This window comes from Candidatus Chloroploca mongolica, from assembly GCF_004762035.2.
Taxonomy (GTDB): Bacteria; Chloroflexota; Chloroflexia; order Chloroflexales; family Chloroflexaceae; genus Chloroploca; species Chloroploca mongolica.
The window spans coordinates 1-115,343 of record NZ_SIJK02000012.1 but is presented as its reverse complement, the minus strand read 5'-3'; the positions used below and the strand labels follow the sequence as shown (position 1 = coordinate 115,343).

Genomic DNA, 115,343 nt, shown 5'->3' with positions numbered 1-115,343 from the left:
CCGCAATGAACTTGCCGCTATGACCACATGGCTTCAGCCTGTTGCTTAGGGAGATTCTTCGATGCTCACGACTAGCTCAGCTCGTCCTCCGCTACTCACCATCTACGCTCGTGGCGGCAATGATGCGGCTGCACGTCTCGAAGATGAGGCACGTCGGCTTGATGCAGCCCTTGGCCCATGTCTGGCCCGTTGCACCGAGTTCCCTGCGCCTGGTGGCATGCCTGATCTCCCGGCTCGCCTCTTGCAACTCGCACGCCGCGAAGCTGAACTTGCGTCGTGGACAGCGCAGATCGCCCATGGTTTTGCCATCGCCGATACGGCCCTGGGCGGAGGTCGCTCACTCGTCGAGACGATGCACAATGGGCTGCGGGTGCTTAGTCATCACTACGATCAGCATGGTTTCGACGGTGCCTTGATGTTGATCGCCCAGACCCTCTGGGAGCAGGGAGCCGACCAACCGGTCTTCTTTGGGGTTGATTTTACCCTTGGTGAGATTGTCGCCACCTACGAAGAGATGCATTGGAACTGGATTGGTCTGCGCTTGTTATTGCTAGTGACAAGCCTCAATCTGTCGCTAGAGTGGGTCGGCCCGGCCTTTCCCTTGCTCGCACCTGCCTTGACCCAGTTCCTGGCCTTGGGGTTGGTTCATTGTGGCCTCGAGACCATCTTCCTTGCGACCTTTGGCAATGGCCCACGCTGGGCTTACGAAGATGTGCAAGAGACCAGCGATCTGCTTGATCTGCTGCACCAGGGCTTCTGGTACGAGAGTCAAGCCCACCTGCATCCTCAACTCTTTCTCTTGATCACCACCCAGCTTGATCAACTTTCGCTCAATCTGAGTCGGCAACTCGGCAAGACGGTTGAGGCCCGTGACGAAACCACCGCTGAATACCTGATTGATGCCGAAGAGGGCATCCTCAATGTCAGTGTGACCCAGGCCTTCCAACTCAGCGCTGGCGGTGTTCCCGAAGCACACTTTCACCCGCTGATTGCGGATGCTCGTTTTGGCGATCACTGTGGGATTAGCTACTGGCCGTATGAACAGGTTCGTGTCGAACGGCTCAATGACGCCACGGGTGACTATCGCATCAGTTTTGCCGGGCTTGATCCACACAAGCCCGGTGCCGCCAATAATCTCACCGCTGTCATCCAGACCTCTATGAACCTGACCGAAACGAACGCCTACTATTTGCAGGTCAAGGCACGGTTCCTTGCTGCACTCGAGCGCATCCCACCTGGGAGTAGACTGCATCTCGAAGGCCACAGCATGGGTGGTGGAATGTGTCTGCTCTTGCGCAACGATCCCGAAGTACGCCAACGGATGCAAGAAGCGGGTATTGTCTGTGCTTCTCTGATTACCCTCGGCATGGTACGACCAAATGGTCCCGCCGGTGCCGACAAGCCTCCTGCCGAAGATGATGATCCGTTTGCGCACACGATCGAACGCCATTATGTTGACTCTGACGATGCGCTAGCCCTGAGCGTCGGGGCTGGTCATAGTGGATACGAGAATATCATCATGCTCAACAATTATTCTATTGATGATCCCATCCAGGCCCATACTAGCTATGAGGATATCAGCAAATATCAGGATCTGCCCTACGAGCTCCAGATCGCGCCTTACGAGGTTGCGAGCATCAGTTATCGCGCCTATAGCGATCTGCTCGAACTTGCCCCGTTGCCTGCACCTGCACCACCGCCGCCTGGCCCTGGCCCCAGGCCCACGCCCGCGCCCTTCAACCTTGAAGCTTCCGAAAACCTGATGCCAACGCCAGAGTCGTTTGCCTGGAATGTTGTTGTGCCAACACCAACACCCGTGCCCGTGCCAACACCGACACCCGTGCCCGTGCCAACACCAACGTCGCCTTCACCAGACCCATCAAGGTAAGTGCCTGTCGGCATTCCCATCCGTATGCAAGGGAAGCCTCTGGCTGGGTCTTTGGGGCTTGCGGCTCTAATGGAGTCTTTCCTTCGCTGGAACAAGCTAGCGTCGCAGGTTTGTTCCAGCGAAGAAGGCCGGTGGAGTCGCATCGCTTCCCGCCATCGCGCTTGTGCTGGCGAAAACCAACCTGGCTAGTCCTAGAGAGCAAACAATCATGGAAAGACCCAATTATGAAGATGTGCGCTGGGATCATGGTGCTGCCGGGGCTGCTATCTTTGCCCTGCGCTATGCTGCTGACACGATCGAACGCACTATTGGTGATTGCACAAGGCTGGGGATCGATGCTTGCCAGGTCTGGCTAGGAAGCCATCGCAGCTTCTTTGATCAGCAACGCCATACCCAGAACCTCGACGCAGGTCAGCTTGTAGGCGATTGCCGCGATGCGGCCAATCGTCTTGCCCGCGCTGATGCCGAAGCTTACGATGAACAGGTTCGCCGTGTACGCGATCGCGCCGAGTGGGAACGCCAGGAGCGTGAACGTGAAGAGGAAGAAGCGCGTGAGCGCGAACGTGAGCGTGAACGCCAATTGGCAAAGAAACCTTGAGCAGGAACCTATGCGCATGACATACCAGATCTTTAATCGTCCTCCCCGGATTCGTCCTCACTGGCCCTGCGAAAGCGTTGATTTGCCCGAGCCGCCTGATCCGCCTCAAAGCGGACGGCCTGATTTGTTGCCGATGCTGTTGCCGCTTGCCGGGGCCGGTGTGTTTGCCGGTACCGCGAGCCTCGCTGGTGGCAATCCGTTGCTGGTTGCTTTGCCAACCGGAACAATGGCCCTGCTCGGTCTTGGCCTGGGCTTCCATCAGCATCGCGTTAAGGCTCGTCATGCGGCTGCTGTTCATCGCAGCCGCACGGATCTTTTTGAAGATCAGCTGGAAACAGGTCGGACACGCCTGCGCCGCCTCTATGACCAGGAACGCACTGCGCGATCCTACCTTCATCCCGAGACCAACGAGCTCTTGTTAATTGCTGGTAGCGGCGAGGCGCGCCCTGAGCCACGGTTGTGGGAGCGCCGTATCACCGACGATGATTTTCTCGATCTGCGGGTGGGGATTGGTAGTATACCTGCCTCCAGTCAGGCCTATGTTCCTCCCCCCATGCGTGATGGTATAGTCGATCAGCGGCTCTACCGGATTGCCACTGAATATGCAACCCTGCGCCAGGTGCCTATCACGGTGCCGCTTGGCACGCTCGGTTCGCTTGGTGTGGCAGGCCCACGTGCTGCCGCAAGTGCCCTCACACGTGCTCTCCTCTGGCAAGCAGTGGTGTTGCATGCTCCGGGTGATCTCCGCGTCGCTCTGTTTTGCCCGACTGCTACCGCCGATGAATGGGAATGGCTCCGTTGGCTCCCCCATACGATCCCGTTGGGCAATGATTCTGCCCCTGGCAAGCGCATGCTTGCCACTTCACCAGGCGCTATCGGTACCCTCGGAAGCGAGTTGCTCGATCAACTCAGTCGGCGCCGTGAGCAGCGTCCCGGGGCCGATCCATCATCACAGCAAGAACCCCGTATCCTGTTGTTGATCGATGGGGCCGATTTGCCCCAGACCTACCCCGCGCTGGCCGAGGTTATCCGCCATGGTGCCTCTCTTGGTATGATCTGTCTCTTGCTGGTCGCGGCGTGGCATCAAATCCCCGAAGATTGTGCCGCGATGCTGGAACTGGATCCCTACGGTGGTCGCTGGGTACGCAGCGGCGAACAGTGGCCCCGTGGGCGTTTTACGCCCGATCAGGTTGCGCTTGCCATAAGTGATCAGCTCGCACGCCGCCTCGCAGGCATTCGTTTGCTCGAACGCGGTGGTGCACAGGATCTTCCGCGTAGCGTCAGACTCTTTGATTTGCTTGGTATACGCAATGAACTGAGTCTGACGCCACCCGCAGCTTGGTCAAAACCATTGCCTCTGGCCTGGCATCCCGATGTTCCGATCGGTGCCGGGGCAGATGGCGTGCCGGTCTGCCTCGATCTTAATGAAGGCCGTCATGGTCCGCACGGCATTATCGCCGGGGCAACCGGTGCAGGCAAGAGTGTGTTGCTGCAAACAATGGTTGCTGCGCTGTGCGCCACCCATAGCCCCGAACGCTTGCAGTTGCTCTTGATTGATTTCAAGGGCGGGGCCAGTCTGATGATGTTTGAACCCCTTCCGCATACCGCCGGTCTCGTCACTGATCTCGAGGGCCGCATGGCCGAACGCGCCGTGACGTCGATCAAGAGTGAGTTGCGACGCCGCAAGAGTTTGCTCAAGGCCCTGGCTACAACCCACGAGGTCAAGGTTGAAAATATCCGCGATTACCGCCACCTCGCCGCTAGCCAGGGTCTTCCACCTTTGCCCAATCTACTGATTGTTGTTGATGAGTTTGACGAATTAGCGCGCACCTATCCAGACTTTGTCGCCGAGTTAATCCGGGTCGTCAAACAGGGCCGCAGTCTCGGCGTGCATCTGCTGCTCGCAACACAGCAACCTTCGCGTGCCGTTACTGATGAAATTCGGAGCCAGTTGAGTTTCTTTGTCGCTCTGCGTTTGGGCAATGCGGAAGATAGTCGCACAATGTTGCTCAAGCCTGATGCAGCCTTCTTGACAACTGATTTGCCCGGACGGGCCTATATGCGCTCAGGCGGCGAAGTGCGGCCTCTCCAGGTCGCCGTCGTTACCGGAGTCTATCAGCCTACTGAACCTGGGACACACGGCCCCCGCGTGAGTTTCTTGCGCAACGGCCAGGAACAACCGGTTGCTCCAGGGTATCCCGGCCCTTCAACTGAAGGCGAAACGGACCTCGATCTGCTCGTTCGTGCCCTCCGCACGGCTGGCAGCACCATGGAACCAGCATACCCTGGCTGGCTACCGCAGCCCATCTGGCAACCGCCACTTCCACTCCGCCTGACCCTCAGAGCACTGGTTGCCGAGCCAACGTCTCTTTCGTCAAGCGAAGCATCTGGGCAAGCACAATGGCAGGGGGCACCTATTGGCTTGCTTGATGTGCCTCAAGAGTGTCGCCGCCAACCTTTTGCCTTTGACTTCGCGACCGGGCATGTGGCTCTGGTAGGCGCCCCCGGCAGTGGTAAAACAACGCTGCTGCGTACGCTCGTGCTGAGTCTGGCCCAGACCTTTGCGCCCCAGGCGCTCTGGTGTTATCTGGTTGACGCGGGTGGTCAGGGGCTCGGTTCGCTCATTGGTCTCCCGCATGTTGGTGACCATTTGCAAGCTCGTGAGGTTGAACGAGTGCGTCGCCTTCTGCGTATGTTGGACACCACGCTTCGTGAACGGCAAGAGCTTTTGCGCGCTGCTGATGCGGCTGATCTCGTGGCCTACCGGCTGCGGACAGGTATCGTTCTACCAGAACTTCTGGTTGTCATTGATAAGCTCGCCGTTCTCCGTGAAGAATTTGGCGAACAGGGTGGCGACGATGAACTGTTGGCAACCCTGATCCGTCTGGCGCGCCTCGGACGATCCTGTGGTATGCATCTGGTCATAAGTGCCGATCGCGCCACTGACCTGAGCTATCGTTTGTTAGCTTTGATCGAGCATCGCCTTACGCTCCGTCAGCCCGAACTTCACGACTATAGCGAATTGCTCGGCACGCGGGTGATAACGCCGCTGCCTGCTGGTCAGCCTGGACGTGCTCTGGTGATGCATCCCGACTATGGAGCGCTAGATCTCCAGGTTGCCCTTCCTTCTATGGTTTTGGCCCCAACCGGTGGCGCCGAACGCGAGGCAAGTCCATTCGAGCCTGATCTCACCAGTGAGGTACGCGATTATGTGACGTATCTGGCTACGTTCTGGGGCGAAAGAGGAAGCTCTGATCCCGAACCAATGCGTGTTGAGTTGCTCCCCGAACTCATCACGGTTGCTACCCTTGCCACGCCTATGCCGCCCGCACATACGAACGGTGGGTTGGTGCTCCCTGTTGGTCGCGAAAGCCGTAATCTTCATACTGCCTGGCTGGCGCTGGATAGTGAATCGCCTCATGCCCTTGTGATTGGCCCCCGGCGTAGTGGTAAAACGAGCCTGCTCCACCTGATCGTGCATCAACTGACTGCCCATCACGATCCCGCTGAACTCGGCCTGTACATTCTTGATGGTCCGCGGAGCAACCTGTCTGCGCTGCGTGAACTGGCCCATACCCGTTTCTATGCGGATGATGAACATGGGGCGGGTGCGCTGAGTATCGATCTCATCGCAGCACGGATGGCCGCTTCACCGCCCCGACGCCTTGTCCTCATTGATGATTACAACCTTTGCCGTGAGCGTATGCGCGCCCAGTTTGCGCAGAGTTATGGTGGCAGCCCCAATCTGCTCGATACGCTGGGCGAAATGATCCAGGTTGGTGGTCGTTATGGTGAGCATCTACTGCTCGCCGCCAGCGTGGCCTATGCTGATGATAACCTACTCCGTGCGCTGGATGCGGGGCGTTCCGGCCTTATTTTCTGGCCTGGCCGATATGATCCCGGCACCCGCCTGCTGGGAATCACCCTCCCTCTGAGCGATCAACGCAGTGCCGAGCAACCTCCAGGACGCGCGCTTCTGGTCAGAGAAGATGAGCATCAGCTTCTCCAGCTTGCCCGGGTTTGACCGAAAGGAAGTGAGATGCAAGCACGGCGTGAAAGCCTTACTGTTACGCTGCACTGGCTCGTTGAGGGGCATGAGCAGACAACGACTGTTGTCTGTGAAGACAGCCCTCCGGTGCAACTGATCCCCCTCCTGGCGCACGGGTGCGGCCTTCCCACCCATGATCGTACGGGTCACATGCATCGATACCAACTCCGCAACAGCACCATTGATGGCCCAGCCTTGCCGAGCAAGGCACCTCTGAGCATCCACGGCATACGAAGTGGCACTCATCTCTGGTTGACCGAGCAAGCGCTGACCCGTCAGATCGCCTGTCTGCTCAGTTTGCCTGATGGAAGCACCATTACTCTGCCGCAGCATCGTCTTGCCTTGACCCGAGCCTGGTGCTTCCATATGATGGCACTTCTGAACCCTGGATCATATCAGGCGGAACTGGCACGCCTCGCCCAGCGTACCTCAGCCTATGCCTACGTGTCACGGGAAGCCCACTGTGACATCGGGCCTGAGGCCCGTGGGGGATGGTCAATCGCTACCCGGCGTACCGATCTTGCCACCTTTCTCAACCAAGAACGCTTGCCCCCAGCAACGATGGTGCCGCTTCGCGACGGTGATCGCATTATGCCTGGCGATGCCGGGCCGACCTTGCGCATCCAGATGGTCACTGGTCACGTCGAAAGCGAGGAAGAGGCATAACACAAAACGCTCAGAGTATACTCTGAGCGTTTTGCTACCTGGTTGGCGGACCCGACGGGATTCGAACCCGCGCTCTTGGCCTTGACAGGGCCACATGTTAACCGCTACACCACGGGTCCAGGATTTGTTTGTTGGTGACCCCAGCGGGATTCGAACCCGCGATCTCCACCTTGAGAGGGTGGCGTCCTAGGCCGCTAGACGATGGGGCCACAACCTCATCACAGCGAGGAGTATACCATATCATTCCTAAAGATGCAAATCTTACAAAGCCACTGTTAGCAATGAACATCAGAGCCATGCTATAATTTCTTCAGTCTTGCACTTCTCTCTAATGATTAAGAAGCCGGCACTACCTGATGTAATTCTTAAAAACCATCAGTCGGCACTACGAATGGAACGCTGATTTAGCCCTTCCACAACCCTGTCTTAGTTTTCATACGGGAATTCCCGAACGATGTTCACCCTATCCAGTCCAGGAGGCTCACTATGGAGCGGAAAATCCGCGTGCTTGTTGCGAAGCCAGGTCTTGATGGTCACGATCGTGGGGCCAAAGTCATTGCCCGTTCACTACGTGATGCAGGCATGGAAGTCATTTATACTGGTCTGCAACAAACTCCCCAGATGATTGTGGAAGCTGCGCTTCAGGAAGATGTTGATGTCATCGGTCTGTCAATTCTCTCTGGAGCACATATGACCCTGTTGCCCAAAGTAACGCGTCTGCTAGCTGAACAGGGTATGGATGATGTGCTGGTTGTAGCTGGTGGTATTATCTCAGATAATGAAGCAGCGGTTCTCAAGGCAGAACATGGTATCGCCGAGATCTTTGGCCCCGGCGCTTCAACCCACGATATTGTCAGGTTTATAAAGGCTCATGCACTAGCAAGCCGAGATTGATGTGACGAATAGCAAACCTTCTTCCATTATGCGTGCTGACGACTTGATCCCCCGCCTACGGGCTGGGGATCGTCGGGCTCTGGCACGAGCGATTTCACTGGTAGAGCAGGGTGGTTCACGTGCCCGTACTCTGCTCGCGGATGCCTACCCCTATACGGGTCATGCTCATGTGGTTGGGATCACAGGGGCACCTGGGGCCGGCAAGTCAACCCTGGTTACAGTACTGGCCCAGGTATGGCGCCGCCGTAGTATGACGGTGGGCATTATTGCCGTTGATCCGAGTTCGCCTTTTAGTGGTGGGGCCGTCCTCGGTGATCGCATTCGGATGCAAGTGCTGGGTGGTGACCCCGGGGTCTTCATTCGTTCGATGGCGAGCCGTGGTCGCCTTGGGGGGCTTGCACGGGCTACTGCCGATGCAGTGGTGCTCCTCGATGCGGCAGGCTTTGATGTGGTTCTGATCGAAACGGTCGGGGCCGGTCAGTCCGAGGTGGATATTGCCCGTACTGCCCAGACGACGATTGTCGTTGAGGTGCCCGGGATGGGCGATGATGTGCAGAGCATCAAGGCCGGTATGCTCGAAATTGCTGATCTCTTTGTGGTCAATAAGGCCGATCATGACGGGGCTGATCGGGTGGTTCAACAACTCAAGACGATGCTCCATCTCGGTACGTACCAGCCTGATGCCTGGCAACCACCCGTGCTCAAGGCGGTCGCGCTCAAGGATCAGGGCAGTGAGGCCATTGTTGATGCCGCTGCTCAACATTTGGCGTATCTCCGCGAAACAGGGACAACAAGCCAACGTGCTCTTGACGCTGCCGAGCGTGAGTTGATTGCTGCGGTTCAGGAGTTGGCTGTTGAACGGTTACGTGGCACGGCTTGGCAAGATCTCGTGGCAATGATTGCTTCACGCGAACGCGATCCCTATACGGCTGCTGAGTTGCTCTTGCAATCATGAGTATCTACATCGGGCCTTGCCGTTGCAGATGATGCAGGCGCAAGACCCATCGAGTTGCTATGTCATTTCGTGCACGCCTGACTCTTATCTATACCGTCTTTTTTGCCCTCGCTCTACTGCTCCTCGGATGCGGTACCTATTTTGCTGTCCGCCAGGCGCTTTATGCCGGGGTGCAGCGTGAGCTCTCGGCTGCCACCAGTCAGGTGCGGGCCATTTTTAATGCCGGTGGACTCGAGCCGATTCGTACGCCCACGGGCGAACTCCGCCTTTTTTTGCGGGTTGAGTTTATCCAGATTTTTAATAATCCCAATCTCGTTGCGCAGATCTTTCGTACCGATGGCGAGTTGCTCGATAGTACTCCCAATCTTGGCAATCGTGAACTTCCCCTTCCTCCCGAGGCCTTATTGCTCGGCCCCGAAGATGTTGGAACTGGCTATAGTGTTGTGCGTGAGGTCGGCGGTCTCCGCATCGAGTCACTTGTGACCCCACTTGTCTTATCGGGTAATGAACAGGTGGTTGGCCTCGTTCAGATCTCGCGTCCTCTGCGCGATGTCGATCTGACCCTGGGGGTTCTGACGGCAATGTTGATCAGTGGCAGCGCTATTGCCCTGTTACTCACCGGTCTCGGTGCGACGCTCATTGCAGGACGGGTCTTGCGCCCCATTGATGAATTGACACGGACGGCACAGGGCATTGTCAATGCCGAAGATCTTGCTCAGCGCGTGCCTGTGCCGCCTCATCAGGATGAGTTCCAGCGTTTGACCATTACGATTAATGATCTGCTTGCCCGCCTTGAAGATCTTTTTACGACCCAACGACGCTTTGTTGCCGATGTAAGCCATGAACTGCGCACCCCACTCGCCGCGATGCAAGGCAATCTTGAGGTGCTCGACCGCGGAGGCTTGCGTGATGCTGAGCTTGCGACCGAGGCAGTTATTGATATGCGCCGCGAGACCGGACGATTGATTCGCATGGTGAATGATCTGTTGCTCCTGGCCCAGAGTGATGCCCACGTGGAACTACGCTGTGAACTGGTGGAACTTGATACCCTCGTGCTCGAAGTCTATCGCGAGTTGCGCCCCCTTGCTCAGGGTGTCCACCTCCGCATTGGGAACGAAGACCAAGTTACCATCAAAGGTGACCGTGATCGTCTCAAACAGGCCTTGCTCAACCTGGGCGTCAATGCGTTGCAGTATACGCCGCAGGGTGGCTCGGTGACGTTGAGTCTTGAACAACGGGACGGCTTTGCTTGCCTGAGTGTCGCCGATACTGGCATTGGCATCGAAGAGACCGAACTCGCGCATGTTTTTGCCCGTTTCTACCGCGCCGACCAGTCGCGCTCGCGGCATAGTGGCGGTGCGGGGCTCGGTCTCTCGATTGTCAAGCGTGTCGCCGAAGCCCATCAAGGATATGCTACGGTTGCAAGCCAGCTAGGACGCGGCAGTACCTTTGCCATCTGGCTACCCCTTGCGGTGCAGCCTGATCTGGTGGAAGCCCGCCCCGTTGACGAGACGGTTCAGGTCTAAACTGAGCATCTTCGCTCATCGTAGCGCGTGGGCTTTTCACCCTTGTAATTCGTCAATCGTCTCTTCAATCAACGTGACTGCGGCTTGCAGAGTTCCCTGATCAAAGGCAAAACGTGCGCCCGCAGCGGCAAAGAGTTCAGGGAGGGTGACTGTTCCGCCAAGCGCCAGCGCCTCACGGTAGCGCTTGACGGCAGTTGGTTGATCGTGCAACGCATTGCGCCAGACTTGCACGGCACCGAGTTGTGCCATACCATACTCAACATAATAAAATGGGTAACGATAGATATGCTGCTTGCGATGCCAGCCAGTCATCCGGTCACTTTCAAAGCCTGACCAGTCAAGGGTCCCCATGAAACGTGACCAAAGGCCATCCCAGGCCGTATCGCATGCTGATGGATCATCGGCTGCTTCAGGATTGGTGTATGCCCAATGCTGAAACGCATCAACTACAGCCATATACGGCCAGAAGAGCAGAATACCCTCAAGATGCTCGATCCGTGCGCGTGCATATGCCGCTTCATCGGCATAGTAGCCACCATCGCCACGGCGCAAATATGGTGCGGCCAGCAACTCCATCGCCATCGAGGCAACTTCGGCAAACTCAATTGGCACTGAGCGCTGCTGATGGTATGGCAACGCATCGGTCGCAAAGACATGGAAGGCATGCCCGGCCTCGTGCAGCAGGGTACGGACATCCGTTGCCATCCCGACGGCATTCATAAAAATAAATGGACGCCCGGCTGCCGCAAAAGTCGTGCAGTACCCACCCGGAGCCTTGCCTTTACGATTATCAAGATCAAGCAACTGTTCACGCCTCATCGTCCCAAAATGGGTACCGAGCACCGGATCAACCTGGCTCAAGACGGCTTCGCCACGGGCAGCCAGTTCTTCGCCATTGGCAAATGGGCGTAACGGGTTATCCTCGGGGGCACGGGCAATGATATCCCAGGGCCGCAGGCGGTCAAGCCCCAGACGCGCCGCACGCCGGGCATAGACACGCTCGGCAGCCGGCACTGCTACCTCTTCAATGGCTTCGTGGAAGCGCAGACAATCGTCAGGCGTATAGTCAAAGCGCTGACGTGCTTGCCAGGCATAGGTACGGTAATCAGGCAGATCGGCGTTTGCCGCGAGTTGCAAACGCGAGGCGAGCAGTTGGCGCCAGAGATCGTTGATGACTTCACGATCAGCCAGTTGACGGGTGGAGGCCAGTTGCCAGACCTGTTCGCGCACCCTGCGGTCAGGATCTTCAAAATAGGGGGCCAACTGCGCAATCGTCAACTCACGTTCATCCCAATGCACCGTCTGAGCACCGATTACCCGATTATATTCATTGCCAAGCCGTCGTTCTTCGGTTTGCAACGGCAGATTTGCCTCGCGGAACAAGGCTGCTTCAGCACGCAAATGACGTAACGGCACCGCAAACCCTTCTGGCTCAAGACCGCTTGCCAGCAAACGTTGCTTCAATACCTGATCAGCCGCCATCGCTTGTGGGTAGACATCGTTCAAAAACGCATGAAAACGCCGCTCGGCAACGGGGTCGGTTGTATCACACGTTGTTGCGACCGAAAGACGCGCATAGGTCTCACTGATCAAATTGCTCAAGGTTGTCCACGTTGCCAGCCATGTTGCAACGGTGCTTGCATCAAGTGGTGCCTCACGGAGCAGATCAAACCCCGGGCGCCACGCATCCCAGCCCCATTCAAGCGTCTCGAGCGCTGATGTGGGTAGTGACAATTGCATAGAATGACCTCATTCTCTCTCTATCTCTTCCGTTAGAATGAATTATACTGCAATGTAACCCTGTCGTAACTATCTACGGTACCCTTGGGGTAATACTAAAACAGAAGGAATGCGTGTTTATTGCGCACTGTCAAAGGAGACTCTTATGAGCCAGAACGCGACCGGCGGGTTTGACCCTAACGATCCGCTCGGCACCTGGCGCACCATTCGCGACGCCAACCTCGATGCCTGGGCGAAAGGTATGACTTCGCTGGTCAACACGGAAGTCTTTTCCAAAGCCATTGGCATGCAGCTCGACACGCTGCTTGCGGCTTCTGCTCCGGCACAGAAGGCTGTTCAACAGTACATGGAGACCTACCTTGCCCAGGTCAACATGCCTTCGCGTGCTGAAGTTGTAAGCCTTGCAGCCCGTATGACCAATATCGAACTTCGTCTTGATGACATGCAGGCACAACTCGACGACGTGCTGTTTGCTATTCGTGCGCTCGGTTCGGTACAACCTGCTCAGTCTGTTGATCCATCCGCTGAAGAGGCCAAGCCAGCCAACCGTCGTAGCCGGAAGCAAACAACTGAAAGTTAGGCCGCGCCGCGCAGACATGCAAGTGGGTGCTGTTGTCACGGCATGATGTTGTTGCATGCCATGATCATTCTTCGTCTATATTAGGGAGTTGCCCATGACTACACCGAGCACCGCAACCTTCGATGTTGAGGTGATGACGGCAAAATTGTATGAAGAGATGGAGCGCCTTGGTAAGAGCAGCGACACCTTCTCAAAGATTGCCGCCAGTCGTATGAATGTCCAGATCGGGCAAACGCCCCGTGAAACAATCTGGACACTCAACAAGATGAAGCTGTACCACTTCTATCCGCAGACCCCCCCCGAGCAGCGCAAAGGCACTCCGCTGCTGCTTGTGTTTGCTTTGATTAACCGGCCTGATATTTATGATCTGCGGCCTGGCAACAGTTTCATTGAATACATGGTGCGGCAGGGCTATGACATCTATCTGCTTGATTGGGGACGGCCTGGTCTCGAAGATGCAAACTATGATTTCGAGGACTTCTCGCTCAAGTTTCTCCCCCGGGCTGTCAGGGCAGTGCAACGTCATTCAGGCTCGCGCGAGTTCAGTTTGTGTGGCTGGTGTATCGGGGCAACGATTACCGCACTCTATGCGGCAATGCGTCCTGATGATGGCCTGCGCAATCTGATCTTGTTGACCGCGCCACTCGATTTTGCCAACAAAGAAGCCGGCCCTTACAACAAGTGGCTTAATACTGAGTTCTACAATGTTGACGAACTCGTGCGTCAATATGGCAATGTTCCTGGTGCAGTGATCGACTATGGGAGCAAAATGCTCAAGCCAGTCGAAAACTATGTCATGAACTATCTCAAGCTCTGGGATAATCTCGATAATCCTAATGTCGTCGAGTCATGGCTCTCGATGAATACCTGGGTTACCGATAATGTCGATTTTCCTGGGGCTGCATTCCGTCAGTGGGTCAAGGAGTTTTTCCGTGAGAACCGCTTGATGGAAGGTACGTTGATCATGGAGGGCCGTCCGGTCGAGCTCCAGAATATCAAGGCCAGTGTGCTGAATGTGATCGCCGACAAAGACCATATCGTTCCTAATTGCCAGTCGACGGCAGCTATGGATAAGTTCGGCACGCAAGATAAGCTCTTGCTCGAGATGAAGGGCGGTCATATTGGTCTGATGGTGGGCAGTGGCGCGAGTAAGCGTACATGGCCTCAGATTGATAACTGGCTTGCCAAGCGGAGTGCGTAGGGGTCGATTGTAGATGATGGTAGGCCGCATCAGCGATGTAGGGCGCGGCCTATGTTCTGGTTACGTCTGTCTAACACGGTTCGTTGTAGCATTCAACTAATTATTCAAGCCAGGTTACAGGGTCGGCCCACCGATGCCCACCAGCGGTGTCTCTGTCGACGATCCAGTATCCTCGCCATGAGGAACACTATGCGCCTCAAAGACAAGGTCGCCTTGGTCACAGGGGGTGGTCAGGGTATTGGTAAATTGACCGCAATGACGTTCGCTCGCGAAGGTGCCAAAGTTGTTGTTGCTGATATTAACATGAGCGCCGCTCAGGCCGCTGCTGAAGAAATTGAGCAGGCTGATGGGCAGGCCAAGGCTGTTTTCCTCGATGTGAGCCGGGCTGACTCGGTCGAAGCAGCGTTTCAGTCGTTGATGAACTGGGCCGGTGGCGTTGATATCCTGGTCAATAACGCTGGTATTACCCGCGACTCGCGGATGCAGAAGATGACCGAGGCTCAGTTTGATTCGGTTATTGCGGTCAACCTGAAGGGTGTCTGGCTCTGCGCTAAAACCGCTGTGCCAAGCATGATTAGCCGTGGCGGTGGCTCGATTATTAATGCTGCTTCGGTCGTCGGCCTCTATGGTAATTTTGGGCAGACCAATTATGTCGCCGCTAAGGCCGGTGTCATTGGGATGACCAAGACCTGGGCCCGTGAGCTTGGTCCCAATGGGATTCGGGTCAATGCAATTGCCCCCGGGTTTACGGCAACCGAGATGATTGCCACGGTTCCCGAAAAGGTTCTCGAAAGTGTCCGTGAGCGGACGCCTCTCCGCCGCCTCGGTCTCCCCGAGGATATTGCGAATGCTTATCTCTTCCTTGCATCAGAAGAGTCGAGCTTTATCACTGGTGTTACGCTTTCGGTGGACGGTGGGTTGCTCTTCTAGTCCATCGTGTGCGTACAGTTTTGTCAAAGCAGGTGTCACACGGTCGCAAGACCGTGTGACACCTGCTCACTCTTTCTGACCCTTTCTCTTTTGTGCTTGTGCAACGCACGCTGATCTATTCGTATATCCAACGCTACCTCGCGTTATTCGTTGGTCTCGGCCAGCGCCTTCGTCGTACGCCGTTGCGCGCATGGCCTACCCTTGAGTTTGAGGTGCGTGAAGCCACGGCACTCTATGTCGTGACGTTTCTGATCTCGGCGTCGCTCGGTGTGATCCGACAGATCTTGCTCAATGCCCGCTTTGGCCTCGGTCCCGAGGCCGCCGCTTATTATGCAGCGTTTCGTTTGCCCGAGACTGTGGCGATGCTGGTCGCCGGCGGTGCCCTGACCAATGCGTTGATTCCGGTCTTGCTGCGTGTGGCAAACCGTGATGACGAACAGTCCGCCCTGCGTCTCGTCAATGCGACCCTGACGATGATGCTGGCCTTCATCGCGCCGCTTGCGCTCGTGGCAGCCTTGGCCGCTCCGCTCTTTGTGCGCACCCTGCTCGCCCCAGGTTTTGATGCCCCAACCCAGGCCCTTACGGTGAGCCTTTCGCGCCTGATGCTGATGGAGGTGCTGCTTGTTGTGACTGAGGCAGCCCTTGCTGCTATTTTGATTAGCCGTAATCAGGTGTTGCTTCCGGCTCTCGCAATCGCTGCGCGCAATGTGACCCTGATCGGCGGCATTCTGCTCGCCCTTCTGATCCCTGAGGTGGGCATCTATGGGCCAACCATCGGCGCTCTTATTGATGCCCTGATCCAACTTCTGCTGCTGGTGCCCGGTCTTCGCCAGCGCGGGTATCGCCCAGAGGTTATCTGGGAACCCAATAATGTTGATCTGCATACGGTCGGACGCTTGATGGTGCCCAATGCGCTGGGCGCGGTCTCGAATTATGCGGGCAATATTGTTGATACGGCCTTTGCTAGTCTCACCGGCATTGCAGCGGCTGTCGGTGCGCTCTTCAATGCATGGCTCCTGATTGGTTTGCCCACCCGCTTACTCGGGGTTGCCGTCGGCCAGGCAGCTTTGCCCCACCTCGCCTTGCTCGGTATTCGCAACGATCTGGCTGGCTTTCGTCGGCTCCTCTTTCGTACCCTCGTTACGGTCTCGGTTCTTGCCTTATTTGCTGCTGCGCTCTTGATCTTGCTCGGACGCCCCTTGCTGATCCTGCTCTTTCAACGAGGAGCATTCGATGCTGCGGCAGTCGATCTGACCTATCAGGTGCTCGCGATCTATGCGCTCGGGTTGCCCAGTTATGTTGCGACTGAAGTTGCGACTCGCGCCCTCGTTGCTCGTTATGACACCCTGACCGCGATGCTCGCCAATATGCTCCAGCTTGTGATCCGCATCATGCTCGCAATGCTCTTGCTCGAACCGTTTGGGGTGGCTGCTGTGCCGATGGCCCATGTGTTGAGTGCGTTCGGCGAGACGTTGATCTTGCTCGTGGTGCTCTGGTACAAGGTGCGCGATCCGTTGCGAACGCCGTGAATCCTACAAGGGCAGATAGCGTCCAGTTGCTTGCGCCGCTCCCTGGAGTTCTTCACTTCGCCATGTGTCAGCCACAAGCTGAACCTCGTAACGCTCGGCCAGGGCGTGCGCAAATGCATCCATGATGATGCGTTCGCCTGGAACTGGTGTGAGCAGTTCATCGAGGCCAACAACGCGCTCGGCCAGCCTGGCAATCAGGTGCGTCTGGCTCGCGGTGGGAAGACCGAGCAACCGCACCAGTTCCGCTCCGGGCCAATGGCGGTACAGGCCAACCTGAAACAGCGCCCCAGGGCGCCGACGGATCTGCGAAAAACCGACCAGTTTGCGCCCGTCGGCAAGTAGTTCGTACGGCGAGCGTCCGCCAAAACAGGCTCGCCGCACCAACTCATCAAGGCTGCTCGCATCGGCACGCGCCTCAGCCACGCTAACCAGCGTTGTCGTAAGCCCCAGGCGGCCCAGCGCACTCCCCCAGACTTCGCCAAGCCAGCGGTACGCTTCGGTTACGTCAGTCCGGTAGAGTGGCGAGGTTGGTGGCAAGGCAATATCCTGCATCAGAAAGTCAGGCGTAAAGAGTACGGCGCCCCCGCCCGAGCCGCGACGATGCACTGTCACCCCGGTTTGCCTGGCGGCTTCGCGGTCAATGTCACTGATCCGTTGCCCCGAACCAAGCACCAGGGCCTCGCCAGGCGAGCCATACCAGCGCACCACAGGCTGCGCCACATCCGCAAGCCCCGCCAATAAACTATCACTCGCCGCGAGCCCGTTCGCAACGTCAGTCGCTTGATAGGGCAGCACACGCCACTTGTGCAAGCTCATCGTGCTCCATCGTTCCTGCTATGCGTTGTCATCGTGCTGTGGCTGAAAGCCAGTTCAATGTTACCAGAGGAAGACCAAAGTGTGTGGCGACACCTTCAGCCTGCGCTTCAACGCTTTGGCGTATCCTTGCGGAAAGAGGCTGAAAAGGCTCAATCGTCAAGACCAGGCCACCCTGGCGGCGCTCATAACGCCACGTACCAACAAGATGCCCGGCCACCAGCACGGTCGCCTCGATATGTCCGGCGGGACGCCAGACACGCTGGTAGTGTTCAGGCGCAATCAACTGACTTTTGTCTTTGATGCTTAGCAAGAGCGGATCAAAGCGCCCGAGGAGCTTGACTGGCCATGCTTCAGCGTCGGGTGGAACGGGATCAAGCTCAGGCAAGGCTGTACGCAACGCCAGCATTGTTTGCTCTTCAACTTGCACGTGGACCAGTTCATCAGCCAGTAAGACCGCCCAACGACGAACTTCGGTCAAGGTCCGCCCGCGCCAGTAGGCAAAATCCTGAAGGGTCGCTGGCCCATACGTGCCGAAGTATCGCTTCATCAGAGTCAGATTGGCTTCCTCCAGGTCTGGTGGCTCCCAGGCCATTTCTGGTAGCCAGCGTGTTCGGTGGGCCATCCGTGCTTCGCCTGCCTGCGGTTGCGCATGGCACGCACGACCACGCCGCGCCAGAATCGAGAAGATGCCACCCCAACCCGAAAGGTGTGTCTCATCAAGTGCTAGTTCCGTCGCACGCAAGTCGCTTCGCCCCAGATCATCTCGCTCACGCAAGAGGGCTTCTACCGTGCTGACCAGTGCTTCAAGTTCCGTCAGATTAGCCCCTGTCTTGCGCGCCTCACGCTCCCAGTAACTCTTCAGATCCGCCTGTGCCGCATAGAGCAGCGCCCAATCCTCGCGAGGATAGAGGTGCAGGGTATGGCGTTGCCCCCAGAGCTTGACCAGGCTCCGCTGCACATACAAGCGCTCGGCTAACTCGGCTGCAGTAAATGCCGGGAGCCGGTTCCACAGGGCCAAACCGGCTGCGGGCACAATTTGCGCCTGAACGCCAATTAGTTGAGATGCGACCGCTTCGGGGGTTGCCAGTGGGCAGACCAAACCCTGACAGTTTAACTGGTGCCAGCGTAGTTGGGTGTGATTCCAGATCTGTGTGTTCATGTTGGTTCTCAGCGCAGTATCCGATCAGCGGCTTGCCCACGTCCAAAAGCAAGTACCAGTGGTGTACCGTTAGGCGTGGTTGCCACCACGCCAAGAGCGCGTCCTTCGGCCCCGAGTGCTGCCAGAGCCGCAGCTTGTTCTGGCTCATCCGCACTGGCAGGCAACAAGATCACTGCTGCCCCTTCTGTTTCAAGGGGACGACCATCGTAACGTCCTATCTCGATTCCCCAGGTTAGGAAGCGGACGGTGTCGGTCGTACGCAGTGCTTCAGGCAAATAGATTGTCAGGTCTTCACTTGCCAGATTGTTCTGGCTATGATGCTGCTGAATCAGCCGACCCACGGCGGTTTCGACCAGATCAAATTCGCCATAGACGCGGGGTTCGAGACGCATCACCCCAAAATAGAGCCAGAGGTTGAAGAGCAGGCTCGCCCCAAGTAGGACAAGAGCAGCAGAGCGCATCACAGTATGCGCGGGCGCACCCCGTGCGTAAATGCGCGGGCTTCTTGATGCCAGGCCTGCCTCTGCGGGCTCGTTAATCCACACAGGCTGGCTTTGATCAGATCCTCCCAGGCCATAACGCAGACCTACAAACCCGATCCCGGCCAGCATGCAAGCCGGGGCAAGCGTGCCGAGCGCACGCATTGCGTGAGGTGCGTCGTTACTCAAGACGGCTGGCACAAGATAGATTACGCCCAGGGCTACAACCACAAGGAATCCCGGCTGTTGCCGAAGGCGAGGGAGCGCTGCCCCAAGCCCAAGCGTGAGCAACAGACCTGTCACGGGATCGAGGAGGGGGACATCGGGGAGATGATGTCGGCCATTGCGCTCGCCAACGGCATGGTAGGCTAGGGCATAGCGTTGCATATTATCGAGCGCAAGCGCAAGCGGTGCCCGGCTATCAGGATTATTGGCATCAAGCCACGAAACAGTTCCGACTCGTCGGTTATAGCCTTCAAGATCGCCCAGGATCGCCAGACCAAGTGGCGTGATCGTGAGTGCCCCGACAACGAGCGCGATGGCAAGCCCCGGCGCCGCCTTACGCCATAAGTACGGGTTTAGGCCAAGGCGTATCACCACAGCGGCACCAAGGGCAACCGGGGCCAGCCGACCCGTGTGGTAGGTATACATCGCCAGGCCACCAAGCAAGCCTGCCAGCGCCATGCCAATCACGGAAGGGGCTGCGCTCCCGAGATGCTGATCTACCTCTGGCTTTGTGCGCGGCACAGCTAGCAGGCTCAGTCGGGACGCCTCAACGGGCAGTGTACGCCAGACCAGACCAAGTGCTGTCAGGACAAGCAGATGATCCAGGGTTGCCGGAAACGCCCATCGACTCATGCTCAAGGCCCACGATGCACTTGCAAGCAACCCCGCGGCTATGAGCGCGGCGCGACGACCAATAAGGGGCACAGAAGCCCAATAAAGTGCCAGCGGTGTCAGCGCACCGGCCAGCGCACTCACCAGGCGCACACTCCACGGGTGCGGGCCAGCGCTGCCGATGACCGGGGCCATCAGGTAGAAGAGCATGGCAGGCAGATCGGCCCCTTCTACAACATAGACGGGACGATACGCCGGATCTTCCCAGATACGCAGGGCCTGCAAACCGTGACGCGATTCGTCGCGCCAGAGGCCAGCGGGCTGTGTGTCAAGGTTTACGAGGCGTGTGCCAAGGGCAAGGAGCCCAAGCAGCGCGAGAATGATCACAGCATTGCGCGTGCTCAGCAGTCCCTGGTGAGATGCAGCACGCTTGAGCCAGGCCTGTCCCAGCCACGTGCCTACCACGAGCAGCAGCATCCCAGGTGCAACAGCAAAGCCCAGGCGCAGCGCGAGCAAGGCTCCCAGGGCCAGGCCAATGCCTGCCAGACTGAGCGCCTGGTGGGTGACAAGATACGAGCGTACGCGAGCAAGCAATACGCCGAGTTGCGGGGCTGCCATCAGCAGTGCGAACGGCAGCAGCGGCCACCAGGGCCAGCCAAGGGTTGGCCACCAATAGCCTGCTTCAACCGGAAAAGCGGCAGCCCAGCCAACCCCGAGCGCCATCACCAGGCCGCCCCCCACCGCCATCCTGGGCGATGCACGCAAGCGCACCAGCACAAGCCAGACAAGTAACGGCCAGCCGAGCAGATAGACCAGGCGCACCGGATGGAGCATCAAGCCCTGCGTCGCGGTGATCGTCACGTCACTCAGGGCCACCCCGAGTTCACGTGGATCAGCGGGTGGTTGATAGGCTTCTGTCGTGAAGTGGAGCGGTGTTTCACCAGTAGGGCGCATTGGCATCAGCAGATGATAGGTTCGCCAGACAGAGTCGACCGGAAATGAGCCTGGATCAATAGTGTCGCCGCGCAGATGGACCAGGGCAACCGGCTGATCGGCAGGTCGAAACGCCGCCAGGCGCAGACTCGTCACCACGGCACGCCCATCATAGCCATAGAGAAAGAGTGTCGCCTCGGGGCGTGACCAGCGATAGATCCCGGTTTCACTCACTTCGAGGGGATAAAAACGGAACAACGATCGCCCGAGTAGCGGATCATCGACCCTCATGTGGTGAGAAGCGCGTGCTAGCGACGAACCGAGCATCAGAAGTGCCAGGGTGAAGAGCGCCAGCAGGGTTGGAGTCACAACCATGGCCACAACCTGCCGTGGGAGGCGCGCAGATCGTGTAGGAACAACAGACACGGTCGGACTCACAACACAGACCTTCTGTTACGCAGCGCGGTCGGCAGAGGGCTGGACGACAGCACGAAGCCCACGCATAAGGCGCTCGGTTAATTCGGCAAGGCTCCGTCGTCCAAACAGGCGGACATAGTCTTCAACGGCAACGAGTGGGCCAGGGTCAGCCCCACCATTGCGTTCGCGCAGATACCAGCGATGATCCATAATCCAGCGATAGAGGTCAGCCTCGGTACGACCTGGGAATGAACGCAAGGACCCACTCTCACGGATTACACTGACAACCGGCATGTAGACCGTATCGTACCACCTTGTAACAGCTTCGTCGCGGGTAACTTCACTGCCTTGTTCCTGACTTAGATAGTAGCGATGGGCATTGATATGCTGGATCAAGGCCAGGTAGCCCCCCGGTTCACTAAACTCGATCCGCTGCTCTGGACGCAAGCTTGCCAGTTCAGTCCATTCAAGAAAATCGCTATACTCCTCCTTCAGCAAGAGATCGCGCATACTCAAATCTGAACCAAGCGGCACATCAACGACCAGTTCAATCACCAACGCATCAATGTCTACCTGGCCCTGCAAACGGGCTACTGAGACACGATGGTTGCCGTCCTTGACAAAATAAATATCACCGATCTTGTAAAGTTCGACCGCCGGCAACGTCACCGCCTCGTGGAAGGCACGGTCAACCGACAGCCAGCGTGACATCGTAGCCTGATGTCGTGGTGCAAACTGACGGTCAAAATCGGCGTAGCGGCCTTCGCTGCCAATAATTTGCGCGACCGGCACACTCTGGAGGCCCAGATCGCGCTGGCTCCGCACATTCAGGCGTGAGCGTACCTCTTCAAACGCGAGCAGTTCACTCGAAGAACGATCAACCAGCGAAAGCAACTGAGTGAACAGAGCTTTGCGCCGGGCTCGACTAAAATCTTCACGGGTCGTCTGCTGAATCCAGGACATCGATACCTATCTCCTGGCTACGTCGCACGACGCCGTGTGATTGTCTGTCTACCTTCGACGTGACCTGCGCAGCCGCTATGGTTGCGTCACTCTAAGCCTAGGGTAGCACGAACAGTCTTTCATTGCAAGAGGATTGATCTGATAACTGGCTGTGAGGGGGCGAGCAAAGCCAGCACCCTCACAGCCAGTTCTTAGCTTTTGGTCAGAGTTCAAGCAGGCCATATCCAGCCGTATTGATCACCATCGTATCGCCATAACGGGTTTCGGTCGTGCTCGTATAGCCATACGAGAGGTGAATATGACCGTGAATGAGATAGCGCGGACGAAAGCGATCCATCAGCCAGAGAAACGTCTGGAAGCCACGATGTGGGTAATCCGGGCCGTTGTGGATATCAAGAGGTGGGGCATGGGTTATCAGAATATCAAGATAACTGCCATAACGATAGTTATTGAGCAGCATCCAGGGTACCAGACGCCAGGCACGCCGCATCATCTCGGCATCAGTATACATATGATACCCATCAAGTTTGTAGCGTAAACTTCCACCGAGCCCGGCGATACTGAGCCCCCCATGGCGCATGCCGCGCCCTTCAACCGAAATAGCTCCACGAGGTGCCGTTAACTCCTCCCCGGTCTCCAGAAACTGTGAACCATCGTGGTTGCCATAGACATAGAAACATGGCACGCTAAGCATGGTCATGACAAACTCGATATAGTAATAGGGCAGATCGCCGCAACTTAAGACAAAATCAATCGCGGGAAAGCGCTGTTTGATATTCAAGCTGTAGATTGTGGGGACAACCTCATCACTGATCGTAAGAATCCGCATGATATTACACACTATCAGCAAGACGTTGACGAAAGCCAACGTTGACGCCAGGAATAGGAAGAGTAAAGGTAAAGGTCGAACCAGTTCCGAGTTCGCTTTCAGCCCAGATTCGCCCTCCATGCAATTCGACAAGCGCACGGGTAATGCTCAAACCTAAACCCGTTCCGCCAATCCTGCGCGTATTCGTATTATCCACGCGATAGAAACGCTCCCAGATACGTGGCAGATCCTCGGGGGCAATGCCAAGTCCCTTGTCACTAATGGCAATCCGGATCCACCTCCCTGGTGGATGATCAAGCGGCAGGTCTGCTTCGTCAGTCTCCTTGATGGCCAACACAATCTGCCCACCATTAGGGCTATACTTGATCGCGTTGGTTAAAAGATTGAAGATAATCTGCTTCACTTTGTCACGATCAATATAGACTGGTGGTAAGTTGTGGGCCACATCGAGCAACATACGATGACGCGCCAGTTGGGTGTTGAGTTGCGTTGTCAACTCGGCCACAATGCTATGGAGTGAGGTGAGCCACCGATTGAGCTGAACTTTGCCCGCTTCAATCCGTGAAATGCTGAGCAAGTCTTCAACCAGTTGCGAGAGACGACTCGCTTCATCAAAGACTGTTTGCATAAACTGCATACGGTCAGGTGCAGTAAATTCACGGTTCAACAAGAGTTCAGTATAACCGAGGATTGAGGTTAGTGGTGTGCGCAGTTCGTGGCTGACCATCGAAACAAATTCGTGTTTGAGGCGATCCGCTTCGCCTTCGCGAGTGACATCAGTCACGGCCCAGAGCCGTCCGGTGATCCGGTGCTGGCTGTCAGACGTTGGCACCGAGAGGATTTGCAGATTCTGATTCGGGTTGACCATGCGCACACGGGTCGTCTGTAGTTCGGCGGGGTTGCGCTGACACCGGGTGAAAAATTCGGTCAGGCGCATGGGATCCTGCAGGCGTGGCAAGAGTAGTTCGACGAGATCAAAACTGACGTGAAAGGGCGAACGTGCCAGTACCCCGCGCAAGCCCCAGATTTCACTCCAGGCAGGGTTGGCCCGCAACACTTTGCCACTTGCATCAATCAATGCCAGCCCGGTTGGCAAACTAGCAAAGACTTGACCAAGATAATTGGCACTCTCAAGCGCTTCCTGGTAATGAATGGCCCGGTTGAGCGGGTTGGCGACCCGGCGGCAGAGGGCACGCATAAAACTCAGTTCATCTTCACCAAAGGCATTTGCCCGCGTACTGTGCAATAAAATGATGGCGGCAGGACGGTCGCCGAGCAAAACTGGTGCAGCAAGTTCGGTGCGCGCTCCTGCCCAGGTAGGTTGTAGCCCGGCTTGCGTTGTGTGATCGCGCACAAGCAAGACCCGACCGCTGTGGGCCGCCTGACCCGCCAAGCCTGTTTCCCAGTTAAACCGCTGTCGTCCCTGGCTCGTCAGCCCCTGCTGCAAAGATGATGGATAACCTTCGGCCAGTTGCAGGATCAGCTGACGCCGTTGGTGATCAACAAGCACAATGGCTCCGGCGTCAGCCCCGGTTGCCTCGATTGTACGCCGTAACAGTAGACTCAATAATTCATGCAGATCGAGCATCTGCTCTAAATTCGTATCGAGCTCACTCAACTGCTGGTGACGTTGTGGCTCAAGGGTGAGACCAGTTGGCGTCTCACTCACTGGCGCAAGGCCAACAGGTACTGGTTCACGTCGCCCTTCCCGGGCAATCGCAATGGCTAACTGAGGCAGCAAGCCTGTTAGCATTTCGCGTCCGAGGTTGACCAGGTTGGTACCTGTGGGGGCGCGCAATTCGATGACACCCCATAAACGCCCGCCCCAGAAGATCGGTGTGCCGAGGTAGGTGGCCTGCATGACTGGTAAATCGCCATCTCCAGCCGCCTCGTTGCTCAGCACGATTGTCCGACTCTCAAAAACTCCGTTCAGGGCTACCCGCCGTGTGAGGGCTTCATCCCACGGATAGGGCCAACCACGGGCAGAATAGTATTGCTGGCGCGCTGTGCCAGGTTGAGCCGACTGGAGCCAGCATGTCAAGCGTGCATCACGAAAACTGACTGGCCCGCGCAAGAGTTCAAACACACGATGAACACGCTGTTGGAGCGGCTGATCTTCGTACAGCAACCGGGTTGCTTCGGCCAGCAGCATCAGGGCCTCTGTCGCTTGCTCAGGCTGTACACTCAGCATAAGGGAAGACCGTACTATAATGTAGGGCAGCGTAAACTCTACAAGTGTTTCCACCATACCATTGTTTGCATTGTACTCTCTCATGGGCATTGACGCTATGGTTTAGTTTACAAAAAAGTGACGTAGACCCAGATTCATCTGCCAGATCTGGCGAGACAGGGTATAATAGCCTGTATCTGAGCGCTAGTTACTATGCACAAAGGAGTACATATGTTCACGGTTATTGATCACATTGGCTTTGCTGTTCATAATGTCGAGGAGGCTATTGCTTTTTACAGTCAGGCTTACGGCATCACCGAGTGGGAGCGCATCAGTCTGGACGATCGCCATATGGCCGTCGGGGTGGCCCGCCTTGGTGAGACTTTGATCGAATTGATTGCCCCAACCTCAGATCAAGCGGCCTTCTCCAAGTTTCTAAGTGAGAAAGGACCCGGCATTCACCATATTGCCTATCGCGTTGATGATATCGCTGCCTCGCTCGCTCAACTTCAGGCACGCGGTGTTCCGCTGATCGACAAACAGGCGCGTCCGGGCATCCACAATACACTGGTTGCCTTCGTGCATCCCAAAGCCGGTGCCCAGGGTGTCCTGACTGAACTGGTACAACATCAGCATTAGAGCAAGCAAGCCATGAATTCTGATCAAGAAGATTATCGGAAGTTGCTCTGCAGTACCAGCCTGGGCTACACAGCCTATTATGTCTGGTCACTCCAGGCTCGCCGTGAGCGCAAATACAATGTCTCCCGCTTACTTGCTGCCCTCAGCAGTATGAAGCGGGTGCGGGCCGAACAAGCCTTTCGCGCTCTCGGCGAAGTTGGCAAAACACGCCTCAATGTGGCCCACGCGCTGGCAGGGTTTGAGCCTGATATGATCGCATCCGGGCCAGTGACAGGTATCAGCACACTCCCGCGGGAATTGCTCGAACGGGCGGCCCAGGCTCTTGGCGAAGGCCGCGATCTTGTTGCCGAAGAGATGGGCGATCTCTTCGTCTGTGGGAGTTGCGGTGAACTTATGGAGGGAGCACCGGCCACATGTGACGTCTGTGGGACGGTGCGCGAGGGTTTTCTTAGTTTCCGTGCCACCGAGTCAATGGGAACCCTTGGCCCTCATACGATTGTCCGTCAACTTGAGCAGACCTGGGCAACCCTCCAGGCTCTGGTGGCCGATCTCAACGAAGAGCAACTGGCTACCCCAGCTGTGGGCGCAGCTTCGATCAAAGAGCAGATCGGTCATCTGACGGATATGGACGTGGTTTTTCGCGAACGGGCCTGGTTGATCCTTGAAACAGATAACCCGCAGTTGCCCAATGCCCATCCGCCAACCCTGGTGCAGGCTGGCCGCTATCGCACCCACCTGATTGTTGATCTCATGGAGGCCTTCCATACCAGTCGTGTGCAGACGATCGATCTGCTCCGTGGTCTGACGGTGGCTGCCTGGCGCCGCACTGGGCACCACACAATCTTTGGCACTATCCCGCTGACCCATCAAGGCAACTGGGTTGTTGAGCATGAAAAAGGCCATCTCATCGAGATGGCCCAGATTCGTCACGACCTGCTGGATCAACGAACATTGGTACTTCCTCACAGCATGGTCTTTGAGATTCTCGAGGGCGAGTAAGCCCACTCAGTTCAGCATGCGCCCTTCGTTTGTCCTTTTCACGACTTTCCCAGATGCGTAGCAAAGAAGTCGAGTACCACTTGGAAGTTGGCGGCATCAAAGAACTGTTCGCCGCCGTGACCAGCACCTTCAATCGATATAAAGGTCACGTTCTCATCACCCTGTGCCGCCACAAGCGCATCATAGAGTAAGGCGCTCTGTTGCGGTGGCACATTGCAATCAGCCGTTCCATGCTGGATCAGGAATGGTGCATCATTGGCATCAATGTAGGTGAGCGGGTTAACCAGCTGCGCTTGCTCTGGTACGCTTTGAATAGGAGCACCAAGCAATTGCGACTCGGGTGAGTTGGCTTCATCATGGGTTTGCGGACAACTTGTATCAGCAAATTGAGTATCCATCTGGAGAAAATCGGTTGGGCCAAACCAGTCCACCACGGCCTGCACACAACTCGACTGATCTGCGTTGCCTAACTCAGCACCTTCTAATGCAGCAACATCACACGATGTACCCAAAAGCGCTGCCAGGTTTCCACCTGCTGAAGCGCCCCACGCAGCAATACGCTCGGGGTCTAATTGGTATGTTGCTGCATTCGCACGGAGCCAGCGGACAGCAGCTTTGGCATCCTGGATTTGTGCAGGTGCCAATGCTTCGCTGCTCAAACGGTAGTTAATACTCGCAACGGCATATCCCGCTTCAAGCAATTGATCAATACCCGTCGTAGCCATCGCATCCGCTTTGTCACCGAGCATAAAGCCACCGCCATGAATAATCACGATGATGGGAAACGGGCCTTCACCCTCAGGAACATACAGGTCAAGTTGCTGTGCGGTCGAGATATTTGCATAGGCGGCATCTTTCACGATGGGGGTGGCTGTGGTGGCAGGCATACTGCTACCCGGCCCACCAGGCATCACACCTGCGGGGCGTCCACCAGATGGCATCTGTGCAGCAGGAGTAGAACTTGGCTGCTCGGTAGTCGCTACGGAAACCTCCGCCGTTGGGGCGATCATGGTGCCCTCAACTGGAACGGCAGAAGGCACCGTTGGCGAAGCAGGGGTTGCACCGCACCCGGCAAGCGCAACTACGGCAAGCGTAAGAACCAGACTCAGCATGGCCAACCGACGTTTGAACATAATCCTATCATTCATAGTGATCCAATCCCCTCCTAATAAAGGTGAACATCACTAGCATAACAAGAGAATCTCAAGAAAATCCGCAGATTGTCTCGAAGCTTTCTCAAGAAATGGCCCCATTTCTTCAGAGTTTCTTCAGCATGATGTGCTACGATATGCCTATGAAGCAGCGCATTCTAGTCGTTGACGATGACCAATCAATCGCCCATATCTTGCGGAGCTATCTCGAGCAGGCTGGCTATCATGTGCTGACGGCACACGATGGCAACGCAGCCTTGCAAGCAATGCGCTACGATCAGGTTGATCTCGTTATCCTTGATCTCATGCTGCCAGGCCGCGATGGCTGGTCGCTCATTCGTATCGCACGTTCTGATGCGATCCTTGGTGCCCTACCAATCATTCTGGTGACTGCGCGTATTGATGAAGGGGATAAGATCCTAGGTCTCGAACTTGGCGCCGATGACTACATTACCAAACCATTCAACGGGCGCGAGGTGGTTGCTCGTGTTGGCGCTCTCCTTCGCCGCCGATCCCTTGATCTGCACGGCTCGGTCCCGCCCCGTACGCTCATCGCTGGGGAACTTTGTCTCGATTTGGATCAGCATAGCCTGACCATTCAGGGGCAGCCGGTTGAACTCACTCGTACCGAGTTCAAACTGCTTGAGGCACTGCTCGAACATCCTGGCTATACCCTCACCCGTGATGATCTGCTTGAACGAGCGATGGGTTATGCCTACGAAGGTATGGGCCGTGTGCTTGATACGCACATCCGCAATCTGCGCCGTAAAATTGAACCCGATCCCAATAACCCGCGCTATATCTGTACCGTCTATGGCGTCGGTTATCGCTTGGTTAAACAGTAGGAACAGCTATGAATCGCCTCTGGGTGCGCTTTAGCGTGCTGATCGGAGGGGTGCTTTTTGCGGTCTTTTTCCTCCAGTTCCTCTCCATCATGATCCCACATACCGCTGGTTGGGAAGAACCCCGTGGCGATCCGCCTGATGCAGAGATTGCCAGCCGTTTACTCGAGTTTATGGCACTCTCTGCGTTGGTAGGTCTCGCTAGTGGTATCGTCATTGCCCGCGTGGTGAGTGCCCCGGTAAGTGCCATAGCCCAGGCTGCTCGGCAAATTGGCTCAGGCAATTTGACAGTGACGGTTCCTGTATGTGGCAGTGAGGAATTGCAAGATCTGGCCCGGACGTTTAATAAGATGGCAAATGAATTGCATCAAGGCGAGATCGTACGCCGCAATCTGATGAATGATATTTCGCACGAGTTACGTACACCATTGGCCGTCCTCGAAGGCAATCTTCGCATTGCGTTAGACGAGTTCACCCCGCTCGATGGGGCTGCCATCGCTCACCTCTATGGTCAGACACGCCACCTAACCCGCCTTGTAACTGACCTTGGTGAACTCGCGCTCGCTGAAAGCCATCAGTTGCCACTTACACGCCAATGGACTGACCTGAGCGATCTTGTAACCGAGAGTCTCCAAGCTCTTACGCCACTTGCCGACGAAGCAGGTGTGCGCTTGACCAGTCAGCTTGTGAGCTTGCCTCGCTTGTGGATCGACCCACTCCGCATACGGCAAGTGCTCTTTAATCTGCTCACGAATGCACTACGACACACGCCTTTCGGGGGAAGCGTTACGGTGGTGACGAGCGTTGATGAGCGATGGATCCGTCTTGAAATACGTGATACCGGGGAAGGGTTGACCCCAGAACAGATCGATACGATCTTTGAGCGCTTTTACCGCACCGATAGCTCCCGGAGTCGAGGAACGGGAGGAACAGGTCTCGGCCTGGCAATCGTGAAAGCCATTAGTGAAATGCATGGTGGCAACGTGAGCGCATCGAGTCAAGGCAAAGGCCACGGCACCACATGTACCGTAACCCTGCCGATCAATGATCCTGTGCACCCCATACAGATACCGGCACACCAGACTCAGACGTAGCTCCGCCCAACAGCCTTACGCAAGAGGCGGCGTGCGCCAGTGCGCAGGCTTCGCGCCCCAAGGGCAGCAAAAAAGAGGCCGATCAGCGCCAGGGGGGTGCGGCGCGGGCGAACAAGTTCACGCAGGGCGACCGGATCGCGTAGCGGTAACGGTGAAGTTTCGCGTACCTCTACCCGCAAATTGTCACCGTGCCATTCACGCTCAACCCAGAAGAGGTCGGGCATGCTGCGCTGAAAAAAATAGTAGGCTGGATTATACTCATAGAGATAATCAAACAACTCGCCAAAGGGTTCGGCAGGTTCTTTGGGGTGCAAGACAAGCGTGTCGCCAACAAGATTGACATACCAACGGTGAAAGGACCAGTGAAAGAGGCGCTCGGCAATTTCTGAAGGACTCTGGATATACCCGGCGGCACTGGTACGTTGCAACTCATGCGCAAATTGCTCGGGGTCGTCCATATGTTCAAGGATATGCGAACAGATCGCATAGGCAAAAGCCCCATCCTTGAAGGGCAAAAAGTGCGCATCAGCTACCACAAACGGGCGATCGACCACCAGATCGCCGCCGCGTTCGCGATTATCTGACCCCAAAAAACGATCCACCAGCACATTCGACCGTGGATTCGGATTATCCCCACTCCCAATCTCAAGCACAAGCCCATCGCTGGGAGGGTTACATGACTGTTTCATAATGCTACCGCCAAAGCCCGCATTGATGGACAAGGGCCTCTGGCCCTTGCCCATCAATTCAAATCATCCCCACTGAGACTATCACGCAGAATATCGAGGTTTTCGAGGGCCAGGCCTGTGCCAATCGCCACACACGAAGCCGGCTGATCAGCGACATAGCATGGCACACCGGTGACCTCGGTGAGCAATTCATTGATTCGGCGAAGCATGGATCCACCGCCGGTCATCACCATACCCTTATCAATGATATCCGACGACAGTTCCGGCGGGGTTTCGACCAGCACCGCCCGTACCGCATTGACAATCGCCTCGAGGGGTTCCTGGATCGCTTCAGTGATTTCATTTGAGTCAACCTCGATGGTTCGAGGCAAACCAGCGACTTGGTCCCGCCCGCGCACCTGGGTGGTCAAAGGTCGTTCGAGGGGGAGTGCCGACCCAATCTCGATCTTGATACTCTCGGCAGTACGTTCTCCAATGAGAACATTATATTTGCGCTTGACATAAGCCGCGATCGCCTCATCAAACTTATTGCCGCCGACCCGCACCGAAGTACTGACCACAATATCATTGAGGGAAATAACGGCCACTTCGGTTGTGCCACCACCAATATCAATGATCAAGTTGCCCGAGGGTTGGGCGACCGGAATATTCGCCCCGATCGCTGCGGCAAGTGGTTCACGGATCAGAAAAGCGCGCCCAGCCCCGGCCTCGAGCGCGGCATCACGAACCGCACGCATCTCGACGCTTGTCACCCCGGCTGGAATACAGATCATTACCTCTGGCTTGGCTACCCGAAAGCGCCCTGCCGCCCGTATGATGAAATATTTCAGCATCGCCTCGGTGACAACATAGTCGGCAATGACACCATTGCGCATCGGGCGCACCACTTCAATGCTCTCGGGTTCACGCCCAAGCATAGCCAGGGCCTCGGCACCAACAGCGCGCACACGGCCATCGCGGGTGCTCAGCGCCACCACCGACGGCTCAGAGAGTACAATGCCTTTGCCTTTGACATACACGAGGACATTTGCGGTTCCGAGATCAATGCCAATTTTGCGGGCCATAATTTCCCCTGGTATCTACCAACATACACCCAGTAGGTACAGAAAGAGAGCCAAAACATCCTCTATTATAACGTATCTATAGCTGTCCAAGAACCTCTTTAGCGTATCTGTAGCTGACAAAAAGCTGATGTACCGCGACCAATGATGCGCAAAAGCGAAGGCCAGGGCGTGCCAAACGCTCACCCTGACCCTCTGGCAGCACTGTCGAAGGCAGACCTTACTGGCGTCGGCCGATTTCGCGCATACGCATCACCTGGAGGCGTACCATCTCTTTGCGCAACTTGGCTTCGGCGAGCGCCAGCTCTTGATCGGTCTGAGCCGACTGACGCAGTTCTTCGGCTCGTTTAATTGCCGCTTCAACCCGAGCGGCATCAATATCATCAGCGCGTTCCACCGTATCAGCCAGGATCGTGACGCGATCGGGCAAAACCTGCATAAAGCCACCCGAGACCGCAAACGGGGTGCGCGTGCCGTCCTTGACAATCGTCAACTCACCAGGCTGCAAGATGGTCAGCAATGGTGCATGGCGGGGCAGGATACCGACGCGCCCATCACGTGTTGGGGCACTGATCAGATCTACCTCATCGGAATAGATCTGGCGCTCGGCAGTGACAATCTCAAGATGGACTGGCATGGCCTATCCCTTCTTGTTACTCGCTTCATAGGCAGCCACAACTTCTTCGAAATCACCCTTCATATAGAAGAATTGTTCAGGAATATGGTCGCCATCGCCGTTCATCACCCGACGGAAGCTTTCCACCGTCTTCTTGACGGGCACATACTTGCCTGCGAGACCGGTAAATTGCTGGGCCACCGTGAAGGGCTGTGAGAAAAAGAGCTCAATTTTGCGTGCGCGGGAAACCGTCAACTTATCATCATCGCCGAGTTCTTCCATCCCCAGGATGGCAATGATGTCTTTGAGGTCTTTATAGCGTTGCAACACCCGCTTGACATCCTGGGCTACACGGTAGTGCTCATCGCCAACCACATTCGGATCAAGGATGCGGCTCGTTGAGGCCAGCGGATCAACTGCGGGGAAGATTGCACGTTCGGCAATGCTACGCTCAAGTGAAATCGTCGCGTCGAGGTGCGCAAAGACCGTTGCAGGGGCCGGATCAGTGTAGTCGTCGGCAGGCACATAGACGGCCTGCATTGAGGTGACTGAGCCGCGACGGGTTGACGTAATGCGCTCTTGCAGTTCACCCATCTCGGTGCTAAGGGTTGGCTGGTAGCCCACCTGTGAAGGCATACGCCCGAGCAGTGACGAGACCTCAGAGCCAGCCTGCACAAAGCGGAAGATATTATCCACAAAGAGCAGAATATCACGACCCTCATCGCGGAAATACTCTGCCATCGTCAGCGCCGTCAGACCAACGCGCAGACGCGCCCCAGGCGGCTCATTCATCTGCCCAAAGACCATCACCGTCTTGTCAAACACGGTTGAGTTTTCATCAATCCGTGCTTCTTTCATTTCGTGCATGAGGTCATTGCCCTCACGGGAGCGTTCACCCACACCGGCAAAGACCGAATAGCCAGACTGCTCTTTGGCGATATTCGCAATCAATTCCTGAATGACGACCGTCTTGCCCACTCCGGCACCACCGAAAATCGCTGTCTTGCCACCGCGGGTAAACGGTGCCATCAAATCAATAACCTTGATCCCTGTCTCGAAGACTTGGGCCTCGGTGCTTTGCTCTTCAAATGAAGGCGGGGGGCGATGGATCGGACGGCGTTCAACCGAAGCAGCAATCGGTTCCCCCCCATCAATCGGATCACCGAGCACGTTCATCACTCGTCCGAGGGTCGCCGGGCCAACCGGCACAGAAATGGCTGCGCCTGTATTATACACGGGCACACCACGCTGCAAGCCATCAGTCGAGCCCATAGCAACTGCCTTGACCAGACCATTGCCAAGTTGCTGTTGAACCTCACAGGCCAGGCTGGTTCCATCCTCAAGGGGGATCAACAATGCGTTATAAATTTCAGGAACGTGATTCTCAAAGCGGCAAGTCACCACCACGCCAAGGATCGCAACCACAGTGCCTTGCTCGCCGGTCGCGTTGGTCATAACATTCACTCCATCTCAGTGTTGCAGTTACAGCGGCATCCACCGCGATTGCTCAGGGGCCTGCCAGCCAGTGCTGGCAGCACTATCCATCGGCCAGGGCATTGGCTCCCGAAGAGATCTCACTCACCTCTTTGGTAATTGCTGCCTGGCGAGCCTTATTAAAGGTCAGGGTCAATTCACGTGCGAGATCCTTGGCACTCTTGGTTGCATTGCGCATCGCCACCATGCGTGCCGAATGTTCGCTAGCAATGCTTTCGAGCACGGCCTGATAGATCTGGGTTTCGACATAGCGCGGCAACAATTCTTCGAGCAACTCTTCCTGGCTTGGCTCATATGTGAAGTCGAGGCGTGGTGTCCCGCTTGCTTCAGGTGTTTCCACCGGAACTAGGCGTTTCAGGGCAGGTCGCTGGACAAGCGTATTGACAAACTCACTATAGACAATATGCACTTCGCTATACTCGCCTGTCTGCACGCGGGCCAACGCTGCCTGGGCCACCCCAAGCACCTGTTCGAGGGACGGAGCATCACCGAGTTTCATGGTCTCAGCGACCACCTTCTGACCGCTGCGCACAAGAAAATCGCGCCCCTTTTTGCCATACGTAAAGGTCTCGACCTGATTGCCTGCCTTATTCTGTTCAAGAATAAAGCGCCCGGTTTGGCGCTGCACATTCGAGATAAGGCTCCCACACAGACCACGGTCAGGGGTCACAACAATCAACCCCACTTTTCGACTATCAGGTTGGACTTCCAGCAACGTGCCTTTACGCCCGGTACCAACAATACGGCCGGTCAACTCAGCAATCAATTGACGCATACTCTGAGCGTAGGGACGTGTAGCGACCACATTCCGCTGCGCACGGCGCATCTTCGAAGCCGAGACCATCTCCATTGCGCGAGTGATCTGGGCAACATTCTTGACTGAGCGGATCCGCCGCTTGATTTCACGGCTACTCGCCATGGGATACTCCGAATTGCAGTTTGCTCATGGACGTTGCCCTGTCAGGGGCAACGTCCATGCACAAACATCAAGCATAGTTACTCGTGGCGTTAAACTCTTTAATCGCCGACGTAAGCGCATTCTTAACCTCATCCGAGGGGAACTTGCGATCCAGGCGATTATCGCGGATCAGGGTACGCACCTCGGGATGGGCTGTCTTGAGGAAGCTCAAGAAATCATCGCGCCACGTTGTAATAAAGGCAACGGGAATTTCCTCGAGGAAGCCATTGTTGGCTGCATACAGGATGGCGACCTGATCTTCAATGGGCAGTGGATTATACTGGGGTTGCTTGAGCAACTCCTGCATCCGCTGGCCTCGCTCGATCTGGGCGCGGGTCGTTGCATCAAGATCCGAGGCAAACTGGGCAAACGCAGCCAGATCGCGGAACTGTGCCAGTTCACCCTTGAGCTTACCAGCAACCGAGCGCATCGCCCGGGTTTGCGCCGAAGAACCGACGCGGCTCACCGAGATCCCAACATTTAAGGCGGGGCGCTGGCCTGCATTGAAGAGGTCGGTCTCGAGATAGATCTGTCCATCGGTAATCGAGATAACATTGGTCGGGATATAGGCTGACACGTCATTGGCCTGGGTCTCAATCACCGGCAGGGCCGTAATCGAGCCACCGCCATAATTATCATTAAGACGCGCAGCGCGTTCAAGCAGGCGTGAGTGGAGGTAGAAGACATCGCCGGGGTAGGCTTCGCGGCCAGGAGGCCGACGGAGCAGCAACGACACCTGGCGATACGCCACTGCGTGCTTGCTCAGATCGTCATACACAATCAAGGCATCCTTAACGAGTTGCCCATCCAGCGTGACCCCATTTTCCATGACCTCTTCGGCCATTGCACAGCCAGCATAGGGTGCAATATACTGCAGCGCTGCTGACTCAGATGCGGTTGCCGAAACAACAATGGTGTAATCAAGCGCACCATACTTTTCGAGAATACCCACGACCTGGGCAACCTGAGCCCGGCGTTGGCCAATTGCTACATAGATACAGACCATCCCCTGACCCTTTTGGTTCAGGATGGTATCAACAGCAACAGCCGTCTTGCCAGTCTGCCGGTCACCGATAATCAACTCACGCTGGCCGCGGCCAACCGGAATAAGGGCGTCAATCGCCACGATTCCTGTTTGCACTGGCGTATCAACCGACTGGCGGGTAATCACACCAGGGGCAATGCGCTCGACCTCGCGATAGGCCTTAACATCCACCGGGCCTTTGCCGTCCATCGGCTGACCGAGCGGATTAACCACCCGTCCAAGCAAACTCTGGCCAACCGGCACCGAGATCACCCGTCCCGTCGACGTGACGATATCGCCTTGCTCGATGGACTGATAATCACCGAGGATGATCGCACCAACGCTACTTTCTTCAAGGTTTAGGGCATAGGCAAAGATCGACTCGACACGTCCTGCCTTCGGCGGAAACTCGATCAACTCGGAAGCACGCACCTGGTCAAGGCCGCTAATGCGGGCCACACCATCACCAATTGAGGTAACAGTGCCAACATTAACCTGACGCGGCTCAAATTCAACCCCGCTCGCAATGCCTTGCTTCAAGCGGGCAAGCAATTCATCAGTCATCGTGGTCATCTAGACGCTCCATCAGCAGATGAAAAGCCGGAGCCTGCGGGCGCATACACGTCCTGAAGCCGCCGGCCTTGTCGCCCCTGGATATTGGAAACTACCCTGCAAGCATATTGCGCTGCAACACGCTCAGGCGCGTACGCAGACTATTATCAAGCACCTGATCACCGACACGAATAATCAGGCCACCAATCAAGGTCGGATCGACCGCAAAACTCACCACCACGCCTGTGCCATAGCGTTCTTTCAGTTCAGCAAGAATTTTCGCTTGCTGGGCCGACGACAACTCTACGGCACTTGTCACCATAGCATCGAGGGTTGCTTCGGGTGCCCCACTCGCAAACGCGGTGAAAGCGGTCACAATGTCATCCAACTGGTCGAGCAAGCCTTCGCGGGCGAGACCGAGCAAGAAATTACGCACCTGAGGCAGAGCCTGGGGTGGCAACGCTGCATCGATCTGTTTGGCCAGCTCACCACCTGAAACTTTGGCGAGCTTGGGTGCAGCCAGCTGCAACTGCTCAACGGCTGTGCCGATCAGTGCATCATAGAGTGTACTTGCGATTGCCCTGGCGTCAACTGTCGTTGCCATAATCTTCTCATTCGTGCGCGGCCTGAGGCCACACGAGCTTGTGCAATACGTTATGTCGCTACGGTCTTTACAAGAACGTTCAGGCCACAGCGACAGAACGTGCGTTAGTTACGACGACCAAGGGCCGACAACGACTCAGCGATCAGCTTATCGTGCCCACTCGCCTTCAATTCTGCATCGAGAACCCGACTAGCCGTCAACGTGACCAACTCGGCAATCTGATCTTTCGCCTCACGCAACAACTGTTCACGCTCTTGAACCGCCTGGGTGCGGGCCTCATCGCGCACGCGCTCCGCCTCACGGCGGGCCTGTGCGACAATCTCGGCCTCTTGTGCCCGAGCACGTTCCTGGGCCTGAGCCACAATTGTCGCAGCCTCTTGACGGGCCTTGGCAATCTCGGCGTCGTAATCCCGTCTGGCGTTAGCCAGTTGCAACTTCACCTGTTCGGCGTCCTTCAAGCTCTGCTCAATCCGCTGTCGGCGCTCTGCAAGCATCGCCAGCACCCGCTGATAGAGCAGCGCGTAGAGGATGACCATCAACAGAACAAAGTTGATGATCTGATAGATCAGCTTGGGCAGATTCAATCCCAGCGCTTCCATGAAGACCCCCTACGTGACGCGACGTTACAGAACACGGAAACCGATCAGGAACGCGATAACCAGACCAAAGATGGCGAGCGCTTCAGCAAACACGATGCCAATGAACATATTGGTAACAATCGTGCCTTGTGCCTCAGGGTTCCGTCCAATCGCCTGCAGCGCACCCGAAACGAGAAAGCCAATCCCGATGCCAGGGCCAATGGCGGCCAGACCAATTGCAAGTGCCGTTGCGAGCAAGCGAGCAGCCTCTACGTCCATTGTGTGTGTACTCCTACGCTATCCTCTATACCTTGTCGTACAGTCTTGTATGGAACAGGGCCGAAAGACCCGGAACCGCTTAGTGATGGGCTCCCTCGGCGTGACTATGATCGTCGCCGTGGTGTTCGGTTGCCAGACCAATGAAGGCAATGGTCAGTACCGAGAAGATAAAGGCCTGGATGAAGCCGACGAAGACTTCAAAGATGTAGAAGGGAATGGGCAGTGCCAGGGGCAACAGGAAGATCATTACGATCAACAGCACTTCGCCCGCGAAGATGTTGCCAAAGAGACGAAACATAAACGCTGGGATACGGGCAATCTCGGAAATGAATTCAAAGATACCAACAATAAACCCGACAGGCCCACCTTTGAGGTTGAAGAACTTGCCGAGGTAGCCGACACCCAGTGCTCGGAAGCCAAAGTATTCGATGGCAAAGACGGCAATCAAAGCCAGAGCCAGGGTGAGATTTAAATCAGCTGTGGGGGCACGGAACAACGCAACCAGGCTCTCACCGGGTTGACACCCGAGGTACTTGCTTTCGCCTTCGGCAGCAGCAAACGGTGACGGAACCAGACCTGCATACGGATCCTGCACATTGAGGGCAAGCGAACCGTGCGTCTCGCCAGCGTGACAAAAACCGATGGAACCAAAACCAGGGATCAACCCCGTCCAGTTCGAGACCAGTACCATCAAAAAGATGGTGGCGAGTAGTGGAAAGGCGGCTGGTGTCCACTTCTTGTTGATCGAACTGAAGAAGTTGAACATCATCTCGATCACCCACTCCATAAAGTTTTGGATCCCTTTAGGAACCATCTGCATATTGCGCGTCGCCAGGAAGGCGACCACAATCAAGAAGATGTCTACCAGAATCAAAACAAGCATGGAATTGGTGAAATTGGGGATACCGAAGATTTCTTCAGCCTTGACCGAGATGGCGGGCTGACCCATGGGGAAAAGTAACCGTGCGGCAATTCCGGCAATGATCGCGCCAACCACGATCAGGATGTTGCGATTACGTGACGACAACGCACTACCTCCTCGACACTGCCAAACCGCACCCTGGCGGCCAACCTGACTCTGTCACGCGTTATGGTTAGAACGCTCAAGCCAGCCCCCTTGACAGTTGCACCGGCCATTCGTTCCGTCCTTCACAAACAAGAATAACACAGGACGGTAAAAAGCACAAGTTGCAACGTGGCTAACGAGACAGGGCTTTTCGGGTGCCAAGGGCGAGTATACCACACCCTTTTTCGTGCGGCAAATGAGGCGAGAATTTGGTTCAGATGAGAATGGACGCCATCGGCGTCCATTCTCATCTGAACCGGGGGATGTTGACCCCATCCCCTATGGTGTATGGAGGAAGTGGCGGTAATCAACCATCAGGCAGCGGCTCTGCACGACCTGAATGCCAGCGCGAGCGAGTTGTTCAGCAACTTCATGGTTGTAAATGCCCGATTGGAACCAGACAGCCTGTGGACGAGTGGCCAGCATATCATCAAGATGGGCTGGCAGGTCTTGCGAGCGGCGAAAGACATCAACCAGATCGAGCGGGCCAGGGATGGCGGCAAGCGTTGGATAGACCTGGCGGCCCAGGATGGTCGGAACATCCTGGTCGAGCACTGGGACAGGGACAATCTCGAGCCCCATCTCGACCAAGGCCGCTGGGACATAATGGGCTGGTTTATGTGCCATACGTTCGGGACGAATACCAAGTACCGCCACGCGACGCAACTGACTCAATAACTGCCGAATGGCATCAGACGTGTGCAGCAAATTAGCTTGCCAGTTCTCCATTGGCCTACCTTTTCTGGTCAACGGACGCTTTAGGCCTCGCTCTCAGATGATCCAAGGATTTTGTTGGTGAGATAAGTTGCCAGCCATGCCGCAGCCAGGCCCAGCGCAAGATTAATGAGGCCATGTACCATTCTTCGTCGTAAATCCTGATCCATTGTTTAGTCCCTCCGTCGCATAAGGATGGTGATGAAATAGAGTAACTGGGCAATCGACTGGGCGGCAGCAGCAACATAGGTCAGGGCGGCCGCCTGCAAGACCGCATTGACACCCGCAGCTTCGCTCGTTGAGACAAGACCACTTCGCTCGAGCATAACTTTGGCACGTGCGCTGGCATTGAACTCGACGGGCAATGTCACCAGCGTAAAGGCGACTGCCGCTGAGAAGAGGATAACCCCAGCAACAGCGATATTATAACCAAGCTGCCCCTGCCCAACCAGGGAGGCCAGCAACAAACCAACAAAAAAGAGGATCGTCCCGAGGTTCGAGCCAAGATTGGCAATGCCAACAATGCTGGCACGGGCACGCAACCAGAAGTAACCCTCTTTGTCTTGAGCGGCATGCCCAAGCTCGTGGGCCACGATAGCCATTGCTGCTACCGAAGGCTGAATAGAGCCCTCGGAGAGACGGATAACCTTGTCGCGTGGATCGTAATGATCGGTCAACATGCCATCGATGCGTTCCACCCCGACATGTTGCAGGCCTTCATTTTCCATCAACGTACGGGCAACGTCGAACCCATTCAGACTGCGCGCACTGCGCACCTGCGACCATTTTTTATAGGCAGACTTGACCCGGAACTGTGCCCACATTGCGAACAACATTGCAGGGACAGCAAAGAGAAAGTAAAGTGGATCAAAAACAAACATTTTTTACTCCGTCGAGATACTCCATATTCAGGCTGACGATGCAGGCGGGGTACGGTTGGCCGCTGCTCGTCGTTGTTTGATTGTCCGTGCAACTAGCACGACCGTCACGATTGTCGCCCCGATTGCGACACCGATCAAGACACCGCGCAGGAGCGGTTGTTCATCTTCGGCAGGAATGAGGCGAGCAATATCGCGCTTCAGGCTCGGCTTCGTGATCGTTTCACTACTCATGAGACGGTATACCTTACGTCAATGCAGAAGCGATGGACTATGAACGAGCATATTGTAGCATGAGGGGCGCAGCTACGCCATAGCAACCTTAGCGCTTTTGCAGCGAGACGTGCTCTGTGCTACACTACTATATATCCAGGTGGCCGTCAAAGAAGACGTTGTGTGTCAACTCTGTTTCGCATGAGTGCCAACCGGCGCACACTTTTCAATGCACCCCGTGCCACACGGTTACGGGGTTTTTTGCTGCGTAGGTATTGTGCGTAGGCGCAGATTGAGGAGAGCCTGATGACTGTATCCATTGCTGATCTTGTCCCTGGTGCCTCCGAGTCGGGAGGGGATCTATCGGCAGCGACATTGCGCGAGATGTTTCGGTTTATGTTGCTGGCACGGGTGCTCGATGAGCGGATGTGGTTGCTGAACCGGGCTGGCAAGGCCCCCTTTGTTATTTCGTGCCAGGGTCACGAGGCCGCACAGGTTGGTGCGGCCTTTGCGCTGACCCGTGGCAAGGATTTCACGTTGCCCTATTACCGTGGGCTGGCAACCGTGCTGGTGATGGGGATGACCCCCACCGAAGTGATGCTCGGGCTCTTTGCCCGGGCGACTGACCCCAGTTCAGGTGGGCGGCAGATGCCAGCCCACTATTCGCATCGCCGTCTCAAGATTATTACGCAGTCGTCACCGGTGGGAACCCAGATTGCCCACGCAGCTGGTGTTGGTCTTGCGGAACGAATCAAAGGTGGTGATGCCGTGGTCTGGACAAGCTTTGGTGAAGGGACAACCAGTCAGGGTGATTTTCACGAGGGTATTAACCTGGCTGCGGTGCAACAGTTGCCGGTCATTTTCCAGTGTGAAAATAATGAGTACGCGATCAGTGTTCCTCAGAAGCAGCAGATGGCCGTGACGAGTGTGGCTGACCGTGGACCAGCCTATGGCATTCCTGGCATCAGTGTTGATGGCACCGATCTGCTCTCGGTCTACGAGGTGACCCGCCGTGCGGTTGAACGAGCCCGGCGTGGCGATGGGTCTACCTTGATTGAAGCGCGTGTCGTTCGTCTCACTGCCCATAGCTCTGATGATAATGATCGTACCTATCGCTCACAGCGTGAACTGAAGAGTATGCGCCTCAGCGATCCTCTGGCCCGTTTTGCGGCCTATCTGCACGACCAGGATATGCTGAGTGAGGCCGAAGAACGCGATCTGCGTGCTGAAATTGGTGCTGAAGTCGATGCTGCAACCGAAGCGGCTGAACAGGCACCTATGCCCGATCCCGAGACGCTCCATAACTATGTTTATGCGCTGTGAGAAACGATTATGCCAGAGATAAACCTACTGGAGGCCATCCGTCAGGGCCTCGATGAGATGATGGCTCAGGATGACCGTATCTTTATTTTTGGGGAGGATGTCGGACGCCGTGGCGGGGTCTTTCGCGTAACCGAGGGCTTGATTGACAAATATGGGCCTTTGCGGGTGCTCGACTCACCCCTCGCCGAGAGTGTGATTGTTGGCGCCTGCATCGGGGCCGCGATGAATGATACGCGCCCGATTGCTGAGATTCAGTTTGCGGATTTCATTGCCCCCGCTTTTAACCAGATTGTCCAGGAGGCCGCCCGCATCCATTATCGCTCGAATGGTGACTGGTCGGTGCCGATGGTGATCCGTGCCCCCTATGGCGGCGGGATTCACGGCGCACTCTATCATAGTCAGAGTATCGAGGCTTTTTTTGCGCACGTGCCGGGGCTGAAGGTGGTTGCTCCTGCGACCCCCTATGATGCCAAGGGTCTGTTGAAGAGCGCGATTGAAGATAATAACCCTGTGCTCTTTCTTGAACATAAAAAGACCTATCGCTTGATCAAAGGACAGGTTCCCGAGCATGATTATCGCGTGCCGATCGGGCCTGCGGAGATCAAACGTCCTGGCGAGGATCTCTCTGTTTTTGCTTATGGCTTGATGATCCATTATTGCCTTGAGGCAGCGCAGAGTCTTGCTGCCAGTGGGGTGAGCGTTGAAGTCGTTGATCTGCGTACGCTGCGCCCGCTGGATGTGCCGACGATCCTGGCGAGTAGTCGCCGTACTGGCAAGGTGTTGATTGTCCACGAGGATAATCTGACCGGAGGTTTCGGGGGTGAAATCGCGGCCCTGATCGCTGAGCATGCCTTCGAGTATCTAGATGCCCCGATTGTGCGGCTTGGTGGGCCTGATGTGCCTGCGATGCCCTTTGCGCGGTCGCTCGAAGATGCATTTATGCCGAATCCGCAGAAGATTATCGAGGCGATGCGCCGCCTCGCCGCCTATTAGTGTGCAGATGGAACGCAACAACCTATGACTACCGAGCTTACGATGCCCCAACTGGGCGAGAGTGTTACTGAGGGAACCATCGGGCGCTGGTTGAAACAACCGGGCGAGCCTGTTGCGAAATATGAGCCTCTGCTTGAGGTGATTACCGATAAAGTTGATAGTGAGGTACCGGCACCTGTTGCTGGGACGTTGCTGGAGATTCTGGTGCCAGAGGGTGAAACCGTCCGAGTAGGTACGGTCATTGCCCGGCTGGGTAGCCCTGCTGGTGCGGTAGCGCCAGCGCCGCCTGAGATGGCGGTGCAACCAGCACCCACAGAGGCCGGGCTGCTGCCTCGTGCCGAGGTCATCGCTGCTCTGTCAGCTACGCCGACACCCTCTGCTCCGGCACACAATACGTTTCTTTCGCCGGTTGTTGCGCGCCTGATCGCTGAACATGGGCTTGATCCGGCGGGTATTCCTGGAACGGGTCAGGGAGGCCGGATTACCAAGCAAGATGTCCTGCGCTTTGTTGCGGCGCGTGACGGTGCCACTACGAGCGCTCCAGCCCAACCGGCGACACCTGTCTCAGCCCCGGTGCCAGCGATGGCTCCTGCGGTTGCGCAGGTGGGGCCAGCAATGCCGGGATCGCAGGCACGTTCGGTGGAACGGATTGCCCTGCCTGAAGACGCTGAATTGGTAACGCTTTCGCCGATGCGTCGCAGGATCGCCGAACACATGGAACGTTCGGTGCGCATAGCGCCCCATGTAACCACCGTGATGGAAGTTGACCTGAGCAGCGTTATGGCGCACCGTGAGGCGCAGCGGGCGAGCTTTGAGCAACAGGGCGTACGTCTGACGGTGACACCATATGTCGTCCAGGCGGTAGCGACGGCGCTAGGCAAAACGCCGGTCTTGAACGGCAGTTTCACCGCCGAAGGCATTGTGATCCATCGGCGCATCCACATTGGGGTGGCCGTTGCGCTTGATGAAGGCCTGCTGGTACCGGTGGTTCGCGATGCCGACGAAAAGAACCTGCTTGGTTTGGCCCGGGCGGTGGGTGACCTGGCAAGCCGCGCACGCACCCGGCGGCTCCAACCTGACGAGACCCAGGGCGGCACCTTTACCATTACCAACCACGGGGTCGGAGGCAGCCTCTTTGCCACCCCGATCATCAATCAGCCACAGGCAGCCATCCTCGGTGTCGGGGCGGTCGTCAAACGACCGATCATCATCACCCAGCATGGGGTGGATGCGATTGCGATCAAGCCTATGGCATATCTATCGCTTACCTTTGATCACCGCATTGCTGACGGGGCGACCGCAGATGCGTTTTTGCTGGATATCAAGCGTGCGCTTGAAGCTGTGTAGGTGAGGGATGGCGCATAGGTTGGTAGGGCGTTCGCCCTACCAACCTATGCTGATACGGGTGAGGGTGGCATAGCGTCAGCCCTAGATACGCGGCGTCATGATCCAGCCAGTAGCACGATCACCAAAGACCTGGCAATGTGCCTCGCCCCACCGATGGGCATAGAGACCAATGTAGGCACAGAAGAGGGCATCGATCTGGTCTTCGTAGGCTTTGAGGCGCTGTCCGCGTAGAGTGGCGACATCAGGCTCGAGCATAGCGAGGTGGCCATTGAGGCTCGGATCGGTGTTGGTGAGCAAGCGCAGATGCTGTTGATAGATGTGCCATGCTGCGACTCGCTGGTTGTGGTCACGCCCGGGGCGGCTTTTGTATTTCAAGGTCTTGTTGAGTCCGAAGAGGGCGATCATGGCGGGATGCGGATAGACCTCGGTCACCAAACGACCGCTGGCGGTGGGTTCAGGGCAGGTGACAGGCAGAAAACCGTAGGGGGCCAGGCGTTCGAGTAGTTGTTCGCCGCGTACACCAGTGCCATCACGATTGAGCAAGCGGCGATTCGCAGGATGGGCTGCAGCTTCATACGCACGAAAGGCGCGTGCGAGGGCAGTTTCAGCAGGACGCTGACCAGTCACATTGGGCACCCAGAGGGGTGCATCAACGGCAAGGATCGCCGGGCCATCGCCGACCTGAGCCAGCATATAGGCAACAAGATCATCAAGCGCCGTTATCAGGCGTGGTGGTTCAACGAGCGTTGCGCCATGCGGCCCACCACGGAGAACAGCAAGACCACTCGGATTGCGGGCTGACCAAGCCAGATCAAGCCCAAGATAGCTCCAGGGGCCTATCGGAGGGTCGCATACCACTCGTTTTGCAACTCCTGAAACGACTTGCCATAGATCTCGGCATAATTGGCTGAGCCTGCGGCACGCCCACGACCATTGGCATAGAGCGTATTGAACTTATCCCAGCCATAGGTACGGGTCAGATAATCAACAAAGCCGACCCACATATCGTAGGCAACATTCTGATTGCGGCGATCCATGGTCGCAAGGCTGCTCGTATAGCCAGCCCGATAGTGATTTTGGGCGAGCTCTTGAAATGACACGGCGCCCGACAGGCTCAGCCAGTATTCGCCAGCGATCCAACTCGCGAGGCCCTCGAGCAAAACCAGATCGGAACGGGACTGCGCATCTTTGCCATAAGCTTCGGCTTGAAGTGCATGCGCAAACTCGTGCGCCAGGATGACGAGCGCATTATGCATATCTTCGCCGGCACGGTAATAAATGCGAACATTCGTATTACCGTGGGTATACGCAATGCCACGGGTTCCTCGACCAGGCGCGAGGCTCGTATGGTAGACACCAGCTGAAATGCGCTCATTCAGGGTTACAGCAAAACGGCGTTGCATGTACGAAAGGGCGTGCTCGGACTTGAGAGCAAGCTCAATGACCTGTTCAGGAGAAAAGGTTCCCCGACCCACATAAAAATCGACTCGGCGACTAGCATAGACAAACTCACCCGGGAGCGCAGGCCCACGTCCGGGGAGAAAACTCGTGGGGGCAACCTTGACTGCCGTCGTCTCATTAAAATCGCGACGTGCAAGGGTTGCGGTTGGATGCAACGGGATTGGTGTTACCGTCGCAGTTGGCACAACAGCCACTGCTGAAGGTGTCAGTTGCTGGGGGGCGACAACAGCAGCAGCAGAGTACATCGAAGGTGAAGGCTCAGGCACACCAGCTCCTAGCAATACAAAGAGGGTGAGCAAGCCGACAACCGATGTAAGCGCTGTCATTCCGCGTTGAATAGGCGACAAGATAGGTTTACTCCTCCAGCACTAACAGGGTGCCGGAAAAAGGCTACGACGCAGATGAAGTTGGGCTAACATGTACCATGAAGAAGAAGTGATGTCAACCAGAGCGAACGACCTAAGACTTTCCACGACCGCATCAACGTGCTATAATGGCACAGGATAGCGTCTCGCAGCGGCGCGTGCTGCTGTGCCTTGTGGTACAGTTAGTGCTCGTGCAGTGTAGCTTTGAGTACGGAGAGATGTCAGCGTGAAGGTTACCACCGAAAAATTACCCAAGAGCCGGATGTCTTTGCAGATTGAGCTTGATGCAGCACGCTTCGAGCACGGGCTCGACCAGGCTGCTCGTCGTTTTTCTCAGAAGTATCAGATTCATGGCTTTCGCCGAGGCAAAGCACCGCGTTTTATCATTGAGCGTACCTTTGGGCGCGAAGCACTGATTCAAGATGCTCAGAATGATCTGATCTCAAAAGCCTTTCAGGATGCGATCATCCAGGAAGAGCTCGAACCAATCGGCCCTGCCGAACTTGATGTCATTACCTCGGTTGATCCCTTTGTTTTCACCATTACCGTGCCATTGCCTCCCACCGTCAAGGTCGGTGATTACCACACGATCCAGGTGCCGTTCGAGCCTGATGAAATCACCGACGAACAGCTTGAGGGCATGATGGACGCAATGCGTGATCGTCATGTGGTGCTCAAAGAACTGGACGAGCCACGGCCAACCCAGGAGGGTGATAGCCTCAAAGTCCACCTTGAGACCTTTGTCGATGGTGAAACACTTGATGAGCGCGAAGAAGGCGAGGAGCGGCCTGAACATACCCTCGATCTGGTCAAAGGTCGTCTGATAGACGAACTCTACCAAGCACTCATCGGGGTCAACGTTGGTGATACCGTTGACGTTGTTTCGCAGATGGCTGAGGATCACGAAGATGAGCGTGTGCGTGGCAAGGAAGTCACATTCAAAGTTGAAGTGCTGAGCATGCAACAACGTGTCTTGCCGTCGTGGGAAGAGTTGCCCCAGTTGCAAGAATTTGAGGGAACCCTCGAAGAACTCCGCGCCAAGACGCGCAGTGATCTTGAAACAACGGCGCGTCATGTCGCCGAGCGCAAAGTGCTTGATACATTCATCGACCATGTGCTCGAGATAACCGAGTTTGATGTTCCTGACGTCATGATCGAGAACATGGCGGATGATATGCTGAAAGATCAGGGCCGCGAATTTGCCCGCTACGGCATTACGCTCGAGCAGATGCTCCAGTTTCGTGGTGAAACCAGAGAGCAGGCGATTGCGACCCTCTTGCCCGAGGCCGAGAAGCGCACGAGAGTGACGCTTGCTTTGGCCGAGGTCGTGGAACGTGAAGAATTGAATGTCTCGGAAGAAGAGATCGAGGCCGAGATTATCCGTGCGGTCGCTGATTACAGTGAAGAGCAGCGCGATCAGGTCATGCAAGCCTTTCAGGGTGAGATGCGTGGCATGATTTTCAATGCGTTGATTGACCGTAAATTGCGTGAGCGGGTACTCAGGCTTGCAGCCGGGATTGAACCTAGCGTGGAAGAAGAACCAGTCGATGCGGCAGGGTCTGACGTGGAAGCGCTTGAGGGTGAGGCTCAGGATGCTGAGGCAGCCAGTGTGAGCGAAACGGCACCGGTGACACGTGATGCGCCTGTGACAAGTGAGGAACGAACCCTATGAAATGGATTTCGCCCAAGAGCATGGAATGGTCATCACAAGGCCCCGAAGCTCTGATTCCAATGGTTGTTGAGAGTACGAGTCGTGGTGAGCGAGCCTTCGATATTTATTCACGCTTGCTCAAGGAACGGATCATCATTCTTGGGACGCCGGTGGAAGATCAGATTGCTAATCTGATCGTCGCGCAGTTGCTCTTTCTTGAAAGTGAAGATCCCGATCGCGATATCTGGCTCTATATCAATAGCCCTGGCGGTTCGGTTACAGCCGGGTTGGGGATCTATGATACGATGCGCCACATTCGCCCGGATGTTGCTACAGTCTGCGTAGGGATGGCAGGAAGTATGGCAACACCGATCCTTGCGGGTGGGGCGCGCGGCAAACGCTATAGTCTGCCGCACTCGACGATCCACATGCATCCTGCTGGTGGTGGGGCGCGGGGCTATGCGCCTGATGTCGAGATTATGGCGCGTGAGTTGCTGCGTATGCAGCAGGTGGTGCGAGAATTGCTTTCAAAGGATACGGGTCAGACAGTTGAGCGCATTGCCAAAGATTTTGACCGCGATCTCTTTATGACGCCTGAACAGGCCAAAGAGTACGGCATTATTGATGAAATTCTGAAGCGCGAAGATTTGACTGACAAGAAGTGACATGACCGGGTGAGGTCGATCAACGGGCCTGAAAGGGTTAGACCAAGGCAAGCCGGGTTTGATGATCGACCTTGACCTGGGGATTAGCGGAGAAGTTCATGTCTCGTTCTCGTAATACTGGTAGTAACAATCGTGGAGCGTATGTCTGCTCGTTTTGTGGTCGCGGTCAGGACGAGGTGCAGCGCCTGATTGCCGGGCCAGGCACGGTCTTTATCTGTGATGAGTGTGTGGCGCTCTGTAGCGCGATCATTGCCGAAGAGACCGAGCAGCAGATGGCGGCCCCGCGTCGCAATACACCGCCCGGTCCGGCACGCTTGCCTGCCCCGCGCAAGTTGCGTGAGAAACTTGACCAGTATGTGATTGGGCAGGATCGAGCGAAGATCGTGCTTTCAGTTGCCGTCTACAACCACTACAAGCGAGTTCGCGCCGGGGCAAAAATTGATGATGTCGAGATTAGCAAGAGCAATATCCTCTTGCTTGGGCCAACGGGCAGTGGTAAGACCTTGCTTGCCCAGACGCTGGCACGTATTCTTGATGTCCCCTTTGCGATCGCCGATGCAACGGCGCTGACCGAGGCCGGGTATGTTGGCGAGGATGTGGAAAATATCCTCTTGCGTCTGATCCAGGCTGCCGATGGCGATGTTGAGCGTGCACAGACCGGCATCATCTATCTTGATGAGATTGATAAGATTGCCCGTAAGGCTGATAATCCTTCGATTACGCGCGACGTCTCGGGGGAAGGGGTACAGCAGGCCCTTTTGAAGATTCTTGAGGGCGGTGTGGCGCATGTGCCACCTTTGCCAGGGCGCAAACACCCACAGCAAGAGTATATTTCGTTTGACACGACGAACGTGCTCTTTATCTGTGGTGGTGCCTTCGAAGGCATTGAAACGGTGGTGACACAACGCTTGCGGGGTCGGCAAATGATCGGGTTTGGTGGCCAGGCGACAGGGAACACCGTCGATGATCATGCGGCCCTGGTGGCGCAGATCAGTCCTGATGATCTGATGCACTACGGCTTCATCCCTGAATTCATTGGGCGCCTGCCTGTGGTTGTGGCCCTTGAGCCGTTGTCCCATAGCGCGATGTCACGGATTCTGACCGAACCGCGCAATGCCGTGATCAAGCAGTATCAGAAGTTGCTGGCACTTGATCATTGTGAGTTGGAATTCACTGCGGATGGGATCGAGGCAATTGTTGAGCGGGCCATGCAGGCGCGTACCGGGGCGCGAGCCTTGCGGAGCATTGTCGAAGAAGTGCTGCTTGATGTGATGTATGAGGTACCGGCCCAGGAACATATTGGACGATGCATTATCAATGCCGAAGTTGTTTACGGGCGCGGCTTGCCGATCTTGATGCCCCGCACCGAACGCAGTGAGTATCGTCGGCGTCTTGATGAAGCCGTCTGATCAGGTTCTATACGGATGCCTTTTCTTCGTACAAATGACCGGGCCGTTGAAGATCCACGCCCCCCCCGGCGTATTTTGATCGCCGACGATGACCCGTCAATCGCCCATCTGATCAAAATCACCCTCAGTGATCCGCGCTATGAACTGACGGCGGTTAGTAATGGGCTTGAGGCGGTCGAGGCGTTTCGTAAACAGCCGTTTGATGTGGTCATCCTTGACGTCATGATGCCCTTTGTTGATGGCTTTGAAGTATGTCGGCACATCCGGGCTGAAAGCGATGTCCCTATTGTGATCCTGACGAGCCGAGATGGGACTGATGATGTCATTCAAGGCTTTGAACTCGGGGCTGACGATTATATTCGCAAACCATTCAAGACGGTGGAACTGATTGCCCGTGTCGAGTCGATCCTGCGTCGGGTCGAGGGTTATAAGTCGCGACGAGCCCCACCTACACTGCGGATCGGGCCGCTCTTTATTGATGGACCACGCCATTACGTGACCGTCCGCGAGCAGAGTGTCAATCTGACGCCAATGGAGTTTGAATTGCTCTATTTTCTGGCCGCAAATCCCGGTCAGGTCTTTGACCGTGAGACACTTTTTCGTGAGGTATGGGGCTACGAGTATGCGGGCGAGACGAATCTGGTAGATGTCTGTATACGACGCCTGCGCGAGAAGGTGGAGGAAGTACCCTCACGCCCGGTGTTGATCGCGACGGTTCGAGGTGTAGGGTATAAACTCACTGAAGCGTAAAGGTGCCTAGCTATGGGCGATCAGGTCTTTGTTTCCACCCATCCGCTTGTTCAACATAAACTGGCCTTGCTCAGGAGCAATCTGACCGAACCGAAGAAATTCCGCGAACTGGTGCGCGAGATTGCCCAGTTGCTCTTTTATGAAGCGACGGAAGATCTCAGTCTTGCCCCGCTGACGGTGCAGACGCCGCTGGCCCCGTGTGAAGGCTTTGAAGTCGCTGATCGCATCGGAGTCATTCCGATTCTGCGGGCGGGCCTGGGAATGTCTGAGGCCATTATTGATATTTTGCCCACCGTGCATGTGTGGCATCTCGGGCTCTATCGTGATCACGAGACACTTCAGCCGGTTACGTATTACAATAAACTGCCTTCAGAACCGAATATTGACCTGTCGCTGATCGTTGATCCAATGCTGGCAACGGGTGGTTCAGCCGTGGCTGCAGTAGATATTCTCAAGCAGTGGGGGTCGCGGCGGATCAAATTTCTCGGGTTGATTGCTGCCCCCGAGGGTGTGCAGGCATTGACGGCTGCGCATCCGGATGTTGATATTCATCTGGCCGCGATTGACAGTTTTCTCAATGAGCTTGGCTACATTGTGCCAGGCCTCGGTGATGCCGGCGACCGTCAGTTTGGGACGGGTTGATTGGGCACCGTGACATGGTAATCCTTGCCCTGGCGCTCACCTTTGGGCTTGCCCTGGTGCTCACCGCCTTGCTCACGCCACCGCTGATCCGGTTGAGCAAGCGCGAGGGATGGGTAGCACAACCAGGGCCGCGCCATGTGCATCGGATTGCGACGCCAACCGTCGGTGGCCTAGCGATGATTGCTGGTTTTGCGATCGCCTTGCTCGCCAGTTTTGCCTTTGAGCAGCTTGATCCTGTGTTGCAACGCACCTCAGCCGAACGCATGCGGCTAGGGCTCTTGCTTGCGGGGTTGAGCGTCGTGGCGGTCGTCAGCCTTATTGACGACCTGCGCAATCTGCCCGCCGGACGCCGTCTCGTGCTGCATATCGTGGCAGCTTTGATCGCGGTTGGCCCCTACCTCTGGGATCAGACGCTCTATCCTGATGCGATGGGGCAAGCCACCGAGGCGCGGGGCATTATTCTGACGGCCTTTAATTTCCCCTTTCTCCAACAGATCCATCTGCATAACCTGAGTCCGTGGCTTGCGATTGGGGCCACGGTCTTCTGGATTGTCGGGATGCAGAATATGGTCAACTGGACGGATGGATTAGATGGGTTGGCGGGGGGAATCACGCTCATTGCCGGGGTTATTCTTGCCTTGCACACCCTAAGTCTCGAGCCGCCACAATACACGGTTGCGTTTCTGCCGCTTGCTCTGGCGGGGGCATGTGCGGGCTTTTTACCCTTTAACATGCACCCGGCACGCACGTTTATGGGCGATGTGGGCGCGATGTCACTGGGGTACATTCTGGGGGTCAGTGCCATCATTGGTGGGGCCAAACTAGCCACCGCGTTACTCGTGATGGGGTTGCCCTTGATTGACATGACCTGGCTGATTCTGAGCCGTACGGTGCGGGGCGACTCGGCTGCCCATGCGGGACGCGATCACCTGCACCATCGCCTACTTGATCTGGGCCTGTCACAGCGTCAGGTCGTCTTGATTTACTACACCCTCAGCACCGTTTTTGGAGCTATCGCCTTGCTTGCCATCCCAGCGAGTGCAAAACTGGTGGCACTGCTGTGTCTCGGCCTGATTGTCCTGAGCATGATGCTCTATGCGATGCGGCGGAGCGCGGTACAGGCATAGATTAGAGATACTCGCGCTGATTGACCCGTCGTTTCCATTCCTCCTTGATCTCCACCGGTTGCTGTTCAGCGATGAGAAAATCGAGCAGCAGGCGTGAAAAGGTTGTCGTTTGCTCAAGGAAGGGGAAGTGGTTAGCTCTGGGCAGAATCAGCAACTGCACCGGGCGATCATGGAGTTGATTGAGAAACATGATATGGTCAAGATTAATAATCTTATCTTGGGCGCCATAGACCGCCAAGAGGGGGCACTCAAGCACATTGACGGTTGAGCGGAGATCGGTATCAAAGAGTGATTCTTGCACACTGGCGAGCACTGTTTCACTGAGGCCCTCGGTATCTTCGAGCAGTTCGTGTTGCACTTCAGGATCAGTGATAGGGATGCTGCGGAGCAACTTCGACCAGACATTGCTCGGATTCGACTTGCCGAGGAGGCGCGAAAAAGTACCTGGCTTGACCAGATCGGCGAGGGTATGGCCTTGCATCGGGGTCGAGACCGTCATCAGGCGTAAAAAGCGGTCTGGTTGCTCGCGTGCAGCACGAATCGCCACCATGCCACCGAGTCCGTGACCGACCAGATTGGCTTTGGCAATCCCCATCTGATCCATAAACTGGCCGAGCATATGCACATAATCGGTAATCGTGAAATGACTGCCGTGCCGATCGCTCTCACCGAAGCCCCAGAAATCGAGGGCATAGGCACGGTAGCGCTCGGAGACAAGATCCATCGTTGAGACCCAGTAACGCCACGAGCCGAGCCAGCTATGGAGGAAAATAATTGGCTGGCCACGTCCTACGACCTCGTAGTGAACCAGACGATTGTCAAGATGAATGGCACTCACGTGGCGTCCTCGTCAGTCTGCTCAGCTTCAGGCTGTTCAAGGGGCAGAATAAAACTAAAGACACTGCCGCGTCCCGGTTCGCTATAAGGTACCCACATTTCGCCCCCGTGTTGTTCCACAATCTGTTTGGCAATCGCCAGACCGAGACCGGTGCCTCCGGTGATATCACGGAGGGGATTATCCGCACGGTAGAAGGGACGGAAGAGTTTCTTGAGCTGGGCGGGGGTCATGCCGACGCCAGTATCTTCGACTTCGATCTGGAGCATGCCACCTGGATTAAGGAAGGCCCGGACGTGGATGCGCCCGCCTTCAAAGGTGTACTTGACGGCATTCGAGAAGAGATTGAAGAAGACCTGGCTAATGCGGCGTTGATCGCCCATCACGAGCGGCAGATCGTCGGGCACATCAAGCGAGACCTGCATCTGCTTATGTTCGGCCTCGAGCAGCAACGACTGCACAGCCTCTTTAATCAATGATGGAATATCAATATCACTAATTTGGAGTTTACGCTTGGAGTCGGGGCGCGAGAATTCCAGAATATCGTCAATCAGCGCGCGGAGGCGATTCGTATTATTTTTGATAATCTGGAGAAACCCAATCTGGTCCTCATTCAAGCTATCCGCAGCGGTCAACAGCAGAACATCCACATAGCCTTTGACTGCCGTGAGGGGCGTCCGCAGTTCGTGGCTCACATCCGAGATAAACTGGCGTTTCGCCTGATCGGCCTCGATTTCACCGGTCACATCACGTAACACAGCGACATTGCCATAATGGTCGCCACTAGGACCAATGACGGGGGCCAGATTAGCCGCAATAAACTGGGTCGGATCGGTGAGATCAATCGAAGTTGAGTAGATCTGCTGATGCAACTCCACCTGTTTGAGGCCATTGGCGAGCGCCTGGAAGATCGCCCGTGCACGCCGTTGCACGGCCATATCATCGGTGTTGAGGTGTTCGAGGATACTCAGCGGATGACCAAGCACCATGTCCGAAGCAACCTCGACGACCTGTTCAGCTGCGGGATTGAAGAGGGTAATGCACTGGTCGGGATCGAGCACGATAATGCCCTCACTGACCGAGCTAAAGACAGCGGCGCGTTTGGAGCTCTCTTCGCGTTGGGTTTCGAGAAGCAAGCCATTGCTATTTGCGAGATCATTAATATAGCTATAGAGCTGGGCATTCGAGACGGCAGCTGCGACAACACTCGCAATCGTGCCAAGGAGATTCATCTGCGAGTCGGTAAAATAGTTCACCTGGGTACTCGAGAGCACGAGCACCCCAAGGGCCTGATCGCTGGTTTGCAAAGGCACAGCAGCGGCTGAGCGGACATCATCAGCACGTCCGGGTTCTTGTTGCCAGCGCGGATCCTGGAGGACATCAGGGATATTGACCGACTCGTGGTATTGCATCACCCAGCCGGCGAGACCCTCACCGCCGCCAAGGCTGAGGGGGATATTCGCGGTACGGGCATCACCAAGGCCAAAGAGCACAGCACGGCAGATCAGCACCTGGTTTTCGGGATCGCGGAGCATAATCGACCCGCGTGTGACGCCAAGATTCAGCGAGATCGACTCGAGGGATTCGCGCAGAATGATCGACGTATCAAGCTGGGTTGTCAATTCAAGCGTAATGGTATGGACAGCCTCGAGGCGTTCTTTTTCCTCAGAGAGTTGCTGATTCGCGAGTTCGACCTCAGCGGTACGTTCTTTCACGCGATGCTCAAGATCGGCGGCGAGATTCGAGATCTCTTCAAAGAGGCGGGCACTCTTGAGCGCCTGACCGGCCTGATTCGCGAGGATGCCAAGCAGGGAAATTTGCTGTGCCGACCATTCGTGAGGTTGATACAACCCGATCCAGATCACACCGAGGCGTTCATCGTGCAGACCAATCGCTGTACCGACGACACTATGAATACCGAGACGAAGCGCATCGGGATTTGAATCTTCGAATGCCTGGAGATCGGCGATGGCGAGCGGTGCATTCCGTTCGAGCAGCGCATGCGTCATACCGTGGAAGCGGAAGTCGATATGGAGATCGTCACGGAGGCCAGAGGCATCAACAAGGACCTGCTGTTCGATGGTTCCGTGGGCATCGAGGCGCAGCACGGCGCACAACTCGGCATTGAGCAACCCGAGCGCACCGAACGCAATGAGGCGCTGGGTCTCATCGAGATCAAGGGAACCTGCGAGGCTACGGGTCACATCGAGGAGCGTCTGCATCTCTTCGGCATTGCGCGTCATTTCGCTAAAGAGGCGGGCATTATTGATGGCGGCTGCGGCCTGATTCGCCACTGTCATCAAGAAACGCTCGTCGCCCTCGGTAAACGCACGTGGTTCATAGCTCTGCACATTGATCACACCGAGGGGTTGATTGCCAAAGAGGATGGGCACAACCAGCAGCGACTCGACCGGATACTCGACCAGAGCGGGATCAAATGGTTCCGGGAGCAAGCCAGCGGCCAGGATGTCATCGCGGCTCGTAAACAGGAGGGACTGATGAGCCTGGACAACCCTGGCATTCACCGCATCACGGAGCATCTGGGCGGTAGGCTGCACACGAAGGCCCTGATGATAGGCGAGGGGGCAGGTAAAGGTATTGGTGGGGACATCATAGAGAGTCACCATTGAAGTACGGACATCAAGCACCTTGCCAATACCCTCGTGGAGATGGGAAATGAGGTCATCAAGTTGGAGGGTGGCATTGACATCAGCGCTAATCGTATTGATGGTCGAGAGCTCGTGAATGTTCTGTTCGCGTTCCTGAAAGAGGCGGGCGGTTTGCAGGGCCGTTGCAGCCTGGTCAGCGAGACCTGAGAGAAGCGCCTGTTCGTCCTGACTAAAATGACGTTCGGCGTTCGTCATCACACTGAGGACACCGATCGTTTCGCCCTGATAGATGACGGGCACACCCATATAGGAGACGAGGTGATTTTCGCGCTGGTAGGTTGGATAGAGTGACGTGCCAGAGAGTTCCACATTATCAATAATGAGCGGTTTGCGAGTGGAGGCGACGCGTCCGGTCATACCTTCACCGACGGGAACGCGCATACTCTGGCGTTGGTCAATGGGAATGCCCGCAATGGCGATTGGTACCAGGACATCCTCACCATTGATAATCCAGAGTGCCACCGTAGCCACACCGAGGCTTCGGCTCACCAGATCCATCAGTTTATTCAGCACCTCATCGGCGCGCAAGAGTGAGGAGAGGATCCCGGCGGCATCAAGCACCGTCGAGAGGTCTTTCACCTTTTGTTCAAGGGCCTCGGCACTCGCACTTGCGGCGGCAAACGCCTGTGCGCGGCTAATCGCAGTTGAGGTCTGATTCGCGATCGTATGGCACAGCTTGACGCGCTGGGTACTGAACTCACCGACTCGGCCAACAAAATCGAGGCCCACGGCACCGATTACCTCTTCCGCGACAACAAGCGGTACGAGGGCAATCGAGCGAATATCAAGCTCACGGAAGGTAGCATGAGAAAGGACAAAGAGTGGATCATGCTGCGCATCAAGGGCAACCAGCGGCTCGCGGTGTTGATCGAGCCAATCAACGGAAGGGCTATCGCGCAGTGGAATGCGGATCTGATCAAGAACGCCACTGGCTCGATGTTCAGCGACAGCATAGGCAACCCCAGCCTCGCGGTCATAGATCACCAGTCGGGCCTGATCGACCCGGGTAGCCTGAGCCATTGCATCGACCACGAGTTGATAGATCGCCTGGACCTGGGTTTCGGCACTAGCCAGGAACGACACCTGATTGACGAGTTGCAACTGGTCAACCTGGGCCTCGGCCTGTTCGAGCAAGCGTACATTCTGGACACCGAGGGCGAGTTGATTAGCTACCGTCGTCAAGAAGGAGCGTTCACGCGGGCCATACAACCCGGGGCTATAACTCATGACGGCAATGACACCGACAACACTGCTCTCGCCAACGAGCAACGGCACCCCCAGCCATGAGGCCGAGACGCGTTCGGTACCAAAGGTAACCGGGTTGAAGTTCTCGTCCATCTCTTCCTGACGGAGATCGTGGAAGAGCAGGGGGCTACGGGTCTGAATAATCCGTGCGGTCAAACTCGTTGGACTGGGGGTACGCCAATGATCATCGAACGTCAAGATCTCATCATCAACTTCAATCGAGAGGGTGATACGATTCTCTTCTTCATAGTAGATAAAGACAAAGAAGGAATCGAGTGACAGGAAACTCTTCAGGTGATCATAGACCTGTTCAAGCATCATCTGGAGATCGAGGGTTGAACTGGTAACGTGGCCAATCTGATTGATCACATCAAGCTCGGCGAGGCGGCGTTCGCGTTCATCGAAGAGACTTGCCCGTTCGATCGCAATGGCAAGCTGGCTGGCGACCGTTGAAAGGAACTGAACCTCAGGTTGGGCAAAGGCATGGGGTTGCACATCTTGCAGACAGAGCAGACCGATGGCGCGGCCCTGACTAACGAGCGGCACCCCCAGCCAGGAACGAATGGACGCTGCTTCATCGGCATAATGCACGGCCTGAGCCTGATAGGCTGGTTCAGCCCAGAGATCCGCGATCAGCAGTGGTTCACCATTGCGGAGCACCAGTTCAATCAGGCCCGATCTTGGCACCACGGTCTTATGCATGGCATAGGCCAATTCGTTGCCTTGCATAAACAGATTGAAATAGACGTCGTCGGTCTCGTGGTGATAGCTTGCCACAAAGAAGAAACTTGGCACCCCAAGGAAAGAGGTAAGCTCGGCATAGACACGATTGAGCAGGGTATCGAGATCAGTGGTTGAGGTTGCGGCCGTACCAACCTGAAAGAGGGCGGTCATCTCGTCGGCGCGGGCATCGGCATCACGCAAAAGCCAGGCATTCTCGATCGCGATAGCGGCCTGGTCAGCAAAGATTGCCAGTGGTTCAACGGTACGTTCGGTTGGGCGGCGATGATCGAGCGGATCGGCCACCAGCATGACCCCGAGCAGATCGCCGTCAGTTGCATAGAGGGGCACGCAGAGGCGGTCGCTCATTTGCCACTCGGAGGGCAAGGGCTCGTCATCACCTTGCAGATAGGCGAAAATATTGGTCTCAAACTCACGCTCGATTGCATGAGCTTCTTGAGCGGGAATGAAATAGCAGCGTCCGAGACGAAAACGGGGTTCGAGGTAACGGGTCACGAGGCGATCATCAAGCGCCAGTTGTTTCATTGAGGCAAGCACATCGCGTGGAATACCCGCAGCGGCGAACGGCGTGAGCAGACGAGGTTGCTGGGGATTGGTCAGACAGAAGAGCGCCTTACGATAATTGGCCGACTCAACGGCACTATACGCGACCTGTTCGAGCAGATTCTCAAGCGAACGATCACCGCGCAGGGCCTGACCGATTTCGAGCACATTATTCAGGATCTCGGCTTTTGTCTCTTGGGTACGGTAGAGATGCTCCAACTCGGCGTAACGCTGGGCATTGCCAATGCCAACAGCGGCCTGGTGGGTCAGGGCACGTAAAAACTCAACGGCATCATAATCAAACGCACGCAAACGGGGGGCAAAAAGGATCAAGACCCCGTAGACCCCAGCCTGATAAAAAATAGGGGCTGCGAGGGCTGACTGCTTGTCGGCAAGGTGTTCAGGAACCCACTCATCAGCCGACAACCGATCGTTGAACTCGGGCTCACGTCGTTCGAGGGCGCGCCAGGCCGTGGTTGCGGTGAAAGGCAAAGGAGTGCCGATTAATTGATCATGGCGTGCCGTTTCAAACCCAACCGCCTCAGCAATAAAATAGACCGACCGAACCTGTGGTACGGTGGTATCGAGGGCATCGCGATAGATGGCGGGGGTTTGCTGGTCACCCAACCCGAGCGTATCGAGCAGCAATGAGTGTTCAGCCGTCTCATCATCATCAGCGGTGTTACGGAGCGCGATCAAGCCATGGCTCGCCCTAGTCACCTTGAGGGCCTGATCGAGCACATACTGCAGGATTTCTTTCTGGTCGAGCGTGGAGGCAAGCTGACTCGAGACGCGTTGGAGTGCGCGTAACTGTTCAATACGAACCTGGAGACTGGTATCAGCCTGTTCATAGCGACTGGCATTGGCGATGGCCTGAGCGGCATAGCCAGCGACAATCGTGAGCAAGCGGGCATCATCTTCGGTAAAAGCGCCAGGTTGCACCGCAAACAACTCACAGGTTCCAAGCAGTTCTTCGCGGAGGCGCAACGGAACCCCCAGATACGATCGTGCAGGCCCCTGGTCAGTGAGTTTGACAGCACCTGAAAGATGCAGATCGCGGAGTTGAGGAGGAAGGAGCGAGAGGTCACTAATGCGCAGGGTACGCTGATGACGTGAAAGCCAGGTGGTCAACTCAGCCGCAGCGAGTGCCTCGTCGAGGCCCCACTGCGCACCGATGCGCAACGCTTGCGCCCGTTGATCGACAAGCGTAATCCGGGCACCGTTAAAACGAGCAAGTTCCTTGGCCCCGGCGAGGATCGCCTCGATCGTTTCTTCAAGCGAGAGTTCTGCCGTCAGCTTTTGACTAATGCTCTGCAGCAACTCAAGCTCGGTGGCGCGTTGCTGGGCAGCGAGATAGAGGCGGCGATTGAGAATAGCCGTTGCAACTTGAGCGGCGAGCACCTGTGCGAGATTGCGGTCGGTTGGCGAGACAGGGTGGCGGGGGCGGTTGAAGCCAAGCGTCATCAACCCGAGGATCTGATCCTGACCGCGCAGCGTCAAGACGAGCGCACTCTGGCAGCCTGCGGCACTGAGGATCGCGGCGAAATCATTATGCCCGGCGATTGCCTGCGTATCTTCGATCAGCATCGTCTCGTCGCGACCGACTTGAGCGAGGATAAACCTGGCCCCTTTCAGGGTCGTAGGAAAGCGCCCATTGCGCTCGGCGTGGTGGGTCGAGTCGTCACTGTAGACACTGATGGTATGCAGGGTATCGGGCGGTGATTGTTCGACCAGATGCACGGCACAGATATCGGCTTTGAGGGTAAGGGCAATATTCTCGGTTGCGCGGGCGAGCATACCGTCAAGTTGACCAGTGCCAGTAATCTGTTGACTATTTTCATAGAGGACGAAGAGCTCACGGGCACGCTGTTGTTGATGGCTCAAGAGGCGGGCATTGCGCACCAGCAGCATCACCTGGGAGGCACATACGTCGGCGGCCTGCAAGAGCCGGGAAGGAACGTGAGCATGCTTCAAGAGGAAGACGAGGGTACCGACAGGTTCGTCCTGATGCTTGAGCGGCACGGCCAGCGCGGGCCGGGCAAGGTCTTGTGGAGGAGCCTGGGTCGTGCGACACAGGTCAAGCGTCAGTGTGCCAATTTGGATGCCCTGGAGGGCCTGAACAATCAGGTTTTCACTAGACAGAGGCAAACTCGTGGTGAGGCGCAGATCACGTGCCCCGAGGGCGAGCAAATTGAGGCGGCCTTCATCGGGGTCAACGGTATAGATCGCGCCCGCCTCAACCTGTAGAAGGGAGGCAACACTGGCCAGAAATGTCTGAAGCAGGGTCACGAGATCGCGATCACCGACCAGTTTGAGCCTGGCGGCGGCGATTTCATAGATCTGCTCGATCTGAGTTGAGGCAAGCAAGCGTTGCTGGGAGGCGATCAAGAAGGCAAGTTGCGCCGCGAGGGCGGTACGAAACGCAGGTTCGAGGAGAACGCCGTAGTGTTCATGGAGGAACAACTGCCCGACCAACTCAGCATCGGCACCACACTCGAGGAGAGTCGAGGCTTCAGACGGCGCAAACTCGGCACCCCAGGCTGCGGTAGCGACGACCCGTCCTTGCTCACAGAGTTCAAGGCGACCTGCCGAGCAAGGAAGATAGCGAGCCAGCAACGCAACAAGCCGACCAGCATAGTCGGCTGAAGGTACTGGTGTTTGAAGTTGCGTGCTCTGGGCAAGCTGTGTGAGCAACTCCCAGCCTGTTGCAGAGGTCAGGGCAAGTGTGGTATCCATAGTTCAGTCGTGGTGCTCCTACACAGCGACGTTCTGCTCATATAAACGGAGATGAAGCAGCTTTCTGAAGAGCCTGAACGGACAACTTCTGTTTAGGCATGTCCCCGACCATAGGCAATCCAACTCTTACGGCCCTGCTCACGAGCCTGATGAGTGGCGCGCTGACGTGTTTCGGCAGCCGTCTCGCTGAGTTCACGGATATCGTAAAACGGACCGTCCTGACTGCTCAGGACACCGATAGCGAGCGACATCAACGGCACCTGGCGCATCGTTCCATTTTCATCAGTGATCTCCAGGAAGCCCTGTTTACGATGACGAAAATTGTAGTGTAACCCGATTTCTTCGTCAAAACGATTTACCAGATGTTCACAGATCAGCTTGATCCGTTCAGGGGTTGAGGTCACGACAAAATCAGGTCCGACCACCATCTGGCCGACAAACTCATCAGCGTTACCTACGCCAACTTCGGTGACCCCCTCATTGAGGAGCAACGAGGTAAACTTGAGCACATCCTCACCCACAACCGAGCCATAACTCTGGGTAAAGGTCTCGAAGCCATTGATATGGATCTGGGCCATCGCCCAGCCCTGGGTCGTCAAGAGATTACGGAGTTGCTCATTGATCAACTCGGCGGTAGGGAGATTGGTGACGGGGTGCAATTGATTTTTGCGCCGGGCCTCATCGAGCTGGTTCTTGACAATCGTATGAACTTCCTCGATATCAAAGGGTTTGACGATATAGTACTGAGCCTGCACTTCACCGAGGCCGATCAGACGGTCACGGCGTTCACCGCGTGCCGTCAAAAAGATGATCGGAATATGGCGTGTACGGGGGTTGGCCCGTAACACCCGCCCGATTTCATAGCCTTCCATATCGGGAAGATTGACATCGAGGAGGGCGAGATTGGGTGGTGTTTTGCTACAGATCTCCAGTGCATGGGAACCCCGCATCGCGGTGAAGACCTCGTAACCACGCGATGTGAAATAGATCTTGAGCAGGTTGGAAATATCAGGCTGGTCTTCAACGACTAGAATACGTTCTTTGCTCACCGGATTGACCTCCTCGCACTGGTGGGAGAAACACCGACGCGCTGGTGCTGCTGGCTGACAGAGCCAGTCGGTTGACTGATTGATCGAGCAGGGGCTGGCAACGACTGATGCTCGTGCAAAGCAGACGCATCGAGGTGATCGCCATTGGAATGGTAGCTTCCGTTGGGATAGGCTGGTTGGATCTGATCAAGGGAGGCCTTGGGTGGTTCAGGATGGTCTGGTTGAGCTGGATCGTGGTAGACATTGGGCCAGTGATAGATAATTCGGCGTGGTTCACCGGTACCAACGTTGACGTCGTCGACATCGTGCCCCCTGACCGTCTTGCTAATCAAGCCCTGATCATGATCAAAGATTATAACGGTATTCGACTCGATCATTCGTCCAGGGTAGACGACAAAGCCACTGCCGATTTTTACATTATGGCCAACGGCTGACCCCAGGACGGGGAGATGCACTTCAACGGCTTCGCCGCGATGCATCACTTTGATTGGTTCATTTTGCAGATTGAAATCGGTAAAACAATTATTGGCCCCGATAAACGTATTGCGGCCAACAACGGTCAACTGCAGGGTGGAATTCTGGGCGACCATACTATTTTCCATCAAGGTGGTCATAAAGAGACCCGCATTGAAGGGGAGGAAACAGCGATCACTGACCACACTGAGCATCACCTGGCTTCCCTGCATCACATTGACATTATTACCGATGATGCTATTGGCAATCACAACGCCTGGGCCGATATAGACATTATCCCCGATCACGGTTGGCCCGTGGATGGTTGCCGAAGGATCAATCGAGCAATTTTTGCCCACTTTGACGAGGGCGTGGGAGGCGAGGAAATGGTTGCGCCACATCTCTTCAAAGGGATTGAGGCGTTGCCAGATCGCCGCCGCAGAGAAGCCGGCCTTATCAACAAAGATGCGCCAGTCTTCGCGTTTCCAGTGCAGCATATCTTTGAGGCGAGCGCGGCTCATTTTGACATCTTGCGCTGCCGCATAGGTGAAGACACCCATCAAGATATTGGCGATGAAGACATGCACCCAGCTTTCAAGGGAAAGAAAAGCGCGCAGCGGGATCTGATAGGTGAGATCGCCCTTATGCGCCATATAGCTTGGGATATGATAATAGCCCATCTCGTGGCTCTGGGTTTCGATAATAAGCGGGGTGGGGTCTTGAACGGGGCCGTGAGGGAAATAGTAGAGTTCGGCAAGATAGACATCGGCGTACGCTTCGCGACCTTCATCGAGGCAGGGTTGCGCGGTGCGTGCGACAAAACCACGGGTCAACTGCAAGGCATGGCGTTCGATAGTGGGGTCACCCCGCACGCCGGTGGCAGGATTGCTGGCACGAAACGCGATCTGGCAGGCACGCCCCGAAGCGCGTGCGGCACTGATGAACGCATCGATCAGATTGGCATTAAAATAGAGATTATCGCGATACACTAATAATTCATCGGTGCTGCTATTTTGTTCAGTAAAAAGATCTTGAATTGAATTTATTTCAAGACTACCTTTGCAATGCTGTTTGAGTAGATCGCGTTGGAGTAACCAAAGGGGCTTATTCAGAATGCGTAATTCGCGTGCGGGTTCAGCAAACGGAGCGATCGGTTCATGATCGCGGATGATGATGCGCTCCATCGAGATCCCCTTTCTTGCACGACAACATGAGAGATAGTAACTACCCACCTTGACGGCATACATCCCCTACGAAGTACTATAGGATGTAGCGACCGGGATCACAAGTAGGCGAGGTTACAGTCGCATTACGAGAACCATGCGTGGTTTCGCAGTAGGGGTGAGTATTGGTATTGTACACGATGGCTTGCCCTATCGTCAACAGATTATGTTAACCTTGAGTAGCCAGTGAAGCATGATGTCTGGCAAGGTATGTCCCCGTGGGTGAGGCGGCGACTTGCATCACCGTTTCAGGGGGGCCAGCGGCGACGAGATGCCCGCCGCCGCTGCCACCCTCGGGCCCCAGGTCAAGCACCCAGTCGGCGTGCAGGATGACATCGAGGTTGTGCTCGATCACCATAACGGTATTGCCTGCATCAACGAGGCGATGCAGGATGCTCAAGAGGCGTTCGATATCGGCAATGTGCAGGCCGCTGGTTGGCTCGTCAAGGATATAGAGGGTGCGTCCAGTGGCGCGACGGGCCAGTTCGGTTGCCAGTTTGATGCGTTGCGCTTCACCCCCCGAGAGGGTATTGGCCGGCTGGCCGAGGCGAATATAACCGACGCCAACATCGAGCAGAGTTTGCAGCCGTTCGGCAATCGCAGGAACACGGGCAAAAAACTCGGCACCTTCGGCGACGGTCATGGCGAGCACATCGGCAATGGTCTGGTCGCGATAGCGTATATCGAGGGTTTCACGGTTGTAGCGGGTCCCACCACAGCGGTCGCAGGGCACAAAGAGATCGGGGAGGAACTGCATTTCGACGCGGATCAGGCCCTCGCCACGACAGGCTTCACAGCGGCCACCCCGGGCATTGAAGCTAAAGCGTGAGGCATCGTACCCGCGGGCGCGGGCCTCGGTGGTGGCGGCAAAGAGGTTGCGAATTGGGTCAAAGACGCGACTGTAGGTGGCTGGATTTGAGCGTGGGGTGCGCCCGATGGGGTGCTGATCAATCGCGACAACTTTGTCAATGGCGGCGAGTCCTTCGAGGCTCGTGTGGAGTCCAACGCGCCCCTGGGCACCATGCAATTCCTGGGCGAGGCGAGGATAGAGCGTATCCATGACGAGGCTGCTTTTGCCACTCCCTGAAACACCGGTGACGACCACGAGGCATCCGAGCGGAAACGTCACGTCGAGATTGTGGAGATTGTTCTCACGGCAACCGCGAAGGGTTAGGAAACGGCCATTGCCGGGGCGTCGCTGCGTTGGGCGCGGGACTCGTCGCTTGCCACTGAGGTACTGCCCAGTGAGTGAGCGCGGCTCGGCGAGCACGGTTTCGAGGGTGCCACTGACGATCAATTCGCCGCCATGTAGGCCAGCGCCGGGGCCAATATCAACAATCCAATCGGCGGCACGGATCGTCGCCTCATCGTGTTCAACGACCAGCACACTATTGCCGAGGTCGCGCAGGCGGATGAGCGTTCGCAACAGGCGCTCGTGGTCGCGGGGGTGGAGCCCGGTGCTTGGTTCGTCAAGCACATAGATCACCCCCGCGAGACCTGCGCCAACCTGGGTTGCCAGACGGATGCGCTGACTCTCGCCACCGCTGAGGGTCGTGGCCGCCCGGTCGAGGGTGAGGTAGCCGAGGCCAACATCGACAAGGAAGGCGAGGCGTTCGACGACGTCTTTGAGCAGCGGGGCGGCGATCAAGCGTTGGCGTGTGGTGAGGGTTGTGGGTGCCGTGCCCGCTTCTGTGGAGGCGGGGCGAGCGTCGGTTGGAGGATGGTCTGCTGGTAGCGTGGGCGGTTTTTCCTCCACCAGCATCAAGATCCTTTGGGTCCATGCCAACGCCTCGGTAATCGGCATTCGATTGATGTTGGGCAGAGTCTGGTCGGCAAAGGTGACGGCCCGAACTTCAGCCCGCAGTCGATCGCCGTGGCACGCAGGGCAGATCTGGAACGCCCCATCGAACAGCGCGGCTTCGTCGGTCTCTTCTTCATCAGCGGGGGCGTCATCAGATAACGCAGACGCAAGCAACTCGCGGTCACGGTACGCGCCGCGATCGCGTTCAGCGACATGGCCCAGACCATCACAGGTTGGGCAGGCACCGTGCGGGCTATTGAACGAAAAATGGCGCGGTTCGAGGCTGAAGAGGTTGATCGACCCGTGATCGGGGCAGGCATAGGCCTGTGAAAAGCTCAGGGTTGCGCCATTGAGCGTATGCACCAGCAAACGTCCTGCGGTAAGCTTGAGGGCAGTCTCGACCGAGTCGGTGATCCGCACGCGATCAGGATGTTCAGCGAGTTGATCAGCGCGGGGGCGAGCCACGTTAATGGGGGGATGGCGGACAATCAAGCGATCGACCACCACCTCGATCGTATGGCTGTGTAGAGGATCGAGGGTAATGACCTCATCAAGGTCACGGACATCGCCATTGACGCGCACGCGGACAAAGCCACGGCGGCGCATTTCCTCAAAGACAAGCACGTGATCGCCGGTACGCTGGGCAATCAGTGGCGCGAGCAAGAGCAGGCGACTGTCCTCGGGGAGGGCAAGGATCGCATCAACCATCTCTTGCACCGAGTGGCGGATGAGAGGCAGGCCGCACTGCGGGCAGTGGGGTTGACCGGCACGGGCAAAGAGGAGGCGCAAAAAATCGTAGATTTCGGTGACGGTTCCGACCGTTGAACGTGGATGACGGCTACCGCTGTGCTGATCAATGGCAATCGCTGGCGAAAGGCCCTCGATGGCATCAACATCTGGTTTGGCAAGTTGGCCAAGAAACTGACGAGCGGCCACCGAAAGACTTTCGACATAACGCCGCTGGCCTTCGGCAAAGATCGTATCGAACGCCAGCGTACTCTTGCCCGAACCCGAGAGACCGGTGATAACCACCAACTGATTACGGGGCAAGCGCACATCAATATTTTTAAGATTGTGCTCGCGGGCACCACGGACAATAATCCAGTTCATGACATCAGCACCATGTCATCACGATGCACGACGGCAGGGCCATACTCATACCCAAGGGTCTCGGCGATCTGGGCGGAACGGAGGCCCTTGATCGTACGCACATCGGCAGCGCGATACTGGGTCAGACCGCGGGCGATCTCGTGGCCTTCCTGGTCAAAGATACGGATCGTCTGGCCGCGGTCGAATTCACCCTCGACGGCCACAATGCCAGCGGGCAAGAGGCTACGACCTTGATAGCGGAGGGCCTGGACAGCACCTGCATCAACAACGAGGCGACTCTGGCGGGCTGTTTCGGCGATGATCCAGCGCTTACGCGAGTCGAGGTGGCTCGCCGCCGCCGGGAAGCGGGTACCGAGGCGTTCACCGTGGGCAACGCGGAGCACCACATCGGGCTGCATACCCGAGGTAATCACGACGGTGGTCCCGGCGCGGGTCGCCAATTCAGCGGCCTGGATCTTGGTCTGCATGCCACCGGTACCACGATGGGTTCCGGCGGCACCGGCAATGCTCCAGATCCGCTCATCGATCACCTCGACTTCACTGATCAATTCAGCGCTGGGATCATTGCGTGGGTCGGCGGTATAGAGACCGGTGATATCAGTGAGGATCAGCAAAAGATCGGCGTCAACGAGGCCAGCGACCATAGCCGAAAGATTATCGTTATCACCGACACGAATCTCGGCGGTGACCACAGCATCATTCTCATTGATAATCGGCACAATGCCGCGCTCGATGCAGAGCAAGAGCGTATTGCGGGCATTGAGGTAACGTCGACGGTCGCGGAGGTCATCGCGGGTCAAGAGGGCCTGAGCGACCTGGAGGCCATACAACTCAAAGAGTTGCTCATAGAGGTGCATCAGGCGGCTCTGCCCAACGGCAGCATAGACCTGTTTGAGGGGCACATTGGCGCGAGAGCGGTGATCGGGCGCATCATTGAGGCGTTCGCGGCCAGCGGCGACGGCCCCGGACGAGACAAGGAGCACCTGGACACCCTGAGCGCGCAGGTCGGCGACCTGGCGAGCGAGGCTAACGAGGTACGGGCGATTGAGGCGATCGGTACCAGCGGTAAGGACACTGGTACCAAGCTTGATCACAAGGCGTGAAGGAAGGTTTGTCATACTAAGCACTACTCGTTGGACGTTTAATGCCAAGCTCATCCAAGCGTTCGGGAGTCGGATCGCCCGCAGGCGACCATCCGTGGCGCTGATAATATGCGGCGAGCATCGACGCAAGGGGCGGAAGTTGATCGGCGGCGGGGCCATCTTCAAGCGGCTCACGCAGCCAGCGGAGGGGGAGCGTATCAACGCCGTCATTATCGGCATAACGACGGGCAAAGAGGCGTTCGACCGTCAGAATACGTTCACCGAGGCGGGACATATCGGCGCCGGTCAAGACAACCCCGGTTGCCCCAGCGATCAGCGCAAGGAGTTCACCGGGTGAAACCTGATAGCCCAGCAACCCAAGGCGTCGGCAGATCCCGGCGGCATCGAGGACAGCCGCGAAGCGCTCGTGCCAGATGAGGCGGGCAACCTTGCCATGCGAGTCGTGGGGCATCCCGGACTGTTCAGGAATCCACGGAGGCGGCGCGGGATGGAAGGGTTCGTAGGCCATCGCATAGCGATAATCGCCGCCAATGGGGGCGGTCGCGGTCGCAAGGGCCAGCAGATAGGAAGCACGCACATCGAGGGCGGGCATCGCCTGGCCCTTGACCTGAGGCGCAAACGCTTCACTACCCCAGAAGACGCCTTGCATCTCACCAACACCAAGCGAGAGCAGATCACGTTTCTCGTGCTTGCGACCGAGATTCTCGACGGCACTGAGTACTGCCTCGCCATCGCCCCAGGCGAGCGACTTCTGTTGGGTCAGCCCCTGCTCCTGGCACTCCATCAGAAAACTGACGGCAGCGCTGGTGGCAACAGGATCAAGCCCGAGACGGAGGCAGCGGTCAGCGAGGAGGGTGAGGCAATCAACGTCAGTGATGCCACACCAGGCCCCAAACCCGGCGACACATTCAAGTTCGGGCACGGGCCGCCGCACCTCGGGACTCTGGAAGAGATCGAAATAACAGGGCATCGGGCAACCCTGGCAGCCACGCGATTCACGGGGATGTGCAGTGAGGCGGGCCCTGATGGTGAGCATATGGTCACTGACGTGTCCGCGTTGTCCATTGCGTTCAGTGAGTGCGCCCGACTCGACAGCGCGTCCGAGGAGATGGCTACTGCCAACCTCACTGAGGCCGGCGGCAAAGAGGCTGCTTTCAACGCGGCGGCGGATGACATCAAGGGCGGCCTGCATACGCTGCGGATCGTGGGCTGTCAAGGGTGGGCCACCGCGGACAACGATCGCCTTAAGGCGTTTCGAACCCATCACAACGCCAGTGCCGGCGGGTTCAGCGGGGTAGCGACCCTCGGCAACAATGCTGGCATAGGCAACCTCGGCCTCACCGGCGGGGCCAAGCGCGAGCACAGTGGCATCATCGCCGTGCTGCGTCTGAAGCATCGCGGCGGTTGCAACCGTATCAGCACCGAGCAGATGCGTTGCGGAGTGTAGATGCACCTGATTGCCCTCGATCGCAAGATAGACCCAAGCGGGAGCCTGGCCACGGATCACGAGCACATCGTAGCCAACTCGGCGCAACTGTGCCCCCCAGTGACCCTGGGCCCAGCTATAGGCAATTGCGCCAGTCAGGGGCGAGCGGGTTCCAACCACAAAGCCGCCCGAGGCAAACGCAGAGGTGCCAGCGAGGGGGCCTGCGGCAAAGACCAGCACATTTTCGGGGGCCATCGGGGCCGTAGCGGGTGGCAGGTGATGCCAGAGCAGCCATGCGATTGCGCCACGACCACCAAGATAATCGCGTTCGACCGTAGCCGGCAAAAACTGGCGAGCGTGACCGCGTGCCAGGTCAATGGTCAGAGTACGGAGAGCCATAAGGTACATTGCTCACAATGCTACATCATCTTCTTTTCCTATTATACCTTGCTCGCGCAATCTGGTATGTTATAGTAGGGTTCAGGCTTGTGAGTAGTTCGTCATACGTATGCTGGTGAGAACGGCCAGCGCCGCTGGCCGTTCTCACCAGCATACATATGGGTTCTTAGGGCTAGCGCCCTAAAGTTCATGCATATGAGACCTAAGGTAGTTAGTAATGGCTGCAAAAAAACCTTCACCAGCCCGTTCGCCTGTCGCGCAGGCGCGAGTTGAGCGTGAGAGTATGCGGCGTAAAGAAGCGCTGGCGGTGCTGGCGTGCCTTGATTGCTTCCAAGATGTGCCGCCCGGTGAATTGAGCCGTCTGCTGGCGATGAGCACGTTTCGCGCTTTCCCTGCGGGGGCGACGCTGCTAGGACAACAGAAACAGGATCGGTTCCTCTTCATTATGTTACAGGGGAGCCTGTTTTTGCGGTTGCGTGACAAAGATAGCCGCGATGTGTTGATGGGAGCATTGTCACGTGGCGATTGTTTTGGCGAAGGACCGCTGTTTGGTGATTTCTTTCGGCGGATGAGTGCACTGACGCAAACCGACTGCCACCTTTTGCAGATACCGATTGCCGAACTCCGCGACGCAATGAGTAGTATGCCCATGCTGACTGCGGCTTTGCGTCGTGTCTACAAGCAGCGAATGGTTGACTGTACCCTGGCGCGCGTCCCCCTGTTGAGTCAACTCTTCCCAATGGAGCGTCTGGCCTTGGCGGGGTTATTGGAACCAATGCATGTTGCCCGGGGCAACCTGATTATCCGTCAGGGCGAACCGGCGAGTTCGCTCTATTTGGTTGAGAATGGTCAGGTGATGGTCGAACAAGATGGCGTGACCATTGCTACATTGGGCGAAGGTGATTTCTTTGGTGAGATGGCGTTGCTGACCAGCAAGCCTCATCGGGCGAATGTGCGTGCCCTAACCCCTACCGATGTGCTTGCCCTGCCAGGGGCTGAATTTTACCGCCTGATTGAAGAGCGTCCGGAACTTGAAGCGCAACTGCGCCAGGTCATCGAAGCCCGTATCAACAACTCGGAGAAGGTGAGCAATGATGAAGAGCGGAAGCACCAGGTTGAACTGGCGGTCACGAAGGGCCTGCTGCGTGGCACCCATCTTCTCGTACGCACCCCGGAACTCTGTCCACCAGAGTGTCGCATCTGTGAACAGGCATGTGCCGATCGCCATGGGCGCGCCCGTTTGAGTCTGAATGGGGCGATGATTGATCAGTTTGATGTTGTGGATACCTGTCGGCAATGCAGTGTCGGTGCTGAATGTGTGGAAGTCTGCCCTGATGACGCCTTCGAGCGCACCGAAAACGGTGTGTTGATCATCACCGACGCCTGCACGGGTTGTGGCAAATGCATTGAAGCGTGCCCCTACGATGCCGTCGCGAGTGTCCCGCTGCCTCACCAGCGTCCCCAGCGTGGACCGTTGGTGACAATGCTGCGGGCAGCGAGCGATCGCCTGCGGCGGAGCCCGATGATTCCGCTGGAGCCAGCGCGGCCGACGCATCGCGCCGACAAATGCGACCTGTGCCATGGGTACAACGACCTGACGTGTGTTAGCAGGTGTCCGACGGGGTCGTTACGGCTGGTTCCGGTGGAAGAGGTTTTTCCGTTGGAACCAGCCGCGCTAGCGCGGTTGGTTCCAACGAAGGTGCGGTCTGGGCGGTTGCAACAGGCGCGGTTGGTTCCAACGAAGGTGCGGTCTGGGCGGTTGCAACAGACGCGGCTGGTTCCAACGAAGGTGCGGCCTGGGCGGTTGCAACAGGCGCGGCTGGTTCCAACGAAGGTGCGGTTGGGTAACTGTTCACGCTTCTCCTGGGAGCGAGGGCGTCCCGCCCTCGAAGGCATTCCGAGGGCGGGACGCCCTCGCTCCCAGGCTTGCCTGTTACCCCACATGTGAACAGTTACGCGGCTGGTTCCCACGAAGGTGAGGCCCGGGCTGTTGCCTCAAGCGCAGTTGGTTCCCACGACGTGGAGGGGACACTCCATCGCTCAGATCTGTTCCAACAACGCTACCGGGAACTGGGCAAGCACATCGCGCATCCAGAAGCCGGTGTGATCATCGTGGGTAGCGATCGTCAGGGTAGCCCCGGTAAACAGGTCGCGGTAGTGGGTGCCATCGACTGCGTGGGGAACGATCAGGCGCGTTTCGCCCCAGCGCTCACCAGTTGGGGGCAGACGGTCGCCATTGGCGAGGCGCAACGGCAGCCGTGGGACAACGGTGAGCAGTTCGCCCGCATCGCTCTGGCGGGCAAAGGCGACCACGTGGTCGGCGCGGTCACCGGCGGCGGCAAGCGGCAGATAGCCGGCTTCGACGAAGAGCTCTGGTCTAGCACGCCGCAGTTGCAAGACGGTGTAGGTTAGATAGAGCTTGATGCGACCATCGGTGATCTGCTCGAACAACTCCTGCGCGAAACTTGCCTGCTCACCAGCCTCATACCGCGTGACTATCTCATCGAGCAAGCGTTCGCGCAAGGCATAATCAACCGGACGGCGGTTATCGGGGTCAACGAGGCTCAAATTCCAGAGCTCGCAGCCCTGGTAAATATCAGGCACCCCTGGTGCCGTCAGTTTGATCAGGGTCTGGGCCAGGCTATTGAAAAAGCCAAAGAAAGCGACGCGCTCGGCAAAGATCGCGAGGCTATCGAGAAAGCGCCCGCTCCGCCGTGGGTCAAGGACACCCTCGACAAAGCGGCGGACAGCGGTATCATAGTCGGCACCGGGATTGACCCAACTCGTATGCACCTTGGCCTCACGGGTAGCCTTTTCCATATACTGGACAATGCGCTCGCGGAAACCTTCAAGTGCCTCACCGCGATAGACCTCGGGATCAGGGGTTGCGCCATTGGCAAAAGGCCAGGCCCCGACCAGGGTCTGATAGAGCAAGTACTCATCGTTGCGCGAGGGCATGGTCGTGTCATCACGCGTCTTCTTTTTGCGCAGATTGAGGCGTGTCCAGCGACTGACGATCTGACGCCATTCCTGAGGGATCTCTGAGAGCACATTGATCCTGGCGCGGACATCTTCGCCCCGTTTGGTATCGTGGGTCGAACTGCCGAGCATCGAAGAGGGCCAGCGTGTACTGCGATGACCGGCATGCTTATGCATATACTCAACGCTATGCCCATAGTTCTCGGGATGCCCACCGACCTCATTGAGCGAGACCAGGCGGTTATAGACATAGAACGTTGTGTCTTCAACGCCCTTGGCCATCACCGGCCCGCTGATCTGCTGGAACTTCATCACAAAGCGGATCACCTCGGGGCGGGCATCTTCGGCGAAACTGTCGAGATTGCGGAGCAATAGCGTATCGCAGAGAAAATTGAAGATCGTCTCGGCGGTACGAGGATTACGGCGCTTGGCCTCGCGCACAGCGGCTTCAACATAGCGCTCGTCCCAGGGCGTGACGGTGTCAAGACCGCTGATATAGGTGCGGTAGACCGGCAGACAGGCAATCACTTCACGGATAATGAAGGTGAGGCTATTGAGCGTAAAGTCACGATAGTGGCGATTGCGCTCGGTGAGCCGGTCGAGCATATGGCTCAGGGTATTGATCTCACTCGCCAGCGAGACGAGCATGATCTCTTTCTTTTTGCTATTGACGAGATTAGCAAAGCGCGGTTGCACGCCAGCCACATCGGTATAGAGGCGATCAAGTTGCTTGCGTGCCGCTTGATCAACAAAAATACCATTGACTTCATTCAAGAAATCGTAGCCAGTTGTGCCAGCCACGGCCCAATCAGCGGGCAAATCTTCCCCAGCCGACAGAATCTTCTCGGCGACCACATAGAGCGGCCACGCAACACCCTCGTGCTCACTCTGCGCAAGAGTCTGCGTGATCCAAGCGGCAACGTGGTCAAAGATGGCTGAGTCGGCGGCCTCCTCACCGGCTTCAAGACCATCGGCTTTGAGGGTTGCGGCGGCCCAGTATTCAAGATAGCTTGCCTGCAACTGGTGGAAATAGGCGGGCGGGCGCCAGAGGCCATCGGGATGATCGATCCGCAGGCCGGTTGCCCGTCCTTCGGCAAGGAGACGAAACACCAGTTGATGGGTTGCTTGCAAAACCTCGGGCAACTCGACGCGGATCGCGGCGAGATCGTTAATATCAAAAAAACGGCGATAATTGATCTCTTCGGTGGCAACCCGCCAGAACGCGAGGCGATACGGCTGACCTGCAATCAACTGCTCGAGACGATCAAAACTCTCGGGTTGACCTGGCGTGCCATTGTAGAAGGCCAGGGTTGCCTCCAGCGCCACCTGAACAGATTCGCTCTGCTCATAGAGATTGGCCAGCCGTCGTTTAATCACCTCTTTTTCGCGATTGCGTTCCAGTACCTTTTCCGGGGCTACCTCGGTATGGGCAGGCAGATACGAGAGGGCCGTCAGAATACTCTGCAACTCGACCACATCGACGTGATCGCCACCAAGCTCGCTGATCAAGGCATCAAGTTTATAGCCAAGCAGATCGGCGTAACTGCATGGATCAAGCGGGAAGAGATGCTCGTAGTAGGCAAGGAAGAACGCACCGCCAGCATAGCGAAGTTGCAATTCACCGGCATCGAGCACATCGCCATACTGCGCCCCCAGAATGGGGAGCAACACTTTAGCGCGCAACTGAGGGCGCACAGGATCCCAATCAATATCAAAATAGTGCGCATAGATTGAAGACGGTCCATTCTCGAGCACATCCGACCACCATGTATTGCGCAGATCACCAATGCCCATATGGTTGGGCACCACATCAAGGATCAGGCCAAGTTGATGCCGCAACAGGGTGTCACTGAAGCGTTTGAAGGCCTCGTTGCCACCCAGATCGGGATTGATCTGGCTATGGTCCGTAATGTCATACCCATGGGGACTCCCCGCACGGGCCGTCAAGATTGGTGACGCATAGACATCACTGATGCCAAGGCGTTGCAGGTACCCGGCAAGCTGCGCACCCTGGTCAAGGTTGAAATCAGCATGAAACTGAAGACGGTACGTTGCCCGGGGAAGGTGGCGTGGCAACTGATGCAACAGTTGCTCGATGCCTTCTTTATCCTGGGGGCGAAGTGATGTTTTCATGGATTTCTTTCACTCTACAAAGCGATCCAAAGACCGTGCAGTCGCGCAACGCAAACAGCGCTGTTACCCACTGCCCGTGCGGATTTGAAAACCAAGACGTTGCCCTAACGACGTAAAAGCAACGATCCACTGCCGTGCTTCGTTATACCCCTGGGACGCCTCGGCCCGTACATCAAGGTAGGTACTCTGAAGCAACCGATAATAGACATTCTGGGTCTGCCAGACATCCACTTCAAACGGCAGCCCGCGGGCCAGACCGACGGCATCGTCGAGTTGCTGCAGCAAGGCGAGATCGCGGGGTTGCGCCTGAAATGCGTCGGTGATCAGTTCGATCGTCTGCGAGAGGCTATAACCGAGGCCAGCGCTATCAAGCGTCACCCCGGCGCGTGAGGCTTCGCGGCGCAAGGTATGAATGCGGTCAAGATCGAGGGTGTCAGCTTCGAGCAGTTGGCGGAACTCGGTATTGAGCGCAAACTCGGCGGCAATCTGAAACTCCTGGGGCACTGGCGTACCGAGGCTTGCCAGAAAGCGCATCAAGGGGGCGTGCTGCTCATAGATCCGCCGATACGAAGCCGTCGCATCGGCGAGGCTCGAATCAAGCACGATCTTGAGGATCTTGCGTTGTTCATCACCAAAGAGCAACTTGAGTGACGACGTATCGCGACCAAACGTATGATCGATCATCCGGATCACACCAGGAAGATCAGCGCGCAGAAAGAGCTCGCTCAACTCTTCGATCATCAGGTGATACGCGGTCTCGCCCTGATACTCGCGCACTCCCCCCGAGATATTGTGGTCACCCATATGCAACACCCCAAAACTCAGACGGGCCGACTCGCCAGTGATCATCGAACTGATGTGCATCCGGCCCATCGCGAGGCGTGCCTTGCCCGAGGGGAGCAGGTGATAATCTTCGTATTCAACGAGATAGCTATAGACCTGAGCGCGCTCTTCGTACCCGGCAAAGAGTGAAGACATCGCATAGTGGGCTCCGACCTTACGCAAATCGACGATTGCTGGGCGAACCTTGCGCTCATAGATCTGGCGGCCATCACCCTGGGCGGGATCATTGCTCTGAGCCTGGGCGAGCCGCACAAGAAAACTGGGTTCATAATCTTCGCCAAACAGTTCATGCGCAAGCTGAATAGCCCGTCCTGCATACATGATCACCTGGATCGTCTCGATTCCCGCGAGGTCATCAAAGAACCAGCCGCACGAGGTATACATCAACATCAGATGGCGCTGGAGTTCCATCAATTTCAAGACAGCGATGCGCTGGCTTTCGTCGAGTGACGGGCGGGCGTGGCGTTGCAGGAAGGCCTCGATTCGTTCGGGGGTACGTTCAAGGACGACCTGGATATAATCATCACGGGCGGCCCAGGGATCATGCAACAGATGACGACCGAGCCCCTCGAAGCGTGGGGACAGCGTATCGCGCACCCAATCAAGCGCAGTGCGCAGTGGTGCGCGCCACGTCTGACGCCAACCCGGATTGCCACCGCTATTGCAGCCACAATCGGTGCTCCAGCGACCAACGCCATGCACGCAACTCCAGGCGGTCTGCTCGACAATCTGCACCTCATGGGTCGGCGGATATGCCGCGAGGTAGGCGGCATAGTTGGTCAGACGTGCGAGGCCACGTTCTTCGATGTACTGCAGAGCATAGGCAAGGGCCATATCACCGTGGCGATGATGGTGTCCATAGGTTTCGCCATCAGTTGCGATATTCGCGATCTGGGGCCAGGGGCGATACTCGCTGAAGGTTCCGGCAATGCGGGCGGCGAAGGTTGTGCCATTGACCAGGAGGCGTTCAAACGCAACGGCGCGGGAGACCGGGCCATCATAAAAGAAGATCGTGATGGAGCGACCACTGGGGAGTTGCACCAGATAGGGGCGTGTCGGATCAATGCGCCCGCCACGCACATCATTCCAGACGAGATCGCCAAGCTTACGGAAATGGCTGACCTGATGCGGTTCAAGGATCGTGAAGGCAATCCCGTGTTCAGCCATCATATCGAGGGTTTCAAGATCGACGGCTGTTTCGGGTAGCCACATCCCCTCGGGATTGCGACCAAAGCGATAGACAAAATCAGCAATTCCCCAACGCACCTGAGTAAGCTTATCGCGGCGTGAGGCAAGCGGCATAATAATATGGTTGTAACACTGAGCTATCGCCGAGCCACGCCCGAAATAGCGAATGCTCTCGGCATCGCCATCCAGGATCGCCTGATAGACACGGGGTGCTTTGTCAGCCAGCCAGTTTAGCAACGTAGGACCAACATTGAAGCTAATGCGGCTATAGTTATTGACAATGCGAATAAGCTGATTCTGGGCATCAAGAATCCGCGAGGCAGCATTCTCTTCATAGCACTCAGCAGTAATGCGTTCGTTCCAGTCGTGGTAGGGGTAGGCCGAGTCTTGCTGTTCAATCGACTCGATCCAGGGATTTTCGCGTGGTGGTTGGTAGAAGTGGCCGTGTATACAGATATATCGCTCAGGCATAAGCTTCTGGTGTAGGCCGATGGCCCTATATGAATTCAATTTAGGGTTGTTGCCCGCAAAACCTGCGGTTCTTCTGGCGCACGATGCAAGCAAAGCTTGCATCGTGCGCCAGAAGAAGAAGAGAGATTCTTGGGGGGGGGCATCGGGTGCCGCAGGCACCCGGGCCTCAACCCTCGACTAACCGCGACTCTTGAAGAAGAGCGCACCGAGTGGGGGCAGGTCGATGGTAAGCGAGAAGGGACGATTATGGCTCGGCTGGTCATCCGCCATGACGCCGCCAGCATTGCCAACGCCACTGCCCCAGTACTCTTTGGCATCGCTATTAAAGAGTTCTTCCCACCAGCCACCACGAGGCACCCCGACGCGGTAGTTTTCACGGATGATCGGGGTTGCATTCATCACGACCAGGATCTGATCGCCATTCGAACGTGCCTTGCGCAAGAAGCTGTAGGTACTATTATCGGCATCATTCGCATCGATCCACTCGTAGCCATCGGGATCGGTATCGAGTTCAGCCAGGGCTGGTTCACTCACATAGAGGCGATTGAGATCAGCGAGCGTGTCAGCGATACCGCGATGCGACGGGAACATCATCAGATGCCAATCAAGGCTCTCGTCGTGTTTCCACTCGCGCCACTGGCCAAACTCACTACCCATAAAGATAAGCTTCTTGCCTGGCTGACCATACATATAGCTATAGAGGAGGCGCAGGTTGGCAAACTTCTGCCAGACATCACCCGACATCTTGTCGAGCAACGAACCCTTGCCATGTACCACTTCGTCGTGTGACAGCGCGAGCACATAGTTCTCGGTGAACATATAGAGCCCGCGGAAGGTCAGTTCGTTGTGGTGGAACCGGCGGAAGACCGGATCGCGCCGGAAATACGAGAGCGTATCGTGCATCCAGCCCATATCCCACTTGAACCCAAAGCCGAGCCCGCCCACATACGTCGGGCGTGACACCATCGGCCAGGCCGTGCTTTCTTCGGCGATGGTTTGAACCCCGGGGCAGTTCTTGTAGACCTCAGTATTAAACTGGCGCAAGAACATGATCGCGTCGATATTCTCGTTCCCGCCATACTGGTTGGGAATCCACTCACCCGGCTGCCGCGAATAGTCGAGGTAGAGCATACTGGCGACGGCATCAACGCGCAATCCATCTATATGAAACGTATCAAGCCAGCACAGGGCCGAACTGATCAGGAAACTCCGGACTTCATTGCGCCCATAGTTGAAGATGTAGCTTCCCCAATCAGGATGAAAGCCCTTGCGAGGGTCGGCATGTTCATACAGATGGGTACCATCAAAGTAACTCAGGCCAAAGCCATCAGTTGGGAAGTGCGAAGGCACCCAGTCGAGAATAATCCCGATCCCATGCTGATGGAGATAATCCACAAAGTACATGAAATCCTGGGGCGTCCCATAACGACTGGTCGGGGCAAAAAAGCCTGTTGTCTGATAACCCCACGAACCAAAGAAGGGATGTTCGGTAATAGGAAGCAACTCGATATGGGTAAAGCCACAGCGCTTGACGTGTTCGGCAAGCCTAGGGGCAATCTCGCGATACGAGAGTGAGCGCCCGCCTTCTTCGGGAACGCGCATCCACGATCCGAGGTGTACCTCATAGATCGACATTGGCGTATTCAAATTCTGACGCTGCATGCGGCTCTCGATCCAGGCCTCATCATTCCAGGTATACTCACGATCCCAGACAATCGAGGCTGTACCAGGGGAAACCTCATACATAATACCCATCGGATCGGTCTTATCTTCTTTGTAGGCATGAAAGCGCGACGAGACGTGGAACTTATAACTCGCCCCTTTGACAACCCCGGGCACAAAGGCTTCCCAGATCCCCGAGTTACCACGAGCCTTGAGCGGGTTGTGACCCGAGTGCCAGTTATTCCAGGCACCAATGACCGCAATATACTCGGCATTCGGTGCCCAGACGGAAAAATAAGTACCTTCCTGACCATCTACCGTTGTGACATGTGCTCCCAGTTTCTCGTACAGGCGGAAGTGATTGCCTTCATTGAAAATGTAGATGTCATCATCAGTCAGAACCGGCGATCCAGGATAGCGATCCACATGTATAGGGATCGGGAGAGACGGTGAAATTGAAGCCACAGGCTCTGGCGCACCCTGATCTTCAGTTGGTGCAACGACTGCTTCGTCAGCCTGACTGGCTGCCTCAACTGACGGTTCGGCAAGCGTAACTGGCGTATCCGCTTCAGGGGCCGTCGTCGTTTCAATCACTGGTTCGGGTGATGGTGTCGTTTTTTTTGCACGACTGCGACGTGGTTTTTTCGCTTCTTCTGACATATACTCCTCATCAAATAGGTAGAACTTCCACACATGGAAGTTTACCCTGTAATCTGGCGTAAAATTCCACTAAGTGGAATACTCAGCCAGGTGGGGCGGTTATTCATCTCATAGGCAACCTCATAGACCGCCTTCTCGAGGTAAAAGACCTCGAGCAGGGTTTCAAGATCGCCCCGTGCAGCGGGCACAAACGAAGCCCCTTCAGTATGTTCACGATAGCTGCGCAGGAACGCGGCACCAACCCAGAAGGCCCAGAAATCGGCCCACTGGCGCAGACGCTCCGTCTCTTCAGGCGACAGCGCAGTCGATTGGAGGCGCCCGAAATAGCTTGAATAGGCTGCATACTGATACGAGCGCAACATACCGGCGATATCACGTAACGGTGACCGTTTAATGCGCCGCTCGCTAATCGGGCGGATCGGCTCGCCTTCAAAGTCGATAATCATGAAGTCAAGGCCGGTATAGAGCACCTGTTCGAGATGGTAATCACCGTGAATCCGGGTGCGCGTGGCCTCGATCTTCGTCGCACTAACCCGTCGGAAGCGGGCCATCAACTCTGACTCAAGGGCCAGCAACTGACTGGCATCCTCGCGGATGTTTTCGGGCAAGCCTGGCAGTACCTTACGCAAGCCCTGAAGGGTTTCGGCGGTCAAACTGCGCACTGACTGGTAGAGCGAGCGTTGATAGAGCAGTGAGAAGGGTTCAGGCGCAAACGCCGTTGATTTACCGCGTGCGAGGGCCAGATGCAATTCGGCGGTACGTTTGCCCAGCAACTGAGCCGAGTCGAGATAGGCACTGATCAACTCACCCCCGGGAGCTGGCGGTTCAACGTCGGCATCAAGCAGCGCAGCAATGGTCACCTCGGTTGTCGGTGCGACAAGGTCAGGCTCAACCAGCACGCGATCAAAATAGCTATTGAGCACATCAATCGCAAAATCGAAGGCGTCGCCTTCATTCGGGACAAAGCCTTGCAGCAGGGCCAGCGTGATCGCTTCTTCGCCAGGGCGTGTATACTCGATCGCCCCGGCCAGCGGCGGGGTATGGGCATAGCCAGCCTCATCGGTGAGATAGCGTCCAATTTCGAGATCGGGATTGACCCCAACATCAACTTTGCGGAAGAGTTTCATGATCATGCGCCCGCCAAAATTGATCGAGGTATTGCTCTGCTCACCGCGCATCACCGAAGCTTCAAGGCCCGTCCCATCACCGACTAGGCCCCGTAGCGCCCGTGTTGTTGCTGCCGTCAGATCGGCCCCATGTTCGCTGCGCAGGCGGCGTCGCCCAACGACGAGATCGAGCAGCATCGCACAGAAGCCACGGTCAATCAAGGGCTCGTAGAGTATGCCAGGTTCTTCTTGCTGATCGTTGACGCGCAGACGAGCAATAACGGCGTGACGTGAGTCGGCGAGAATATCGCGACTCCGTTCGCCTTCGGCATAGGCCATCGGCAAGAGATAGGTTTCGGCGCTTCCTTCGGTGTACTGAACTGTTGCCAGCACAAGGTACGAAAGCATATCATCATGAGGAACCATCACCACATCGGCGATCTGCACATTTTTAATCCGGCGTGCTTTGGCCCCAAACCAGCGACGTGGGCGCAAATAATGAGGCAAAACCTGCTCTAGTTGCGCCTGACGACCATCATAAAAGATCGCATCCCACCCACCGGCTTCAATGGTGAGTAGCGGCACATCGGCACTATCAACAAGCCCGCTCCCATCGCTGCGCACACCCTCGGCACGCTGGGGCACCAGGCTAAACCAGTAGAAGCTGTGTGGGCCGACGGTAATGAAGTAGGGATGATCGCCCACCGGTGGGAACTCGACTTGCCCAAACATCTCGACCAGCATCATCCCGCGGAAGGATGACAGGTCAAGTTCGACGCCTTGCACAAACCGCGAGAGATTGGCAATGACGAGGATCGTCTCTTCCTCATAGCGCCGAATAAAACAGAGCACCTTGCGGTTTTCGGGATGAAGGAACTCGAGGGTTCCCCGGCCAAACGCCTTATAACGTTTCCGCAAGGCAATCAGACGCCGCGTCCACCAGAGCAACGAATGCTGATTGCCAAGCTGATTTTCAACATTGACCATCTCGTAGTGGTACTCGGGGTCAGTGATCACCGGCAGATAGAGGCGTTGAGGATTCGTCCGTGAAAAACCAGCGTTGCGATCCCCGGCCCACTGCATAGGGGTACGCACCCCATTGCGATCGCCGAGGTAAATATTGTCACCCATGCCAATCTCGTCGCCATAATAGAGCACCGGCGTGCCGGGCAACGAAAAGAGCAAGCCATTCATCAGTTCGATCTTGCGCCGATGATTGCCGAGCAATGGCGCAAGCCGGCGCCGAATGCCAAGGTTGATCCGGGCCTGCGGATCTTTGGCATAGAAACGATACATATAGTCGCGTTCTTCATCGGTTACCATCTCGAGGGTCAACTCATCGTGGTTACGGAGGAAGATCGCCCACTGGCATGCATCAGGAATCGTCGGCGTCTGATGCATAATATCAATGATCGGGAAGCGATTCTCTTGATGTACCGCCATATACAGGCGGGGCATCACCGAGAAATGGAACGCCATGTGGCACTCATCGCCATCCCCAAAATACGAGATCAGATCTTCCGGCCACTGGTTCGCCTCGGCGAGGAACATGCGTCCCGGATATTTGGCGTCAAGTTGCTGGCGCAACTTCTTCAGAAAGACATGCGTCTGGGGCAGATTCTCGCAATTTGTCCCCTCTTCTTCATAGAGATACGGAATGGCATCAAGGCGAAGACCGTCCACCCCCATATCAAGCCAGAACTCCATCGCCTTAAAGATCGCCCGATGCACGGCAGGATGCTCGAAGTTCAGGTCAGGCTGGTGGCTGTAGAAGCGATGCCAATAGTAGGCCCCGGCAACCGGATCCCAGGTCCAGTTTGAGGTCTCGAAATCTTTGAAAATAATGCGCGCATCGCGATACTTCTGGGGATTATCACTCCAGACATAGAAATCGCGCTGGGAAGTGCCGGGACGGGCACGACGCGCACGCTGGAACCAGGGATGTTGATCAGAGGTGTGATTGCACACCAGTTCGGTGATGACCCGCAACCCACGCCGATGCGCCTCACGAATAAAGAGGCGCACATCAGCGATATCGCCATACGACGGGTGAACATCGGTGTAATCGGCGATGTCATAGCCATCATCTTTGAGGGGCGAAGGATAAAAGGGTAATAACCAGATAGCGGTCACCCCAAGTTCCTGCAGATAATCGAGCTTGCTCGTCAGTCCCTTGAAATCACCAATCCCGTCGCCATCACTATCAGCGAAGGCCCGAACATGCACCTCATAAATAATCGCATCTTTATACCAGAGCGGATCATGCGCAAAAACCTGCGGCGTCCGGCTCGGTCGGGTCTGCTTTACTATCGCCATGTTCTCCTAAAGGGCATCAAAAACGGTCAACATGCTAGCCAGGCAACTCCTCCTGGCGTTCCAGTCGCAAGATATGGACGGGCATCGTCGCAGGATCAAGTGAGACATAATTATATTCACCCTGCCACACATACCGCTCGTTGCTCAACAGATCGTGAGCAAGATAGGTTGCCCCGAGGTGCCACTCATCGACAGGAACCTGCACCCACCCACTCTGTACCTGCTCGGGGTCAAGATTGACCACAACGAGAATGATATGCGTGGCATTATCGGTTGTTTTGCTATACGCAAAGAGCTGCTCGTTCAGCGCAAAGTTGCGATCAACCCGATGCACGCGCACGTTTGTATTGCGCTGAAGCGGCGGATTCGTTTTACGGATCTGGTTCAGGCGCGCAATGAAAGTACGCAAACTGTTCGGGTCGTCTAGATCCCAGTGGTGGATCTCATACTTCTCGTTGTTGAGATACTCTTCCCGGCCCTGTGCAGGCACGTGTTGCATCAACTCATAGACGGGGCCATACATGCCCCAGCTTGCCATCATCGTCGCTGCCATGGCAGCGCGGGTCAGGAAGACCGAGCGGTGCCCGGGATAGAACTGAGGGGTCAGGATATCAGGCGTATTGGGCCAGAAATTGGGGCCAAAATAGTCTTTGATTTCGGTCTGGGTCAACTCAAGCAGATACTCGGCAAGCTCCCAACGCTGGGTGCGCCACGTAAAATAGGTGTAGCTCTGCGTAAAACCAAGCTTGGCAAGATTATACGTCACCCTGGGGCGGGTAAACGCCTCAGAGAGAAAAATCAACTCAGGATGGTCACGCTTCAGACTACCAATGCACCACTCCCAGAAGCGAAAACTCTTGGTGTGGGGGTTGTCGACGCGAAAGACCGTTACGCCCTGTGCAATCCAGTACTCAAAGACACTCTTGAGCTCATACCAGAGACCCTGCCAATCACTGGTTTCAAAGTCGAAGGGATAGATATCCTGATACTTTTTCGGTGGATTCTCAGCATACTGGATGGTTCCATCGGGGCGAGCGCGGAACCACTCGGGATGTTCACGCACATAGGGATGGTCAGGCGAGCACTGAAAGGCAATATCGAGGGCAAGCTCGATGCCATAGCTTCGCGCTGCAGCGACAAGTTCGTGAAAATCCTCAAGGGTACCCAGTTCAGCATGGATCGCCTTATGGCCGCCTTCAGGGCCGCCGATCGCCCAGGGGCTACCGGGTTCATCAGGGAGCGCCGTGACACTATTATTTTTGCCCTTACGGAACTGGCGGCCAATCGGGTGAATCGGGGGCAGATAGAGGATATCAAAGCCCAACTCGGCCACATAGGGCAAGCGAGCAATCACATCCATAAATGTCCCATGCTTCCCTGGCTCAAGCGCAGCCGAACGGGGAAAGAGTTCATACCATGCCGAAAAGCGCGCCAGAGGGCGATCAACCGTGACATGCAATTCGCGCTCAAAGGTTGTCGCAAACTGGCGCGGCAGGTGTGCGCTCATCAGGCGGGCCAGTTCGGGGGTAAAGGCAGCCTCGGCGTCACCCGCACGCAAGGCTGCGGCGAAACCGTGCAGCGTTGCGGCAACTGAATCAGGCGCATCTGCTGCTGCCTCATCGACCAGGGCAGCGCCAATCAAGAGATCGACCTGGACTTCCTGCCCCGCCTCAACGCGTTTATGCAACTGATGTTCCCAGGTTGCAAAACGATCAATCCAGGCGACCAGGGTATAGGTATAGGTGCCCATCGTCGCGACACTAAAGACACCGCGCCAGTGGTCATTGCCGAGAAGCGTCATCGGCATCTCGTGCCAGGACTGATCAGCGGGGTCGCGCACGCGCAACACAGCGGCGAGCACATCGTGCCCATCGGCAAAGATATCGGCTTCGACCGTCACGAGATCACCGACAACTCGTTTGATCGGATAATGCCCTGCATCAACCTGGGGGATAACGTGTTCGATCAAGACGCGCCGTCGTCCCTCACCAAAGACGGTGAGCCCATTCGATGTGGCGGCCTCTGCCACCGTTGAGCCCTTCGTGGGCGTTTTCAGCTTCGCTGGCATCTCCAGCTCCCCTCATTGCACCGCTACCAGCATTGGTAGGGGCGAAAACAACGTAATGAGTCGGGCACATGGCTGGCGCCATGCGCCCGGCTCACTCAAAACGGATCTGATCGGTTTCCTGTGAACCAATCAGCGTGACGCGCATAGCCTGTTACCAGGCTACGGGATGCATCGTTTGCTTATTGCACTTCCTCAAACTTGCCAATGATCGGCAGGTAGATCTTCTGCGTCACAACGGTTGTGGCACTCCCTGTCGCCAGCACATCGGCATCGTCGTACACATAGTTGTTGTAGGTGTCGATCAACTCAACCCGTGCGGTGACCGCGAAGGTTCCACCGATCAGGTACTTATGGGTTGTGGTCACGGTGGTGGTGCCTGGGGCGACCGTAAGCCGCTCGAAGCTATCGATGGCGTCGCCATACGCAATCACGAGATTGTAGACGGCACCCTCGCTGGCACCAGCGGTGCGCAGTTCAGGCATCGTCACGACAAACGTGGTCTCTTCGGCAGTCGAAACATTTGTTGGGGAGATGGCGAGCGTGCCGGTCACCAGCACCTGCCGGAAGTCAGCGGCCAGCGTGGCCGCCCCATCGGTCAGTTGCGATGCAATGCCAAACCGACCAATCTCGCCGAACGTGTAGGTCTGGTTAAACGTTGCCGCGCCAGTCGCTGCTGTCGCGCTATCCGTAAAGGTCGTTGTCCCGTCAATCGTCCACGCGTACGTAAATGTACCATCGGCAAGGCCGGTCGCACCGACCTCAAACGACACTGGCGTGCTCACCGTGGCACTTGCGCCTGGCGAGACCCAGTTCAACGTGACATTCGCGAGACTCTGGGCGCTGGCTGTTGTGACCAGAATCCAGAAGAGCAGCGCGGCCACGGCGCTAACCAGCGCAAAACCTAGCAGGGCCAAGCGGTTAGTCGAACTTCCGTGTACGGCTGTTCCTGTGTTGTTGTTACGATCCATGAAAATTCCTTCCTCCTGCAGCGAAAACGAGGCGTTGGTAGTGTCAACAATAGAACAACCACCAGAGGCCTGACGAGCTACCCAATCTATCGGCTTCACCAGTTGTTTCCGATCAAACAGACCATCAGGGTGGCCCTCGTGGTTGCGTGAATCTGTGCATCAATCGATGATGCAGCAAGTGACATAGAGCAAACCAGCGTTGAACATCACCATTGGGGAAAAGTGCGGAGCCGCGATGTGTCCACTGATGTACCGCATCTTGAGACATCAGCCCCCCTATGATCCATGCCTAGCCTGTTCATAGAGCGTTACTATCGGGTTGTGCATCAGGCAAGGTTGGCAGACGCCTGACGGTGCAGGCTTTTGTACCCGTACAGTTCAGCCTGGCTATGCAACAACGCGAACGTCACTATCTTGCGGGCCATGTGCTACCGCACCGAAGGCACTTTGCTCGGGCACAGCTTTGATGCAAGATCATGATGCAATTAGCGCTCATGCCTCTGAACAAACTGTGGAATAATCTTACGCTGAGCAAATTTCTCAGCGTATCTTTCAAGTTATGATCAGGATCACTTTCAGGTCTATGTAATACTGCTATTCTACAAGAGCGCTCTCTGTGTGTCAAACGTATCAAGCAAAATCAAGCAATATCAAGCCCAATATCGAGGGCGCGCGCTGCGTGGGTCAGAGCCCCGACACTAATATAATCCACCCCGCTCTCGGCAATTGCCCGTACTCGTTCCAGAGTAACACCTCCACTGGCTTCAAGCAAGGTGCGCCCTTGCACGAGGCTCACCGCAGCACGCATCGTCTCAGGGGTCATATTATCAAGCATGATGAGATCTGCCCCCGCCTCGGCGGCTTCGCCAGCCTGAGCCACAGTTTCAACTTCGACCTCGACGCGCACCATTGGCCCAACCGCTGCACGTGCTTGTTGTACTGCTGCCCCCAGACCAATGCCCTGAGCGGCGAGGATGGCGAGGTGATTATCTTTGAGCATCACGCCATCATACAGTCCGAAGCGGTGATTTGTCGCGCCACCAAGCCGTACGGCGTACTTTTCGAGGAGGCGCAGACCGGGTGTTGTTTTGCGTGTATCCAGGATCCGAGCTTTCGTTCCAGCGACTGCAGCGACATAGCGTGCTGCGAGGGTTGCAATGCCACTCATGCGTTGAAAAAGATTGAGCGCGACGCGCTCTCCGGTCAGCACCCCACGGGCTGAGCCGCTCACGGTTGCCACCACGGTACCGGGGGCAACCTGGGCGCCTTCTTGCACCAGGGGCGTCACAACGAGTGTGGGATCAACGAGCGTAAAGGTGGCGGCAACGACGTCGAGGCCACAGACAAGGCCGGCCTCGCGGAAGACAAAGGCTGCTTCCACGTGTGCCGTCGCAGGAATCACGGCCTGCGTTGTCAGATCACCACTCCCAAGATCCTCGGCCAGCGCACGCGTAAGCAATTCGCGTACCAGGGTGGTGGGCAGTTCCATAGAGAGCTCCACAAGCGAGATGACTGGGGACTGTGCCCCATGCGCATGAACTTTCGGGCTAGCGCCCTCAAAACCTATGCTTGTGCTGGCTGTTTGCGCCAGCACAAGCGTGATACTTGGGGGTTGCGCCCTCACACCCCCAAGCGACGGGCGTTTATGTTGTGAGCAGGCCGTGATCTTTCGGATTCAGATCTAAATCATCACGACTGCCGCGACCGACGCCCCAGTAGGTAAAGCCACGGCTTGCCATCTCCTGAGGATCATAGAGATTGCGTCCATCCACGACAATAGGTTGGCGCATAAAACTACGGATCTTATCCCAGTTGATCTGCTTGAACTCATTCCACTCGGTCACAAGCAGGAGTGCGTCGGCCTCTTTGGCGACATCATAGGCCGTGGCGCAGAAGGTCACTTCGGGCATGACCTCGCCAGCATTTTCCATAGCAACCGGATCATAGGCCTTGACGCGGGCACCCTTCGCCTGGAGAGCCCGAATGATATCAATGCTCGGAGCTTCACGGATATCATCGGTATTCGGCTTGAACGACAGGCCGAGCACCCCGATATACTTGCCGTCCAGATCACCAAGCAACGTCTCGACCTTCTGGACAAACCGTTCACGCGCCGACTGATTAATCTCCATCACGGCCTGAAGTAACTGCGGATGGCAGCCAGCGGAAGCCGCCATATGGTGAAGCGCGAGGACATCTTTGGGGAAACAGGAGCCCCCATAGCCAATACCCGCATCGAGGAAATGGGGCCCAATGCGTTTATCGGCCCCCATGCCACGGGCCACCTCGCGGACATCGGCCCCGAGGCGCTCACAGATCTGGGCGATCTCATTGATAAATGAGATACGGGTTGCGAGGAACGCATTCGAGGCATACTTAATCATCTCGGCGGTACGGAGGTCAGTAATAATGATCGGTGCGCCAAGGGGTGCATGCAACTCGGCGACCTCTTCGGCGGCCTTCTGATTCGTTGAGCCAAGGACAATCCGGTCGGGCTTGAAGAAATCGGTCAGTGCGCTGCCCTCGCGCAGAAACTCAGGATTCGAGACAACCGAGAAGTGGATGCCCGGGGCGGCATGTTCAGCGATAATCGAAAAGACCATATCACCGGTACCAACGGGCACCGTACTCTTATCAATGATAATGGCATCGCGGGTCAGATGCTGTCCAATGCCCAGTGCTGCCGCTTTGACATAGGAGAGATCAGCCGCGCCATCGTCCCCCATTGGTGTCCCAACCGTAATAAAGATCAACCGGGCATCAGCGAGACCAAGCGCATAATTATCGGTAAAGCGGAGCCGTCCGGCACGCATATTGCGTTCTTGCAATTCTTCAAGGCCCGGCTCATAAATCGGCGACTTCCCGCTCCGCAACATTTCCAGCTTGGCGGGATCGATCTCGATACAGTTCACGGTATTGCCGAGGTCAGCGAAACAGACCCCAGTGGTCAACCCGACATAGCCCGTGCCTACCACACAGATATTGCTCAAGAGACTCCTCCTTATTCCATCAACGCAACTTCAACTCCAAGGTTCAATTCACAGGCACGCTGCCAAGCAAGATGAGCAACCGCAAGATCCTGAACGGCATTGCCAACCGACTTAAAGAGCGTCACATCCTCGTCAGTCATACGTCCAACAACGATCCCGGCAGCCACGGCGCCGAGTTCACCAACAATATGTTCAGGCGTGATCAGACCCGCATCACGGGCACGCACCAGTTCACCGGCCTCGGCCCATGCGGCCTGATGCTGATCAACCACAACCCGGGCGCGGGCCACAGTAGCGAGGGGGATTTCGGCCATAGTCGGGCGATAGGCCCCGATGGCATTGATATGCACGCCTTTGCGTAGGGCCGTATCAGCAAAGAGTGGATCGGTCGCCGAGGTCGCGGTACACACAATCTCAGCCTCGGCGAGGGCTTCATCAGCAGTTAAGGCAAACCTGAGTTCACAGGTAATGCCAGCCTCACGCATCCGTTGTGCGAGCCCTTCGGCGCGTTGACGGGAGCGATTCACAAGCCAGATTCGCTCCAGTGGGCGTTCATTCCAGACGGCGAGTGCCTGGGGCAGGGCCTGCGCACCGGCCCCGAAGAGGGCGAGCACATGCGCGTCAGAACGCGCCAGATGCCGGGTCGCAACGCCTGACGCCGCCCCAGTGCGCAGGGCCGTGAGATACGTACCATCAAGCAGGGCCACCGGACGCCCGGTAGCGGGATCAAGCAAGGTTACCAGCGCATAAATCGTCGGCGCACCACGGGTTGCATTCTGGGGGAAGATCGAGACCACTTTCATGCCCAGGGCAGCGTGTGTGGCATGGTCAAGTCGAGCGGGCATAAAGAGACTCGTTGCCTCATATGCAGGCGTATCAACATGGGTACGGATGGGCACCTCGGCGTGTCCAGCTGAAAGCCGCACAAAAGCTGACTCGACGGCATTGATCGCCTCGGGCATCGAGACAGCGGCCTGAACATCAGCAGCAGAAAGGATCCGCATCGTAGTACCTTTGCTCAACAAGACAACCGCACTCTATGATACAACAGAAACGGGTGAGGAGCGATAGATACATCGCTTCTCACCCGTTTCTGTTCTGGCTCGCATAGAGCTATTCAGTTGCAGCCGCTTCGGCGGTCGCATTGACCTCAGTCGGAGCCTCGGTATCTGACTCAGGCTGGGCTTCAACTGGCGCAGGCTCAGCGGCTTCTTCGCCTTCTTTATCATTTTCAGCGATGCGGCGGAGTGACAGACCCATCCGCTGGCGCTGACGATCAAGGCTAATCACCTTTGCCGTCACCTCCTGGCCGGGCTGCAACACATCACGCGGCTGGGTCTGGGGGTCAACATCGAGTTCACTGGCGTGAATAAGCCCCTCGACGGCCTCTTCGACCTGCACAAACGCACCGAAGGGGGTGACATTGGTGACAGGGCCGGTGACCAGTTGACCGAGGGTATAGCGCTGATCAATCGTATCCCAGGGATTGGCCTGGAGTTGACGGATCGAGAGCCCGATGCGCTCGCGGTCACGGTCAATTTCGACCACAACCACCTTGACTTCCTGACCGGGTTGGAGCACCTCGCGGGGATGGTTGACGCGCTGCCAGCTCAACTCAGAAATATGAGCCAGCCCATCGGCACCCCCGAGGTCAATAAAGGCCCCGAAGTTCGTCAACTGATTGACGCGCCCGCTCAACACATCACCGGGCTGGAGCTCGGTCAAGAGCCGGATCTTCTGCGCCTTGCGCCACTCCTGAGTTGCGCTACGCTCGGAGAGCACGAGACGATTGCGCTCGCGGTCAACCTCAATCACCTTGAGCGGAATCTCTTGATTGACCATCTTCTGCAGCGCCTGCTGGCGTTCCTCGGCAGCCGTACGCCCGTGCAACTGTGCAACCTGCGATGCAGGCACAAAACCACGGATGCGGTTGAACTGCACCAGAAGGCCACCCTTATTGAACCCGATTACCTTGCAACGGGTAATGCCGCCATCCTTAAAGAGTTGCTCGGCATATTCCCAGTCTTTTGCCACCTGAACCATCGTCAGGGAGAGGATAAGATCACCATCTCGGTTTTCAGGTTCCTGGACATAGACCTGAATTGTTTCGCCAACCTGAAGCGTACTCAGGAATTCATCGCCCATCTGGCGCAGGTCTTGCGAAGGAATAACACCTTCACGTTTCGTCCCGATCGAAACAAGCACGCCGTTATCTTCAATTTGCATCACCATGCCCTCACGCAACTCACCACGCTGCGGACGGGCATAATCATACTCATCTAATAACAACGTCCAGTCAAGATCCTCCTGATCCTCTAATGTGATCTGATCCGATTGCACCGACATGCTTCAAAGCCTCCTCGAAGAGATTTACACAGCTGTGTGCATTCCGCACGCCATGACCAAAAAAAAACGCCATCCTGATGTAGGCAGGCGCGAAATGTATATCGCGTGAGATGAGCATGGATACGCTAGGAAGCTGTTAGCAACAGCTTCGCGCTCTCCACGCCAGTGCCTTTATGCAGGCTTCACCAGGTGGCTGGCTCTCCGTCCTCATCATGTAGAAAGATGATGTATTATACTGGAGGGTCAAACCAGAGCGGATGTCACAACTATGTTTTACAATACGGACAATTATAGGGGAGATATTCCCGGTTGTCAAATATCTTGCAGGAGTCAACGATGAGTTCAGGGCAGCCTGTGCGTGTTTTATTTGTTTGTATGGGCAATATTTGTCGTTCGCCAATGGCCGAAGCTCTCTTTCGCCACCTTGTTGTTGAAGCAGGGTTGGAGGATGCTTTTGTGGTTGACTCGGCGGGAACAGGTGGATGGCATGCTGGTGAGGCACCGCATTATGCAACGAGTGCGGTATTGAAGCGGCACGGCATTAACGTTGGCGATCAGCGCGCACGTCGTCTGAAGAACGAAGATAGCACGACCTTTGATTATATTGTTGCGATGGATCGTGAAAATATCGCCACGATCACACAAAATCACCCTGCAGCGCGCTCACGCACCCGTCTATTGCTCGACTATGTTACCGATAGTCCTGATATTTCTGGGGGTGAGGTTCCCGATCCATACTATAGCGGTGCTTTTGAGCACGTTTATGAACTTGTTGAAAAAGGCTGTCGTGCCCTTCTCGCCCATATTCGTGCTGAACGAGGGTTTTGAGGGTGTCTATGCATATACCTGATCGCCTTCAGGCGGAGATCGAGCAACGGCTCGGGACACCGCTGATAACCGTGACACCAATGGGCGGAAGTTTTGGTGCACAGCTCACACGAGTGCGTACGCGGGATATGAGTTATGCATTGAAGTGGGCGATCCGTGGGCCTGCGAGGGCAATGGTTGTTGCCGAGGCGTATGGGTTGCGTCGCCTCGCGGACGCAGGTTCTGTCCGTGTGCCGCGGGTTGTTGCCGATGATGATGGCACGTGCGGCATTGCCTTTGTGTTGAGTGACTGGATCACGAGCAACGGTATGGAACCGGATCAGGCCTTGCTTGGTACCAACCTGGCCCAACTGCACCGTACGACCCAGGCTACATTTGGGTTGGAACAGGACAATTTTCTTGGAGGTACGCCGCAGGCAAATAGCTTAATGCTTTCGTGGACGACTTTTTTTCGCGAGTGCCGTCTGTTACCCCAGATTAAACTGGCGGTAGCCAACGGTTTCTTGACCACTTCGCGTCATGCTGCCCTCGACCGCCTCGTCGACCGCCTGGAAGAATGGCTTGCGATCCCCGGCGAACCAGCGCTGATCCACGGTGATCTCTGGAGTGGCAACCTTGTGGGCATGGCTGACGGCACCCCGATTTTGATCGATCCTGCGGTTTCGTTTAGTCACCGTGAAGCGGAACTGGCGTATACCGAGTTATTTGGTGGTTTTGGGCCGCGCTTTTATGCGGCGTATCAGGCTGCGTGGCCGCTCGAACCAGGCTACGCCGAACGCCGGGATCTCTACAATCTCTATCATTTGCTCAACCACTTGAACCTCTTTGGGTTGGGGTATGCGGCTCAGGTTGATCAGATTGTATGCCGTTATGTCGGATAACTACCATGCCACTTTTTCCTTCCAGGCGGATCTGGCAGGTCTCACGGTCGAGGTGGTAAGCAAGCCAGGGCTGGCGGCGGCCCATTTGCTGCTTGAGGCCTCGGACCTTGCGGCGAGCCTGATTCGTCCAGCCCCGATGGAACGGATCTTGCTGATGGGGGCAGGTCATGGTGCGCTTGGTGTTGTGCTGGCCCGTCACCTCACCCGAGGGCACCTGGTACTCATCGAGAGCGATCTGATCGCGCTACGGATGGCGCAGCTGACATTCGCAGCTAATCAGATCAGCGGGGGCGAGCTACGGGGTGCGAACAATGCACTTCCCGGTGAGACTGAGGCCTTTGACCGCGCCATTCTGTTCAGCCCGAAGAGTCGCGCCCTGGGGCGGCGCTGGCTGCTCGAAGCGCAAGCCTACCTGCGACCCGAGGGCAGGCTGAATATTGTCGGAGCACAGGCAAGCGGGGTGCGCTCGCTAATCGCCGATGCGCAGGCCTTGACCGGGAATATGCACATCCTGGGCTATGGGAAAGGGTGTCGTGTCGCTGAGACACGTTGTATGCAGCCTTTTGCCGCGCCACCTGCCTGGACGACGTTGCCAGGGATTATGCCGGGGAGTTGGCTTCCGCTCATGGTCGATCTCCCAGGGGGGGCCCGCGAACTGGTCAGCTTACCGGGGGTCTTCAGTGCCGAGCATCTCGATGCTGGGACGGCCTTTTTGTTGAGCCAACTCGGGCAACGGTGTAATGGCAAGCGCGTGCTTGATCTGGGGTGCGGCTACGGAGTGATCGGCATTGCAGCGGCCCAACTTGGGGCGAAACAGGTCGATCTCGTTGACGTGAATCTGCTTGCGCTTGCGGCAGCCCGTGAGAATGTGGCACGCCTCGGTTTGAGGCAGGTAGAGGTGCGACCAGGTGATGGGCTTGAAGCGGTACTGGGGAACGCATACGATCTGGTTCTCAGCAATCCGCCCTTTCACACGGGCAAAACGATTGACACCGCGATGGCCGAGGCCTTTCTGCGCGAGGCACGGAGCGTGCTGGTTCCAGGCGGTACATTGTTGATTGTTGCCAATCGGTTTTTACCCTACGAGCGCGTGATGCAGGCGCATTTTGACACGGTAACGGTTGCGGCAGCGTGCGAAGGGTATCGAGTTTTGGCGGGATCATAGGGGCACGGCGGCGTAGGGGCACGGCGCCGCCGTGCCCCGACCGGTGCCGTGCCCCGACCGGTGCCGTGCCCCGACCGGTGCCGTGCCCCGACCGGTGCCGTGCCCCGACCGGTTAATATGCGCGGGCAAAGATGACTTGACGTGACGTTGGTCGCCCGGTGTAGACACAGATCCCTGGGGCTTCAGGCTGGTCGAGGGGGATGCAGCGAATCGTTGCCCGGGTTTCGTCCTGGATCCGCTTCTCTTCTTCGGTGGTGCCATCCCAATAGGCGAGGGCAAACCCACGTTCAATCTGGGCTTTGAGCTCGTCATAGGTTGTAACCGTTGCGGTACGGTCACTGCGGAAGGCAAGGGCTCGCTCGAAGAGGGCCACCTGGATTGCTTCGAGCAGCGTGAGCAGATAGTCGGTCAGGCCAGCCTGGGGCACAAACTGCTTGCCGGCTTTGCCGGGCATATCGCGGCGTGCGACCGCGACACTCCCCTTTTCGACATCTTTCGGGCCTACTTCAACCCGGATCGGCACGCCCTTGAGTTCCCACTCATTAAACTTATAGCCAGGGGTGAAATTATCGCGGTCGTCAACCTTAAAGCGAAGGCGGCCCTGCCAGTCGGCGGTCAGGCGCTCAACAGCCTCCATCACCCTGGCACGTTCGTCCTCATTCTTATAGATTGGCACCAGCACCACCTGGATTGGGGCGAGGCGAGGTGGCAAGACCAGACCCTCGTCATCGGAGTGAGTCATAATGAGGGCCCCGATGAGGCGGGTCGAAACGCCCCAGCTTGTTGTCCAACAATGCTGGATCGTATTATGCTGATCAGTGAAGGTAATATCAAAGGCCCGTGCAAAGTTCTGACCAAGGTTATGGGAGGTACCGGACTGCAGGGCGCGGCCATCCTGCATCATGGCCTCGATGCAATACGAACGCAGGGCACCGGGGAACTTCTCTTTTTCGGTTTTGAGGCCACGGATGACGGGCATTGCCATCACCTGCTCGGCGAAATCGGCATAGACATCGAAGAGAATACGGAGCGTCTCGGCCTCGGCTTCGGCCTCATCAACGTGGGCGGTATGGCCTTCTTGCCAGAGGAACTCGGCGGTACGCAAAAAGGGACGGGTGCGCATTTCCCAGCGCATCACATTGCACCACTGATTGTAGAGGAGGGGCAAATCGCGGTACGAGCGCACCCATTTGCTATAGAAATAGCCAATGATCGTCTCGCTGGTTGGACGAATCACATATGGTTCGGCCAATTCTTCACCACCGGCGCGGGTCACTTCAGCGACCTCGGGGGCAAAGCCATCAACGTGCTCGGCCTCCTTCATAATAAAACTCTTGGGAATTAGCAGTGGAAAATAGATATTTTCGTGACCGGTGGTCTTGATCCGGTTATCGAGTTCACGTTGCATCATTTCCCAGATCGCGTACCCCGTCGCCTTAAAGACGATGCAGCCACGCACGACTTCAGCCACCTCAGCGAGATCGGCTTCACGGACAATATCAAGGTACCACTGGTTATAATCATGGGCACGGGTTGTAATCGTCTCTTTGGGCATAGGTTTGGGTTCCTTCAACTGGCTACGTCTTTGCGCAGCAACTCACTTGGCAAGATCACATGGTCGGCCCAGGCGGGTGTACGGCTCACGACCTCATAGCCAAGCCTGAGGTAAAAATGGCGCGCCTGCGTATTGCCAATAATAACACGGAGCATCGTTGACGTTGCGCCTTCAGCGCGGGCATAGGCTTCCATCTGGTGCATCATTGCGGCACCAATGCCACGGTTGCGCATCGTCTGGCTAACCACCACACTATACATAAAGCTCTCACCCTGCTGCAAGGGTGGATCAGCAAAGAGCGAACCACGCACCATTGTCCAGAAGAAGCGCAGTGTATCGGCGACGCCCAACGTATGCAGGGCCGTCGAAAAGAGCTTGGAGGGCAGCGGCGCAAAGATCGGATCGTCAGGGAGCCGAATACTGGCCGTGCTCACCGGGGTACCGTGTTCATCACGAAAGAGAAAACGCCCCCGCGTCCCATCTTGAAACTCGTGGGCGAGCAGATAACGAAACAACGGCACCTGCACAGCCAGAGGGCTGTGCAGATACCCGGGAAGTTCATGCTGATGAAGTTGGGCGACCAGTTCGGCCAGAGGCTGAAGATCGTCAATGGTCGCAACCTGAAGCGTTACAGCCTCGTGAAACATACGTTCAGGAACCTACCAGATTATGCGTGGGCACCGTAGGTTGCGAGCACCCCACTGGTTTCAATCGTCGCACCGACCTGCACCCGTACTTCTGCGATTGTCCCGGCGTGGGGGGCCGTGATCTCATTTTCCATCTTCATGGCTTCAATAATGAAGAGCACCTGACCGGCCTCGACCTGCTGGCCGGGTTCGGCGCGCACAGCGGCGACACGGCCCTGGATCGGGCTGATCACGCCATCAACCTTTGGCCCTCCGGTAGCTTTCTTGGCTTTGCCGACGGGTTTGCCAGCGCGAGTCGGCGCTGCACCGGGTGCAGGGGCAGCGGCGAGGGCGCCGACCCCAAAGACCTTGACCCCGAAGCGGCGATGATTGACCTCAACAGTAAAGGTACGTGGCTCGGCCGTAGCTTCGGCTTCAACGGGTTCAAGCGAGGCACTGAGGGTGCGGGCAGTCTCAACAAGTTCAGGATGTTGGGCAATGAAATTGACACTGATATCGGTGCCGCTGGCAAACACAGGATGTCCGAGTGCCGCGCGATGGAACGGAATGGTTGTCGCCACGCCACCAAGCTCATACTCAGCGAGGGCGCGCAGACCACGGCTAATTGCCTCGGGGCGGGTTTCAGCCCAGACAACGAGCTTCGCCAGGAGCGAGTCGTAGTACTCAGGGATTGTATAGTTAGAACGGACGCCACTATCCACACGCACACCGAGGCCTGAAGGTTCGTGATACGTCGTGACGGTACCGAGGGCAGGGCGGAAATTATGGAGGGGATCTTCGGCATTGATCCGGCACTCGATCGCGTGCCCACGGGGCGTCAGATCTTCCTGGCGCATCCAGAGTGGCTCGCCGCGTGCGATGCGCAACTGCGCCTTGACGAGGTCAACGCCATAGACCATCTCGGTGACAGTATGTTCGACCTGGATGCGGGTATTCATTTCCAGGAAATAGTACTCGCCATCCTGGAAGAGAAACTCGAGCGTACCAGCGCTGAAATAGTTGACGGCTTTGGCGAGGCGCACAGCGGCCTGGCCCATCTCGAGGCGCAATTCGGGAGTAAGGGCAGGCGAGGGCGACTCTTCGATCAGTTTTTGATGGCGGCGCTGGATCGAGCAATCACGTTCGCCGAGATGAACCACATTGCCGTGGGTATCAGCGAGGATCTGAATTTCGATATGGCGAGGCGAAGGCAAATATTTTTCGACATAGAGGGCGCTATTCTTGAACGACGTTTCAGCCTCGCGGCGAGCGCTCGCGAACGCATCGCTAATCTCGCTCGCAGCGCGGACAACGCGGAGGCCACGGCCACCACCGCCGCCGACCGCCTTGATCGCGATGGGATAGCCAAACCCATCGGCGAGGCGGCTAATCTCGGCGAGGTCATCGAGGGGTTCAAGAGTGCCGGGCACCACGGGCACCCCGGCTGCGGTCGCCTCACTGCGGGCGGCCGTCTTGCCGCCCATGCGTTCCATCGCCTCGGGGGGTGGGCCAACAAAAACCATACCCGCCTCGGCGACAGCGCGGGCGAAATCAGGATTCTCGGCGAGAAAACCATAACCAGGATGGATGGCCCCGGCCCCGGCTTCGCGCGCAACCTCGATCAGGCGTGGAATGTTCAAATAGCTTTCAGAGGAAGGAGCGGGCCCGAGCAAATAGGCAGCATCGGCATAGGCCACGTGGGGTGCATCACGGTCGGCCTCGGAATAGACGGCAACAGCACGCATGCCAAGTTCACGGCAGGCACGCATGACACGAATGGCAATTTCACCGCGGTTCGCAATCAGTACTGTGTCAAACATAGGATTAGACCGTTGCATTCAATGCGACTACCCCGGCGCTACGGCAAGGCCACAACGCCAGGCCAATGTTAGCATACCAGATCGTGTTACAAAAGACGCTGATCATGTTACCAGAAACTACTGCCGTCCAAGCAACTCCTTCAAGAGATCATCATCATCATCATCCGACCTGGGGTGAGGAGGAGGCGCGGGTGGCGTCGAGCCTTTCGGGGAGGATGGGCGCACGGGAACACGGCGCGTCGTACCAGTCTCAACGGTGGGCAAGCCATCCTCAGCAAGAGGTTGCGCTGGATCAGGAGGTGCTGTTGAAGCCGCAAACCGTTCGTGGGCCGTGCGGCGATGGCGATAGCCCTGCCGACTCAGACGGCGGCGGTAGTTCTGCCAATCGTTGATAGCCATGACGATCAAGGCGATGAGCGCAATGACGAGTCCTGCAATCACCACAAACGCAAACCAGCCGGGTGAACCTGCGGTTGCCTGGACGAGGGTTTCAACAAGCCCATCAGAGCCTGGTTGAACAGCAGCAGTCTCTGGTAACGGTGAAGCAGGGGCGGCAGGTTGACGCAACGCTCCTGGGGTAGGCAGTTCACCGAGATTTGGGCAGAGCATGGCAGCGCCACCGAGGGCACGAAGTTCGGCCCCAAGCAACCCTGCGCGCACCTGATCAGAGAGCGGGGCATCGGGAGACACACCGGTTGCCAGTTCAAAGCGCGCACGTTCAAAATACTGTACCGTTGTCGGAATTCCGGTCGTCGGATGGTCTTCATTGAGCGAACCACTAATTGGATAGCCAAAGATATTCAATCCGCCATTCTCCAGATAAAAAGCACGAAAACGGGGATCAGCAAACGCATCACGGGCCTCAAGATCAGTGCGACGCTCGACCGGCAGACCAGGATAGCGCCGCTGGAAGGTCGCGGTACCGAGCTGAGTACCGACGACACGATAGGGCCAGGGCTGTTGGGCGTGCCATTCGAGACGCTGACGCTCGGTGTAGAACACGGGCACAGTCGTGGCGCAATCACCTCCTGGCTCAAGCGTAACGTCACCAAGAGGCAAGCCAAGGACGGCAATGGCATCGGTCAGAGGGCGGGGTGCGAGGCCCCCAAGGGTCTGATAATGCTGCGCGAAATCGCCGGGGATGGGATGCATTGGAACCTCGGCCAGCCGCACCTCTGGGCAAACCTCGATACGTGTTCCAGGTTCAGGTGGAGATGCAGGAACCTGGCGTGCGCCGGCGGGATCGCGCATAATGGTGCGCACATGGTTCATCACCCGCTCGTCCTCGCCGGGGCGCAGAGGAGCGGGCCGCGTATCGGCCTCGATATGGATCGTTGGCAGATACCGATACCCTGTGATGCGGACGGATCCATCGCTGGCGCGGGCCAGGCCGACATAGAAGATGACCGACGTTGCGGCAAACGACTCCGCCTGAAAGGCCCCCTGTGAGGCCAGGAAATTGGCGAGCGAATAGATCACCAGGGTCGTACGGTCGCCATTGACCAGCAGATCGACTGGTTGCAACGTATGGGGTTGAGCCCCGAGGATCACATCGGCCCCAGCTGCGGCGAGGCTCTGGGCGGCTTCGATCTGGCTCGCGTGGGGATAGAACTGATACTCGAAGCCCCAGTGGGGGGCGACGATTACCAGATCTGTTTCACGGGCCGCCTGAGCGATCGCATCAAGGACGCTCTGGCGCACGCCGCCTTGCTCACCATACGCATTGCTCTGATAGAGCAGATTGACCTGTTGAAACGGATCGGGAATGCCATTGGTGCCCCAGGTTGCCGAGATAAAGCCAATGGTTATGCTCACCCCATCATGGGTCAAGGTTAGCGGTAGATAGGGCGGGCGTTCCGTCGCCGTACTCCGTACCGCCCCGTGATGGGCCAGACCATTGGCATCGAGGACATCAAGGGTTGCATCGAGACCTTCGGGTCCGCGGTCGAGGATATGATTATTGGCTGTCGAGACGAGATCGATCCCGGCATTGCGGAGGGCCGTTGCGAGGGCCGGATTATAGTTAAAAGCAGGATAGCCGGTATAGCCTGCCCCGGCCAGCATAGCGCCATCAAAATTGGTATAGGCGAGATCGGCAGCCTGCAAAAAGGGGCGCACTGCATCAAAGAGCACATCATAGCCCAGCAGTTCACCGACGGCCTGAATATTCTCGTGGGGGAAAGTATCACCGGTGGCGGCGAGGGTGAAATGGATCTCGTCACCAGTGCCACACTGATTGGCCATGGTGAGAGGCAGATCCAGCCCGTCGCTGCGCTGGGCCGCCACAGGATGCGGCCCGAGCAGCAGCAGAAGGACGAGTAAGATAAGGCTTTGACTGGTGAGAGGGTGTTTATTGCACATACATGCTATAATACCACAAGGCTCAACTGGAAGGCCGATTATTCGCGTCTGTTCTATAATACACCCATGAGTCTTCGTCGTGTACAGTACCTTGCGTTATTGCTTGTCCCACTTGCCGTACTGGTCATAGTTGTGCAGGCTTTTTCAGGCAGCCGAGCGACCCTCTCACGGTGGGGGTTTGCGTCAACCGAACAGGGTTCGCGAGGGGCAGACGCGCTGGTGGGACGCGCCAACGCGGTGGTCGGAATGATGCAACCGGCGGCGAACGAGCAACTTGAAGCCTTCAACCGTGACAGCAGCCTGCAAGAGCGGGTCGCTGAGGGACGGGTGGAATGGTACCGGCGACCAGTGGGCGGGGGCGAACTGGCCTACATTGTTGTGCGGCTTGATGAGATGGTGCATCTCGAACTGATTACTGCCGATGGTGCGCTTCCTGGCAGTGATGAGCATGGTGACACCATCTGGTTGGATCGGCAACGCCACCTTGCCACGGTGGCGACAATGGCCAATGCCCCGTATGCACAGCGTGAAGGTCTGGAACTGCTCGCCGCGATGGCCTTTGGCTTTCACGGGGCTGTTCGCACGTCTAATGAAGGAAGTGTTGTGATCAACGGGGTGATCCACCGGGTCAACGCCGGGCGAGGGGTGCTCTGCCTCACCTATGACCAGCGAGCGCTGATTGGTCTCTTTGATGCGACTGCACTTGCCGCGTGTTGGCAGGCTGTCGGTGGGGGGCCGGTGATGCTCTGGGAGGGCAAGATTGCCAATCCTGAGCGCATTGAACCTGGTGACGGCGAGCTTCCGTTTAACCCGTTGAACGAAGATTTTGTGCAACTCGACTGGCGGATCATGATTTATCAGGGCACCTATCCGAAAACGGCTGTCTGTGTAGGTGATCTTCCCAACGGGCACTCGTTTGTCGTGCTGGCGAATAGCCGGGGGATCACCGGGGTCGAGTTGGCGCAGGCACTGCGGGCGATGGGATGCCGTGATGCGCTTGGCGGTGACGACGACACCTCAACGCAGGCGACCTGGCGCGGGCAACCGATCTGGCCCGGTTCACCGCGAGCCGTCCCTGATGCGATCGGGGTGTATGTGCGTTGACCCGTGTTGACGCAAAGGCGTGAAGTTTTGATACATCACTGCCCAACGAGTTGGCTACGGACAAGTTGCAGCGCCCAGGATGAGGTGGTGATAGCATACTGATCGCCGGGAAGCCCGACGGTGGTCAGATTTTCGTCGAGGGTATAGCGCTCAACATCTTCAGGTGAAAAGTTTCGAAAAGCCCAGGCCAGACCGATCATCTCTTCAAGGGAAAAATCAGTCACAAGATGATCACGTAACGCGGTACTCAAATCAGAAAGCATCTGGGCCTGGACAATGATATTCTGGTCGCGCACCCGGCTCATAATCGCCTGAATAACTTCTTGCTGACGGCGTGAGCGCGCATAGTCGCTGTCGGGATGCCGAATACGGCTATAGATCAGTGCCGAGTACCCGTCCATACTTTGTGGACCCGGCAAAAAATGGGCAACCATATAACCATAATCAATGGTTGGATACATTGGATCGTAGAGTTCAGTTTCGACATTGATCTCAATGCCGCCAATTGCATCAATCGCGGTCATAAAAGCCTGGAAATCGGCGCGCACGACATAGTCGATGGGGAGATCGAGGAGGTTACTGACCGTTCGGCGGGCAAGCTCGATCCCCGAACCAGCCCCAGGATCAAGGTTGCTGTAGGCCGTCATCGCATTGATACGTGCCCAGCCATAGCCCGGGATTTCCACAATAAGATCGCGAGGGAGCGAGAGCAGGGCGATCCGTTGGGTATCAGGCTCAACCCGTACGATCATAATCGCATCAGACCGATTCTGCCACCCCTCACCGGGCCGTCGGTCGCTGCCAAGCAGCAAAATATGTTGTGGTTGCGTGCTTGCCGGCACCACATTGATCGTTGGAATCAGGGTCGGCAGTGGCACCGTGCCATCAATGGTTGGAAGCCTGATGGGGGTCGGACTCAGGTCTGGCGGTGCCGGTTCAGTGGTTGGTGAAGGCACGATCACAATCCCGGCATCAGGTTCCAGCGAAGGCACAAGATAGGGAACGGCGGTCGCTTCGATGGGGAGGCTCGAAGGGGTCATAAGCGCCAGGGCCGTCGCAATAGCGATTTCGGTTGCCGCAAAGTCAACCGCAGGAGTTGGTGTTGGTGAAGGGAGAAACGGTTCGGTGGCAACCGCGTCTGTTGTGGCAAGTGACGTTGGGCCTGAGAAGCCCGAAGACTCGGGGGGGACAACGAGTGCAGGTGTGACTGCACGAGGTGCCGCAGGTGCCACTTGCATCGCCGTCACATTCTCACGAATCGTATACGCGGCACGGGCCACTCGTCCGGCCGTGAAGCCCAGGCTCAAGGCCAGGGCACCAAGAAGGCTTATGACGACATAGGTAAGCCAGGGTGGCGGGCGCCGGTTTGGCGGCAACACGCCCCTCCGTCGCCTGAGCGGTGGCGGTGGTTCAGGGCTATCCATGAGAAGCGAAGTGAGGAGATCGGATGCGTCGTGCTCGTTTGGGTTCACTTCAGGTGCCAGCACGGGATTTTCGAGCGGGCGGGTCGTCGGCGCGCCCGAGTGAGGGGCAGGTCCGTCCGCATAGGTTGTCGACCCGTCGGGGCTGAGGGGTGATGCGGCTGGCACCGGCTTTTCGAGCGGGCGGGCTGTCGGCGCTTCGCGCTGAGCCACTGATGTGCCCAGGGTGGTGGGCGCGGGCGGGATCAGAACCCGTGAGCGGGCTAGGGGCGTGATACGTGCAAGGTAGGCACGACACTCAGCACACTGGGCGATATGAAAACCAAGTTGTTTTCGCTGTTGATTCGTGGATCCAGGTCGAACACCTGCATCGATCAAGCTCTGCGCCTCACGACACTCCATAACTGATCAATCCTGCTGCTTGTGGATGGGTTTAGACAAGGTTGCAAGGTACCTTAGAGTCTGTTCAGTATATCATTTTCCGACAAAATCTGGTATGATAGCCACATTTCAAAGCTGACTGATGTGCAAGAAGGAGTAGCATATGCGTCTTCACACATGGGTATTTGTGCTGCTAATGGTGGCACTCGTTGCCAGTGTGACACCCGCCCAGGCCAACACAGGCCCCAACAATGTCGTATCAGTCCGTTTCGACGAAAAACGGCCGCCGGATCTCTTGAGTGAAGAAGAGGTTGAACGCATCGCACGACTCCAGGGTGAGACCGTCTACACCGTACCGTCAAGTCCAGTCAGCCCTGATGATCAGACTATTCTCTTTACATCGAATGAGACGATCGGCTTTTTGAACATTCAGGATGGATCGACCGTTGTCATTGATCCGGAGATCTTCGGACCATTTATTCCACTCCCCTTGCTTGGTTTTTCTAATTTTGCGTGGCTTGACAACGAGACTCTGGGTTCAGTCGCACTCGATGTGCGAGCTTTTGAGCCTGAAGATGCGTTTGTGAAACTGGGGATCAATCGGACAACCCTTGAGTTGAGCGTGATGCCCCTGCGTTTGCCTGTTGACACGGGGCTTGTCTCGATTTCACCAGACCTGAACCGGTTTTTGCTCGTGCTTTTCCCTGAAGATGAAGCCGGGGATGAGGATTTTTCCAAGCCAGTGCGAGTGCGCATTGGACACCCGCGACCCGCAAGTACGATGGTGACGGATCGTCCGATTGCACCTGCGGCAATGCAGGGGCGCATTGCTCAGGCGCAGCGCCAGCATGCGGTCGCATTGCAGCGGATGTGGATGATGCAAGAAGGTGATGAGACCGAGACGGTGGCGGTCACACCAACATCGCTTGATCTGTTGCTCTACACCGTTGATGAGGGTTCGCGGTATGTGACGACCATTGATATTGCGTCGGCGCTGGCGAGTGCCGTCTGGACGCCAGATGGCAACCAATTGGCCTTTTCGATTTACGGATTGGCCGATTTTGAGGATCAGCGTTTTATCTTTGATGGTGCCCTGCTCTCGGAAGAAGTCTACCGCGACGTGACCGGCAACCTGCCCCCGTCGATCAATCCGGTGTTGCAGAATAACACCACGTATGTGATGGATACGATGAGTGGTGCCGTGCAGCTTTTGCAGCCCGACAAAGGGGCTGCCGCGCCGCCGGTGCTCTTTGCGAGCGGCTGGTCACCTGATGGTCAAGTGCTGCTGGTCGAGGCATGGCACCCGGCACGGATTCGTGGGCGGACGCACCCGATCTATGCCTTGCAGTTCAGCGAGCGGCTTTCGTACCGTTTCTATGATCGCCAACTCCGTGAAGTGGGGCGGTTCGAGAATAACCTCTTTAGCAGCGCGGCCTTTGCGGGTGCAGTCGGTGAAATGGTTTCGCAGGATGAGCTTATCTTCCGGGCGGTACGCGGGACAGATCGCCATGTCTACTACTACAACCGACGCAGTGGCGAAGTGCGCAACCTGTCGAATCGTGCAGGGGCCTATTACAATGTCTTTACCACGAACCGTAGCCGCCAGATCGTCTTTACGCACACCTCGTTTACTGAGCCACCCGACATCTATCGGATGGGCTGGGATGGACGCGGCCTGGCCCGTCTAACCTGGGTGGGCGAAGAGTTGCGCGAATTTGCGAATCTGCGCCAGGATCCGGTCAGTTTCCGGCTTCCGAATGGGCAGACACGGGTCGGGGTACTGATTCAGCCGGCTGGCGCAGCCTTTCCGCCACGCAATGTGCCGATTATCGTGTGGCAACAGGGTGGCCCTGGGTCAGCGATGGTCAATCGCTGGTTGACGAATGTGGAAAATCCGTATGCGTTGCTGCCGAGTATGGGCTTGGCCTTGCTGGTGACACCAGTGGCGGGGCGTCCTGGGTATACGCCAGCCGTCTTTAATAGTCTCGTTGATGGGAGCAACTTTGGCGCGACAGATATTGACGAACAGGCTGCGATTGTGCGCGAGATGATCCGGCGGGGGTGGACGAGCCAGGGCAAGGTGGGCATTACGGGTTGTTCGTATGGGGGCTACTTTACCTTGCAGAGCATTGTGCGCCACCCGACGCTCTACAGTGCGGCCAATCCGCAGTGTGCGCTGGTTGATACGATCACCGAGTGGAACCGTGGTTATGCCTCGTTGATGCCGCATCTGATGGGGTTGCCACCCTTTAATATCCCGCAAGAGTATCAGAACGACTCGCCGTCGTACAATGTCAACCGTATTCGCACACCTGTCCTGACCTTCCACGGTACGGGGGATTTCCTGCCGATTGTGCAGAACGAGAATTTGCATCTGCAACTGGTCAACCGCAGGGTACCGGCACGGATGGTCAAGTTCTTTGGTGAGGGTCATGGCCTCTTTGATGGCGAGAATCAGCTCTATGCAGCCCAGGAGCAGGTAAGCTGGTTCCGGCAATACTTGCGTTAGATGATCGTAGTGGATGGGATGCGAACAACGTGTTGCCGTACTCAGTACGGCAACACGTTGTTCGCACGCTAGAGGTGACATATTCTTTTGAAGGGCAGATTAGCTGCGAACGACGTATCGCAGTTGACCTGTCCACTGTGAGGTACCACGATGTGCCAGGTGAACAGATGCTCAAACTGGTGGCCACGACGATGGACGATGGTGATGCTAGGGCTTGTGTTGCTGCTGAGTGGTTGTGGGTTTGGGGGAAGCACTCCGACACCAACCCCCGAACAGCCCACGCCCGCGCCGCCACGACGAACGATCACGATTCTGAGCCCGACAACAGATGCTACGGTGACCAGTCCAATTGTGGTCACTGGTGATGCGACGATCATGCCCTTTGAGGCCAATCTGAACTACCGCCTCTTTGGGCCAGGCGGAGGTTTGCTTGCCGAGGGCTTCTTTACGGCCGAGGCGCTTGGGGAAGAACTGGGGGGCCCAGGGGTCTTTGCTGGTGAAATTCCGTACACCCTTGAAGCGGGTGGGCCGGGGCGGATCGAGGTGCTTGAACTTAGTATGGCCGATGGTTCGACCATGGCGATTGCATCGGTTTCGGTGAATCTGAGTCCGTCAAATGGCGCGACGGGGGAAGGGGAACCGACCCCTGAGCCACAGGCCCAGGCGATTACGATTGACTCACCGCCACCAGGGACAACTGTTGGCAGCCCGGTAACAATTGCCGGACGCACGACCGTGCCACCGGCGGGCAATAGTCTGACCTTTGTGATGCGCAATACAGCCGGGACGATCATTGGAAACGGGGTCTTTCCGGTGAGCATTACGCCCGAGGGACAGGGCAATTTTACGGCTTCAATTGGCTTCAATCCTCCCCTGGAGGGTGGTGCGGTGACGCTCGAAGTGGTTGAGCCAGGCGCGCCGGGGGCCCCAGCCGTAGCAAGTACCCAACTGGTGATGGTGGTTGCACCGCCTCAGGCGATCGTGATCGAGTCACCGCCCCCTGGGACGACCGTGGGCAGCCCGGTGACCCTGACTGGGCGCACGGCGCGGTTCCCCTTCCAGGGCAACCTGCTTTACCGGGTTTTTGATGCGGCTGGCCGTGATCTAGGCAATGGCTTCTTCCCGGTGCTCGGGGCCGAGGGTGGGCCAGCGATTTTCAATGCGTCGGTCACGTTTAATTTGCCAGTGACTGGCGGACGAATTACGATTGAAATTGCCGATCAGAATGCAAGCACCAACGAGATTATTGCTTCGGCACGGCTCGACCTGAATGTCGCACCGCAAGCGCAGGCGATCATTATCGAGTCACCGCCTGCGGGAACGACGGTGGGCAGCCCAATGACGATTGCTGGACGCACGGTGCAGTTGCCACCGAACAGTCAGTTGACCTTCCGGGTACGTGACGTCAATGGACAGCAACTTGGTACCGGGCAGTTTGGCGTCAGCGGCTCGCAAGAGGGTGGTGGTCGTTTCAATAGCCAGATCTTCTTCAACCTGCCTCCGGGCGGTGGGTCGATCAACCTCGAAGTGCTTGAGCTTGACCCCAACACCGGCCAGGTGATGACGAGTGTGACGTTGCCGCTGAATGTGGCCGGCCCGCCGACACCAACGGCGACGCCAGCCCCCACAGCGACACCAGCCCCCACAGCGACACCAGCCCCCACAGCGACACCCGTTCCACCGCCGACACGACAGGCGATCACGATCGAGACCCCGCCGACCGGGACAACTGTTGGCAGTCCAGTCGTCATTACAGGGCGGGCGGCGCTCTATCCGCAGTTCCGTGAGCTCTACTATGTGGTACGCACCCTGACCCGCGAGACGCTTGGGCAGGGGAGTTTCCCGGTCGCGGGGCAGGCGGGGCAGTTCAATGTTCCCTTTGCAGCCTCATTGAACTTTACCGAGCCGGTACAGGGCGGGGCGATCGCGGTCGAGATCTATGATCGCGATGGGGCCGGACAGATCATCGCGAGTGCCATCGTGCAGTTGCAGGTCAACCCACGAGCGCAACCGCCGACGCCAACGAGTATCGGGCCAGCGGGGGATCAACAGGTCATCAATGTCACCTCACCGGTAACCGATACAGTTATTGGTAGCCCGGCGATCTTTGATGGCACCACAGCGCTCGCGCCCTTCCAGAGTCGCCTGGTCTACACTGTGACTGATGCGGCAGGGAACGAGCTTGGCAAAGGCGAGTTGAGTGTCCGCGAGGTACCGGGGATCGGATTTGTCTTTAGTGGGCCGGTGCTCTTTACGTTGCCACCAGCGGGAGGCGAGATTACCGTACGGCTGGCTGACCAAAATGACCGGTTGCTAGTGCCGTTTGCTGAAACGAGCATCAGGTTAGTGGTGGCCCCGCCACCACAGCCGCGAACGCCGTAATTGATGGTTGCAAAAAATGCCAGCTTTGCTGGCATTTTTTGTAATGAGGAGAGTTTGCAAGCAAGGCCAGCGGTCTACCCCTGGCCTTGCTTGCGACAAGCGATGCAGACGCAATGGTATAATCGGCCTCGACAGGGGCATACTCGAGTGTGCCTACGATCAGTGAGAGGAGCGAGACCAGAGAATGCCCAGGCGCAACGATATTACCACTATTTTGATTATCGGGTCGGGGCCGATTGTGATCGGTCAGGCCTGTGAGTTCGACTATTCGGGTGCTCAGGCGTGCAAAGCCTTGCGGGAAGAGGGCTATCGTGTTGTGCTCGTCAACTCGAATCCAGCGACGATTATGACCGATCCGGGGCTAGCCGATGCGACCTATATTGAGCCACTGACCGTAGCGAGTGTTGAACGCATTATTGCCCGCGAGCGTCCTGATGCGCTGTTGCCGACAGTTGGTGGTCAGACAGCGCTCAACCTGGCGATCGACCTGCACGAGGCCGGTGTGCTGGAGCGCTATGCGGTTGAGTTGATTGGGGCCTCGGTCGAGGCAGTACGCATTGCCGAAGATCGCCAGCGCTTCAAAGACAAGATGATCGAGATCGGGTTACAGGTGCCCCGCTCGGGCACCGTGCATAGCGTTGATGAAGCAATGGCGGTGATCGGTCAGGTGGGCTTTCCGGCGATCATTCGCCCGTCGTTTACCCTCGGAGGGGCAGGTGGTGGCATTGCATACAACCTCGAAGAGTTCAAAGAAATTGTTGAACGGGGCCTCGATGCGTCACCTGTCCATCAGGTCTTGATCGAAGAGAGTGTACTCGGCTGGAAGGAATTCGAGCTTGAGGTGATGCGCGACCGGATGGACAACGGGGTGATCATCTGCTCGATTGAGAATATTGACCCGATGGGTGTCCACACGGGTGACTCGGTGACGGTTGCCCCGGCGATGACCCTGACCGACCGTGAATACCAGCAACTGCGCGATCAGGCGCTGGCGGTGCTGCGTGCGGTTGGCGTCGAGACGGGTGGCTCGAATGTACAATTTGCGGTCAGCCCGACTGACGGGCGCATCTATGTGATCGAGATGAATCCGCGGGTGTCGCGTTCATCGGCCCTTGCCTCGAAAGCGACTGGCTTCCCGATTGCCAAAATTGCCGCCAAACTCGCGATTGGCTATACGCTCGACGAACTCCCGAATGATATTACGCGGGAGACCCCGGCGAGTTTTGAACCAACGCTTGACTATGTGGTGGTGAAGATCCCGCGCTGGACCTTTGAGAAATTCCCGCAGGCCGATCAGACCCTGACGACAAGTATGAAATCGGTTGGGGAAGTGATGGCGATCGGACGCACTTTTGCCGAGGCCTTTCAAAAAGCCTGGCGCTCGCTTGAGCAGGGACGCCTGGGCTGGGGGGCCGATGGTAAAGACCAGATCAACCCCGAGCGCGTGCGCGAGCGGCTGATTACGCCCAATCCTGAGCGCTACTTTTATCTGCGCTACGCGCTGCAGAGTGGTATGAATGTAGCGCAAATCAATGCTCTGACACAGATTGACCCCTGGTTCCTTGAACAGTTCGAGCAGATCGTCAACCTCGAAGGGCGCCTGCGCGCCTTTGATCTCAGCAATGTCCCGGGTGACCTACTGCGTCAGGCAAAACGCATGGGCTTCGGTGACGCACAGCTTGCCTATTTGCTGCGTGCGCCGAGGCTGCGCGATCCCTGGGACGCTGAACTTGCCGTACGAGCGCGGCGCAAAGAGTTGGGGATTTTTCCTACGTTTCACCGGGTTGACACATGTGCCGCCGAGTTTCCCGCGTTCACGCCCTATCTCTATTCAAGCTACGAGAGCGAAGACGAGGCTGAGCCAAGCACACGCAAAAAGGTGATCATTCTCGGGTCGGGGCCGAATCGGATTGGGCAAGGCATCGAATTTGACTATTGCTGTGTCCACGCCGTCTTTGGGTTGCGGAGCATCGGCTATGAGACGATTATGGTCAACTGTAACCCGGAGACAGTCTCGACCGATTATGATACAGCTGATCGACTCTATTTTGAGCCGTTAACGCTGGAAGATGTGCTGAACATTGTTGATCTGGAAGAACCAGATGGTGTGCTGGTACAATTTGGTGGGCAAACACCATTGAAACTGGCCCGGGCACTCGAGGCTGCTGGTGTGCCCATCTGGGGAACCGCGCCCGACTCGATTGACCTTGCCGAGGATCGTGATCGGTTTGGGGCGCTGCTCGGGCGGCTCGACATACCGGCGCCTGCGCATGGCAGTGCCACCTCGGGCGAAGAAGCCCTGGAAGTTGCCCGCACCATCAGCTACCCGGTGGTTGTTCGGCCCTCGTATGTGCTGGGGGGGCGGGCAATGGCGATTGTCTATGACGATGAAACACTCGAACGCTACATGCGCGAAGCGGTTGACGCCTCACCTGAGCATCCCGTCCTGATCGACCGTTTCCTCGAAGATGCCTTCGAAATGGATGTAGATTGTGTCGCTGATGGCAGTGAAGTTGTGATTGCAGGCATTATGGAGCAGATCGAGCTTGCCGGGGTACACAGTGGTGACAGTGCGTGTGTCATCCCAACCTATATGGTGGCCCCGGAACATGTTGCCATGATGCAAACCTATACGGTTCAACTGGCCCGGGCGCTTGGGGTCGTCGGATTGATGAACGTCCAGTACGCCATGAAAGACGGCATTGTCTATGTGCTGGAAGTGAATCCGCGGGCATCACGCACGATCCCCTTTGTGGCCAAAGCGACGGGGACACCGTGGGCGCAGATTGCGGCGCAATGTGCAGGCGGGGCGCAGCTGCGGCTTGATCAGCACCACCTGCACGTTATGCTACCGGGCCAGACCGAGCCGGTGATCAGTCACAAGCTTGACACGGGTGAACACAACCAGAAATACCACGTCAAAGAAGTTGTCTTGCCGTGGGCGCGGTTCCCTGGAGTGGACACCTTGCTTGGGCCCGAGATGCGCTCGACTGGGGAAGCCATGGGCAGCGGAGCTACGTTTGGCGAAGCTTTTGCCAAGGCGCAACTAGGGTGTGGTCAGGATCTTCCGCTCAGTGGGAAGGCCTTTTTGAGTGTCAATGATCGCGACAAAGCCTCGTTGCTGCCGATTGTGCGCGACCTTGCGGCGATGGGCTTCGAACTCCTGGCGACCGGAGGCACGGCGGCGTATCTGCGCGAGCATGGCCTGACGGTGACCTCGATTTACAAGGTGAACGAAGGGCGACCGAACGCGGTTGACTATGTCAAAAACAACGAGATTGCACTGATTGTCAATACGCCCCTTGGGAAAGCGAGTTTCTTTGACGAAGTTGCGATCAGGCGTGCCGCGATCACCTATGGGGTACCAATGCTGACCACCCTGTCGGGGGCTGCCGCCGCTGTACAGGCTATCCGTGCCCTGGCTGACGATGTCTGGACAGTTCATAGCTTGCAGGAGCGCATATAGGTTTGCTATGTCTGACTATTACTAGATCTCTGCGCAATGCGTGCGATGCGATCCAAGGCATTGCGCAGACTACCCTTATAGATAAGCCCGATGATGATGTCTTCCATCCTTCCGTATCTTCGGTACCTACAGATCGGCGCGGTTACTTTTGCGATCAGCATCAGCCTACTCGCACTGGTAGGCTGGATTGCCGATCTCCCTCTCCTGGCGCAATTGCACCCGACTTTACCCCCACTGAGACCGTTGAATGCTGGGATGTTGTTGAGCGCAACATTGATGCTGTTTGTGCCAGGACGCCTGACGCGCATCCTGGCAGGCTTGATGCTTGGCGGTGCCATCGTACTTGGCGTGCTCTATCTCAGCACTTTCTTTTGGGATGGCCTGGAGCCAGTGTTTGAGGTGGGATCGGCTGGTTCGGCGCTTGCCTTTGTCCCGATGGTCATCTTTACGATCCTGCTCGTCGGGTTAGCTCTGTTCTTACGGGAAAACCCAACCGAGCGCAACCTTCGGCTGGCGCAACTCTGTGCCCTGGGCCTGGTCGCGTATGGGCTGATTGCCATCATGAGCTTTTTGCCAGTCAGTATGAGTTTGCGGCCAATTGCGCGTGGCACATCGTTGCATGGTTCAGTGGCTGTCTTCTTGCTGGCGCTTGCCGGGCTGACAATGAACCCTGACCGTGGGTTTATGGCCTTGAGTTTCAGTGCAAGTCAGGGCGGACAGATCCTGCGGCGGCTTGTCGCGAGCAGCTTTGTGCTCTTGATGATTGCATGGATTGTCGCATGGATCACCTGGCGGACAGGCTTTTCCGGGGCAACGCTGGGCTTGATCATGGTAATCATGGGCAACCTGATCCTCTTTTACCAGGTGGCGCACGCCTTTGAACGGGCCGATCAGAAACGAACACAGGCCGAAAAGCGGCTCGAGGCGCTGAATCGCGACCTGGAATACCTCGTGAGCGAGCGTACCGATGACTTGGAGGAACGCGAAGCGCAGCTTGGGGCGATTGGCGACAACCTGCCGGGCGTTATGCTCTATCAAGAACTTGTCGTAGACAATGGCTCTGGACATTTCACCTATGTCAGTGCTGGTGCAGAGCAACTGTCGGGCTTTACGCCAGCGCAGGCCCTCAAGAAGCCAGAACTTTTATACGAGTTACTGGTTCCCGACGATCGTGAGCGGCTGTATGAGGCCGAGCAGCAGGCCCGCGCCGCCTTTGCCCCGGTGGACATCGAGGTGCGGAAAATGACCCCGTGGGGCGAGCGCTGGAGTCGGATCCGTCAACGACCGCGACGGCTTGATGCACACCATGTGCTGTGGGACGGCATCGAGATGGATATTACCAGCCAGAAACAAGCGCAGGTCAAGGTCGAACAGGATCGGCGCTATCAAGCCGCGCTCTTTGCGTGCTCGCAGATCTTGATTCGACCAGTCAACACGCCGGCAGCGCGCGAGCAGGTGCTGCGTGAAGCTCTGGGATGCTTGCTTGACGGGATTGATGTTGATCGCATCGTCTTGCTACGAGGCGTACGCGATCCCGAGTTGGGTCTGTGCCTTGATCAAACGATAACGATAGCACGCCCTGCCTTTTTGCTGCCCCCGCATCAACCGTTGCCGCGCCTGCCCTGGAACAAAATCCCGGCGCAGTTCCGGATTAATCCTCGTCAGGGCAGAGCGGTCAGTGGCACGATCGAGAGCCTGCGCACCCAGGCTCCAGAGTTAGCGATGTTGATGGAGCCGCTTGGCATCACCTCATTTCTCTTTTTGACGATGCAGACCGGGGAAGAGCTTGCCAGTGCCCTTGGCTTCTACCATTGCATGACAGCCCAGCGCTGGCAGGAACAGGATTACATCTTGTTGCAATTGGCAACCGGGCTGATCGGCAGCACCTTGCGACGCTGGAAGAACGAAGATGAACTTCGCGAACGCGAAAGCCTATTACGGACGATCTTTGATATCTTGCCCGTTGGCGTCTCGATTGTTGACCCCAAACGACTGCCCATCGAGCTCAATCGTGCCGTTGGACAGATTCTGGGGATGGAAGTGAGCGAAATACTGGCCGGGGGCTACCGGCAGATTCAGTATATTTACCCCGATGGCGCTCCGATTCCCTTCGACGCTTTCCCAACGATCCGTGCGGCCAACGGTGAGGTCATGCGTGACGTCGAAATTGGCATCATCCGACCGGATGGCAAACAGCGTTGGGCAAGCATCAGCGCCGCACCACTGCCCGTTGCTGGAATGGGGGCGGCGATTGTCACCCTCGACATCACCGAACGCAAAGAGAGTGAAGCCCAACGCGAACTTATCCAACGCAAACTGCTGGAAGCACAGCGACTCGAGAGTCTCGCCATCCTGGCGGGCGGCGTTGCCCACGATTTTAACAATATCCTCTCGACCATCCTGGGCTACGCCGAGCTCGCCCGTCTCGACACACCGCCGGGGAGTGAGGTTCACGATAGTCTGAATGCAATTATGCTGGGGGCACGCCGTGCCGCCGAACTGACCGCACAGATGCTTGCGTATGCAGGGCGCGGGGCATTTCAGCTTGTCCCGGTTGACCTCAACCTCATTGTGCGCGAACAGAGCGAACTGATCAGCCTCACGCTCCCACATACAATTGAGATTCACTACCGCCTCGAACCTGATCTACCCCAGATCCACGGCGATGAAACCCAGCTACGCCAGATGCTGCGGAGTCTGCTGACCAACGCGATTGAAGCGATCGAGGCAATCGAGCATGGAGTGATTACGGTTACCACAGGCCAGTGGGAAGTAACGAAAGTCATTCTGGCGAAGGCAAGCATCAGTGCCGCTGAGCCAGGCCGCTATGCATACCTGGAGGTTCACGACACCGGGTGTGGCATTGACCCAGCGACGCTTCGTCGTATTTTTGATCCCTTTTTCAGCACCAAGTTCACTGGCAGAGGGCTTGGCCTGGCTGCGGTGCAGGGCATCGTCCAGACACACCACGGGGCGTTAATCGTGGAGAGCGAGCCTACGCAGGGGAGTCGCTTTCGCATTTGTCTGCCATTTGCCACCAATGAGTAATACCTGGCGGTACGCACGCACAGGGGCACGGCCACCGGGGGTGGGGGCACAGCCACCGGGGGTGGGGGCACGGCCACCGGGGGTGGGGGCACGGTGACGCCGTGCCCGTACGTTGCTTTGCCTGCAGGAGGTGTCAAGGCCGGCTTATTCCGATGGGCACATGCGGGCCAACCAGTTCTGGAGATCATTCAGACTCGTAAAATCGAGCAGGCTCTCACTCAAGTCCAGGAGGTGTTCAGGGCTCAGGGTGACGAGTTGATGCTGCACCTGCTCAGATAGTGGCCCGCAACGTCGAGTCAGTTGGCGCAGTACCACGGTTTGCAGGGTCTGGTGGCGGCCTTGCTCAAGCCCCTTCTCGATGCCTTGCTCAAGCCCCTTCTCGATGCCTTGC

Annotated in this window: 81 protein-coding genes and 2 tRNA genes (1 of these 83 running past the window's edge); 34 read left to right on the top strand and 49 right to left on the bottom strand. The window is 56.8% G+C overall.

Annotation, left to right across the window (positions count from 1 at the left end):
- The 5 genes from EYB53_RS08980 to EYB53_RS08960 all read left to right on the top strand — a co-directional run.
- On the top strand, positions 1–49 hold the 3' end of the coding sequence (locus EYB53_RS08980; RefSeq protein WP_135477861.1) for a hypothetical protein. The gene continues 752 nt to the left of window position 1, outside the view; the window shows 49 of its 801 coding nt (coding positions 753–801); the start codon falls outside the window, past its left edge; it ends in the stop codon at positions 47–49.
- Between the two features lie 12 nt (positions 50–61).
- Entirely contained in the window at positions 62–1,888 is a 1,827-nt protein-coding gene (locus EYB53_RS08975) for a hypothetical protein (protein ID WP_135477860.1), read from the top strand.
- Positions 1,889–2,096: 208 nt separating this feature from the next.
- Positions 2,097–2,486 carry a hypothetical protein gene (locus EYB53_RS08970; protein ID WP_135477859.1) on the top strand — a complete coding sequence of 130 codons (390 nt, stop codon included), beginning with the start codon at positions 2,097–2,099 and terminating at the stop codon, positions 2,484–2,486.
- Positions 2,487–2,502: 16 nt separating this feature from the next.
- Complete coding sequence (locus EYB53_RS08965; protein WP_254150986.1) at positions 2,503–6,510, top strand: FtsK/SpoIIIE domain-containing protein; 4,008 nt, start codon at positions 2,503–2,505, stop codon at positions 6,508–6,510.
- Between the two features lie 15 nt (positions 6,511–6,525).
- Positions 6,526–7,200: an FHA domain-containing protein gene (locus EYB53_RS08960; RefSeq protein ID WP_135477857.1), complete on the top strand. Its 675-nt coding sequence runs from the start codon at positions 6,526–6,528 to the stop codon at positions 7,198–7,200.
- Positions 7,201–7,243: 43 nt separating this feature from the next.
- Here the strand turns inward: EYB53_RS08960 and EYB53_RS08955 are convergent.
- Both EYB53_RS08955 and EYB53_RS08950 read right to left on the bottom strand, forming a co-directional pair.
- A tRNA-Asp gene (locus EYB53_RS08955) sits at positions 7,244–7,319 on the bottom strand.
- Positions 7,320–7,332: 13 nt separating this feature from the next.
- A tRNA-Glu gene (locus tag EYB53_RS08950) sits at positions 7,333–7,409 on the bottom strand.
- Positions 7,410–7,686: 277 nt separating this feature from the next.
- Between EYB53_RS08950 and EYB53_RS08945 the strand changes: the two genes are divergently transcribed.
- The 3 genes from EYB53_RS08945 to EYB53_RS08935 are packed head-to-tail and all read left to right on the top strand — an operon-like array spanning position 7,687 to position 10,575.
- Complete coding sequence (locus tag EYB53_RS08945) at positions 7,687–8,094, top strand: cobalamin B12-binding domain-containing protein (RefSeq protein ID WP_135477856.1); 408 nt, start codon at positions 7,687–7,689, stop codon at positions 8,092–8,094.
- Positions 8,095–8,122: 28 nt separating this feature from the next.
- Positions 8,123–9,049 (top strand): methylmalonyl Co-A mutase-associated GTPase MeaB, encoded by a 927-nt coding sequence (meaB, locus tag EYB53_RS08940; RefSeq protein ID WP_135477855.1) that lies wholly within the window; start codon positions 8,123–8,125, stop codon positions 9,047–9,049.
- 59 nt (positions 9,050–9,108) lie between these two features.
- Complete coding sequence (locus tag EYB53_RS08935; protein ID WP_135477854.1) at positions 9,109–10,575, top strand: sensor histidine kinase; 1,467 nt, start codon at positions 9,109–9,111, stop codon at positions 10,573–10,575.
- Positions 10,576–10,611: 36 nt separating this feature from the next.
- Here the strand turns inward: EYB53_RS08935 and EYB53_RS08930 are convergent, their stop codons facing one another.
- Complete coding sequence (locus EYB53_RS08930; RefSeq protein WP_135477853.1) at positions 10,612–12,315, bottom strand: M3 family oligoendopeptidase; 1,704 nt, start codon at positions 12,313–12,315, stop codon at positions 10,612–10,614.
- 145 nt (positions 12,316–12,460) lie between these two features.
- Here EYB53_RS08930 and EYB53_RS08925 point away from each other — a divergent pair, with 145 nt between their 5' ends.
- From EYB53_RS08925 to EYB53_RS08910, 4 genes are all read left to right on the top strand, one after another.
- Positions 12,461–12,895: a hypothetical protein gene (locus tag EYB53_RS08925; RefSeq protein WP_135477852.1), complete on the top strand. Its 435-nt coding sequence runs from the start codon at positions 12,461–12,463 to the stop codon at positions 12,893–12,895.
- Positions 12,896–12,989: 94 nt separating this feature from the next.
- On the top strand, positions 12,990–14,096 hold the full coding sequence (locus tag EYB53_RS08920; RefSeq protein ID WP_097653138.1) for a PHA/PHB synthase family protein: 1,107 nt from the start codon (positions 12,990–12,992) through the stop codon (positions 14,094–14,096).
- A 189-nt stretch (positions 14,097–14,285) separates the two neighbouring features.
- Complete coding sequence (gene fabG, locus EYB53_RS08915; RefSeq protein ID WP_097653136.1) at positions 14,286–15,026, top strand: 3-oxoacyl-ACP reductase FabG; 741 nt, start codon at positions 14,286–14,288, stop codon at positions 15,024–15,026.
- 98 nt (positions 15,027–15,124) lie between these two features.
- Positions 15,125–16,555: a lipid II flippase MurJ gene (locus tag EYB53_RS08910; protein ID WP_167857318.1), complete on the top strand. Its 1,431-nt coding sequence runs from the start codon at positions 15,125–15,127 to the stop codon at positions 16,553–16,555.
- A 3-nt stretch (positions 16,556–16,558) separates the two neighbouring features.
- Here EYB53_RS08910 and EYB53_RS08905 read toward each other — a convergent pair whose 3' ends face one another.
- The 6 genes from EYB53_RS08905 to EYB53_RS08880 all read right to left on the bottom strand — a co-directional run bounded on the left by EYB53_RS08905 (position 16,559) and on the right by EYB53_RS08880 (position 25,179).
- On the bottom strand, positions 16,559–17,371 hold the full coding sequence (locus EYB53_RS08905) for a lipoate--protein ligase family protein (RefSeq protein WP_135477850.1): 813 nt from the start codon (positions 17,369–17,371) through the stop codon (positions 16,559–16,561).
- 28 nt (positions 17,372–17,399) lie between these two features.
- Positions 17,400–18,530 carry a winged helix DNA-binding domain-containing protein gene (locus EYB53_RS08900; protein ID WP_135477849.1) on the bottom strand — a complete coding sequence of 377 codons (1,131 nt, stop codon included), beginning with the start codon at positions 18,528–18,530 and terminating at the stop codon, positions 17,400–17,402.
- An 8-nt stretch (positions 18,531–18,538) separates the two neighbouring features.
- The gene (locus EYB53_RS08895) at positions 18,539–21,154 is read right to left on the bottom strand and encodes a glycosyltransferase family 39 protein (RefSeq protein WP_135477848.1); all 2,616 of its coding nucleotides are present in this window, start codon (positions 21,152–21,154) and stop codon (positions 18,539–18,541) included.
- A gap of 78 nt (positions 21,155–21,232) precedes the next feature.
- Entirely contained in the window at positions 21,233–22,159 is a 927-nt protein-coding gene (locus tag EYB53_RS08890) for a DUF4032 domain-containing protein (protein WP_135477847.1), read from the bottom strand.
- Between the two features lie 202 nt (positions 22,160–22,361).
- Positions 22,362–22,988 (bottom strand): metallophosphoesterase, encoded by a 627-nt coding sequence (locus tag EYB53_RS08885; RefSeq protein WP_135477846.1) that lies wholly within the window; start codon positions 22,986–22,988, stop codon positions 22,362–22,364.
- 4 nt (positions 22,989–22,992) lie between these two features.
- Positions 22,993–25,179, bottom strand: coding sequence for an ATP-binding protein (locus tag EYB53_RS08880; RefSeq protein ID WP_254150985.1), 2,187 nt, complete (start codon positions 25,177–25,179; stop codon positions 22,993–22,995).
- Positions 25,180–25,389: 210 nt separating this feature from the next.
- Here EYB53_RS08880 and mce point away from each other — a divergent pair, with 210 nt between their 5' ends.
- Both mce and EYB53_RS08870 read left to right on the top strand, forming a co-directional pair.
- On the top strand, positions 25,390–25,797 hold the full coding sequence (mce, locus tag EYB53_RS08875; RefSeq protein WP_135477845.1) for a methylmalonyl-CoA epimerase: 408 nt from the start codon (positions 25,390–25,392) through the stop codon (positions 25,795–25,797).
- A 12-nt stretch (positions 25,798–25,809) separates the two neighbouring features.
- Positions 25,810–26,796, top strand: a complete 987-nt coding sequence (locus EYB53_RS08870) for a DinB family protein (RefSeq protein ID WP_135477844.1) — start codon at positions 25,810–25,812, stop codon at positions 26,794–26,796.
- Positions 26,797–26,834: 38 nt separating this feature from the next.
- Here the strand turns inward: EYB53_RS08870 and EYB53_RS08865 are convergent, their stop codons facing one another.
- A complete protein-coding gene (locus tag EYB53_RS08865) occupies positions 26,835–27,806 on the bottom strand; it encodes an alpha/beta hydrolase (protein ID WP_135477843.1) in 972 nt (323 codons plus the stop codon).
- Between the two features lie 284 nt (positions 27,807–28,090).
- Between EYB53_RS08865 and EYB53_RS08860 the strand changes: the two genes are divergently transcribed.
- Positions 28,091–28,792 (top strand): response regulator transcription factor, encoded by a 702-nt coding sequence (locus EYB53_RS08860; RefSeq protein WP_135477842.1) that lies wholly within the window; start codon positions 28,091–28,093, stop codon positions 28,790–28,792.
- An 8-nt stretch (positions 28,793–28,800) separates the two neighbouring features.
- Positions 28,801–29,883, top strand: a complete 1,083-nt coding sequence (locus EYB53_RS08855) for a sensor histidine kinase (protein ID WP_135477841.1) — start codon at positions 28,801–28,803, stop codon at positions 29,881–29,883.
- Here EYB53_RS08855 and EYB53_RS08850 read toward each other — a convergent pair.
- The 14 genes from EYB53_RS08850 to EYB53_RS08790 all read right to left on the bottom strand — a co-directional run bounded on the left by EYB53_RS08850 (position 29,874) and on the right by EYB53_RS08790 (position 40,630).
- Complete coding sequence (locus EYB53_RS08850) at positions 29,874–30,572, bottom strand: methyltransferase domain-containing protein (RefSeq protein ID WP_135477840.1); 699 nt, start codon at positions 30,570–30,572, stop codon at positions 29,874–29,876. The genes EYB53_RS08855 and EYB53_RS08850 overlap by 10 nt on opposite strands.
- A 53-nt stretch (positions 30,573–30,625) precedes the next feature.
- Positions 30,626–31,636: a rod shape-determining protein gene (locus tag EYB53_RS08845; RefSeq protein ID WP_135477839.1), complete on the bottom strand. Its 1,011-nt coding sequence runs from the start codon at positions 31,634–31,636 to the stop codon at positions 30,626–30,628.
- A 217-nt stretch (positions 31,637–31,853) separates the two neighbouring features.
- Positions 31,854–32,270, bottom strand: coding sequence for a F0F1 ATP synthase subunit epsilon (locus tag EYB53_RS08840; protein WP_135477838.1), 417 nt, complete (start codon positions 32,268–32,270; stop codon positions 31,854–31,856).
- A 3-nt stretch (positions 32,271–32,273) separates the two neighbouring features.
- Positions 32,274–33,704, bottom strand: coding sequence for a F0F1 ATP synthase subunit beta (gene atpD, locus EYB53_RS08835; RefSeq protein ID WP_135477837.1), 1,431 nt, complete (start codon positions 33,702–33,704; stop codon positions 32,274–32,276).
- 82 nt (positions 33,705–33,786) lie between these two features.
- Positions 33,787–34,662, bottom strand: a complete 876-nt coding sequence (locus EYB53_RS08830) for a F0F1 ATP synthase subunit gamma (protein WP_135477836.1) — start codon at positions 34,660–34,662, stop codon at positions 33,787–33,789.
- Between the two features lie 67 nt (positions 34,663–34,729).
- Positions 34,730–36,298: a F0F1 ATP synthase subunit alpha gene (gene atpA, locus EYB53_RS08825; RefSeq protein ID WP_135477835.1), complete on the bottom strand. Its 1,569-nt coding sequence runs from the start codon at positions 36,296–36,298 to the stop codon at positions 34,730–34,732.
- Positions 36,299–36,389: 91 nt separating this feature from the next.
- Complete coding sequence (atpH, locus tag EYB53_RS08820) at positions 36,390–36,881, bottom strand: ATP synthase F1 subunit delta (RefSeq protein ID WP_135477834.1); 492 nt, start codon at positions 36,879–36,881, stop codon at positions 36,390–36,392.
- Between the two features lie 104 nt (positions 36,882–36,985).
- Positions 36,986–37,480, bottom strand: coding sequence for a F0F1 ATP synthase subunit B (locus EYB53_RS08815; protein ID WP_097653104.1), 495 nt, complete (start codon positions 37,478–37,480; stop codon positions 36,986–36,988).
- Positions 37,481–37,504: 24 nt separating this feature from the next.
- Positions 37,505–37,738, bottom strand: a complete 234-nt coding sequence (gene atpE / locus EYB53_RS08810; RefSeq protein ID WP_097653102.1) for an ATP synthase F0 subunit C — start codon at positions 37,736–37,738, stop codon at positions 37,505–37,507.
- A 79-nt stretch (positions 37,739–37,817) separates the two neighbouring features.
- The gene (atpB, locus tag EYB53_RS08805; RefSeq protein ID WP_135477833.1) at positions 37,818–38,765 is read right to left on the bottom strand and encodes a F0F1 ATP synthase subunit A; all 948 of its coding nucleotides are present in this window, start codon (positions 38,763–38,765) and stop codon (positions 37,818–37,820) included.
- A gap of 318 nt (positions 38,766–39,083) precedes the next feature.
- The gene (locus tag EYB53_RS08800) at positions 39,084–39,533 is read right to left on the bottom strand and encodes a CoA-binding protein (protein WP_135477832.1); all 450 of its coding nucleotides are present in this window, start codon (positions 39,531–39,533) and stop codon (positions 39,084–39,086) included.
- A 29-nt stretch (positions 39,534–39,562) separates the two neighbouring features.
- Positions 39,563–39,688, bottom strand: coding sequence for a hypothetical protein (locus tag EYB53_RS26040; RefSeq protein WP_256439691.1), 126 nt, complete (start codon positions 39,686–39,688; stop codon positions 39,563–39,565).
- Positions 39,689–39,691: 3 nt separating this feature from the next.
- A complete protein-coding gene (locus tag EYB53_RS08795) occupies positions 39,692–40,399 on the bottom strand; it encodes a zinc metallopeptidase (protein ID WP_135477831.1) in 708 nt (235 codons plus the stop codon).
- A 27-nt stretch (positions 40,400–40,426) separates the two neighbouring features.
- Positions 40,427–40,630 carry a hypothetical protein gene (locus EYB53_RS08790; RefSeq protein WP_135477830.1) on the bottom strand — a complete coding sequence of 68 codons (204 nt, stop codon included), beginning with the start codon at positions 40,628–40,630 and terminating at the stop codon, positions 40,427–40,429.
- A 285-nt stretch (positions 40,631–40,915) separates the two neighbouring features.
- On the opposite strand from EYB53_RS08790, the gene EYB53_RS08785 reads away from it, so the two are divergent.
- From EYB53_RS08785 to EYB53_RS08775, 3 genes are read left to right on the top strand one after another with little or no spacing between them, the layout of a single operon-like run.
- On the top strand, positions 40,916–41,932 hold the full coding sequence (locus tag EYB53_RS08785) for a thiamine pyrophosphate-dependent dehydrogenase E1 component subunit alpha (protein ID WP_135477829.1): 1,017 nt from the start codon (positions 40,916–40,918) through the stop codon (positions 41,930–41,932).
- Between the two features lie 9 nt (positions 41,933–41,941).
- Positions 41,942–42,925, top strand: a complete 984-nt coding sequence (locus EYB53_RS08780; RefSeq protein ID WP_135477828.1) for an alpha-ketoacid dehydrogenase subunit beta — start codon at positions 41,942–41,944, stop codon at positions 42,923–42,925.
- 24 nt (positions 42,926–42,949) lie between these two features.
- A complete protein-coding gene (locus EYB53_RS08775) occupies positions 42,950–44,272 on the top strand; it encodes a dihydrolipoamide acetyltransferase family protein (RefSeq protein ID WP_135477827.1) in 1,323 nt (440 codons plus the stop codon).
- Between the two features lie 81 nt (positions 44,273–44,353).
- Here EYB53_RS08775 and EYB53_RS08770 read toward each other — a convergent pair whose 3' ends face one another.
- Positions 44,354–45,130, bottom strand: coding sequence for a DUF429 domain-containing protein (locus EYB53_RS08770; protein ID WP_371879087.1), 777 nt, complete (start codon positions 45,128–45,130; stop codon positions 44,354–44,356).
- A complete protein-coding gene (locus EYB53_RS08765) occupies positions 45,109–46,059 on the bottom strand; it encodes a hypothetical protein (RefSeq protein WP_254150984.1) in 951 nt (316 codons plus the stop codon). The genes EYB53_RS08770 and EYB53_RS08765 overlap by 22 nt, the downstream gene beginning before the upstream one ends.
- A gap of 265 nt (positions 46,060–46,324) precedes the next feature.
- Between EYB53_RS08765 and tig the strand changes: the two genes are divergently transcribed.
- The 6 genes from tig to EYB53_RS08735 all read left to right on the top strand — a co-directional run bounded on the left by tig (position 46,325) and on the right by EYB53_RS08735 (position 52,342).
- Positions 46,325–47,770, top strand: a complete 1,446-nt coding sequence (gene tig, locus EYB53_RS08760; protein ID WP_135477826.1) for a trigger factor — start codon at positions 46,325–46,327, stop codon at positions 47,768–47,770.
- Positions 47,767–48,414 (top strand): ATP-dependent Clp protease proteolytic subunit, encoded by a 648-nt coding sequence (locus EYB53_RS08755; RefSeq protein ID WP_135477825.1) that lies wholly within the window; start codon positions 47,767–47,769, stop codon positions 48,412–48,414. The genes tig and EYB53_RS08755 overlap by 4 nt, the downstream gene beginning before the upstream one ends.
- A gap of 98 nt (positions 48,415–48,512) precedes the next feature.
- Complete coding sequence (gene clpX / locus EYB53_RS08750; protein WP_135477824.1) at positions 48,513–49,823, top strand: ATP-dependent Clp protease ATP-binding subunit ClpX; 1,311 nt, start codon at positions 48,513–48,515, stop codon at positions 49,821–49,823.
- A gap of 15 nt (positions 49,824–49,838) precedes the next feature.
- The gene (locus EYB53_RS08745; protein WP_135477823.1) at positions 49,839–50,573 is read left to right on the top strand and encodes a response regulator; all 735 of its coding nucleotides are present in this window, start codon (positions 49,839–49,841) and stop codon (positions 50,571–50,573) included.
- 12 nt (positions 50,574–50,585) lie between these two features.
- Complete coding sequence (upp, locus tag EYB53_RS08740) at positions 50,586–51,215, top strand: uracil phosphoribosyltransferase (protein WP_097653079.1); 630 nt, start codon at positions 50,586–50,588, stop codon at positions 51,213–51,215.
- Between the two features lie 14 nt (positions 51,216–51,229).
- On the top strand, positions 51,230–52,342 hold the full coding sequence (locus tag EYB53_RS08735) for a glycosyltransferase family 4 protein (RefSeq protein ID WP_135477822.1): 1,113 nt from the start codon (positions 51,230–51,232) through the stop codon (positions 52,340–52,342).
- Between the two features lies 1 nt (position 52,343).
- Here EYB53_RS08735 and EYB53_RS08730 read toward each other — a convergent pair whose 3' ends face one another.
- The 7 genes from EYB53_RS08730 to EYB53_RS08700 all read right to left on the bottom strand — a co-directional run bounded on the left by EYB53_RS08730 (position 52,344) and on the right by EYB53_RS08700 (position 69,675).
- Positions 52,344–53,180 (bottom strand): alpha/beta fold hydrolase, encoded by an 837-nt coding sequence (locus tag EYB53_RS08730; protein WP_135477821.1) that lies wholly within the window; start codon positions 53,178–53,180, stop codon positions 52,344–52,346.
- Positions 53,177–61,111, bottom strand: coding sequence for a GAF domain-containing protein (locus EYB53_RS08725; protein ID WP_135477820.1), 7,935 nt, complete (start codon positions 61,109–61,111; stop codon positions 53,177–53,179). Before EYB53_RS08725 ends, EYB53_RS08730 begins: the two co-directional genes overlap by 4 nt.
- Positions 61,112–61,203: 92 nt before the next feature.
- Complete coding sequence (locus tag EYB53_RS08720; protein WP_135477819.1) at positions 61,204–62,160, bottom strand: response regulator; 957 nt, start codon at positions 62,158–62,160, stop codon at positions 61,204–61,206.
- The gene (locus tag EYB53_RS08715) at positions 62,157–63,797 is read right to left on the bottom strand and encodes an LbetaH domain-containing protein (protein WP_135477818.1); all 1,641 of its coding nucleotides are present in this window, start codon (positions 63,795–63,797) and stop codon (positions 62,157–62,159) included. Before EYB53_RS08715 ends, EYB53_RS08720 begins: the two co-directional genes overlap by 4 nt.
- Before the next feature lie 208 nt (positions 63,798–64,005).
- Entirely contained in the window at positions 64,006–66,747 is a 2,742-nt protein-coding gene (gene uvrA / locus EYB53_RS08710) for an excinuclease ABC subunit UvrA (RefSeq protein WP_135477817.1), read from the bottom strand.
- Positions 66,744–67,865, bottom strand: a complete 1,122-nt coding sequence (gene proB, locus EYB53_RS08705; RefSeq protein ID WP_135477816.1) for a glutamate 5-kinase — start codon at positions 67,863–67,865, stop codon at positions 66,744–66,746. The genes uvrA and proB overlap by 4 nt, the downstream gene beginning before the upstream one ends.
- 1 nt (position 67,866) lies before the next feature.
- Positions 67,867–69,675 carry an aldehyde ferredoxin oxidoreductase family protein gene (locus tag EYB53_RS08700; protein ID WP_135477815.1) on the bottom strand — a complete coding sequence of 603 codons (1,809 nt, stop codon included), beginning with the start codon at positions 69,673–69,675 and terminating at the stop codon, positions 67,867–67,869.
- Positions 69,676–69,892: 217 nt separating this feature from the next.
- Between EYB53_RS08700 and EYB53_RS08695 the strand changes: the two genes are divergently transcribed.
- Positions 69,893–71,623, top strand: a complete 1,731-nt coding sequence (locus EYB53_RS08695) for a cyclic nucleotide-binding domain-containing protein (protein ID WP_205712614.1) — start codon at positions 69,893–69,895, stop codon at positions 71,621–71,623.
- Positions 71,624–71,715: 92 nt separating this feature from the next.
- Here EYB53_RS08695 and treY read toward each other — a convergent pair whose 3' ends face one another.
- The 10 genes from treY to EYB53_RS08645 form a co-directional block, all read right to left on the bottom strand.
- Positions 71,716–74,787: a malto-oligosyltrehalose synthase gene (gene treY / locus EYB53_RS08690; protein WP_135477814.1), complete on the bottom strand. Its 3,072-nt coding sequence runs from the start codon at positions 74,785–74,787 to the stop codon at positions 71,716–71,718.
- Between the two features lie 63 nt (positions 74,788–74,850).
- Positions 74,851–77,289, bottom strand: a complete 2,439-nt coding sequence (locus tag EYB53_RS08685) for a DUF3536 domain-containing protein (protein WP_135477813.1) — start codon at positions 77,287–77,289, stop codon at positions 74,851–74,853.
- A 177-nt stretch (positions 77,290–77,466) separates the two neighbouring features.
- A complete protein-coding gene (gene glgB / locus EYB53_RS08680; RefSeq protein ID WP_135477812.1) occupies positions 77,467–79,611 on the bottom strand; it encodes a 1,4-alpha-glucan branching protein GlgB in 2,145 nt (714 codons plus the stop codon).
- A gap of 41 nt (positions 79,612–79,652) precedes the next feature.
- Entirely contained in the window at positions 79,653–83,033 is a 3,381-nt protein-coding gene (treS, locus tag EYB53_RS08675; RefSeq protein ID WP_135477811.1) for a maltose alpha-D-glucosyltransferase, read from the bottom strand.
- Positions 83,034–83,067: 34 nt separating this feature from the next.
- Positions 83,068–85,101 carry an alpha-1,4-glucan--maltose-1-phosphate maltosyltransferase gene (locus EYB53_RS08670; protein WP_135477810.1) on the bottom strand — a complete coding sequence of 678 codons (2,034 nt, stop codon included), beginning with the start codon at positions 85,099–85,101 and terminating at the stop codon, positions 83,068–83,070.
- 179 nt (positions 85,102–85,280) lie between these two features.
- The gene (locus tag EYB53_RS08665) at positions 85,281–86,069 is read right to left on the bottom strand and encodes a hypothetical protein (protein ID WP_135477809.1); all 789 of its coding nucleotides are present in this window, start codon (positions 86,067–86,069) and stop codon (positions 85,281–85,283) included.
- A gap of 640 nt (positions 86,070–86,709) precedes the next feature.
- Positions 86,710–87,558 (bottom strand): carboxylating nicotinate-nucleotide diphosphorylase, encoded by an 849-nt coding sequence (gene nadC, locus EYB53_RS08660; protein WP_135477808.1) that lies wholly within the window; start codon positions 87,556–87,558, stop codon positions 86,710–86,712.
- A 154-nt stretch (positions 87,559–87,712) separates the two neighbouring features.
- Complete coding sequence (locus EYB53_RS08655; protein ID WP_135477807.1) at positions 87,713–89,059, bottom strand: UDP-glucose dehydrogenase family protein; 1,347 nt, start codon at positions 89,057–89,059, stop codon at positions 87,713–87,715.
- An 11-nt stretch (positions 89,060–89,070) separates the two neighbouring features.
- Positions 89,071–90,063, bottom strand: coding sequence for an ornithine cyclodeaminase family protein (locus EYB53_RS08650; protein WP_135477806.1), 993 nt, complete (start codon positions 90,061–90,063; stop codon positions 89,071–89,073).
- 109 nt (positions 90,064–90,172) lie between these two features.
- Positions 90,173–91,405, bottom strand: coding sequence for a 30S ribosomal protein S1 (locus EYB53_RS08645; RefSeq protein ID WP_135477805.1), 1,233 nt, complete (start codon positions 91,403–91,405; stop codon positions 90,173–90,175).
- 336 nt (positions 91,406–91,741) lie between these two features.
- Between EYB53_RS08645 and EYB53_RS08640 the strand changes: the two genes are divergently transcribed.
- Genes EYB53_RS08640 through EYB53_RS08630 form a run of 3 tightly spaced genes read left to right on the top strand, consistent with a single transcriptional unit; the run spans position 91,742 to position 94,279 of the window.
- Positions 91,742–92,233, top strand: coding sequence for a low molecular weight protein-tyrosine-phosphatase (locus tag EYB53_RS08640; protein WP_135477804.1), 492 nt, complete (start codon positions 91,742–91,744; stop codon positions 92,231–92,233).
- An 8-nt stretch (positions 92,234–92,241) separates the two neighbouring features.
- On the top strand, positions 92,242–93,114 hold the full coding sequence (locus tag EYB53_RS08635) for a fructosamine kinase family protein (protein WP_135477803.1): 873 nt from the start codon (positions 92,242–92,244) through the stop codon (positions 93,112–93,114).
- On the top strand, positions 93,104–94,279 hold the full coding sequence (locus tag EYB53_RS08630) for a methyltransferase (protein WP_167857317.1): 1,176 nt from the start codon (positions 93,104–93,106) through the stop codon (positions 94,277–94,279). Before EYB53_RS08635 ends, EYB53_RS08630 begins: the two co-directional genes overlap by 11 nt.
- 112 nt (positions 94,280–94,391) lie before the next feature.
- Here the strand turns inward: EYB53_RS08630 and proS are convergent, their stop codons facing one another.
- The 4 genes from proS to EYB53_RS08610 all read right to left on the bottom strand — a co-directional run bounded on the left by proS (position 94,392) and on the right by EYB53_RS08610 (position 100,641).
- Positions 94,392–95,834, bottom strand: coding sequence for a proline--tRNA ligase (gene proS / locus EYB53_RS08625; RefSeq protein WP_135477801.1), 1,443 nt, complete (start codon positions 95,832–95,834; stop codon positions 94,392–94,394).
- Between the two features lie 14 nt (positions 95,835–95,848).
- On the bottom strand, positions 95,849–96,481 hold the full coding sequence (locus EYB53_RS08620) for a GNAT family N-acetyltransferase (protein ID WP_135477800.1): 633 nt from the start codon (positions 96,479–96,481) through the stop codon (positions 95,849–95,851).
- Between the two features lie 20 nt (positions 96,482–96,501).
- Positions 96,502–98,280 carry an acetyl-CoA carboxylase biotin carboxylase subunit gene (accC, locus tag EYB53_RS08615; RefSeq protein WP_135477799.1) on the bottom strand — a complete coding sequence of 593 codons (1,779 nt, stop codon included), beginning with the start codon at positions 98,278–98,280 and terminating at the stop codon, positions 96,502–96,504.
- 117 nt (positions 98,281–98,397) lie between these two features.
- Complete coding sequence (locus tag EYB53_RS08610) at positions 98,398–100,641, bottom strand: CapA family protein (RefSeq protein ID WP_135477798.1); 2,244 nt, start codon at positions 100,639–100,641, stop codon at positions 98,398–98,400.
- 66 nt (positions 100,642–100,707) lie between these two features.
- On the opposite strand from EYB53_RS08610, the gene EYB53_RS08605 reads away from it, so the two are divergent.
- Positions 100,708–101,745, top strand: a complete 1,038-nt coding sequence (locus EYB53_RS08605; protein WP_135477797.1) for a phosphodiester glycosidase family protein — start codon at positions 100,708–100,710, stop codon at positions 101,743–101,745.
- A 35-nt stretch (positions 101,746–101,780) separates the two neighbouring features.
- Here the strand turns inward: EYB53_RS08605 and EYB53_RS08600 are convergent, their stop codons facing one another.
- Positions 101,781–103,568, bottom strand: coding sequence for an LCP family protein (locus EYB53_RS08600; protein WP_135477796.1), 1,788 nt, complete (start codon positions 103,566–103,568; stop codon positions 101,781–101,783).
- Between the two features lie 142 nt (positions 103,569–103,710).
- On the opposite strand from EYB53_RS08600, the gene EYB53_RS08595 reads away from it, so the two are divergent.
- The 4 genes from EYB53_RS08595 (at position 103,711) to EYB53_RS08580 (ending at position 114,952) form a co-directional block, all read left to right on the top strand.
- Positions 103,711–106,056, top strand: coding sequence for a S9 family peptidase (locus EYB53_RS08595; RefSeq protein WP_135477795.1), 2,346 nt, complete (start codon positions 103,711–103,713; stop codon positions 106,054–106,056).
- Positions 106,057–106,260: 204 nt separating this feature from the next.
- Positions 106,261–108,438 (top strand): Gmad2 immunoglobulin-like domain-containing protein, encoded by a 2,178-nt coding sequence (locus tag EYB53_RS08590; protein WP_167857316.1) that lies wholly within the window; start codon positions 106,261–106,263, stop codon positions 108,436–108,438.
- Positions 108,439–108,622: 184 nt separating this feature from the next.
- Complete coding sequence (gene carB / locus EYB53_RS08585; RefSeq protein ID WP_135477793.1) at positions 108,623–111,904, top strand: carbamoyl-phosphate synthase large subunit; 3,282 nt, start codon at positions 108,623–108,625, stop codon at positions 111,902–111,904.
- A gap of 90 nt (positions 111,905–111,994) precedes the next feature.
- Positions 111,995–114,952, top strand: coding sequence for an ATP-binding protein (locus tag EYB53_RS08580; RefSeq protein ID WP_135477792.1), 2,958 nt, complete (start codon positions 111,995–111,997; stop codon positions 114,950–114,952).
- Positions 114,953–115,096: 144 nt separating this feature from the next.
- Here the strand turns inward: EYB53_RS08580 and EYB53_RS08575 are convergent.
- Positions 115,097–115,343: DUF4351 domain-containing protein (locus EYB53_RS08575; protein WP_135477791.1), on the bottom strand; the 247-nt coding region annotated here is incomplete at its 5' end.

Coding starts and splice junctions, on each gene's coding strand:
- EYB53_RS08975 (WP_135477860.1), top strand. CDS start 62: ATGCTCACGACTAGCTCAGCTCGTCCTCCGCTACTCACCATCTACGCT.
- EYB53_RS08970 (WP_135477859.1), top strand. CDS start 2,097: ATGGAAAGACCCAATTATGAAGATGTGCGCTGGGATCATGGTGCTGCC.
- EYB53_RS08965 (WP_254150986.1), top strand. CDS start 2,503: ATGACATACCAGATCTTTAATCGTCCTCCCCGGATTCGTCCTCACTGG.
- EYB53_RS08960 (WP_135477857.1), top strand. CDS start 6,526: ATGCAAGCACGGCGTGAAAGCCTTACTGTTACGCTGCACTGGCTCGTT.
- EYB53_RS08945 (WP_135477856.1), top strand. CDS start 7,687: ATGGAGCGGAAAATCCGCGTGCTTGTTGCGAAGCCAGGTCTTGATGGT.
- meaB (WP_135477855.1), top strand. CDS start 8,123: ATGCGTGCTGACGACTTGATCCCCCGCCTACGGGCTGGGGATCGTCGG.
- EYB53_RS08935 (WP_135477854.1), top strand. CDS start 9,109: ATGTCATTTCGTGCACGCCTGACTCTTATCTATACCGTCTTTTTTGCC.
- EYB53_RS08930 (WP_135477853.1), bottom strand. CDS start 12,315: ATGCAATTGTCACTACCCACATCAGCGCTCGAGACGCTTGAATGGGGC.
- EYB53_RS08925 (WP_135477852.1), top strand. CDS start 12,461: ATGAGCCAGAACGCGACCGGCGGGTTTGACCCTAACGATCCGCTCGGC.
- EYB53_RS08920 (WP_097653138.1), top strand. CDS start 12,990: ATGACTACACCGAGCACCGCAACCTTCGATGTTGAGGTGATGACGGCA.
- fabG (WP_097653136.1), top strand. CDS start 14,286: ATGCGCCTCAAAGACAAGGTCGCCTTGGTCACAGGGGGTGGTCAGGGT.
- EYB53_RS08905 (WP_135477850.1), bottom strand. CDS start 17,371: ATGAGCTTGCACAAGTGGCGTGTGCTGCCCTATCAAGCGACTGACGTT.
- EYB53_RS08900 (WP_135477849.1), bottom strand. CDS start 18,530: ATGAACACACAGATCTGGAATCACACCCAACTACGCTGGCACCAGTTA.
- EYB53_RS08895 (WP_135477848.1), bottom strand. CDS start 21,154: ATGGTTGTGACTCCAACCCTGCTGGCGCTCTTCACCCTGGCACTTCTG.
- EYB53_RS08890 (WP_135477847.1), bottom strand. CDS start 22,159: ATGTCCTGGATTCAGCAGACGACCCGTGAAGATTTTAGTCGAGCCCGG.
- EYB53_RS08885 (WP_135477846.1), bottom strand. CDS start 22,988: ATGCGGATTCTTACGATCAGTGATGAGGTTGTCCCCACAATCTACAGC.
- EYB53_RS08880 (WP_254150985.1), bottom strand. CDS start 25,179: ATGCTGAGTGTACAGCCTGAGCAAGCGACAGAGGCCCTGATGCTGCTG.
- mce (WP_135477845.1), top strand. CDS start 25,390: ATGTTCACGGTTATTGATCACATTGGCTTTGCTGTTCATAATGTCGAG.
- EYB53_RS08870 (WP_135477844.1), top strand. CDS start 25,810: ATGAATTCTGATCAAGAAGATTATCGGAAGTTGCTCTGCAGTACCAGC.
- EYB53_RS08865 (WP_135477843.1), bottom strand. CDS start 27,806: ATGATCGCCCCAACGGCGGAGGTTTCCGTAGCGACTACCGAGCAGCCA.
- EYB53_RS08860 (WP_135477842.1), top strand. CDS start 28,091: ATGAAGCAGCGCATTCTAGTCGTTGACGATGACCAATCAATCGCCCAT.
- EYB53_RS08855 (WP_135477841.1), top strand. CDS start 28,801: ATGAATCGCCTCTGGGTGCGCTTTAGCGTGCTGATCGGAGGGGTGCTT.
- EYB53_RS08850 (WP_135477840.1), bottom strand. CDS start 30,572: ATGAAACAGTCATGTAACCCTCCCAGCGATGGGCTTGTGCTTGAGATT.
- EYB53_RS08845 (WP_135477839.1), bottom strand. CDS start 31,636: ATGGCCCGCAAAATTGGCATTGATCTCGGAACCGCAAATGTCCTCGTG.
- EYB53_RS08840 (WP_135477838.1), bottom strand. CDS start 32,270: ATGCCAGTCCATCTTGAGATTGTCACTGCCGAGCGCCAGATCTATTCC.
- atpD (WP_135477837.1), bottom strand. CDS start 33,704: ATGACCAACGCGACCGGCGAGCAAGGCACTGTGGTTGCGATCCTTGGC.
- EYB53_RS08830 (WP_135477836.1), bottom strand. CDS start 34,662: ATGGCGAGTAGCCGTGAAATCAAGCGGCGGATCCGCTCAGTCAAGAAT.
- atpA (WP_135477835.1), bottom strand. CDS start 36,298: ATGACCACGATGACTGATGAATTGCTTGCCCGCTTGAAGCAAGGCATT.
- atpH (WP_135477834.1), bottom strand. CDS start 36,881: ATGGCAACGACAGTTGACGCCAGGGCAATCGCAAGTACACTCTATGAT.
- EYB53_RS08815 (WP_097653104.1), bottom strand. CDS start 37,480: ATGGAAGCGCTGGGATTGAATCTGCCCAAGCTGATCTATCAGATCATC.
- atpE (WP_097653102.1), bottom strand. CDS start 37,738: ATGGACGTAGAGGCTGCTCGCTTGCTCGCAACGGCACTTGCAATTGGT.
- EYB53_RS08800 (WP_135477832.1), bottom strand. CDS start 39,533: ATGGAGAACTGGCAAGCTAATTTGCTGCACACGTCTGATGCCATTCGG.
- EYB53_RS26040 (WP_256439691.1), bottom strand. CDS start 39,688: ATGGATCAGGATTTACGACGAAGAATGGTACATGGCCTCATTAATCTT.
- EYB53_RS08795 (WP_135477831.1), bottom strand. CDS start 40,399: ATGTTTGTTTTTGATCCACTTTACTTTCTCTTTGCTGTCCCTGCAATG.
- EYB53_RS08790 (WP_135477830.1), bottom strand. CDS start 40,630: ATGAGTAGTGAAACGATCACGAAGCCGAGCCTGAAGCGCGATATTGCT.
- EYB53_RS08785 (WP_135477829.1), top strand. CDS start 40,916: ATGACTGTATCCATTGCTGATCTTGTCCCTGGTGCCTCCGAGTCGGGA.
- EYB53_RS08780 (WP_135477828.1), top strand. CDS start 41,942: ATGCCAGAGATAAACCTACTGGAGGCCATCCGTCAGGGCCTCGATGAG.
- EYB53_RS08775 (WP_135477827.1), top strand. CDS start 42,950: ATGACTACCGAGCTTACGATGCCCCAACTGGGCGAGAGTGTTACTGAG.
- EYB53_RS08765 (WP_254150984.1), bottom strand. CDS start 46,059: ATGACAGCGCTTACATCGGTTGTCGGCTTGCTCACCCTCTTTGTATTG.
- EYB53_RS08755 (WP_135477825.1), top strand. CDS start 47,767: ATGAAATGGATTTCGCCCAAGAGCATGGAATGGTCATCACAAGGCCCC.
- clpX (WP_135477824.1), top strand. CDS start 48,513: ATGTCTCGTTCTCGTAATACTGGTAGTAACAATCGTGGAGCGTATGTC.
- EYB53_RS08745 (WP_135477823.1), top strand. CDS start 49,839: ATGCCTTTTCTTCGTACAAATGACCGGGCCGTTGAAGATCCACGCCCC.
- upp (WP_097653079.1), top strand. CDS start 50,586: ATGGGCGATCAGGTCTTTGTTTCCACCCATCCGCTTGTTCAACATAAA.
- EYB53_RS08735 (WP_135477822.1), top strand. CDS start 51,230: ATGGTAATCCTTGCCCTGGCGCTCACCTTTGGGCTTGCCCTGGTGCTC.
- EYB53_RS08725 (WP_135477820.1), bottom strand. CDS start 61,111: ATGGATACCACACTTGCCCTGACCTCTGCAACAGGCTGGGAGTTGCTC.
- EYB53_RS08715 (WP_135477818.1), bottom strand. CDS start 63,797: ATGGAGCGCATCATCATCCGCGATCATGAACCGATCGCTCCGTTTGCT.
- uvrA (WP_135477817.1), bottom strand. CDS start 66,747: ATGAACTGGATTATTGTCCGTGGTGCCCGCGAGCACAATCTTAAAAAT.
- proB (WP_135477816.1), bottom strand. CDS start 67,865: ATGACAAACCTTCCTTCACGCCTTGTGATCAAGCTTGGTACCAGTGTC.
- EYB53_RS08700 (WP_135477815.1), bottom strand. CDS start 69,675: ATGGCTCTCCGTACTCTGACCATTGACCTGGCACGCGGTCACGCTCGC.
- EYB53_RS08695 (WP_205712614.1), top strand. CDS start 69,893: ATGGCTGCAAAAAAACCTTCACCAGCCCGTTCGCCTGTCGCGCAGGCG.
- treY (WP_135477814.1), bottom strand. CDS start 74,787: ATGAAAACATCACTTCGCCCCCAGGATAAAGAAGGCATCGAGCAACTG.
- EYB53_RS08685 (WP_135477813.1), bottom strand. CDS start 77,289: ATGCCTGAGCGATATATCTGTATACACGGCCACTTCTACCAACCACCA.
- glgB (WP_135477812.1), bottom strand. CDS start 79,611: ATGTCAGAAGAAGCGAAAAAACCACGTCGCAGTCGTGCAAAAAAAACG.
- treS (WP_135477811.1), bottom strand. CDS start 83,033: ATGGCGATAGTAAAGCAGACCCGACCGAGCCGGACGCCGCAGGTTTTT.
- EYB53_RS08670 (WP_135477810.1), bottom strand. CDS start 85,101: ATGCCAGCGAAGCTGAAAACGCCCACGAAGGGCTCAACGGTGGCAGAG.
- EYB53_RS08665 (WP_135477809.1), bottom strand. CDS start 86,069: ATGGATCGTAACAACAACACAGGAACAGCCGTACACGGAAGTTCGACT.
- nadC (WP_135477808.1), bottom strand. CDS start 87,558: ATGGAACTGCCCACCACCCTGGTACGCGAATTGCTTACGCGTGCGCTG.
- EYB53_RS08650 (WP_135477806.1), bottom strand. CDS start 90,063: ATGCGGATCCTTTCTGCTGCTGATGTTCAGGCCGCTGTCTCGATGCCC.
- EYB53_RS08645 (WP_135477805.1), bottom strand. CDS start 91,405: ATGTCGGTGCAATCGGATCAGATCACATTAGAGGATCAGGAGGATCTT.
- EYB53_RS08640 (WP_135477804.1), top strand. CDS start 91,742: ATGAGTTCAGGGCAGCCTGTGCGTGTTTTATTTGTTTGTATGGGCAAT.
- EYB53_RS08635 (WP_135477803.1), top strand. CDS start 92,242: ATGCATATACCTGATCGCCTTCAGGCGGAGATCGAGCAACGGCTCGGG.
- EYB53_RS08630 (WP_167857317.1), top strand. CDS start 93,104: ATGTCGGATAACTACCATGCCACTTTTTCCTTCCAGGCGGATCTGGCA.
- proS (WP_135477801.1), bottom strand. CDS start 95,834: ATGCCCAAAGAGACGATTACAACCCGTGCCCATGATTATAACCAGTGG.
- EYB53_RS08620 (WP_135477800.1), bottom strand. CDS start 96,481: ATGTTTCACGAGGCTGTAACGCTTCAGGTTGCGACCATTGACGATCTT.
- accC (WP_135477799.1), bottom strand. CDS start 98,280: ATGTTTGACACAGTACTGATTGCGAACCGCGGTGAAATTGCCATTCGT.
- EYB53_RS08610 (WP_135477798.1), bottom strand. CDS start 100,641: ATGTGCAATAAACACCCTCTCACCAGTCAAAGCCTTATCTTACTCGTC.
- EYB53_RS08605 (WP_135477797.1), top strand. CDS start 100,708: ATGAGTCTTCGTCGTGTACAGTACCTTGCGTTATTGCTTGTCCCACTT.
- EYB53_RS08600 (WP_135477796.1), bottom strand. CDS start 103,568: ATGGAGTGTCGTGAGGCGCAGAGCTTGATCGATGCAGGTGTTCGACCT.
- EYB53_RS08595 (WP_135477795.1), top strand. CDS start 103,711: ATGCGTCTTCACACATGGGTATTTGTGCTGCTAATGGTGGCACTCGTT.
- EYB53_RS08590 (WP_167857316.1), top strand. CDS start 106,261: ATGCTAGGGCTTGTGTTGCTGCTGAGTGGTTGTGGGTTTGGGGGAAGC.
- carB (WP_135477793.1), top strand. CDS start 108,623: ATGCCCAGGCGCAACGATATTACCACTATTTTGATTATCGGGTCGGGG.
- EYB53_RS08580 (WP_135477792.1), top strand. CDS start 111,995: ATGATGATGTCTTCCATCCTTCCGTATCTTCGGTACCTACAGATCGGC.